This window comes from Gammaproteobacteria bacterium, assembly GCA_016716465.1.
Lineage (GTDB): Bacteria > Pseudomonadota > Gammaproteobacteria > SZUA-140 > SZUA-140 > JADJWH01.
In genome coordinates this window covers 56,299-170,170 of record JADJWH010000001.1, presented here as the reverse complement: position 1 = coordinate 170,170, position 113,872 = coordinate 56,299, and the positions used below count along the sequence as shown (strand labels likewise).

108 protein-coding genes and 1 pseudogene (2 of these 109 running past the window's edge) are annotated in these 113,872 nt (G+C 62.7%); 26 read left to right on the top strand and 83 right to left on the bottom strand.

Annotated elements, in window-relative coordinates; all coding sequences use genetic code 11:
• Both IPM20_00840 and IPM20_00835 read left to right on the top strand, forming a co-directional pair.
• Positions 1-53, top strand: partial view of a fructose-bisphosphate aldolase class I gene (locus tag IPM20_00840; protein ID MBK9130178.1) — the final stretch only. 982 nt of this gene lie to the left of the window's left edge; only the last 53 of its 1,035 coding nucleotides appear in the window; its start codon lies beyond the left edge, outside the window; it ends in the stop codon at positions 51-53.
• Between the two features lie 121 nt (positions 54-174).
• A complete protein-coding gene (locus IPM20_00835) occupies positions 175-927 on the top strand; it encodes a class I SAM-dependent methyltransferase (protein MBK9130177.1) in 753 nt (250 codons plus the stop codon).
• 9 nt (positions 928-936) lie between these two features.
• On the opposite strand, the gene IPM20_00830 is transcribed toward IPM20_00835, so the two are convergent.
• From IPM20_00830 to IPM20_00820, 3 genes are all read right to left on the bottom strand, one after another.
• Complete coding sequence (locus IPM20_00830) at positions 937-2,928, bottom strand: DEAD/DEAH box helicase (GenBank protein MBK9130176.1); 1,992 nt, start codon at positions 2,926-2,928, stop codon at positions 937-939.
• A 104-nt stretch (positions 2,929-3,032) separates the two neighbouring features.
• Positions 3,033-3,815, bottom strand: coding sequence for a hypothetical protein (locus tag IPM20_00825; protein ID MBK9130175.1), 783 nt, complete (start codon positions 3,813-3,815; stop codon positions 3,033-3,035).
• Between the two features lie 198 nt (positions 3,816-4,013).
• A complete protein-coding gene (locus tag IPM20_00820) occupies positions 4,014-4,832 on the bottom strand; it encodes an SAM-dependent methyltransferase (GenBank protein MBK9130174.1) in 819 nt (272 codons plus the stop codon).
• 174 nt (positions 4,833-5,006) lie between these two features.
• Here IPM20_00820 and IPM20_00815 point away from each other — a divergent pair, with 174 nt between their 5' ends.
• A complete protein-coding gene (locus tag IPM20_00815) occupies positions 5,007-5,768 on the top strand; it encodes an rRNA pseudouridine synthase (protein ID MBK9130173.1) in 762 nt (253 codons plus the stop codon).
• Between the two features lie 183 nt (positions 5,769-5,951).
• Here IPM20_00815 and IPM20_00810 read toward each other — a convergent pair whose 3' ends face one another.
• Positions 5,952-6,650 carry a transposase gene (locus IPM20_00810; protein ID MBK9130172.1) on the bottom strand — a complete coding sequence of 233 codons (699 nt, stop codon included), beginning with the start codon at positions 6,648-6,650 and terminating at the stop codon, positions 5,952-5,954.
• A gap of 112 nt (positions 6,651-6,762) precedes the next feature.
• Positions 6,763-7,047 carry an MTH1187 family thiamine-binding protein gene (locus IPM20_00805; GenBank protein ID MBK9130171.1) on the bottom strand — a complete coding sequence of 95 codons (285 nt, stop codon included), beginning with the start codon at positions 7,045-7,047 and terminating at the stop codon, positions 6,763-6,765.
• Between the two features lie 280 nt (positions 7,048-7,327).
• Between IPM20_00805 and IPM20_00800 the strand changes: the two genes are divergently transcribed.
• The gene (locus IPM20_00800; protein MBK9130170.1) at positions 7,328-9,025 is read left to right on the top strand and encodes a hypothetical protein; all 1,698 of its coding nucleotides are present in this window, start codon (positions 7,328-7,330) and stop codon (positions 9,023-9,025) included.
• Between the two features lie 187 nt (positions 9,026-9,212).
• Here the strand turns inward: IPM20_00800 and IPM20_00795 are convergent, their stop codons facing one another.
• The 7 genes from IPM20_00795 to IPM20_00765 form a co-directional block, all read right to left on the bottom strand.
• Positions 9,213-10,784: a phosphoethanolamine--lipid A transferase gene (locus IPM20_00795; protein MBK9130169.1), complete on the bottom strand. Its 1,572-nt coding sequence runs from the start codon at positions 10,782-10,784 to the stop codon at positions 9,213-9,215.
• A 370-nt stretch (positions 10,785-11,154) separates the two neighbouring features.
• Complete coding sequence (locus IPM20_00790) at positions 11,155-12,048, bottom strand: FAD:protein FMN transferase (GenBank protein ID MBK9130168.1); 894 nt, start codon at positions 12,046-12,048, stop codon at positions 11,155-11,157.
• Positions 12,049-12,059: 11 nt separating this feature from the next.
• Positions 12,060-13,379 (bottom strand): DUF3570 domain-containing protein, encoded by a 1,320-nt coding sequence (locus tag IPM20_00785; protein ID MBK9130167.1) that lies wholly within the window; start codon positions 13,377-13,379, stop codon positions 12,060-12,062.
• Positions 13,379-13,597 carry a DUF4266 domain-containing protein gene (locus tag IPM20_00780; GenBank protein MBK9130166.1) on the bottom strand — a complete coding sequence of 73 codons (219 nt, stop codon included), beginning with the start codon at positions 13,595-13,597 and terminating at the stop codon, positions 13,379-13,381. Before IPM20_00780 ends, IPM20_00785 begins: the two co-directional genes overlap by 1 nt.
• Before the next feature lie 13 nt (positions 13,598-13,610).
• Positions 13,611-14,096 (bottom strand): TlpA family protein disulfide reductase, encoded by a 486-nt coding sequence (locus IPM20_00775; protein ID MBK9130165.1) that lies wholly within the window; start codon positions 14,094-14,096, stop codon positions 13,611-13,613.
• A 233-nt stretch (positions 14,097-14,329) separates the two neighbouring features.
• Positions 14,330-15,319: a ParB N-terminal domain-containing protein gene (locus IPM20_00770; protein ID MBK9130164.1), complete on the bottom strand. Its 990-nt coding sequence runs from the start codon at positions 15,317-15,319 to the stop codon at positions 14,330-14,332.
• Positions 15,320-15,361: 42 nt separating this feature from the next.
• Positions 15,362-15,709: a hypothetical protein gene (locus IPM20_00765; GenBank protein MBK9130163.1), complete on the bottom strand. Its 348-nt coding sequence runs from the start codon at positions 15,707-15,709 to the stop codon at positions 15,362-15,364.
• Positions 15,710-15,854: 145 nt separating this feature from the next.
• Here IPM20_00765 and IPM20_00760 point away from each other — a divergent pair, with 145 nt between their 5' ends.
• Both IPM20_00760 and IPM20_00755 read left to right on the top strand, forming a co-directional pair.
• Entirely contained in the window at positions 15,855-16,205 is a 351-nt protein-coding gene (locus IPM20_00760; protein ID MBK9130162.1) for a hypothetical protein, read from the top strand.
• Positions 16,206-16,313: 108 nt separating this feature from the next.
• On the top strand, positions 16,314-16,586 hold the full coding sequence (locus tag IPM20_00755; protein ID MBK9130161.1) for a cupin domain-containing protein: 273 nt from the start codon (positions 16,314-16,316) through the stop codon (positions 16,584-16,586).
• Between the two features lie 217 nt (positions 16,587-16,803).
• Here the strand turns inward: IPM20_00755 and IPM20_00750 are convergent, their stop codons facing one another.
• Positions 16,804-18,645 (bottom strand): hypothetical protein, encoded by a 1,842-nt coding sequence (locus IPM20_00750; protein ID MBK9130160.1) that lies wholly within the window; start codon positions 18,643-18,645, stop codon positions 16,804-16,806.
• A gap of 210 nt (positions 18,646-18,855) precedes the next feature.
• Positions 18,856-19,224, bottom strand: coding sequence for an HNH nuclease family protein (locus IPM20_00745; protein ID MBK9130159.1), 369 nt, complete (start codon positions 19,222-19,224; stop codon positions 18,856-18,858).
• Between the two features lie 173 nt (positions 19,225-19,397).
• Between IPM20_00745 and IPM20_00740 the strand changes: the two genes are divergently transcribed.
• Complete coding sequence (locus IPM20_00740; GenBank protein ID MBK9130158.1) at positions 19,398-20,324, top strand: YihY/virulence factor BrkB family protein; 927 nt, start codon at positions 19,398-19,400, stop codon at positions 20,322-20,324.
• A 115-nt stretch (positions 20,325-20,439) separates the two neighbouring features.
• Here the strand turns inward: IPM20_00740 and IPM20_00735 are convergent, their stop codons facing one another.
• The 4 genes from IPM20_00735 to IPM20_00720 all read right to left on the bottom strand — a co-directional run bounded on the left by IPM20_00735 (position 20,440) and on the right by IPM20_00720 (position 24,351).
• On the bottom strand, positions 20,440-21,333 hold the full coding sequence (locus IPM20_00735) for a hypothetical protein (protein MBK9130157.1): 894 nt from the start codon (positions 21,331-21,333) through the stop codon (positions 20,440-20,442).
• A 183-nt stretch (positions 21,334-21,516) separates the two neighbouring features.
• Positions 21,517-21,891 (bottom strand): hypothetical protein, encoded by a 375-nt coding sequence (locus IPM20_00730; GenBank protein ID MBK9130156.1) that lies wholly within the window; start codon positions 21,889-21,891, stop codon positions 21,517-21,519.
• 174 nt (positions 21,892-22,065) lie between these two features.
• Complete coding sequence (locus tag IPM20_00725; GenBank protein ID MBK9130155.1) at positions 22,066-22,350, bottom strand: tRNA modification GTPase; 285 nt, start codon at positions 22,348-22,350, stop codon at positions 22,066-22,068.
• Between the two features lie 495 nt (positions 22,351-22,845).
• Positions 22,846-24,351, bottom strand: a complete 1,506-nt coding sequence (locus IPM20_00720) for a hypothetical protein (GenBank protein MBK9130154.1) — start codon at positions 24,349-24,351, stop codon at positions 22,846-22,848.
• A 132-nt stretch (positions 24,352-24,483) separates the two neighbouring features.
• On the opposite strand from IPM20_00720, the gene IPM20_00715 reads away from it, so the two are divergent.
• Positions 24,484-25,455, top strand: a complete 972-nt coding sequence (locus IPM20_00715; protein ID MBK9130153.1) for a bile acid:sodium symporter family protein — start codon at positions 24,484-24,486, stop codon at positions 25,453-25,455.
• Between the two features lie 15 nt (positions 25,456-25,470).
• Here the strand turns inward: IPM20_00715 and IPM20_00710 are convergent, their stop codons facing one another.
• On the bottom strand, positions 25,471-26,046 hold the full coding sequence (locus tag IPM20_00710; protein ID MBK9130152.1) for an ORF6N domain-containing protein: 576 nt from the start codon (positions 26,044-26,046) through the stop codon (positions 25,471-25,473).
• A 46-nt stretch (positions 26,047-26,092) separates the two neighbouring features.
• Here IPM20_00710 and IPM20_00705 point away from each other — a divergent pair, with 46 nt between their 5' ends.
• Entirely contained in the window at positions 26,093-26,668 is a 576-nt protein-coding gene (locus tag IPM20_00705; protein MBK9130151.1) for a LexA family transcriptional regulator, read from the top strand.
• A gap of 128 nt (positions 26,669-26,796) precedes the next feature.
• Here the strand turns inward: IPM20_00705 and IPM20_00700 are convergent, their stop codons facing one another.
• The 20 genes from IPM20_00700 to IPM20_00605 all read right to left on the bottom strand — a co-directional run bounded on the left by IPM20_00700 (position 26,797) and on the right by IPM20_00605 (position 47,547).
• Positions 26,797-27,435: a hypothetical protein gene (locus IPM20_00700; protein ID MBK9130150.1), complete on the bottom strand. Its 639-nt coding sequence runs from the start codon at positions 27,433-27,435 to the stop codon at positions 26,797-26,799.
• A gap of 401 nt (positions 27,436-27,836) precedes the next feature.
• Positions 27,837-28,163, bottom strand: a complete 327-nt coding sequence (locus tag IPM20_00695) for a hypothetical protein (protein MBK9130149.1) — start codon at positions 28,161-28,163, stop codon at positions 27,837-27,839.
• Between the two features lie 24 nt (positions 28,164-28,187).
• On the bottom strand, positions 28,188-28,625 hold the full coding sequence (locus IPM20_00690; protein ID MBK9130148.1) for a YjbQ family protein: 438 nt from the start codon (positions 28,623-28,625) through the stop codon (positions 28,188-28,190).
• Between the two features lie 135 nt (positions 28,626-28,760).
• The gene (locus tag IPM20_00685) at positions 28,761-29,351 is read right to left on the bottom strand and encodes a DUF4166 domain-containing protein (GenBank protein ID MBK9130147.1); all 591 of its coding nucleotides are present in this window, start codon (positions 29,349-29,351) and stop codon (positions 28,761-28,763) included.
• Complete coding sequence (locus tag IPM20_00680; protein ID MBK9130146.1) at positions 29,348-29,827, bottom strand: DUF2269 domain-containing protein; 480 nt, start codon at positions 29,825-29,827, stop codon at positions 29,348-29,350. The genes IPM20_00685 and IPM20_00680 overlap by 4 nt, the downstream gene beginning before the upstream one ends.
• Positions 29,814-30,635, bottom strand: coding sequence for an NAD(P)H-binding protein (locus tag IPM20_00675; protein ID MBK9130145.1), 822 nt, complete (start codon positions 30,633-30,635; stop codon positions 29,814-29,816). The genes IPM20_00680 and IPM20_00675 overlap by 14 nt, the downstream gene beginning before the upstream one ends.
• A 103-nt stretch (positions 30,636-30,738) precedes the next feature.
• On the bottom strand, positions 30,739-31,770 hold the full coding sequence (locus IPM20_00670) for an AraC family transcriptional regulator (GenBank protein ID MBK9130144.1): 1,032 nt from the start codon (positions 31,768-31,770) through the stop codon (positions 30,739-30,741).
• A 253-nt stretch (positions 31,771-32,023) separates the two neighbouring features.
• A complete protein-coding gene (locus tag IPM20_00665; GenBank protein MBK9130143.1) occupies positions 32,024-33,046 on the bottom strand; it encodes a hypothetical protein in 1,023 nt (340 codons plus the stop codon).
• An 18-nt stretch (positions 33,047-33,064) separates the two neighbouring features.
• Positions 33,065-33,406: a hypothetical protein gene (locus IPM20_00660; protein MBK9130142.1), complete on the bottom strand. Its 342-nt coding sequence runs from the start codon at positions 33,404-33,406 to the stop codon at positions 33,065-33,067.
• Between the two features lie 17 nt (positions 33,407-33,423).
• A complete protein-coding gene (locus IPM20_00655) occupies positions 33,424-34,413 on the bottom strand; it encodes a hypothetical protein (protein ID MBK9130141.1) in 990 nt (329 codons plus the stop codon).
• Positions 34,414-34,462: 49 nt separating this feature from the next.
• The gene (locus IPM20_00650) at positions 34,463-36,160 is read right to left on the bottom strand and encodes an alkaline phosphatase family protein (protein ID MBK9130140.1); all 1,698 of its coding nucleotides are present in this window, start codon (positions 36,158-36,160) and stop codon (positions 34,463-34,465) included.
• Positions 36,161-36,302: 142 nt separating this feature from the next.
• Positions 36,303-37,793 carry an SAM-dependent DNA methyltransferase gene (locus IPM20_00645; protein ID MBK9130139.1) on the bottom strand — a complete coding sequence of 497 codons (1,491 nt, stop codon included), beginning with the start codon at positions 37,791-37,793 and terminating at the stop codon, positions 36,303-36,305.
• Between the two features lie 52 nt (positions 37,794-37,845).
• Positions 37,846-39,735 carry a DUF262 domain-containing protein gene (locus IPM20_00640; GenBank protein MBK9130138.1) on the bottom strand — a complete coding sequence of 630 codons (1,890 nt, stop codon included), beginning with the start codon at positions 39,733-39,735 and terminating at the stop codon, positions 37,846-37,848.
• Positions 39,736-39,773: 38 nt separating this feature from the next.
• Entirely contained in the window at positions 39,774-40,583 is an 810-nt protein-coding gene (locus tag IPM20_00635) for a hypothetical protein (GenBank protein ID MBK9130137.1), read from the bottom strand.
• A 5-nt stretch (positions 40,584-40,588) separates the two neighbouring features.
• The gene (locus IPM20_00630) at positions 40,589-41,113 is read right to left on the bottom strand and encodes a hypothetical protein (GenBank protein MBK9130136.1); all 525 of its coding nucleotides are present in this window, start codon (positions 41,111-41,113) and stop codon (positions 40,589-40,591) included.
• A complete protein-coding gene (locus IPM20_00625) occupies positions 41,106-42,515 on the bottom strand; it encodes a restriction endonuclease subunit S (protein ID MBK9130135.1) in 1,410 nt (469 codons plus the stop codon). Before IPM20_00625 ends, IPM20_00630 begins: the two co-directional genes overlap by 8 nt.
• 67 nt (positions 42,516-42,582) lie before the next feature.
• Positions 42,583-43,131 (bottom strand): ORF6N domain-containing protein, encoded by a 549-nt coding sequence (locus tag IPM20_00620; GenBank protein ID MBK9130134.1) that lies wholly within the window; start codon positions 43,129-43,131, stop codon positions 42,583-42,585.
• A gap of 172 nt (positions 43,132-43,303) precedes the next feature.
• Positions 43,304-46,183, bottom strand: coding sequence for a DEAD/DEAH box helicase family protein (locus tag IPM20_00615; GenBank protein ID MBK9130133.1), 2,880 nt, complete (start codon positions 46,181-46,183; stop codon positions 43,304-43,306).
• A 338-nt stretch (positions 46,184-46,521) separates the two neighbouring features.
• A complete protein-coding gene (locus IPM20_00610; protein ID MBK9130132.1) occupies positions 46,522-47,268 on the bottom strand; it encodes an RES family NAD+ phosphorylase in 747 nt (248 codons plus the stop codon).
• Entirely contained in the window at positions 47,269-47,547 is a 279-nt protein-coding gene (locus tag IPM20_00605; protein ID MBK9130131.1) for a DUF2384 domain-containing protein, read from the bottom strand.
• 385 nt (positions 47,548-47,932) lie between these two features.
• On the opposite strand from IPM20_00605, the gene IPM20_00600 reads away from it, so the two are divergent.
• Positions 47,933-48,211: a BrnT family toxin gene (locus IPM20_00600; protein MBK9130130.1), complete on the top strand. Its 279-nt coding sequence runs from the start codon at positions 47,933-47,935 to the stop codon at positions 48,209-48,211.
• The gene (locus IPM20_00595) at positions 48,198-48,461 is read left to right on the top strand and encodes a BrnA antitoxin family protein (protein ID MBK9130129.1); all 264 of its coding nucleotides are present in this window, start codon (positions 48,198-48,200) and stop codon (positions 48,459-48,461) included. The genes IPM20_00600 and IPM20_00595 overlap by 14 nt, the downstream gene beginning before the upstream one ends.
• Positions 48,462-48,654: 193 nt before the next feature.
• Here the strand turns inward: IPM20_00595 and IPM20_00590 are convergent, their stop codons facing one another.
• From IPM20_00590 to IPM20_00565, 6 genes are all read right to left on the bottom strand, one after another.
• On the bottom strand, positions 48,655-48,960 hold the full coding sequence (locus tag IPM20_00590) for a HigA family addiction module antidote protein (protein ID MBK9130128.1): 306 nt from the start codon (positions 48,958-48,960) through the stop codon (positions 48,655-48,657).
• A 10-nt stretch (positions 48,961-48,970) separates the two neighbouring features.
• On the bottom strand, positions 48,971-49,249 hold the full coding sequence (locus IPM20_00585) for a type II toxin-antitoxin system RelE/ParE family toxin (GenBank protein ID MBK9130127.1): 279 nt from the start codon (positions 49,247-49,249) through the stop codon (positions 48,971-48,973).
• 188 nt (positions 49,250-49,437) lie between these two features.
• Positions 49,438-49,761, bottom strand: coding sequence for a transcriptional regulator (locus IPM20_00580; GenBank protein ID MBK9130126.1), 324 nt, complete (start codon positions 49,759-49,761; stop codon positions 49,438-49,440).
• Between the two features lie 5 nt (positions 49,762-49,766).
• Positions 49,767-50,096: a type II toxin-antitoxin system RelE/ParE family toxin gene (locus tag IPM20_00575; GenBank protein ID MBK9130125.1), complete on the bottom strand. Its 330-nt coding sequence runs from the start codon at positions 50,094-50,096 to the stop codon at positions 49,767-49,769.
• Positions 50,097-50,395: 299 nt separating this feature from the next.
• Complete coding sequence (locus IPM20_00570; protein ID MBK9130124.1) at positions 50,396-51,151, bottom strand: hypothetical protein; 756 nt, start codon at positions 51,149-51,151, stop codon at positions 50,396-50,398.
• Between the two features lie 29 nt (positions 51,152-51,180).
• Positions 51,181-51,741 (bottom strand): glycine zipper 2TM domain-containing protein, encoded by a 561-nt coding sequence (locus tag IPM20_00565; GenBank protein MBK9130123.1) that lies wholly within the window; start codon positions 51,739-51,741, stop codon positions 51,181-51,183.
• Between the two features lie 603 nt (positions 51,742-52,344).
• Between IPM20_00565 and IPM20_00560 the strand changes: the two genes are divergently transcribed.
• The 4 genes from IPM20_00560 (at position 52,345) to IPM20_00545 (ending at position 58,508) form a co-directional block, all read left to right on the top strand.
• On the top strand, positions 52,345-53,394 hold the full coding sequence (locus IPM20_00560) for a formylglycine-generating enzyme family protein (GenBank protein MBK9130122.1): 1,050 nt from the start codon (positions 52,345-52,347) through the stop codon (positions 53,392-53,394).
• A 13-nt stretch (positions 53,395-53,407) separates the two neighbouring features.
• A complete protein-coding gene (locus tag IPM20_00555) occupies positions 53,408-54,400 on the top strand; it encodes an SUMF1/EgtB/PvdO family nonheme iron enzyme (protein MBK9130121.1) in 993 nt (330 codons plus the stop codon).
• Between the two features lie 340 nt (positions 54,401-54,740).
• Positions 54,741-55,331 carry a DUF2959 domain-containing protein gene (locus IPM20_00550; protein MBK9130120.1) on the top strand — a complete coding sequence of 197 codons (591 nt, stop codon included), beginning with the start codon at positions 54,741-54,743 and terminating at the stop codon, positions 55,329-55,331.
• Between the two features lie 582 nt (positions 55,332-55,913).
• The gene (locus IPM20_00545; protein MBK9130119.1) at positions 55,914-58,508 is read left to right on the top strand and encodes an EAL domain-containing protein; all 2,595 of its coding nucleotides are present in this window, start codon (positions 55,914-55,916) and stop codon (positions 58,506-58,508) included.
• 58 nt (positions 58,509-58,566) lie between these two features.
• Here IPM20_00545 and IPM20_00540 read toward each other — a convergent pair whose 3' ends face one another.
• Positions 58,567-59,385 (bottom strand): class I SAM-dependent methyltransferase, encoded by an 819-nt coding sequence (locus tag IPM20_00540; GenBank protein MBK9130118.1) that lies wholly within the window; start codon positions 59,383-59,385, stop codon positions 58,567-58,569.
• A gap of 177 nt (positions 59,386-59,562) precedes the next feature.
• On the bottom strand, positions 59,563-60,372 hold the full coding sequence (locus tag IPM20_00535) for a methyltransferase domain-containing protein (GenBank protein MBK9130117.1): 810 nt from the start codon (positions 60,370-60,372) through the stop codon (positions 59,563-59,565).
• Positions 60,373-60,863: 491 nt separating this feature from the next.
• Between IPM20_00535 and IPM20_00530 the strand changes: the two genes are divergently transcribed.
• The 3 genes from IPM20_00530 to IPM20_00520 are packed head-to-tail and all read left to right on the top strand — an operon-like array spanning position 60,864 to position 63,731.
• Complete coding sequence (locus tag IPM20_00530) at positions 60,864-61,994, top strand: glycosyltransferase family 1 protein (protein MBK9130116.1); 1,131 nt, start codon at positions 60,864-60,866, stop codon at positions 61,992-61,994.
• Entirely contained in the window at positions 61,984-62,733 is a 750-nt protein-coding gene (locus tag IPM20_00525) for a polysaccharide deacetylase family protein (GenBank protein MBK9130115.1), read from the top strand. Before IPM20_00530 ends, IPM20_00525 begins: the two co-directional genes overlap by 11 nt.
• Positions 62,730-63,731: a flippase-like domain-containing protein gene (locus IPM20_00520; GenBank protein MBK9130114.1), complete on the top strand. Its 1,002-nt coding sequence runs from the start codon at positions 62,730-62,732 to the stop codon at positions 63,729-63,731. Before IPM20_00525 ends, IPM20_00520 begins: the two co-directional genes overlap by 4 nt.
• A 183-nt stretch (positions 63,732-63,914) precedes the next feature.
• On the opposite strand, the gene IPM20_00515 is transcribed toward IPM20_00520, so the two are convergent.
• From IPM20_00515 to IPM20_00495, 5 genes are all read right to left on the bottom strand, one after another.
• Positions 63,915-66,521 carry a glycosyltransferase gene (locus tag IPM20_00515; GenBank protein ID MBK9130113.1) on the bottom strand — a complete coding sequence of 869 codons (2,607 nt, stop codon included), beginning with the start codon at positions 66,519-66,521 and terminating at the stop codon, positions 63,915-63,917.
• Between the two features lie 757 nt (positions 66,522-67,278).
• On the bottom strand, positions 67,279-68,991 hold the full coding sequence (locus IPM20_00510) for a hypothetical protein (GenBank protein ID MBK9130112.1): 1,713 nt from the start codon (positions 68,989-68,991) through the stop codon (positions 67,279-67,281).
• 15 nt (positions 68,992-69,006) lie between these two features.
• Complete coding sequence (gene pap / locus IPM20_00505; GenBank protein MBK9130111.1) at positions 69,007-70,479, bottom strand: polyphosphate:AMP phosphotransferase; 1,473 nt, start codon at positions 70,477-70,479, stop codon at positions 69,007-69,009.
• A gap of 90 nt (positions 70,480-70,569) precedes the next feature.
• The gene (locus IPM20_00500; GenBank protein MBK9130110.1) at positions 70,570-71,709 is read right to left on the bottom strand and encodes an MFS transporter; all 1,140 of its coding nucleotides are present in this window, start codon (positions 71,707-71,709) and stop codon (positions 70,570-70,572) included.
• 149 nt (positions 71,710-71,858) lie between these two features.
• Positions 71,859-72,236, bottom strand: coding sequence for an SET domain-containing protein (locus IPM20_00495; GenBank protein MBK9130109.1), 378 nt, complete (start codon positions 72,234-72,236; stop codon positions 71,859-71,861).
• A 121-nt stretch (positions 72,237-72,357) separates the two neighbouring features.
• Between IPM20_00495 and IPM20_00490 the strand changes: the two genes are divergently transcribed.
• Positions 72,358-73,788: an MFS transporter gene (locus IPM20_00490; GenBank protein ID MBK9130108.1), complete on the top strand. Its 1,431-nt coding sequence runs from the start codon at positions 72,358-72,360 to the stop codon at positions 73,786-73,788.
• 128 nt (positions 73,789-73,916) lie between these two features.
• Here the strand turns inward: IPM20_00490 and typA are convergent, their stop codons facing one another.
• Positions 73,917-75,734 carry a translational GTPase TypA gene (gene typA / locus IPM20_00485; GenBank protein ID MBK9130107.1) on the bottom strand — a complete coding sequence of 606 codons (1,818 nt, stop codon included), beginning with the start codon at positions 75,732-75,734 and terminating at the stop codon, positions 73,917-73,919.
• 263 nt (positions 75,735-75,997) lie between these two features.
• Between typA and IPM20_00480 the strand changes: the two genes are divergently transcribed.
• Positions 75,998-76,366: a copper resistance protein CopC gene (locus IPM20_00480; GenBank protein ID MBK9130106.1), complete on the top strand. Its 369-nt coding sequence runs from the start codon at positions 75,998-76,000 to the stop codon at positions 76,364-76,366.
• A gap of 10 nt (positions 76,367-76,376) precedes the next feature.
• Positions 76,377-77,336 carry a CopD family protein gene (locus IPM20_00475; GenBank protein MBK9130105.1) on the top strand — a complete coding sequence of 320 codons (960 nt, stop codon included), beginning with the start codon at positions 76,377-76,379 and terminating at the stop codon, positions 77,334-77,336.
• A 70-nt stretch (positions 77,337-77,406) separates the two neighbouring features.
• On the opposite strand, the gene IPM20_00470 is transcribed toward IPM20_00475, so the two are convergent.
• The 3 genes from IPM20_00470 to IPM20_00460 all read right to left on the bottom strand — a co-directional run bounded on the left by IPM20_00470 (position 77,407) and on the right by IPM20_00460 (position 78,571).
• Positions 77,407-77,613 (bottom strand): cold-shock protein, encoded by a 207-nt coding sequence (locus tag IPM20_00470; protein ID MBK9130104.1) that lies wholly within the window; start codon positions 77,611-77,613, stop codon positions 77,407-77,409.
• 255 nt (positions 77,614-77,868) lie between these two features.
• The gene (gene arfB, locus IPM20_00465) at positions 77,869-78,300 is read right to left on the bottom strand and encodes an aminoacyl-tRNA hydrolase (protein ID MBK9130103.1); all 432 of its coding nucleotides are present in this window, start codon (positions 78,298-78,300) and stop codon (positions 77,869-77,871) included.
• A gap of 31 nt (positions 78,301-78,331) precedes the next feature.
• Complete coding sequence (locus tag IPM20_00460; protein ID MBK9130102.1) at positions 78,332-78,571, bottom strand: DUF465 domain-containing protein; 240 nt, start codon at positions 78,569-78,571, stop codon at positions 78,332-78,334.
• 320 nt (positions 78,572-78,891) lie between these two features.
• Between IPM20_00460 and IPM20_00455 the strand changes: the two genes are divergently transcribed.
• The gene (locus tag IPM20_00455; GenBank protein ID MBK9130101.1) at positions 78,892-79,779 is read left to right on the top strand and encodes a DMT family transporter; all 888 of its coding nucleotides are present in this window, start codon (positions 78,892-78,894) and stop codon (positions 79,777-79,779) included.
• Positions 79,780-80,030: 251 nt separating this feature from the next.
• Here the strand turns inward: IPM20_00455 and IPM20_00450 are convergent, their stop codons facing one another.
• The 6 genes from IPM20_00450 to IPM20_00425 form a co-directional block, all read right to left on the bottom strand.
• The gene (locus tag IPM20_00450) at positions 80,031-81,518 is read right to left on the bottom strand and encodes a DUF4382 domain-containing protein (protein ID MBK9130100.1); all 1,488 of its coding nucleotides are present in this window, start codon (positions 81,516-81,518) and stop codon (positions 80,031-80,033) included.
• A 215-nt stretch (positions 81,519-81,733) separates the two neighbouring features.
• Positions 81,734-82,768 carry a hypothetical protein gene (locus tag IPM20_00445; GenBank protein ID MBK9130099.1) on the bottom strand — a complete coding sequence of 345 codons (1,035 nt, stop codon included), beginning with the start codon at positions 82,766-82,768 and terminating at the stop codon, positions 81,734-81,736.
• Positions 82,765-84,066 carry a hypothetical protein gene (locus IPM20_00440; protein ID MBK9130098.1) on the bottom strand — a complete coding sequence of 434 codons (1,302 nt, stop codon included), beginning with the start codon at positions 84,064-84,066 and terminating at the stop codon, positions 82,765-82,767. The genes IPM20_00445 and IPM20_00440 overlap by 4 nt, the downstream gene beginning before the upstream one ends.
• 112 nt (positions 84,067-84,178) lie before the next feature.
• On the bottom strand, positions 84,179-84,784 hold the full coding sequence (locus tag IPM20_00435; GenBank protein ID MBK9130097.1) for a penicillin-binding protein activator LpoB: 606 nt from the start codon (positions 84,782-84,784) through the stop codon (positions 84,179-84,181).
• Positions 84,781-85,362 (bottom strand): hypothetical protein, encoded by a 582-nt coding sequence (locus IPM20_00430; GenBank protein MBK9130096.1) that lies wholly within the window; start codon positions 85,360-85,362, stop codon positions 84,781-84,783. Before IPM20_00430 ends, IPM20_00435 begins: the two co-directional genes overlap by 4 nt.
• 104 nt (positions 85,363-85,466) lie before the next feature.
• Complete coding sequence (locus IPM20_00425; protein ID MBK9130095.1) at positions 85,467-86,444, bottom strand: DUF1722 domain-containing protein; 978 nt, start codon at positions 86,442-86,444, stop codon at positions 85,467-85,469.
• A gap of 76 nt (positions 86,445-86,520) precedes the next feature.
• Between IPM20_00425 and IPM20_00420 the strand changes: the two genes are divergently transcribed.
• Positions 86,521-90,792, top strand: a complete 4,272-nt coding sequence (locus tag IPM20_00420; GenBank protein MBK9130094.1) for a DEAD/DEAH box helicase — start codon at positions 86,521-86,523, stop codon at positions 90,790-90,792.
• A 37-nt stretch (positions 90,793-90,829) separates the two neighbouring features.
• Positions 90,830-91,771, top strand: a complete 942-nt coding sequence (locus tag IPM20_00415; protein MBK9130093.1) for a hypothetical protein — start codon at positions 90,830-90,832, stop codon at positions 91,769-91,771.
• A gap of 17 nt (positions 91,772-91,788) precedes the next feature.
• Here the strand turns inward: IPM20_00415 and IPM20_00410 are convergent, their stop codons facing one another.
• From IPM20_00410 to IPM20_00385, 6 genes are all read right to left on the bottom strand, one after another.
• The gene (locus tag IPM20_00410) at positions 91,789-92,664 is read right to left on the bottom strand and encodes a sel1 repeat family protein (GenBank protein ID MBK9130092.1); all 876 of its coding nucleotides are present in this window, start codon (positions 92,662-92,664) and stop codon (positions 91,789-91,791) included.
• 211 nt (positions 92,665-92,875) lie between these two features.
• Positions 92,876-93,544, bottom strand: a complete 669-nt coding sequence (locus IPM20_00405) for a hypothetical protein (protein ID MBK9130091.1) — start codon at positions 93,542-93,544, stop codon at positions 92,876-92,878.
• A 7-nt stretch (positions 93,545-93,551) separates the two neighbouring features.
• Positions 93,552-94,184, bottom strand: coding sequence for a hypothetical protein (locus IPM20_00400; protein ID MBK9130090.1), 633 nt, complete (start codon positions 94,182-94,184; stop codon positions 93,552-93,554).
• A gap of 301 nt (positions 94,185-94,485) precedes the next feature.
• Positions 94,486-94,776, bottom strand: coding sequence for a co-chaperone GroES (gene groES / locus IPM20_00395; GenBank protein ID MBK9130089.1), 291 nt, complete (start codon positions 94,774-94,776; stop codon positions 94,486-94,488).
• A gap of 120 nt (positions 94,777-94,896) precedes the next feature.
• Entirely contained in the window at positions 94,897-95,628 is a 732-nt protein-coding gene (locus IPM20_00390) for a DUF481 domain-containing protein (protein MBK9130088.1), read from the bottom strand.
• Positions 95,629-95,723: 95 nt separating this feature from the next.
• The gene (locus IPM20_00385) at positions 95,724-96,650 is read right to left on the bottom strand and encodes a mechanosensitive ion channel family protein (protein MBK9130087.1); all 927 of its coding nucleotides are present in this window, start codon (positions 96,648-96,650) and stop codon (positions 95,724-95,726) included.
• A gap of 232 nt (positions 96,651-96,882) precedes the next feature.
• Here IPM20_00385 and IPM20_00380 point away from each other — a divergent pair.
• Positions 96,883-98,287: pseudogene (locus tag IPM20_00380) on the top strand (MBL fold metallo-hydrolase).
• A 52-nt stretch (positions 98,288-98,339) separates the two neighbouring features.
• On the opposite strand, the gene IPM20_00375 reads toward IPM20_00380, so the two are convergent.
• From IPM20_00375 to IPM20_00355, 5 genes are all read right to left on the bottom strand, one after another.
• Positions 98,340-99,611, bottom strand: a complete 1,272-nt coding sequence (locus IPM20_00375) for an NAD(P)/FAD-dependent oxidoreductase (GenBank protein ID MBK9130086.1) — start codon at positions 99,609-99,611, stop codon at positions 98,340-98,342.
• A gap of 67 nt (positions 99,612-99,678) precedes the next feature.
• The gene (gene cydX, locus IPM20_00370; protein MBK9130085.1) at positions 99,679-99,774 is read right to left on the bottom strand and encodes a cytochrome bd-I oxidase subunit CydX; all 96 of its coding nucleotides are present in this window, start codon (positions 99,772-99,774) and stop codon (positions 99,679-99,681) included.
• Between the two features lie 12 nt (positions 99,775-99,786).
• The gene (gene cydB / locus IPM20_00365; protein ID MBK9130084.1) at positions 99,787-100,929 is read right to left on the bottom strand and encodes a cytochrome d ubiquinol oxidase subunit II; all 1,143 of its coding nucleotides are present in this window, start codon (positions 100,927-100,929) and stop codon (positions 99,787-99,789) included.
• A gap of 11 nt (positions 100,930-100,940) precedes the next feature.
• Entirely contained in the window at positions 100,941-102,536 is a 1,596-nt protein-coding gene (locus IPM20_00360) for a cytochrome ubiquinol oxidase subunit I (GenBank protein MBK9130083.1), read from the bottom strand.
• 11 nt (positions 102,537-102,547) lie between these two features.
• Complete coding sequence (locus IPM20_00355) at positions 102,548-102,781, bottom strand: hypothetical protein (protein MBK9130082.1); 234 nt, start codon at positions 102,779-102,781, stop codon at positions 102,548-102,550.
• 292 nt (positions 102,782-103,073) lie between these two features.
• Between IPM20_00355 and IPM20_00350 the strand changes: the two genes are divergently transcribed.
• Positions 103,074-104,420: a sigma 54-interacting transcriptional regulator gene (locus IPM20_00350; GenBank protein MBK9130081.1), complete on the top strand. Its 1,347-nt coding sequence runs from the start codon at positions 103,074-103,076 to the stop codon at positions 104,418-104,420.
• A gap of 93 nt (positions 104,421-104,513) precedes the next feature.
• Here IPM20_00350 and IPM20_00345 read toward each other — a convergent pair whose 3' ends face one another.
• The 10 genes from IPM20_00345 to IPM20_00300 form a co-directional block, all read right to left on the bottom strand.
• Positions 104,514-104,828 carry a non-heme iron oxygenase ferredoxin subunit gene (locus IPM20_00345; protein MBK9130080.1) on the bottom strand — a complete coding sequence of 105 codons (315 nt, stop codon included), beginning with the start codon at positions 104,826-104,828 and terminating at the stop codon, positions 104,514-104,516.
• 17 nt (positions 104,829-104,845) lie between these two features.
• Positions 104,846-105,253 (bottom strand): SUF system Fe-S cluster assembly protein, encoded by a 408-nt coding sequence (locus IPM20_00340; GenBank protein MBK9130079.1) that lies wholly within the window; start codon positions 105,251-105,253, stop codon positions 104,846-104,848.
• Positions 105,254-105,256: 3 nt separating this feature from the next.
• Positions 105,257-105,715, bottom strand: a complete 459-nt coding sequence (locus tag IPM20_00335; protein ID MBK9130078.1) for an SUF system NifU family Fe-S cluster assembly protein — start codon at positions 105,713-105,715, stop codon at positions 105,257-105,259.
• A complete protein-coding gene (locus IPM20_00330; protein ID MBK9130077.1) occupies positions 105,712-106,980 on the bottom strand; it encodes a cysteine desulfurase in 1,269 nt (422 codons plus the stop codon). Before IPM20_00330 ends, IPM20_00335 begins: the two co-directional genes overlap by 4 nt.
• Before the next feature lie 18 nt (positions 106,981-106,998).
• The gene (gene sufD, locus IPM20_00325) at positions 106,999-108,315 is read right to left on the bottom strand and encodes a Fe-S cluster assembly protein SufD (GenBank protein MBK9130076.1); all 1,317 of its coding nucleotides are present in this window, start codon (positions 108,313-108,315) and stop codon (positions 106,999-107,001) included.
• Between the two features lie 14 nt (positions 108,316-108,329).
• Entirely contained in the window at positions 108,330-109,127 is a 798-nt protein-coding gene (sufC, locus tag IPM20_00320) for a Fe-S cluster assembly ATPase SufC (GenBank protein MBK9130075.1), read from the bottom strand.
• Positions 109,124-110,572 carry a Fe-S cluster assembly protein SufB gene (gene sufB / locus IPM20_00315; GenBank protein MBK9130074.1) on the bottom strand — a complete coding sequence of 483 codons (1,449 nt, stop codon included), beginning with the start codon at positions 110,570-110,572 and terminating at the stop codon, positions 109,124-109,126. Before sufB ends, sufC begins: the two co-directional genes overlap by 4 nt.
• 277 nt (positions 110,573-110,849) lie before the next feature.
• Positions 110,850-111,473 carry a DUF2845 domain-containing protein gene (locus tag IPM20_00310; protein MBK9130073.1) on the bottom strand — a complete coding sequence of 208 codons (624 nt, stop codon included), beginning with the start codon at positions 111,471-111,473 and terminating at the stop codon, positions 110,850-110,852.
• Between the two features lie 49 nt (positions 111,474-111,522).
• Complete coding sequence (locus IPM20_00305) at positions 111,523-112,296, bottom strand: zinc-dependent peptidase (GenBank protein ID MBK9130072.1); 774 nt, start codon at positions 112,294-112,296, stop codon at positions 111,523-111,525.
• 134 nt (positions 112,297-112,430) lie between these two features.
• Positions 112,431-113,872, bottom strand: the 3' portion of a protein-coding gene (locus IPM20_00300) for an iron ABC transporter permease (protein ID MBK9130071.1). The gene runs 259 nt beyond the window's last position; 1,442 of the gene's 1,701 nt are visible here — the last part of the coding sequence; its start codon lies beyond the right edge, outside the window; the stop codon is at positions 112,431-112,433.

The following is a 113,872-nucleotide window of genomic DNA, read 5'->3' as shown; positions in this document are numbered from 1 at the left end:
CCGCCAGCCGCGGCCGCTACACCCCGGCGCTGGAGCGGGAATTGGCGGCCTGACAGATAGTACGGGGACAGATTCGCTCAAGACGGGGACAGATTTGTTAATCGAACATGGCAGAACGGGGACAGATTCAAATCTGTCCCCGCATCTCTCAACATCACAAGGCAAGCCACCCCCATGACCTCCGTACCCTGCCCGGTCTGCGGCGCGTCCAGTGCGCCGCTCGACGTCGTCGACTTCAACAAATCCTGCGCCGAGTCGTGGGGGATACACCTCCCGCTCTGTGGGGTCCCGGTCTACTACTATCGGTGCGAGAGCTGCGGCTACTGCCACGCACCGCAGTTCCGGGACTGGCGCCCGGAGGATTACCGCGAGCGGATCTACAACGAGCGCTACATCGAGGTGGATCCGGACTACGTCGAAAAGCGCCCGGCCACCGCCGCCGCGGGCCTGATCCAGACCTTCGGGACGGTCGCCGCCTCCATCCGCCATCTGGATTACGGCAGCGGCAGCGGTGTGCTGAGCCGGATGCTGCGGGAGGCCGGCTGGGACTCCACGGCCTATGATCCCTATGCCGATCCCGACAGCGCACTGGATAACCCGGGCCGCTTCGATCTGATCACCGCCTACGAGATCTTCGAACACGTCGCGGACGTGAACCGCCTGATGGCGGATATCTCGAGCCTGCTGGCCGAGGACGGCGTGTTGATCCTCAGCACGCTGCTGTCCGACGGCTTCATCGCGCCGCACCAGCGCATCACCTGGTGGTACGCCTCGCCGCGCAACGGCCACATCAGCCTGTTTTCCAAACAGAGCCTGGCCATCCTCGCCGGCCGCTACGGCTTCCACATGGGCGGATTTTCCCCGGCCCTGCACGTGATGTGGCGCACCGTGCCGCCCTGGGCCGGCCACTTCCTCAAGACCGGCTGAACCGGCGCGCTACTTCGCGCGTTTCGGTTTGAAGGGTTTGTGCGTTTTCAGCTTGCCGCGGGGTTTCGCGGCGCGCGGCGCCGGTGACTTCAGGCGCAGTTTGTCGCGCGGCGTCTCCTCCGGCGCCGCGGCCGGCGCCTCCGCGCCGAGCGGGCTGAGCTGCAACGGACGCCCGCGCACACGCACCTTGCGCAGGTGCTGGTAGATGTCCTTCGGCATGCCTTCGGGCAGGTCCACCGTGCTGTAATCCTCGTTGATCGTCAGGCGACCGATATACTTGCTGTCGAGCCCGGCCTCGTTGGCGATGGCGCCGACGATGTGCTTGGCCTCCGCGCCGTGCGCGCGGCCGACCTCGAGACGGTAGCGCACCGTGCCTGCCTCGGCGCGGGTCGCCTCCCGGTCGGGACGCGTGACGCGCTGCGTCGGGTCGGACAGGCGCGCGCGCTCCCGATCGACGGGCTTGGTCTCACGCTTGCGCGGCTCGGGCTTCGCCGCCGACACGGGCATGGGACGCGGCCGCTCGCTGTCGGGCCGCTCGCGACGCGGTTCGCGCGTCCGCTCCGGCGCGGCGCGTTCGGGCTTGCGTGCATCCGGTTTGCGGTCCGGACGCGGCTTGCCCGGCCGCGGCTCGACGGGCTGCGCGCGCGGTGGTGGCGCGTGTTTCGCCGGCGCCTCTTCCGGCAGGTCTTCCAGCAAGGGGCGTTCACGCTGCGCCAGGAAGGCCAGCGCGGCGGCGATCTCGGCCAGCCCGATATTGCGCTCGCCCTGGTAGGCCTCGATCAGTTCCTCGAAGAAGCCCAGTTCCTCCCCCTCGAGCGTATCGGTGATCGACTGCTTGAACTGCTCGATGCGGCGACCGGTGATGTCGGCGCGCGTCGGCAGCTGCATCGGCGCGATTTTCTGCCCGGTGGCGCGTTCGATCGCCGCCAGCATGCGCCGCTCGCGCGGGGCGACGAACAGGATCGCCTCGCCCTTGCGTCCGGCGCGCCCGGTGCGGCCGATGCGATGCACGTAGGCCTCGGTGTCGTAGGGGATGTCGTAATTGACGACGTGGCTGATGCGCTCGACGTCCAGGCCGCGCGCGGCGACGTCGGTCGCCACTACGATGTCGAGCGCGCCGCCCTTCAGGCGCTCGATCGTCTTCTCGCGCAACGCCTGGTTCATGTCGCCGTTGAGCGCGGCGCAGGCATAGCCGCGCGCCTCCAGCTTCTCCGCCAGCTCCTCGGTTGCGACCTTGGTGCGCACGAAGATCAGCAGCGCATTGAAATCCTCCACCTCGAGGATGCGCGTCAGCGCGTCGAGCTTGTGCGTGCCGCTGACCTGCCAGTAGCGCTGGCGGATCGTCGTCACCGTCGTGGTCTTCGCCTTGATGCGCACCTCGACGGGGTCCTTCAGGTGGGTCTGCGCGACACGCCGGATCGGCTCCGGCATGGTAGCGGAGAACAGCGCGACCTGGCGGCCCTCCGGCGCATGGCGCAGGATGTCCTCGACGTCGTCGATGAAGCCCATGCGCAGCATCTCGTCAGCCTCGTCCAGCACCACCGCCTTGAGCTGGTTGAGCGCGAGCGTGCCGCGACGCAGGTGATCCTGCACGCGCCCGGGCGTGCCGACCACGACGTGCACGCCGCGGTCGAGCTGGCGCAGCTGCGCCCCCATGCCCTGACCGCCGTAGACCGGCAGCACGTGGAAACCCGGCAGGTGGCGCGCGTAGGTCTGCATCGCCTCCGCCACCTGGATCGCCAGTTCGCGCGTCGGCGCCAGCACCAGCAGCTGCGGCCGGCGCTGCGTCAGATCGAGCCGGCTCAGCAGCGGCAGCGCGAAGGCGGCGGTCTTGCCGGTGCCGGTCTGGGCAACGCCGAGCAGGTCACGCCCCGCCAGCAGCGGCGGGATGGTCTGCGCCTGGATCGGCGACGGTGTCTCGTAGCCGACCTCGGCGACGGCCTTGAGGATCGGGGCGGCGAGCGCCAGGTCGGAAAAGCGGATGGGGGCTTGGTCTGTCATGGGGGTTCCTGTCAGCGGACCGCCCGCGGGCCGGGCGCGCGCGGGGGATGGGTGCGCGGCATTGTACCAGATCGGCGCGGCGCGGGCCGCACCGGGTGCCCGGCCTAGGCCGGCGCGCCTTCTCGTACCAGTGCGCGCATCACCGCGCCGATCGACTGCTCCCCCGCCGGACTCAGCGCCTGCCGCGGCGTCTTGCCCTCGCGCCGCAGATGGTGCTCGACCAGGATCGCGCGCAGATACTGCCGGCTGTGTTCGGGGTGCGTGTTCATGTCGCTCATCAGGTAGTGGAAGCGGTCGGCGAACTCCCGCTCCGCAAGGCAGGGCGCGAACACGCCGCGCTCCAGCGCGTCCTGCAGTCGCGCGAAGAACGCGCGCTGGCCGGCGTGCAGCTCCGGCGCGGCATAGAACTTCCAGGCATGCTCGAGGTCATGGATGAAAAAGGCGAAGGCATCGGCCTTGTGCATCACCGGCAGGTGGACGCGCGACGCGTCGGTGATGACCGTGACCGGGCGCCGGCCGGCCACCTGCAGGCGCAGCACCTCGCGCGGCGAGGGGATGTCCTCGCGCAGGACGAGCGGCCAGGCGCCGCGCAGCCACTGCGCCAGTGTCAGCGGCACATTGCCGATCACGCCGCGGAACTGATAGCGCTCGAACAGCGGGATCAAATTGGTCTTGAGCGCCGCGTCCGCCGGTTGCGCCAGCAACGCGAGACAGGCGTCCCGGTCCGGCCGCGCATCCGCGCGCGAGCGCCGCGCCGCGAACCCCGCCCCGTGCCGCGCGATCTGCCAGGACAGAAAATACAGCCCGGCAAACACCGCCGCCTCGACCTCCCCGGCCCGCCACCCCACCACCACCCGCGTAAAATCCGGGACAGATCTATTTTCCATAACCGCCAATCCCATGACGCCGGGGACAGATTTATTTTCCACGATTCCAGTCCAATTCGAGTCCAATTTGGGGACAGATTTATGTATTTCCGATCTGGAGATGCTGTATCAGGAGGATAAAATTTGAAGTCCTGCCCCGTGGCTGGAATCGAAATAATAAATCTGTCCCCAATATCACTTTCTGGTTAATTCCAATGTTTAGGTCTTGATCGCGCGCACGCCGTCGCCGTGGGGCTCTGCATTGAAACCGGCCTTTCGCAGGCGCTTCGCGACCTCCTGCGGCACATCTCGTCCGGAGGTCAGCCTGTTCGGCGAGCCGGTGTAGTGGAACAGCCGACCGTTGCGCCTGATCACCCGCGCCAACTGATCATAGAACGCCTGCGAGTAGAGTTCGCCGGCGATGCCGACGCGCGGCGGGTCGTGCAGTATCGCGTCGAAAGAGGCGCTGGCCAGGCCCATGATCCGCTCGGTGATATCGCCGTATTCAAGCGTCAAGGCACCCTCCGCCACGGGCGACCAGGGATTGAGGCTGCGCAACCAGAGCACCTCCGGATTTTTCTCGAAAGAATAAATCCGCTCGGCGCCACCCCGCACGCAGCAGGCGGCGAAATAACCGAGCCCACCGCAGGTATCGAGGACGACCTTGCCACGCGGCTCGATCCATGCCACCTTTCGCTCGGCGTCCTCGTAGGGCGAGAGCTGCGCCGTCGGCAGCATCTTGATGCCGTCGATCTCGAAGGTCGGCGGCCCCCACTCCGTCGGCACCAGTTTGATCAGGGCATCGGTGTAGCGGGCGACGGGGGCGAACCCGGCGCCATCCCAGAAATAGATCGTACGTTCCTTGCAGCGCACAAGGTAAGGATAGCGCCGCCCTTCCCACTGCCAGCCCTCTGGATCGAGCTGGACAGTGACCATCGTGCGGCCAAGGTCGAGCGAACACTCGACGGAGGATACACCGGCACGCGCCGCCTTGGTCAGCTGCGTATGTTCCTTCAGTGTGAGTAATGGTCCGGTCATAGTCGCGAGCAAAAAAGAAGAGCCGTTAACGCAGGAGAGATGTATTTTTCCGGTCCCGGGACGGTAACAGATCTCAATCTGTCCCAACGGGTGAAAAATAAATCTGTCCCCAATATTACTTTCCTACTACTATACCCGTAGCCTGTCCGGATTGTCCGGATCGGCGCCCGCCGCATGACACGACCCACTTCACGACAACCATCTCGTAGCAGCGCCTCCGGGGTCAGCCTGGCACGGGCCCTGTCCAAGCTGGGCGTCGCCTCGCGCACGGAGGCGGCCGTGCTGATCGAGGCGGGCCGCGTCACGGTCAATGGACGCCCCGCGCCTGACCCGAAACAACGCGTCGACATGGGACGCGACACCCTGGCGCTCGATGGCCGGCGACTGTCCGCGCAGCCACGACGTTATCTCGCGCTGAACAAACCGCGCGGCCTGATCACCACCGCGCGTGACGAGCGTGACCGGCCCACGGTCTATCAATGCCTGAGCGACGACGATCGCCGGCTCTCGCCGGTCGGCCGTCTCGATAAGGCCAGCGAAGGTCTGCTGCTGTTCACCAACGACACCCGCTGGGCACACGTGATCCTCGATCCGGCGCGTCATCTCCCCAAGACCTATCACGTACAGCTCGATCGCGTTCCCGCGGCGCCCGAACTCGCACGCCTGCGCACGGGTATCGAGATCGAACCCGGCCTCGTCACCCGACCGGCGCAGGTGGAAATCCTGCGCAGCGGCGGCAAGACCTGCTGGCTGGAAGTCACCCTGCACGAGGGACTGAACCGCCAGATCCGGCGCATGATCGAGGCCATCGACGCGCAGGTGCTACGCCTGGTGCGCGTCCGCATCGGCCCGATCGAACTCGGCGACCTCGCCAAGGGCGCGTCCCGCCCGCTCACCCCGACCGAACTCTCCGCACTCCGCGATAGCGCCGACTGATTCGAGGACAGAAGCATCATCCCAACCGCCAATCCAATGACGTTGGGGACAGATTTATTTTTTCCCCCTGGTTGCGCCGATGGGATGGGGAGAATAATTCGAGATCAAACCCCTGTACGACCAGACGCAAAAATAAATCTGTCCCCAACGTCAGGTACCTGACGCACAATGGATCCGAGGCAGTTATTCCACTTCAGATCGTGGCGGCCGGCCTGGGGAGCGCGCCCCGATACGCCGCCCGAGTATCTCTTCCGCCCTGGCGACGAACGCCTCCGCACCGGTCAACTGATTGCGCCGTACCGCGGTGCGAATGATGCCCCACTCATCATGCGGAATGGCGGCGCGCAGAAACTGCCAGTAATTGACCTGACGCTGCCGGATCGAGGCGCCCAGCGCGAGATAACAGGGGTCGTCGTCCAGCCAGGGACACGCTTCCACGCCCAATCGATGGCGGCAACTCGACCAGGGATAATCCTCCGGTGACGCTACGATGCACGCGCGCACCGGATTCAGCTCGATGTAGCGCACGCAGGCGAGCAGATATTCATCCCGGTCGACCGGACTCGATTTATAGCGGCTTTCCCATAATGTACCCGTGCGCTGATAGATATGATTGAAATGGCGCGTCTGGCGGCCGGCGAGCCGTTTCATCAAGCGGCCGATAGCCATCGCATCCTCGCCCGGACCCAGCAGCAGATGAACATGGTTGGTCATCAGGCACCAGGCATACACCTTGACGCCGAAGGCGCGCTTGAACTCCGCCAGCGTCTCAAGGTAGCGCTCATAGTCGCGCCGCGCGGTGAAAACGATCCGGCGATTATGCCCACGCTGGACAATATGATGGGGATAATGCGGTAACAGGACCCTGCCTGTCCGTGGCATAGCGTATCTCCTTGCCATCCGTGGCGACGTGAGACAACCCGAGCGTACCCGATCCCCCGTAAAAAATAAATCTGTCCCCGATCTGGGGACAGATTTATTTATTGAAGCCCGTTTATAGCAGTAGCCGCTTCCCGGCGAGGGTCGGGACCTTGTCGGTGCGGGTCTCGATCTTGAGATAACTGAGCAGACGCACGCAACCCTCGTGGTGCAGCGTCTGATGTATGGCGGCGACTGCCGCAAGGATATCCGTCAATTCGCCCTCGATGTTCGTGCCGGACGCGTGCGGCTCGAGCACGAAGTCATAGGTCTTCAGCACGGCCATCACGCGAGTGATTTCAGCGCGCACCGAGACTCCCCGCCCGACCGGGACAACCTGCAATTCTGCCGCAGCTCTCATGGCCCCCCGCCTATACGATACGGTTCAATAAATGGGGACAGATTTATTTATTTCATGTCGAATCCGCAGCTCAGGTAGGCTGTATGGCCGATCTGCGAGCATGCATAGCATCAGAAATAAATAAATCTGTCCCCGACGTCAGCGAATTGACGTTTATCATAAATAAATCTGTCCCGGATTTCCTCCCGGGGAGCTACGTTGGCAGGGCTGTTGTTACCAGTTACGGTGTTGGTACCAAAGGGTTTACGGGTATCATGTGGCAAAAAACAAAGGGTCAGCCATGCACATGCTCAAGTTCCCGCTCGTACTGATCGCGGCCTGTTGCGCGCTTACCGCGCCGCTCGCCGGCGCGGCCACCTATGCCGTCACGAATACCACTGACGGCGATCCCGGTTCGTTCCGCGCCCGGGTCGCCGAGGCGAACGCGAACCCCGGTCCCGACACGATCACCTTCAACGTGACCGGTACGATCAACATCGATACGCCGATCAATATCACCGATGACCTCATCATAGACGGCCCCGGGATCACCAGCCTGACCCTGAACAGCCGGGTCACGACCGGCTTCGACGCCCTGCTGCTCGACTCCGGTTCGCGGAGCGACCTGGACCTGGAGATCAGCGACCTGACTCTGCAGCAAGGCGCAAGCTCGACCCGACGCCTGATCCGGGCGGATACTCAGGGAAGCATGACGATCAGGAATGCCATCCTGGTCGGCAATGGCAACGAGATCCTCGCCAGCAGCGGCGGCGCCGTCGCCGCCGAAGGCACCGATGTCGTGCTGGAAAACTGCGAGATCCGCAATTTCGCCACGACCTACCGTGGCGCCGGCGTGCTGGTGCGCGCCACCGGCACCGAAACCGCGAACCTGAGCGTCGACAACTGCCTGTTCGAGGACAACGCCACGCGCGGGGATTCCGGAGACACCGTCGCCACCAAAGTCGGCGGCGCGATTGCGGCGGAGCGCGTCGACGCGACCGCCAGTGCCGCCATGGAGGTCGTCAGCAGCAGCTTTATCGGCAATACCAGCACCCAGGGGGGCGGCGCGATCTACAGCAACGATGCGGTCACTTTCGACGGCAGCTATTTCGCCGGGAACAGCGTCAGCGGCGGATTCGGCGGCGCGATCTATCTGGATTCAAACTCCGGCGCCGGAGCCTCGCTGTCGAACAGCGTCGTGTCCGGAAATACCGCCACCAGCGGGGGCGGCCTGTACCTGATCGTCCGCAGCATAGAAATCGACAACACGACGTTTTCCGCCAATCAGGCTGCAACGGGCGGCGCACTGTTTCACTTCATCATCGGGACAGTCGATATCGTCAACAGCACCTTCTCCGCCAACACGGCCACCGTGGAAGGCGGCGCGCTGTACATCGAACCCACCGGCCCGGGCGCGACCGATCTCAATATGCTTAACGTCACGATCACCGGCAACAGCGCGCCGAGCGGCGGCGGCATCGTCAACGATGCGGACGAGGCCGTCATCACCGCGGTCAACACGGTCATCGCCGGCAACTCCGCCGGTTCCGGCGCCGAGGTCGCCGGCGCGATCCGCGTTAGCTACAGCCTGATCGGCGCGGCCGCCGGCGACACCGACGGGGCCACGATCACCGAGCTGTCAGCCGGCACCAGCCTGTTCAATACCAACCCGCTGCTCGAATCCCTCACCGACAACGGCGGCCAGCATGTCGGACGCAACGGGGCATTCCCGATGCCAACGCATGACCTGCGGGTCGACAGCCCGCTGATCGCAGCAGGCGATCTGTCGGCAAGCTTCATCGGACTTTCCCTGCCCGCCACCGACCAGCGCGGCACGGGCTTCCCGCGCATCCGCAACGGCGGGCTCGAGATCGGTGCGATCGAATTCGGGGCCGGCCTCGGCGGCGGCGGTGGTGGCGCCATCCATGCGTTGGGACTGATAATCCTCGCCCTCTTTGCCGGTCTCACCCGGCGACGCGGCGCACGACAAAACGTGTAGATCGAGCCTCCCGCGCGGCCCATGACGCGCCCCTGCCCGGGGACAGATTTATTTTTCTTGTCAGATCTTCGGCGCAACCTGGCTTCAGAGCCAGCCTCCAGGCATGAGCAGTATCAGAAATAAATAAAATAAATAAATCTGTCCCCGACGCCGGTGGATTGACGCTGTTTCGTGCGACCGGAGGCTGTTAATCCTCGTGGTTCACCAGATCCAGGTCCCTGCGGTAGACCTGCGACTCGATCTCGACCAGCCCCAGCATGGTGTGAAACAGGTTGTCATGGGTGTATTCGTGTGCGGCGTGCGCGCGCAGGGCCGCGCGGTCGACGTGGTAGCTATCGCCGAACCACAGGATCATCGGCACATGCGTCTGCGCCTCGGGCGCCATGACCATCGGGATGCCGTGCAGGTACAGACCCTTCTCGCCCAGTGACTCGCCGTGATCGCTCACGTACATCATAGCGGTCTCGAAGCGGTCGGTGTTCTGCTTGAGCAGCCCGATCACCCGGGACAGGAAGTAATCCGTGTACAGGATCGCGTTGTCATAGGCGTTTCCGATCTCTTCCCCGCTGCACTGATCGAGCTCGTTGGTGGCGCACACGGGCGTAAAACGCTCGAATTCCCTGGGGTAGCGTTTGTAATACGCCGGCCCATGATTGCCCATCTGATGCAACACGATGACGATATCGCCCTGCGGAATACCATCGATATACTCCTGCAATCCCGCCAGCATGCCCACGTCGCGGCATTCGACGTCGCAGACCGGATTGTTCTCGCCGGTCTTGAAATTCTCGTACGGTACGCGCAGGGCCACGCCCTTCGAATCCGAGTTGTTGTCGCGCCACAGCACATTCACGCCGGCATGCGTCAGCACATCGAGCAGGTTTTCGTGGTGCGCGTGCTCCGCCTCGGACCCGGCATAGCCGCTGAGCGAAAACATGCAGGGCACCGACACCGCCGTTGAAGTGCCACAGGAGTGTACCTGGCTGAAGTAGATGACATCCTCCCGCGCCAGCAGCGGATTGGTGTCGCGGGCATAACCGTTGAGCGAAAAATGATCGGCGCGCGCGGATTCTCCGACTACCAGTACGACCAGCTCACGATCCTGGTCGGTGGCCGGGATCTCGGCGTCCGTGCCTACCGGAACGACGGGGCCCTCCGGGCCGCGCATGGCGGCGGCGAGATATTTCCCAGCGGAATAGAGGTAATAGGCCGGGTTGGCGTAAAAGCGCACCGTCTTGTGTTCGCGGATCAAGCTGCTATAGGTCTTGCCGAAGGCGAGCACCATGGCCACGATGGTGAGCACCGCAACGGAGATGAGCTTCAGCCGTGACAGCAATTCCGCGCGGAATGGGCGCGCGTCGATCTTCACCCGATAGACCAGCAACGACGGGACTATTCCCAGCAGCACGAGATATATCAGCAGCCTGACGCTGAACAGGTCCATTGACTCGTCGACGTCGGTCTCCACGAGATTCTGAATCATCTCGTCGCTGATCACGACATCGTAGGCATCCATGAAGTACGCCGTCAGCGCCGACGCCAGCAGCACGATGACCAGCATGGGCTTGACGATGGGCCGCCACGCGACCAGCCCGAGCAACACCGTGTTCCAGGCCGTGAGCAGGATAAACAGGCTGGCGATAAACGCCGGGTTTCCCTGCGGCGGGTAAAATTCCGCGGCGTGGCGGAAGAAGGACAGATTGAAAAACACGGACAGCAGCAGGGCGGTCGCGAGGATCAACCGGTTGGTGCTCATCATCGGCGCATGTCTCACTACGGCCTCGCCCCCGGCTGAAGGTCGGAAATTCGGTGAATGCGGGATCGACCGCCGCACAGCGGACCGGCACAGGGCCATTGCCCGGGAGCACTGCCCCGCCATTCCAGGACCCGAGCCGGAGGGATGAAATGAGGCCCTGTTGTAGCACAACTCGTCCAGACCGGGAAGGAGACGTCACGCCTTCCGCCACAAAGAAGGCGGTGCCTATTTGGGGACAGATTTATTTTTTTCGCCCCTGACCGGCTGCGAAGGACCGGTATTTCCATCGGTCCGGCTACATGGGCCATCGGAATTAAATAAATCTGTCCCCAACGTCAGGGGATTGGCGGCCACTGAATAAATCTGTCCCCAATCAGGGGGCGATCAGGAAGGGTATGCCCTGGGCGGTGAGGAAGGCGCGGGCGTCGGGGCCGTGCAGGATGGCGAAGGTCGCGAGCATGCCGGCCTCCATGCAGGTGGGGCCGGCGACGGTGACGGCGCCCGGCGCGCCCTCCACCGGCCAGCCCGTGCGCGGATCGAGGATATGGCCATAGCGGCGACCGTCCCGTTGCAGGAAGCGCCGCGCGTCCCCGCTGGTGGCGATGCCGCCCTGGCGGACCTTCAGTTGCGCCAGCACGGAAGGGCCCGCCGCGCGCGGGTCCTCGATGCCGACGTTCCACAAGGTGCCGTCGCGGCGCGGTCCGTCCACGAACAGGTCGCCGCCGAAATTGATGATGAACCCGCGCGCGCCCTGCGCGCGCGCGACGCCCGCCGCCCGGTCCACCGCGTATTCCTTGCCGATGCCGCCGAAATCGATCTCCATCCCCGCCGGCAGCCGCAGCAACGGCCGCCGCCAGTCGACCTTGTCCCAGCCGACGTGCCGCAGCACCTCGGCGACGCGTTCCGGCGCCGGCAGACGGTCGCTGCCGTCGAAGCGCCAGGCGCGGCGCAGCACCCCCGAAGTAATATCGAAACGGCCGTCACTGAGCCGGTGACACACGGCCGCGTACTCGAGCAGATCGGCCGTTTCGGCATCGACCTCGACAGCCGCGCCCGCGGCGCAATTGATCCGGGAAAGCAGATTGTCGTCACGATAGCGGCTGAACTTGGCCTCGATGCGCCAGGCCTCATCGGCAACCGCGCGCAGCAACTCTTCAGCCGCCGCCTGACTATCGGTCTCGACCAGCAGCTCACAGTCACTGGCCATGGCCGCGAAACGGCCGCGCCAGTAACCGTCCTCGCGCGTCAGCCGCGGCGCATCGCGCATGAGATCCCCACTCAGAAACGGGCGAAGTAGTTCAGCTGTATGATAACCGCCTCGAGATCCGGATACAGGTCGAAGTTGTTCTGAATGCCGATCGCGTCGGCGGGATGGCTGTTGCCGGTCTGCACCATGCGCTCCAGCAGCAGGCTCCACTCGCTGTCCTCACCGTCCGCGCGCCCGAACTTCAGCCCCACCGTCGTGCTGTCCATCTCGGCCAGGCGATAGTCGGCGCTGACCTCGGACGGGATCCCCGCGGATTCCGGCAGGCTGTGACGATAAAAGTCGGCCGCGGTCTGACTGTAACGGCGTCCGTACGGCGCCGCGAAATAGCCGCGCCCGAGCTCCAGCCGGTAAGTCATGTCGACGGTGGTCGAACGCACGCCCCAGTCATCGGTGAAATAGCGGTAAGAGACGCGGAAGACGTCTTCGGGCAGGTGATAGACCCACTTCAGGTAAAGGACGTTCGCCAGGCGGTTGCCGGGACGACTCTCGTAGATGTAATCGGTGGTCGCGCCGCCGGCGTCGATCAGGCTGACGACCTTGTACGGATCATTCAGATACCCGTCACGATAGCTGAGCGTATAGTTCAGCTGCAACAGGGAACGCGGACTCAGCACCTGGGTCACGCCGACCATCGCGTCGAGGATCAGCTTGGTCTCGCCGTTCAGAAGATCTCCCCCGCCGCCTTCGCCGCCCTCACCCTCGCCTTCGTCATCCTCGCCGCCACCTTCGCCCGAATTGTTGGACACCGTACTGAGCCGCTGGAGCGCCGTCGGCGTCCCGCCGGTCGGCGAGACCATGTCGAGACCGGCGCCGAGACCGGCGCTCCAGGTCCGGAGCCGGTCCGCGGTATCCCACTGCCGCGTGTAGCTGCCGCCCAGGGACAGGTAGTCGGATTCCACCGAGCCGGTGAGCCCGGTGATATGCCGTTCGGTGCGGCTGTCCGGCGTCTCCCAGTCGACGCCGAGCGCAACACGGGCATCCGAGAAGTCCACGGTCGGAAAGGTATTGGGCGCCACCGTATACGTCTTGCTGCCGGACGCGCCGGTGAAGGTCTGCGCGGTATTGGTCGTGGTGGCGCCGTTGGGCGAGGCCCCGGTCATGACATCGACGGTGCCGTGCACAGTGACGCTGGCATCGTCGCCGAGATCCTTCTTCGCCGAAAAGGTCGGCTCGACGACGTCGACGCGGTCCTTCTCGGAGTAGAACAGCACCGCGCTGTCGAGATCCCAGACCTCGGCGGAAGCCGCGTCCGCCTGGCCCGACGCGGAGGCGAGCAATCCGCACGTCGCGAGGGTCAGGGCACCACGGATGTTTTCGTGGCGACCGGACATCAGTTGCACCCGCAGCCGCCGCCGCCGACGCCCTGACCGCCGAAGGCGGCCTCCTTGCTGAAGTAGATGTGCTCTTCCAGCGCGCTCTGGACCGGGTTCGGCGTCAATTGCATCTTGCGTTCGGCGAGCTGGCCGCGCTCCCAGGGCTTGACCGTGGAACAGCCGGCGCAGAGGACTGTCAGGCCCAGGATCAGTGCGATCGCCGGCGCCGCCTTCATCGCGGCGCCCCGCTTACTTGCGCGCCAGTAGCGCGCGGATCTGCGTCTCGACATCGGCAAGCTCGCTCTCGCGAAAACCGAGATGCTCGGCATGGATGCGCCCCTCGCGGTCGACCAGATAGGAGGTCGGCATCCCGGTCACGCCGTAGGCCTCGGCGATATCGCCCTGCGGGTTGTAGGCCACGGTGAATCGCGCCGGATAACGGGCCAGGAATTTCTCGCCCAGCGCGCGCTCGCTGTCGAGATTGATGGCGATGACCTTGAGGCCCTGCGCCTTGTAGCGGTCCTGCAGGTCGCTCATCCACGGAAAGGATTTCCGGCAGGGACCGCACCAGGACGCCCAGAAGTCCACGTAGATCACCTGACCGCGGAATTGCGACAGCGCGATCTCGCCATGATCGGTCGGCAGGGTGAAATCCGGCGCCGCCCGCTCTTCCGAGGCAGACACCAGTCCGCACAGCGCAAGCAACATGGCCAGCAGCCAGACACGGTGCTTCATACGGGAGATCGATTCATACATAAATTCTGCCGGACCCTGTCCTGATAAACGAATCGGCGGGGATTATGGTTCCCTGCCGCAGTGAAACAGCGTCCAGTGTACCGCCACAGGCTGCCCGATACCTTAATGCTGGATTAAGGACTCATGCCGTGATGCGTTCGAATTATCAGAAATAAAATCGGGGACAGTCTAATTAATTGGAACAACCGCCGATTAAGCAGACCGTCCCCGATTCAGTCGCCGGACAGCGCGGCCACCAGTGCGAGATCACCCGGGCGCACGGAGTCGAGCCTGAATTTTTTCGCCGCGGCCAGCATGCGCGTGAGTCCGGCGGCAAGCGTCATGGGCGGCGCGGTGTCGCCCTTCTTCGCGCGGAGAAAGCGCACCGGATTGATGCGCGCGACAACATAGGCGCGCAGATAGGGTGATTTGAAACCGCGCGCCTGCAGGCCCTGGATGAGGCGTTTCACCTCGGCGTCGATCTCCAGCAGACGGGAGGCGACGCCCTCACGCTGGCGCAGGCTCGCCGGCAGCGTCCGGTCGCCGAAGCGATCGAGCTTCTTCAGAAACGGACTGTAGGCGCCGCCCGCGAAGCGCGGCTGCTGCTCGTAGACGATGCCGAGCGTGATCAGTTCGGGCGCCTCGAACTCGGCCTGGTAGTCGGATTCCCGGGCGCGCGGCCGGCGCGTGGCGAGGTTGCGCGCCATGCGGATGACCTCCAGGCTGCGATCCTTCAGGTTGTGCGCCTTCTCGGTGTTGAGCGCAAGGATGCGGAACGCGAGATCCTCGTCGGGCGAGACCAGCGCGGTGATCTGGCGCAGGCCCAGCACCTTGGCCGCCGCCAGCCGGTGGCGCCCGTTCGGCGTCCACAGGCGGCCGTCCTGGCCGCGCACGACGATGATCGGATCCAGAAACGACGCGGACTCTTCGATCTTGGCCGCGAGGCGTTTGGTGTGGGTCGGCGACAGGTCGCGCTGGAACGGTGTCGGCTGTACCGCGTTGAGGGGGAGCGTCGCGAGCAGCAGCGGCCGTCCCGACAGCGGCTCGCGATACGCCCCGATCGCGGCGCCGCCGGCGGCCGCCACTTCGGCGGCGAGCGGCGCCACTTCAGGCGCATCGGCCGTCAGCACGATGTCGCCGGCCTGCAGGCCGCGCTTGTCCTTGCGCGGCGTGAGCCGCTTGCGCGACGGGGCCTTGCCCGCCTTCTTTTTCGGTTTCTTCATGCGACCGTCGGGAACCGCCCGGAAACGACACCGCGCAGGGTGCTACTCATCCAGCAACTCCACCTCCGCCGCCCCCGTCGCCGCGTCGATGTCGAAACGCACCACGCAGTATTCGTTGTTCTCGTTGACGGGCGTCGGGTCATCGGCACAGGCGCAGCCGGTCAGGATCGAGCGGTAGAACATCCCGACCTTGGCGTGGATGACGCCGGTGGCGTCGGACGTGTTGATCACCATCGCGTTCAGCGTCCCGTCGAGCACGTGACTGCCGACGGACAGCGCGCGATACAGCGGCAGCTGGGCATAGTCCAGCCGCTCGACCTCGTGCTTGAGCGCATCGTTGAAGCCCGGGGTGCCCCAGGCGTGCAGCGCGCGTGTCAGTCGAATCGTCATGGCTCACCCTGTCGCAACGTGCAGAATGGCTACCACAGATCCCGGTCCGGATATTCTGGCAGAGTTGCCGCGCAAGGGAAAATCCTGCCTGCCTCTCGTGCCCGGCTTACGGTATAATCGCGGCTCCTGAACTCGGGGATGTGCGATGACACCTGGCAGACGCGGATGGGCGATCATACTGCTGGCGGCCACGGCCCTGGCGGCCTGCAGCACCGATGCGTCGCAGGCGACCTGGCTGCACGGCACCTGGACGCTCACCTACAACCCCGGCAACGACAGCCAGGACGTGCTGACCTTCCGCCCGAACGGCAAGGTCGAGATCCGCACCTCCGACGCGCGCCGCATCGACGGGACCTACCACCTGAAAGACCAGACCCTGCTCCTGCTGCTGGAAGGCCGCACCGGCGTCATCGACGCCCAGTTCGAAATCTCCCCCGACCACACCCGCCTGATCTACCCCTCCGGCGCCTACTACACCCGTAAAGACGCCTCATGACCCCCCGCCCCCGCCAATCCCATGACGTCGGGGACAGATTTATTTATTGCCAATTTGTTTATTGCTCCGAAGGCCCTCTCCTTACACGCGCGAATCATGCCGGTCACCCTGGACAGACAGACCGTTGAGCGCGACTGGGCCGCGCGTGGCTTCAGCTGCGATATCTGGACCGATCCGCCGGGACAGGTCTGGCGTGATTACGTGCATGACACCGACGAACTGCTGATGCTGATCGACGGCGAGATCGAGATCCGCCTCGGTGGAAAGACCCTGCGCCCGGCCGTCGGCGAAGAGATCTTCATCCCCGCCCATGCCCCGCACACCGTCACCAACACCGGCACGGTGACCAACCACTGGTACTACGGCTACCACTCTCTCTGAATCCCCAAATTGGGGACAGATTTATTTAAACGTCAATCCAATGACGTCGGGGACAGATTTATTTTTCATATTGTTCAATGCCGCATGAAGATATTTCTCGCACCGACGCAAAAATAATCTGCCCCGGATAACTTCCGGATTACAACAATAATTTCTCGGATAATTTCAATAAACACGATATGTTAACGAGCCACTCAGAAACGCGACCTGAGTCAGGCTAGCGCGAATCGGTACCTCCAACAATAAATTGAGCTCCTTCGTAACTGCCCTGAAACAAGGAAATACGCTTGCCTGTCATGCGAAATACTTCGTTATCGAGCTTAAGATAACCGGGATTGGAACGTTCATACGCATAGGCCGTTCCCAAGACGATGGTGCGCGTCGATCCCGCTCCGATTACCTGCGAGGCATGGTTCCCAGAAACGAGCACGGCGTCCAAACGGGCACCCGGTTCCGCAACAACACGCCACAGCACCGGCTCATATGAGCTCAACACCAGCACGACAGGCTTCTCGGAACGGCGCACTCGAACATCCACGTTTGTAGTCTTTCTCGGTTCCCGCGGGCGTGCGCCTTCCCCTCCGCCCTGATACACTCCGATCGCCTCGATTTTTGCATCATGAGGGATATCGAGCATCGGCTTGACGGGAATACTCGCGGGCTCCGTCCAAACCACAATGGGCCGACTCCCCGTGGCACTATAGGCCTGCTGCCGATCGAAATCTTCCAGCTTCTTTTGATTAACTCTCATATTTGCATCAGATATGAAACTTTTGATGTCGACCGGTTCTGCTGATGGCGGGTCGTCAAACACAACCACTCTGTTCCGGCTAATTGCGACCAAACTGTTTAATGCAGGTATATACAGGTATTGAACCGATATCAGATCATCCTTGTCGATCAGCGCAAACGACCGATCCTGGATCGAGTAATAGTAGTGCTGATTATCACTGGCAGATACATCCCGGATAAACCCGTTGATGATGATCTTATCCGGATCCGGCGTCGCAGACATTCGCATGATGTTGAATGGCGCCAGCGGTATATCCTCTCTCTCGAATGAGTCGGTCGCGACAATATGCAGGGAATCTCGTCCGGCGATATAGGTAACTTCATCTGAAGTCAGGCACCAGAGCCCGGAGGACAGCCGGTCAGACAGGGCTACGTCAGCAAGCAGTTTCATCGACGGCGCCTCGCCACTCCACTTTACCTCCACCCTTGACAAGCCCTGGGTTGTACTGATGAGAAAACTCTTGTTGTCACCGTCGGGAACAATCCGCAATATAGACCCAAGCACTCCCGCAAACGGCGCCTCCTTGCCGGTTACCAGATCGATCAGGACGTATTGCTGATTGTCTTCTCTGCGATACAGTGCACCCCGCTCTCCGAACCAGTGGAAATTCCGGACGCCAACACCTGGCAGGGAGACAACAATGTCTCCGGTATCACTACGTCGGATTAGCAACTGTTCATTATTTCCGATAGTAAACAATCGGCCATTCGCGGAAATCTCCCCGCCTCGCATCTTGGTTTCGTTTATTTCCTTGAATATCGTATCTCCCGTCTCCAGATCGAAGATCTGGATACCCTTATTCAAGGTCACCAGCATGACCCCGGCCTGAGACGCCGGATACACCCATTGAATAGACTCATCGGCGACATAAAATTTCTGATGGGAATCCGCGATAGGCCTGATCGGCTGTTCAGCCAGGATCATGCTGACACGCAGGAATCCTAACCATCTGGCGAGTTCAATATCCTTCTCATTAAAGCACGAACGGTCGTGAAGCTCTTTGCGTATCTCCTCATCACTTGTGTGCCAGGAGGGTGTATATCCATTGGAACATGTAAGCGCACGCACCTTGAGACGCTTTGTGAGCTCATCCTCGATCACTTTCCTGCGTTCAGGACCAGCATACTCGATGGCCTCGGACATCGACCTTTCGATATCACTGGCCATGGGGATCGCGGCGTTGATCCTTTCCTCAGAGTCCTGCAACAGTGATTCGCAGCCACTCAACAGCAGCCCCACAAAAGCGATCATGCCCAGCTTGAACATTTTCAGATCCACCCCAGCCGGATTTCATAAATCTTCCCTGACCAATAAATCCCATGAACGGAACTAATACTTCCGGGCTATACCCGATATCGAACATGCCTAAAATTAGCGACCCGGATTTCAGGTTCTTTATCACGCCAAGGCAAAACATCAGCAACAAGCCGGCGTAATCAGGGCCGGATTGAAAAGCCTGACTCCGCTCAGGTGCGCTTATTTCGGCTTGTCTTTCAGAAGTGCCTGGAGATCGGCGAAGGGGTTGAAGGTGGCGTTTGTTCCCTTTGCATTACGGGTGGATGTATTTCCCCGTTGCGCCTCGAGCTGGCGCTGGTGTTCGTTATCGTGGCAGTACAGGCACAGCAGTTCCCAGTTGCTCCCGTCCGGGGGATTGTTGTCGTGGTTGTGGTCGCGATGGTGCACGGTCAGCTCGCTCAGACCCTTGCCTTCGAACGCGCGCCCGCAGCGCCCGCAGACATGCGGATACATCTTCAGCGCCTGCTCGCGGTAACCCAGCTCACGGCGGTCCCGCGCCTTGTGCGCCTCGCCCACCAGCTTGTCCAGCCTGTCGGTGTCGGTCTTCATCCTGCCACCATCCTAACGCCGTTCCCTGCTGATTCTCAATGGGTTTGAGCACGTCCGCAACTGTGGCACACGGCGCTCCGGCCGCTCACGGCGGATGATATCGGCATGATTAATCGGGATGATGGAATTACAATAAACGACCAGAATCCATTCGAGTTCATGCGCCATCTGTCATGCTGACACGATTTCTCGAGGCCTTGCCTCCCACGCCGCGCCGCTGGCTGAACATCCTGATCGCCGCCGGGCGCAACTGGAGTGCCGTGCGGGCGGTCTCCCATGCCGCGGCGCTGAGCTTCTATACGCTGTTCTCGATGGCGCCGATCATGATCGTGGTCGTGACGATCGTCGGCCTCGTGCTGGGGGAACGCGCCGCCCACGGTGAACTGACGGCGCAACTGCAGGAGGTGCTGGGCCCCCGGGCCGCCGGGGTGATCAACACGGCAGTGGCCAACTCGCGGATCGACCAGAGCGGCATCTGGCCGACGCTGTTCGGCGCCGGTGCAATCATCGTCGGCGCCACGAGCGTCTTCGCCAAGATGCAGCACGCCCTGAACGTGATCTGGGGTGTCGCACCGCGCCCCTCGCGCAGCAGTCTGTGGCTGTTCATCAAGACGCGCCTGCTGTCGCTGGCGATCATCCTGGCGATCGGCTTCGTCCTGCTGGTATCGCTGCTGTTGAGCATTGCAGTGCAGATCGTCGCGACGTTCGCCTCCCAGTGGCTGCCGGTCACCCCCGAAGTCATGACACTGCTGGAGACCGGCACCTCGCTGATGGTCATCACGCTGCTGTTCGCCGCGATCTTCAAGATCCTGCCCGATGTCGTGCTGACCTGGCGCGACGTACTCCCGGGCGCCTTTGTCACCGCGTTGCTGTTCACCGCCGGCCGCTATCTGATCGCGCTCTACCTGGCCCATTCCGCCACTGCCTCCACCTATGGCGCGGCCGGTTCACTGGTATTACTGCTGTTATGGGTGTATTACTCGTCACTGATCCTGTTCTACGGCGCCGCCCTGACCCGCGCGCACATCGAGGCCGACGGGCGGCCAATCACGCCGAGGAACACCGCCGTCATCGTCCAGCGACAACTGCTCGACGAATGAGCCCTAGGTAATTTGGGTAATTTGGGGACAGATTTATTTTTTCCGATTTATTTATTTCGGAAAAAATAAATCTGTCCCCAACGTCATTGGTTTGACGTTGGGGACGGCTGGGGGATTACTCGCCGGTGCTGACGATGCCGCCGTTGGGGAGGAAGACGGCGCTGGTGGTGCCGTCGGAAAAGCCGCTGGAGCCGAGGATGCGCGACTGCCAGCTGTTGCTCGGGTTGTCGTTCGACCGGGCGGCGAGCTGCGCCAGGTTCCACAGCGGTGCGCCGCCCTCAAATCCGGCCAGCCCCTGCGCCGTGATGAAGTAGCGGCCCGGCATGATCGGACCGGTGATGCGCTGCAGGGCCAGCGCGTCGTACAAGTGCAGTTCGCGGCCGTTGACGAAGATCTGGGTCTCGCCGTCCGACGCGTCCGCCGGCAAGGGTCCGCCGAGATCGAGCCCCGGCGCGATGAATCCGAGCGTCGGCCCGCCCCGCACGCCCCAGGCGCCGAGCACCGCGTCGTACCAGTAGTCGGCATCGCCGATACCAATATGATAGGCGGCCTCGAGCCGGGCGAGTTCATCGTCACTCAATCTTTTGCCGTTGATCAGGACATTGCGCCCGCCGGTTTCAGCCGGCGCCATGGCGCCCTGCGACGCGGATCCCGTTCCCTCAGACATATCATCAGTCAAACGACGGAACGTCAACCGGTCGCCCACGCCGTCCGCGCCGATCTCGAGGATCAGCGCATCGCCCTGCATCACCGCGGTCAGCGGCACGCTGTTGGTGCCCTGCCCCGCCGTGCCGGTGAAACCCGCGCCGTTGCGCGTCGCCGACAGCGGCATGACGGACACGCCTTCTCCGAACGAGCCGCTGACCTCGCCCGTCTGTGATTCACTCAAGGTGAGCGTGACCGAGGGCTCTTCGATCGCGGCGTACTGGCCGTCCAGCCCCCCTGCGTGGCACAGGCCTGCCAGCATCAATGCGCCACAAGCGGCCGTCCAGACAGTTACGCGGTTCATTTGATCAACCTCCGGTTGTGCTCGAAACGAAGGGGGCAGATTTAAATCTGTCCCCACACTATCGAGGGGACGGACTTAAGTCCGTCCCCGATCGACCCTTACATCGGGGACAGATTTCAAATCTGTCCCCTTGCGCTGAAGTTAAATCTGTCCCCAATCCCTGTCCAACGTAAACTGTCCCCATTATTTCTTGAACAGATCGTTCAGCTTCTCGCGCGCGGCGTCTTCCGGGTTTCGGGGTTCCGATGCAGGTGATCCAGTGCCGCCGAACAGGGCGTCCAGCTGGCGGCGCGATTCCCCGGCCTGACCTGACGGCGGGGCGAAGGCGTCCGGCCGGATCTGGAAATAGCCGCAGAAGTTGGCGCGCTCCTTGTCGGCGACGGCGTCCGCCACCGGTTCACGGCACTGCTGGGCGGAGCGCGGGTCGTAGTAGCGGCACATGCGGCAGACATGCAGCTGTGCGCGGCAGGACGAGCATTCGGCGAGGCGCGCCAGCGGCAACAGCAGCTCCGGCTGCGCCGCGCCGCATTTCCAGCAGACATAGGTATCCGGCGGCATGATGTTCCCGGCTTCAACTGGAACGGGGACGGACTTAAGTCCGTCCCCAACCTTGCTACAGAAGTATGGGGACAGATTTATAAATCTGTCCCCAAGGCTGGCTTGCCCCCAACGCAGTCCCCCGACAGCGAAAACGGGGACAGACTGGAAGTCTGTCCCCAGTCTTAATAGATGCTACTCCTTCTTCGTCGATCCGTTGACGAAGGTGATGTCGATACCGATCAGCCGGTTGATGAAGCCGATCAGTGACGACGTGTCCTTGGGTGACGACGTCATCGTGATCACATCGCTCCCCTCGGGCACCAGATCCATCGCGCGCTGCTGCGTATCGCCGCCGGGGATCTGCAGAAACAGGATATTAAAGTTCTCGGCGTGCGCGGAGTACGAATCTCCCGTCGTCCGCACACCGGAGCACGCGGCAAGCGCGCACACGGCCAGGCTGGCCACCAGCCATTTCATCATCATTGCTTCCCTCCCCGTCGGTTGATCACGATCCTGCCGCGCAGGATTTCTGCTTCCTTCGTCGCACCGCCTGTTCGGATGCCGACTCCAGACACCGCTTGCATCAACTCTGCCGTCTGAGTCGGGAGCGACGGTAGGGGACAGATTTGCAAATCTGTCCCCGATCCCGAACTGTCCCCGGCTCCGGCATCTACAGGCATCGATTGTAAGTCCGTTTGCCTGCGTTCGGCTATCTGAATCGGCGCCAGAAGCTCGGGGGCTTACGGCGACCTTGAGAGCGAAATCGGGGACAGCGACATTAAAATCGGGGACAGATTTATAAATCTGTCCCCAAACCTGGCACGGGGACGGACTGGAAAATTAGAACGGGGACGGATTTCAAATCCGTCCCCTTGGCCGCTGCTCCGGCATTGTCGGGTAGGGGACAGACTTAAGTCTGTCCCCGCATTAAGCCTAAACCAGACCGGGGACGGACTTAAGTCCGTCCCCTGACTAACCAGCCTCGCGCGCCATCCGCAGCGTCAGCACGGCATCGATGCCGGGGCGGGCCGTGTTTCGGACCGGGATCTCGCAGTGCCACCCGCCGTCCCGGGCGCTCACCGCGGCCACGCGGCCGGCGCGGTTGGCGCCGTTCTCATTGTCCCAGCCGTATTTGACGCGCACCGCGCCGGCCTTTTCCCAGTCCACCAGCAGGTTCAGCTTGTCGCGGAACAGGTAGGCGCCGTCGTAGTGATCGTCGAAAAAGTGATCGCCCCCGACGACATACTCCGGCACGAGCACACGCAGATCCACCGAGAAGCCCATGTAACGGCTGTTCTTGTGGATCAGCGCCTCGGACAAATAGGTGCTGAACAGCGTCAACCCCTTCTGCTCCCCCACCACCTCGTCGTATTTCGCGAAGATCGCCGAGGCCTCGTCCTGCGTGCGCCGGTGCAGGTCCCAGCGGAAGTCCCGCACGCGCACGATCACCTCCACGTGATAGGACGCCCGCACCTTTTTGCCTTTCTTCTTCGCCGTCTCGATCTTCGGTGGCAGCGTGAAGTCCTTCACGTGCAGCACACCGTACACCGCCATGTCGCCGAAGAAGAACCGCCTCAGGTTCTGGTACCCCTCCTCGGAATTGACGATGCCGAAATGCCCGGAATGGGCGCGATGCACGAAGGCGCGCGGGCCGTCCTTCACGTAGGCGTTCCGGATCAGCACCAGTCCGTCGCTCATCGGCCCGACCGCCAGCCGCGACAGGCCGTAGGCCGCCGCATAATCGCGCTCGTTGGTGCCGACCAGCGAGAAGAAACGGCCGGGATCGAACTTGCCGGCCAGGCTGTGCACCGGTTCGCCGGCCGGCAACTTCAGGTACTCGCGCATGCGCGCCTCGCTGAAGTTCTCGCTGTTGTTGACCTGCACGAAGCGCGGGATGTTGCCGAGCAGGCGCACATCGATGCCACCGTGCGGCGTCGCGTAGGTGAAGACCTTCTCGACCGCGACCGGGTCCTGCTCGCCGGCGCGGGTGTTCTGCAGCCAGCAGCGCACGACCAGCCCGCCCATCGAATGAGCCACCAGATAGACGCGGAACTCCCGCCGCGCCTGCGCATCATCGCCGCAGATGCGCTCACGCATGTCGCGCAGGAAATCGCCCAGGCCATCGGCGAAGATCTCGATCTCCGGCCGCTTTCCGTCGCCGAGGTCGCGCGAGACCTGCTCGTAATAGCGGTACACCCAGATCGTCTTCCACGGAATCGGCGGATCGCCGCTCAGTTCCACGCCGTCGGAGAAGGCATCGGTATACCCGTAATCCTTCATCAGTCGGATCAGCGGCGACTCGAAGATATGGCGCTGGATATCGCCCGTCCAGCGCTGGCGCAGCTTGGTGCTGCCGAGGTTGAAGCCCATGTACGGATCGGCGACCGTGTCCTCGACCTCGGCCTGGGTCATCGCGTAGCCGCGCACATAGACGATCGGATAGTACGGGTGATGCGACATCACGACCTCCTCGGTCACTCCGGACCATCGTCAACCGGCGTTACGGAACAGGGTCATCGCGCGCGCCGCGCGAGACAACACTGCCGCTGCCCCAATATAATGCCCGACACGATTCCCGATTCCCATCACCCGAAACGCTGATATCCATTGATGGCCGCCCTGCTCAACCGCCTCGCCAACCTGTTCCCGCTCTGGGTCGTGACCTGCAGCGGGCTCGCGCTGTTCTACCCGGCGGGGTTCACCTGGTTCAACTCGACGATGATCGTCTGGGGCCTGGCCGTAATCATGATCGGCATGGGGATCACGCTGAGCGTCGACGACTTCCGCCGCGTCGCGCGCCTGCCGCGCCAGGTGGTGGTCGGCGTCGCCGCGCAGTTCCTGATCATGCCATTCCTCGGCTGGGCCATCGCGAAGGGGCTGGCGCTGGAGCCCGCACTCGCCGTCGGCCTGATCCTCGTGGCCTGCTGCCCGGGCGGCACGGCGTCCAATGTCGTCAGCTACATCGCGCGCGCGGACGTCGCGCTGTCGGTACTGATGACGATGTGCTCGACCTTCGCCGCCGTGGTGATGACGCCGCTGCTGACCAAGTGGCTGGCCGGCGCGTATGTCGAGGTCAGCGCCTGGAGCCTGTTCGTCAACACGCTGCAGGTGGTCGTGGTACCGGTCACGCTCGGCGTGTTGCTCAATCGCTACGCGCCGCGCGTCGTGAATTTCGTGCTGCCGGTGGCGCCGCTGGTATCGGTGATCTTCATCACGCTGATCTGCGCCAGCATCATCGGGTCCAATGCCGGCACCGTGCGCGACTCCGCGCAGGTGCTGTTCACCGCCGTCGCCCTGCTGCACCTCGGCGGCTTCGGCCTCGGCTACCTGCTGGCCCGATTGCTGAAGCTGTCCGAACTCGCCAGCCGTACCGTCTCCATCGAAGTCGGCATGCAGAACTCCGGCCTCGGCGCCGTCCTCGCCCGCGCGAGCTTCCCCGAACTGGTCCTGGCCCCGGTCCCCTCCGCCATCTCCGCCAGCTTCCACTCCATCATCGGCAGCGCCCTCGCCGCCTGGTGGCGCATGCGACCGCCGCGGCCCTCTGATAGGGGACAGACACCGGTAGGGCGGGGACAGACTTAAGTCTGTCCCCATACCTCACCCATCGGGGACAGATTCCCCACCCATCGGGGACAGATTTGAAATCTGTCCCCATACTAAAGTCGGCCGCCTCCTCTTCGGCTCCGGCGGCGTCATCAGCTCACGAATCGCATCAAAGACGATCTTGAACTGCGCGTCGTATTTCCGTTCCAGGGCGGCAAGCTTCCGCGCAAGCTCCGCGTGCGAGATCAGCATCTGCCGGAGACGCACGAAGGTCCGCATGATTTCGATGTTGACACGAATGGCTCGTTCGCTCCGCAGGACCGAGGAAAGCATTGCCACCCCCTGTTCCGTAAAGGCATAGGGCGCGGCTCGACGTGCCCCACCCCAGCTTGAAGTCACAAATTGTGATTTCAAGCTGGCGAGTTCCTGATTGCTCAACTGGAACATAAAATCCTCGGGAAACCGCGCGATATTTCGTTTCACCGCCTGAATCAGGACGCGAGGCTCCACCTGATACAACTCAGCGAGGTATGTGCTGAGCATCACCCTCTGTCCCCGGATCACCAGAATCCCCTGAGTAATCCCCGCGATTGATACCCTGTTCTCACCACCATTTTTCCCGGCCTCCATGCCCCACCTCCTTGACGAACGAACGTTCGTTCGCTAGCATAGCCGCATGCCCAATGATGAGCAACATCTCGCCCGCCTGCAGGATTACTACGCCCGCCACCGCGTGCTGCCCTCGTATGCGGCCATCGGCGAGCTGATCGGCATGAGTTCTAAGGCCTCGGTCGCGGGACTGGTGATGCGGCTCAAGGCGGAAGGTTATCTCGAGAGCGCCCCCGGGCAGCGGCTCAGGCCCGGCGCGCGCTTCTTCGAGCGGCCGCTGGCCGAGAGCGTGCCGGCCGGCCTGCCGAGTCCGGCCGCGGACACCGGGTCGAACAATCTCACCATCGACGAATACCTGGTAAAGAATCCGTCAACGACGGTGCTGGTCCGCGTCCGCGGCGACTCGATGATCGACGCCGGCATCCATTCGGATGACATCGTCGTCGTCGAGAAGCGCCAGAACGCCAAGGTCGGCGAACTCGTCGTTGCCATCGTCGACAACGAATTCACCCTGAAGCGCCTCGACAAGGAAAAGGGAAAGTTCGTGCTGAAACCCGAGAACAAGGCCTACCCTGTCATCCGCCCACAGGGTGCGCTGGAAATCTTCGGGGTGGTGGTGGGGCAGTTCCGGAAGTACAAATAAAACCTGGTCGGGGACAGATTTGGTCAGAAGACCGGGGACAGACTTAAGTCTGTCCCCTTAAGTGAGATGGGGACAGATTTGAAATCTGTCCCCAAGCGAGGGTGTAAGTCTGCCCCCAACCCGCTAATTCACTCCCCATCATCTCCCAACTCCTGCAACCGCTTGCTGGCAAACTCGCCGTCGCGGCCCTTGGGGTCGGTGCTGACGGTCAGCTCCAGATAGCGGCGGTAGGCCGCGTCGTCGGCGTCGCCGTGGGACACCAGCGCCTGGGCCACGTAGACCGCCGCCTTATAGCCCGGCGCCATGCCCTCGAAATCGGGGTGCGCGAGGATCTTCTGCAACAGGTCCTTGCCCTGTTCATAGCGATTGAAGAAGGCCGGCAGATGGATGTAGGTGTTCGCCGCCACCAGCATCGTATCGAGGGTGTGCACCGAGCCCGGATCCGGCTTCGCCAGCTGCGCGTCCAGCGCGCGGTCGAGCACGCCCAGGCCCTCATCGGTGATGCGCCCCTTCTCGATGTTGTTGGGCGCGTCGCGCCCCTGCAGCGTCATGGACGCGCCGAGATAGGCCTGAAACACCGGCTCCTCCGCGTGCGCCCGACTCAGCGACTTGAACCGCTGGACCGCGTCCCGCACCGCGCGCTTGTCCCCGTCCACCCCTTTCAGAAACACCGCGCGCGCCTCGGTGAGCTCATCGTCCATACGATTGGCCTGCGCCGGCCACACCATCACCAGCATCAGTAAAAACGCAATCCGCTTCATGATCATGCGAAACCTCCAATCGGCGTCATATGCCCTGCCCAAGACTATAGCCTTAGCCGCGTACGCCTACAACACACCCGTAGCCCGGATAAAGGTGCGGAGCACCGGCATCCGGGAAATCCCAACCACCATCTCCGGATTCCGCTACGCTCCATCCAGGCTACGATGAAACCCAACCCTCGGGGACAAATTTGAAATCTTCCCTGACCCGCAGCTCCCCGCACGCCACAACACACGCGTAGCCCGGATAAAGGTGCGGAGCACCGGCATCCGGGGAATCTCAACCGCCATCCCCGCGGGGACAGATTTCAAATCTGTCCCCTGTCCACTTGCCAGGTAGTAAGGGGACAGACTTAAGTCTGTCCCCAGTCTAACCTAACCAAATCTGTCCCCCACCCACCAAAACCCTACGCCTGCCACACCCCATACCCCGCCTCGCGCAGGCCGATGGCGAGTTCCACCTCCATCTCGCGCGCGCCCTCGTAGGGCATCGGATTGTACATCTCGTACAGCTCGGGCATCAGGCGCAGGCCGTATTCGCGCACGAAGCGGTTCGACTGGATACCGGCCTTGTGCTTGTCGAAACGCACATCGGGGTCGAGCCCGGTCATGCCGACGTAGACACAGGGCTTGCCGTATTCATACTCCGGATTCGCGCGCATGAACTTCGGTTCGTACAGCACGTCATCCGACAGGCGGACGACATAGACGTGATAATGATGGCCACGACCCATCGCGTCATTCCCACCGATCCGCGCCTACTCCCCCACCACCTGCACCCGCACCGTGCGCCGGCGCGGCCCGTCCAGTTCGATCAGCATCACCGACTGGTACTGACCCAGCCCCAGCGCACCGTCGACCAGTGGCACCACCTCGGAACTGCCCAGCAGCATCGCCGCCAGGTGGGAATGCGCGTTCTCCGGCTCGTCCGGCGGGCAGTCGCGCTGGGCGATGTCGTTGTGCAGATAATGCTCGCCGGGCGGGATCAGCCGCGCCAGAAACCGCTTCACGTCCTCCAGCAGGCGTGCCTCGTCCTCGTTGATGACAATCGCGGTGGTAGTGTGCTGCGAGGTGACGGTAACGAAGCCGTTTCGGATGCCGGCGCGGGCAACCGTCGTGCGCAGATCCGGCATCAGGGAATGCAACGAAATCCCCTGGCCGGTCTCAATCTCTATGCTCGAGGTAATGCACTTCATGGCAAATTGAATGATCGAGGGTCGGAACTAGTATTCTTAGCCACTTTCCCCGGCCAGACAACCGCCAATCGCCCCGCCCGTCAATTTTGAGTGCTGGACCGCCCCGATCCTGGCGAACCCGGCGCAACCGCGCGTTCATCCCCTCGCCCCGGTGTCCACGCCGAACACCCCGGCATAGCGGAACACCTGACCCAGCAGCGGGTGACGTAATTTGAAGTCCATATCAAAGCGGACATCGTCCAGGGCCGACTCGACAATCGTGGTGTGCCCCAGCAGACACCATTCGGGGATCGGCAGCGGCCGCCCGAACACCTTAAGCACGAAAGAGCGGCCCTCGTAGTACAACCGGCCGTCTTTCACGTGAACCGCCATGCGTAGTCCGAGTAAGCCGTTGACGTATTCGATGACCTCATTGCCGCCGGCATACACCCATGCGCTCCTGAAATAAATGATCTTCCCCTCCGGCAGGGTCAGCGTGCGCGTCCAGCGCTGGACCGCGCCGTCCATCTGCTTTTCCACGTCCGTGCGGATGCCCTCGCCGCGCCGGTTCACCAGCACCCCCATGCAGCGCAGCAGATCCAGGCACGGCTGCATCCAGCGCGGATAGTCCACCGTGAGTGCGCCGACATCCGTGTTGGTCCCGGCCTGGTAATGAAACCGCAGGGGCGTCGGCAGCTCGTCCCAGTGCACCCCCAATGCCTGTTGCAGCGGACTCTGCTCCTTCATGACACGCCCCCTCCTCCCGGTTTGAACACCATCAGCAGCACGATCACCACCATCGACGCAAACGCCGGCACCCCCAGCCAGAACCAGCGCCTCGCATAACGCCAGTACAGCGGCGGCAATTCGCCGTTCGAATTCAGCGCCTGCTCTGAAATCTGTTTCATGCGGATCTGCAGCCAGACCACCGGCAGCCAGCACGCGCCCGCCAGGGCGAACAGCCACAGGCTCGCCGCCACCCAGGGAGTACTGACGGGCACGGACACCAGGTGGATCATCACCAGCCCGGAGACCGGCTGCAAAATCACGGTCGGCGTCGTGAATATCCAATCGGCCAGCACGACCTGCCGGTTCGTCCGCGCGATGTGGCGCAGATCGCCGCTGCGATCCGCCATCCATTTATAGAAGGCGCTGCCGAGCCCGGTGCCGAACAGCAGCACCATGCTGAGGAAATGGAGCGATTTCAGACTAAGATAGCTCACGCGGCAGCCTCCCGATCAATTCGGCAAAGGCCCCGGCATCCGCGGTACTGCCCATTCGCAGCATGCGCAGATTGTCGGGATGGCACAGCGGCACAACTCGCTTGACGAGATGCCCCATCGCCATGGCCAGCGGGTACGGGATCGACACGATCCGCGCCGGCGACCGACCACTGGCAAGGCGCAGCGCCTGCAAGCGGTCGCGCACAGACATCACCTCTGACCCCACCACATCGATCGTGCGCTGCGCGGGCAGCGCGTGCAGGCACTGACAGACGGCGGCGGCCAGGTCATCGACATGGACCGGCCGGATGTGTTGTACGCCGCCGCCGACCAGCGGGATCACCGGCAGCTTCGCCAGGCGCCGGAAGAACGCCGCGCTCCGTCCACCCGGCCCCACCACCAGCGACGGGCGCAGAATGAACCAGTCCAGCGGCAGATGCCGCAGCACCTCGTCCGCCTTCCCCTTGCTGGCGAGAAACGGCGTGGCGGCCCGCGGGTCGGCCCCCAGCGCCGAGATCTGGATCACGCGCCGGACGCAGGACTTCAGGCAGGCATAGAACAACGCTACCGGTGCACGGTAATGCAGTGCATCGAAGGTCTGTGTCCCGCGCTCGGCGATGATGCCGACACAGTTGACCACCGCGTCGACATCCCGCAGATGAGGCAGCCAGTAGTCCACTTTCTGAAACAGCCGGAAATCGAAGCCGGTCGAGCGGGACGCCGGCACGACCTCATGACCGGCGCCGCGCAGCGCCGCCGCCACGTGGCCGCCGATGAAACCGCCGCTGCCGGTGAGCAGGATCTTCATGACAGGGTCCTCGAAGGCCGATACCTGCGGGCCAAAATGCCCGCGCCCGAACCCCGAGGCTTCCGGTTTGATCAAACCGGAACAACTTCCGGCTACTGAAGGATCATTCCGGAGCGCTTGCGCGCCCGATCCGGCGAAACCGCCCCGGCGTCATACCGGTGATCTCCCGAAAGGCGTCGTAGAAATTCGACTGCGAGGTGAATCCGACCGAGAGCCCCACGGACAGCACCGAGGCCGAGGGCTCGGCGATCAGCATCCGTTGCGCCGCCTCGACCCGGTACTGGCGCAGGAAGCGCGAGAAACTGATCCCCCGGCGGGTGTTGATGAGTTCCGAGAGCTGGTGAGCGGAGAGCCCCACCCTGCGGGCCAGCCCGGCCAGATCCAGCTCCGCATCCTCATACAGGCGGTCCCCGGTCATCAGCGCCTCCAGCCTCGCGAGAGCCGCGGCGCAATCGACATGGGCCAGCGTCGACACGGCATAGGTCTCGCGCGCCGCATCGACGACCTCGACGGACAGGCGCGGCGTCAGCCCCAGCGCCAGCCCGACCAGCACGAAGGCGCCGCCGATTGCGCTGGCGTAAAGACTGTAAAACATATCCTCGCCGATCAGCGGCAGCGCAAACGCCAGGACCACCACCAGCAGCGCAATCACGAACACGCCCCCGAGCACCGCCAGCTCCATCCGGAACCGGCTGCGCTGCGCCCGCAGGGCATGGACACTGCGCGCCAGCCACACCAGATAGCCGGCCCCGATCAGAAACGCCAGCGGCAGGGCCCATGCATACGGAAGAAAGGGCGCCGCCACCACGGGCAGTGCGTGCAGGAAATCCCGCCCGCGCCACGCCGGCTGCGCGCGCAGCAAGGGATGGCTGAAGAGATAAAACGCCGGCGCCACGGCGAACAACAGCAGCCGGTAGACCGGGCCGTGGATGAAATCACCCAGCTGCTGGAGATAGCCCAGGTGCAGTAATTGAAGACACGACAAGATCAGCAGGAGCAGCAGCCCCATCGCCCGGGACATCCCCTGCCCGCTGTAATTGGCGGCGCGCAGATGCGTCAGCGCGATCACCAGCGCACTGAACAGCGAATAACCGATGAGCAAGGTAGCGACGATAGTTGCTGGGTCAGGAATCATCAGGATGGGTGGTGTGTGTCAGAAATATCGCTCACCCCCGACCCGGCCAAATGGTACTGTCGCCTTCATAAAAAACATTTCGAGAAACCTGATTGCGAAGCCACCATTGCAGCCATCGTTTCCAGCACTAACGATCGCATCCTAAAAAGAACCACACGCCATTATAATCAACACGGTAAACCACCAGCCCTTCTGCCATAAACAGCGCCATACCGCATAAACCAAGATGAGCGAGGATCACCTACACTAGGCGCTAAAGCATCCCATTATTAGTGCCAACAGGGATCTTCCTACTCCTTATTGAGTCGTTATACTCATTGGGCGCACAATCGCCTGCTCTATCAATAATTACTTCCACCCGCCTATTCAATTGCGAAGCTTCGTCGCTAAACGAATTCCCAGACACAGAATCTGTATAATTTTGTTTTACCATCTCCTCATAATCGTCATCCTCCCACTTCCAGGCAGAAACGCGAACCCTCACCGCCAGACTCTCCTTGCGAAACTTTTTTAAAAATTCTTCAGCTCGATTATTAGCCAATGTAATGTTTGATCTATCGCTGACCTTATCGCATTTATTATCGAAACATTTGCTATCAGAAAATCCAACTACGTAGGCATGCACGTTACTACCAACGGCACACGCATTAAGCATGCTAACCAGCTGGTCTACTGATATATTAATCCAATCGTTATATTCCCCTTTGATTTCTGCTTTATCAACCAGGAAAACAGGGAATACATAGCTCTTGAGAAAATCGCCTCGATTTACAATATTTACATGCAAATCCACTTTGCTTTTGTCATCCTCAGGATTAGCGGCTCCTTCCGTACCCGGCTTAGCAGGTTCTGCCGCCCCAGAATCACCCGTCAATACCTCTACTATTTTTTCCTTTGCAGGGTCGCCATACAGAAATATAGACAGTAAAAAACAGAAGATTACAAATACCTCTACCAGATATAACCTAGTCCTTGCATGCCTCACCCTGTTATTAATCTCATGCTTACTAATAATCCCATCTGATTTTTCATACCCTCCAATCCAAGATCGAATACTATCCATCCCGACAGTATGATATTCGTATAAGACATAGCCAGTTGCACAGAGCCCGATGATAATAAACAGGCCGCTGAACTCAGCGCTAGTCGGAAGCCTCTCACCAAGAATTGTTATTGACTTGGTACTAGCCGCAATTATAAAAATTAGCGCCAGATTAATAACGGTCGCGCGTGACTTATAGACGCGCTCATTTAATGGATCTGAATTAAGTTCCATAATCCCTCCCGCGTTGGCCTAACCAAGTAACGATGCGATCTTCCCCACCAGACCTTCCACCTGCCCAAGAATCTCTACCGCTTTCTCAGCACGCTTTTCATCGCGCTCGAGGTCACGGATACGGGACTGAATTCTGCGATTAGTCGCAGCCAACTCACCGAGCATGTCGTCCGCGCTTCCCTGCCACGTCCTGTGTAATTCAGACCGAAGCTCCTGAACCTTCTCTTCCAGCAGCTGTTCAGACTTCTCCAGTTCCGTCGTGTCCTCACCTTTCAACTTCATTTTGAGTGAAGCACCAAGCAATTTTCCGCGCAGAGTAATCAGGCCGCTAATGATATTAACCTTGTCATCATTACCCATGATCCGCCTCCTTGCCACTAGCCGTTCGTATCGTTCGCAGAGTCCTCCGCCGGGAGTAGACCCTTGTAAAGATCACGCAGCCGCTTCCCATCCTCGACCAATTGATGCAGATCAACGTCCTTGTCTGACTCCAGGCTCAGGGCGAGCTCCGCATGCTTTCGCGATAGCGCCTGATACCCATCATGAATCTGACGCAGCGCCTCCAACTGGGCAATGGTACGCTCATTGAGCGCCAGCTGTTTCTTGATCAGATCATCTCTCTGCGACGGCGTCGCCTTGACGATCCGAGCGATCCATCGCTCGACGTCATTCTGATATTCGGTCTTGATCCCGACAGCGGACAGAGCAGCAGCCTCAGATCCCAGCCGCGAGAAGGCTTCCACCACCGGCTGGTTGTCCTGCAGAACGTCGCGCAGGCTGGCCCGACGCTTATGGCTCAGATAAGCGTTCGCGGCGGACAGCGCCGCGGCGCTGAAAAAGGCCGTCTCCTTCGGTCCGGCCGCGAGACCCAAGGCCTGGGCCGCACTGGACGAGTTTCGATTGAGGGCCTGCCCCAGCGCCAGGATGCGATCCATATCCCTCTTCTCTCCACCGGCCAGCTCGGCCAGTAGGGAAACGTACTCGGAGAACAGCGCGTTGATCCGACCGAGGCGCAATGCGGTATCGTTAACCGCCATGAAAACCGGCGCATTCGGCAGGCTCCAGTCAAACGTGTCATCTGCTTCGTCAGGGAACTCGAGAATGATGTCCGCAGGGTTCGCTGTCTCCGCGCCCTCTGTAATTGAAGTCAGATAGTTCCGATATGTCCATTCGCTCTCGAAGGAGAGCGCCGCCTTGCTGCCGGAGAACAATGCCTCCGCCGCATCGCGATACGCATCAAACCTGTCGGACTTAACTGGCGCCGTGGCCACGCAACCAACCGTCATCAGCATGGCCGGGACGAGCACCGCGAGGCGCAATCGCGCCTGCACTAGGTCACGGAAACCATAACACCGATCCTGATGCATACGCTCACCCTTCCTGCGAACCTGTTTGTTCCTCATGCCTCCGACCACATCAGCGCCGCACAGAAAAATCGAGCTTTATCTTTGCAATGGAGTGTGTAATCGGTTTATCCTCCTTGCCTTTCCCCGAGTCCGGGTGAGCAACCTTCTGCTTGCCGTATAGCTGGAAGGTCACCTCGTCCGCCACAGGATCCATACGCACGACGGAAAAGTTGCTGTCCGTATACAGCGCCAGCCGCTCGAAGCGATACCCATCTTCGGACTTACCTTCGTCCGGCACCGTATTGCCCAATATCCAACCAAGCATCCTGGGCTTGTTGTAGGTAATCGCACTGGATGTCAATTGATAAATTACCGCCCCCTGATCCTTGTCTACCATTCTGAATACGGCCGAGGTATGCACATCGCCGCTAAGGATCGAGACTCTTAACCCTCGCCTGGCGGCCCCGAACAGCGCCTTCAGCAGGGCACGGCGTTCAGCGTTGTGTTTGTTATGCTCCCAGGCGTCACGAAGGTCGTCCTGCAGATCTGCCATATCGGCCAGTACGCTATCGTCCGCATTGACAAGGACCGGCATCATGTGCAGTACCGGAACGGCTGTGACGACAAACACATACTTGGTTATTGCCGGATCCAATTGCTGCAACCATGCCTCGAAGCGGCGCATCTGTTCCGGCCCCAATATACGCATGGCGCCCTTATTGACGTCGCGCCGGCCACGCCCGTCGAGAAAATACACGGAATAACAACCACTGCTGATCGCATAGTCATATTGTCCTGGCGGCGTATCCGGATTGTGGGAGTGCTGGTACTCTTCATAGACCTGAAAAGCCGCCTGTCGCATACGATCCAGAAGCTCCAGGCAGTCCCCCCTGGAAAGCTTCGCCTTCCTGACCTTGCTACGATTAAAAATCTCATACAGGTCATCCCGACCCTTCGCTTTCAGGATATCGGACCCCCAACCGTCCTTGAGTTCATGATCGTCCCATATCATGTAGGTCGGATAACTGGAAAAGGCATCCTTTACCGCGGAAAATCCCCAGTAGCCGCGATAGATATCGCGATACCAACTGACCATTTCATCCTTGCTCGGCAATAAAACGTTCCTGTTTTTAGTCATGACGGCATTGAGATACTTCCAGATGTCCAGCGTCTGTACGCCGTCAGCGTACACCTGATCGCCCCCTCCTATGACGAAACGCAAGTCCTGCTGGCGATGCCGGTCTAGAACTTCATTAAATACGCTCCACATTTCCATGTTGACGACATTCGTCCCCCCGAATATCGAATGCTGATAGGGCATATGGCAGGAATAAAATGCGAAGGAGTGCGATGATGCTCCGGCAGGCAATGTTCGAAACCGGTAAACTCGATCTTGACCGATCAGGATTCTCGCTACGCCATTTTCCTCGCCGTACAAGGCATAGCAATATTCAACCAGCGGTGACAAGTTATCCACGGTGATCACCACCGTGGAATCACTCCGATAGTCTTTTACCGAGAACGGAATCTTTTGAACATGTGACGGGAGAGTGTTCAGCCGGCTGTAAGGAACAGCCTTAAACCCCTTAAAGATACGTTGCTCAGGGTCGCTCTCAGCAGGATACAGCAACAGAATGAAATCACCGGGCGCGGCCGTGCGGAACCATATTTTCGCCGTTGCGTCGGTAGTATGCCCGACAATCGCGGCATGCTTGAGCCTCGGATTCGGCCATGGACGATCATTCTTATAAACAAAGGAATTTTTCATTATTATTTCCCCTGCTCGATCTGTTAGCAGTTACTAGATAAACCTTTTAACTCCTCCCGGCTATATAACTTTGGTATTAAGCCTTAAGTTAGCAATTAGCAAAGAAAAATTGTTTCCGACCCTAAAAACCTGCGATTAGACCTTAAGCTGCATCCGGCGCTCCCATGTCGGAGGCTATCTCTCTGAACTGCTCCAGCGCCGCTTCCAGATCCTCCACGATCTCCCGCGCGATCACATCCGGTTCCGGCAGGTTGTCGGAATCAGACAGGCTTTCGTCCCTGAGCCAGAAGATATCGAGACTGACCTTGTCTCGGGCAGCAATCTCATCATAGGTATAGGCACGCCAGCGGCCGTCGGGGTTCTTCTCCGACCAGGTCGCCTTGTGGCTATGGCGGTTCTCCGGGTTATAGCACTTCACGAACTCGTCCAGATCTTCACGTCGTAGTGGATTGGTCTTAAGCGTAAAGTGCATGTTTGTACGAAGGTCGTAGATCCAAAGTTTCTTGGTCCAAGGCGTCTCCGACGCGGGCTTCTTGTCGAAGAACAGCACGTTCGCCTTCACGCCCTGGGCGTAGAACAGGCCGGTGGGCAGGCGCAACAGGGTGTGGACGTCGCACTCGTGCAGGAGCTTGCGGCGGATGGTTTCGCCGGCGCCGCCTTCGAATAGCACGTTGTCGGGCACGACCACGGCGGCACGGCCGTTCTGCCTGAGCAGGGTTTTGACGTGCTGAACGAAATTGAGCTGTTTGTTCGAGGTGGTGGTCCAGAAGTCGCCGCGCTCGACGATGTCGCGCTCTTTGCTGACCTTGCCTTCCTCGCCCACGATGGTGGTGCTGCTCTTCTTGCCGAAGGGCGGATTGGTGAGCACCAGGTCGAAGCGATCGCCGGGGTCGGCGGCCAGCGCGTCGGCAACCACGATGGGCTCGAAGTCCTGGCTGCCGATGCCATGCAACAGCATGTTCATGGCGCACAGCCGCGCCGTGGCCTGCACCAGCTCCCAGCCCTTGAAAGTCTCCTCCTTGAGCCGGGTCTTCTGCGGCTTGGTCAGGTTGGGATTGTGCCTCACCACATAGTCGTGCGCCGCGAGCAGAAAGCCGCCGGTGCCGCAAGCCGGATCTGACACGGTCTCGCCGGGCTTCGGGGCCATGACATCCACAATGGCCTGGATCAGCGGACGCGGGGTGAAGTACTGGCCGGCGCCGGACTTGGTGTCCTGGGCGTTCTTCTCCAGCAGGCCTTCGTAGGCATCGCCCTTCACGTCGGCGCTCATCGACACCCACTCTTCCCTGTCGATGAGATCGACCACCAGCCGCCGCAACTTGGCCGGGTCCTGGAACTTGTTCTGCGACTTGTTGAAGATCAGTCCGAGCAAGCCCTTCTGGTTGCCCAGTGACTCCAGCGTGTGGCGGTAGTGGTCGAACAGCTCGTCGCCGTCTTTCTTAATGAGGCTCGGCCAACTGTACGTCGAAGGTACCGGGCTCTTCTGGTTATACGGCGACTTGGTGCGCTCGTCAGCCATCTTAAGGAACAGCAGATAGGTGAGCTGCTCGACATAGTCGCCGTATGACATGCCGTCGTCGCGCAGGACGTTGCAGTAGTTCCAGAGTTTTTGGACGATAGTTGTTGTGTTCATTCAATACGTCTTCTTTGATCTCTTAGCTAAATTTGAACGATTTTTCGTTCAGCTATGGCCCTTGCCACAGTTCACGCGCGAACTCGAATAGTTCTCGACCTCTTTGGTCAATCGAGTCCTCGTTCCATTCATGGGCACGCATAAGTTTTCGATTAAGGTGGAGATTTGATTCTGCAAACAGAGCCTCTCGCTTACGATCAATCCCTTGGTTCTGGAGACCTCTGTTAACCCCATAATGCAATAGCGTGAGATTACCGATACGCACTTTTGCGCTTTCGCGCCTTTGGATTGCAGAACTCCGTTTGTTAGGTGCTGTTTCGAGAAACACATCCAGCGCGGACTTCTCAAGCTCTTCCCTCGTTACAAGAGTTCCATCTTCCAGTGGCCAATGCTCCAACCAACTACTGGGCAGAATATGATCAACATCCAAAGTCTCAATAGCAAGAATAAGTGGCTCTTCTGTTCTCGAAGATCGCATCTTTCGTTCGAGCGATGCCAGTATTGATTTCGTTCGTACTGCGTCAAGCCGCCCTGGATACATTGCCGCCTCAAGCCATGATTTTCGAAACTCATCTTCGCGTGGCCATCTGGACGCCTCTCCCTGCAATCCTGCCAGCGCTTTTCTCAACACAGCAGGCTTCAGCTCTTCGCTCGCGATATTCTTGAGCTGTTGGATAAATACCTTGTTGTAGTTCTTTGTCGTCAATCCACAGACTGCTCTGCGAACTAAGTAAGACTCAATATCCGCGTACATAGCCGCCTGTTCTTTTTCAGGACATCCAGACATGGCCACTGCAAGCGCAAGCGGGTGCATAGTCGAGGCGTCCCAAGCTGCCACCTGCCGACCGAATCTTGCAATTGGCGTATCACCTGAACCACTCACTAGCTGCCGATAGTGCTCGGAGTACTCATTCAGAATGCGCAATTGATCGCTTGCAGAAACTGGCGTCGTACGACCGACAGCAAAGCGCCGGTATCCGACGTATAGTCGGCCGACATCGACCTCTTCTCCTAACGCTGCCTGTAAAGCAGTTTGTATAAACCACTCAAGCCGAGGTCTCTTGAGCCGACCACGGCGCTGCTCTTCTGACCAAAAGGTGCTTTCAAAAGGGCTCCATAGTGCGTCATACAGCTGGCCTGCGTTCGCGCCCTCGCGATCCGCACGCATAAAAACGAAGTTGCGTATCAAGTCGGTTGCGTGAAGCTGCGCACCATGTCCATTAAGCGTCTCAAAGATAACTTGCGCATCGTCGTCCTCTCCCAAGGAAATCGTCACCATATTAAGGTCTTTTAGTACTGCCTCAACTATCGCGGTTATACGTTCTGCTCGGTGCGCCCCATTTTCCTGATCGATCCACTGAGTCATTTGCTCATTGAAGTACCAAATAGCCTCCAGTGCCGGAGGATGGTCAATACCAATCTTTCTGAGCCCACCGACTTGAGTGAAGCTGTCCGGAAACGCTTCGCGCAGCTCTGACTTATCGCGTGCCAGCATAGCAACCTTGTATGTGGATCGATCGCGAAACGTCGGCCAGACTTTGAATACCTCTGTGTCCGGTTGCTCCATCGTTTCGCTGTTTGGATTTGTTAGGCAACCTTCGACCAGTGACAATAACGCAGCTGGACCCGAGCCACGGAGAACAATTGCCAATGCAGCCAATACATATTGAAGGGTCGTGAGGCGTTGTTGACCATCAATAATATGCAACGCCTCGACACCCAACAGGCCTCGACGCTGTTGTGGCTCTAGAACGGCAGCTCCCAAGAAGTGCGGGGTAGGTTGCGATCCGGATATTCTTCCTTCTGCCTTATCCTGTATGTCTGCCCAGAGGCGCTCCCACTGATCCTCCCTATTCCATACGTATGCACGCTGGTAGAACGGTACACGATATTGCCGTCTATCCTGATACAGCTGAAGTACCGCGATTGTTTCTGATTTCATATTTAGATCTCCCCTTGGCGACCGACTTTGTCAGTTCATCAAGCAGAATGAATTTCCAGTAATTCAACTAACACCACACGTACAAAATCGCGCACACGCAGGACCTCTGTCTTATCCGTTGGCGTATGTGTTGAGACACTCGAACGTGTATACACGCTTCTGACAAATGTACCGAGCGATTCCTCAACCCCGTCTATGGCTGACTCCGCCGGACCCGAAGCCACCCTTGATGCACCGCGATTCTTCATCACGAAGCGAACCTTTTGTTTCATGGTTGGCCCGTTTGTGTTTGGCTCTGCCTTATATCCATGCATCCCCTTTACATCTTCATCAGGCGCCAAATAATCCAGCGTCTCCCTAAGCGCCTCACGCAGATCAGTTGCTGGACCGCGCCACGACAACCTGGAAGCACCCTGTAGATCGGAGATAGCCTGCTGATATGAAATCGCCGCTGAAGGCACTATTGATTGAAGAGTGCCAAGTATCTGCAAATCAACTACCTCCAACTTTTGCTGGTTTGTAGCAAGCGCAGTAGAAGATACAACTTGGGCATCAACGGTTATGAGGCCTGATTTCGCGTTAGCTAGCAACTGTTGATAACTCTTGGCTCTACCACGCTTGTGGCACAGAGCGAGCAATTCTTGCATATCTGTGTCGACGTGCCGAATTGCATCGCTTTGTTCTTGCTCGCTCACCACTGAGGGCCTTACTTCATTAAAGTAACGCTCAACGAGTGAACGCAATCCATCCCGCTCTTTTTGCGAGTGGAGCTGCTGACCTTTTACCTTGTTCAGGCCCTTTCGGGCATTGTCTACTTCCTGAATAAAGGCTTGAAGAATCTGCGCCATGAGTTTTAAGAAGCCTTCTTGGTCGGAAGGCCATGGGCAACGAGGTTATAGCCAACTGCATTAAGCTTGTACTCCCCACGCGTACCTCCCTCGAAGTACCCGGACTTTTTTGCGTCCACTAACACTTGAGCCATGGCCTTTGGCAACTTGAAGTTCGCCTGCTTGAAATATTTTTCTAAGTCTTGAGCTGAGATTGTATTTTTTCTCTCGTCCTCTGGCGCTAACTCTTGCAGGTAATAGGCAACGACGCATGCCATTTGTTTTGCAGAATCAGGATTCTTCTCTTGCTTGAGTGAACGAATGTCAACCTTTCCTTCGCGATGCGCGTGTACAGATTGTCCAACAGCAGGTACTGCCTGAACCATCGTTTGAGTGGCCGCAACGTGAGCCGGTGTCTCCGGGGCTATCTTGAGATTTAGGTGGGCACTCGCCGCAGCAATGGCGTTGATTCGGGAGTCAGGCTCAAGCGCTTCCAGAGCAGCAATTATCTGATCGATGGCCTGGCCAAGCGTAAGTTTCTTATCAGTCATGTGTTTCTCCTTTCGTTTTCAGTACGCGCCCCCTACCGTCTACTCGTCCTGTCACTTCTTGCAGATCGGTCACGAGTCCACCGGAAAATGCCTTTCCAAGCATCGATTTCCGCGTGTTCTCGGCACGCATCAAGTTGGAATCCACCTGGGCCTCTGTTTCGTGGAGAATGGTGAGGCGACGGCCGACTTCGGCAAGAATTCGCTCTTGCTCACTAACTGGCGGAACCGGAATGGGAAGTCGACGAAAATCTTCGACATTAACTCCGCGCAGAGCGACTCCCTTCGTCTCCCCAGTCAACCATTTCTGGCAAGAGTCAGATCGAATTGCCCATACCACGTAGTCTCTGCACATCAGCTCATTAATAGGTGCCCGCATAACATGCTGAGTAATGTTTCCACCAGCTAGCTGAGATGGAACGACAGCAACACGTCCGATGGTCCCGTCTTTGGAGATCAGTACGTCTCCGGGTGCCAAGGTAGCCCTAGCAAACTTCGCAGCTCGCGCCGGCGTCACTCGTCTAAGGTTTTCTAGATCGATAAAGCCATCTTTCATCTCAGTTACACGCACGTAAGGTACACCGTTTGGATCGTGTGGCCCGGGCTTGATGATCCCATAGATTATTGGGCGACCCTCTTGGCCGATCTGATTTAATGTTGCCCACACCCATCCTTCCGGCAGTCCAGGAAGATCAGTGGTGTTGGGCGCTGTGGGTTCTTTGTATTTGCCCTTGCCTTGCCACTGACTGCGGCGGGTTTCGAGGATGCGTTGCAGAAGTTGTTCGCCGGTTTCGTAGCTGCGGCCTTCGCGGCGGGCGAGTTCGGCTTCGGTTTCGACGAGGCGGCCTTCGACAGCGGCTTTGAGGACGGCGGCTTTGTAGCGCTTGAGGTTGGCCTTGACGCGCTTGAGGTTGGCGACGCCTTCGTCGAGGCGGGAGAATTGTTTTTCGATTTCCGCGACGATGCGTTTTTGTTGGTCGAGGGGTGCGATTGCCACTTCGACAGCGTTGTAGTCGTCACGGCTCAATCCTGGTACGGCCGTAGATTTATCGAGCTTTGAGAGTCTCAGACCCTTTAGTAGGTACTCGAAGTATTTAAGGTCACCATCCTCGGACTCTTCCGCAAAGTACACTGTGTCGATCGGCCAGCACGGAACCGGCGAGTGATATACCTCGCCTACTGAGCCCTTCCGGCCAACTATAAGAGCTGGCTTTTTAGTGAGCGCATTTGAGTGCACACCAACTCGCCCGCTCGAACCATACACAGGCACGCTGCCAGACCCATCGCGGGTCTCTTTCTTCAGTGCCTTTCCATATGTTAGCGGCAGTATTTTTCCGAGAGTGGTGACAGCCCACCCCTGTGGTAGTTCTTCGAATGACTGGAGATCGTTGTTGTTTAGCTTCATGCCACCAAAGTCTCGTTCCTGCCTGCCGTACCGGCCCAGGCGGGCAATTCTTCAATTATCGTGTTCATCACTTTTCATCCCACTGACCGAAACCGATAGGCCGTTTCTTCTTCGGCTCCGGCGGCGTCATCAGCTCCCGGATGGCATTGATCAGCCCCGCGATGGCCTGGTCGTGCCCCGAGACCTTGCGCTCCAGTTCGTCCAGTTTCTGACCAAGCTCCTTGTGGGTCGCGGACAGCTCCCGCAGCTTTACGAAGGCGCGGACCACGAACACGCTGACCTCGACCGCCCGGGGCGTATTGAGCACGGAGGCCGCCATTATGGCGCCGTGCTCGGTGAAGACCCACGGCTGATAACGTCGCCCGCCATGTCCGCGAGACGCCTCACTTGAGGTCGCAATTTGCGACTTCAAGTTTGTAACTTCCTGATCCGTCAGTTTAAACGCAAAGTCCTCGGGAAAACGATCCGCATTGCGTCGAACCTGTTCATTCAGCCGCTTGGTGGTGACACCGTACAGCCTGGCCAGATCGGCATCCAGCATGACCCGCTTGCTGCGCACGGTATAAATCCGGTCTTCGATCTGCCCACCCGGAATGGCATCCTTGCCGCTTTCCATGTTTCCCTCCCTGGATGATTCTGTTGTCTCCCTGTTCCGATTCTCCGATTAGTGAAAATGAGGCGGCCGCAAATTGCGACCACCGGGCCATTACTATACGTCATAAATACTGGATTCCCGCTTTCGCGGGAATGACGCGCTATTGGCAGCAGGCTACCCCTTTGATGCTGGCTCATGCGGCCAAGGTCTCGTTCAGGTCATCAATAATGGCGTTCAGCCTGTCGCCGAACAGTTGATGAACCTTGCCGAGTCCGCCCTGCTGGATGAACGGCGCGTAGTTGAAGTCGTCCGGATCGATGCCGAGGTTGGCGGCGATGTGGTCGCGGATCATTTCGAGCCAGCGGATTTGTTCAGGTGAAAAAGGCTCTGGATTCCCGCTTGCGCGGGAATGACGAATCTGGGTGGCGAGCCATGCCTTGAAATTGGCATCGACGCGCTCGGGGAACGGGATGAGTTCGTTGTCCTGGTGGATGGCGTAGCGCACCAGCGAAACGAGGTCGGTAAGGATGCGTTTGCCGCTGGCGCCTTTGACTTTGGATTTTTCCAAGGCGGCATAGGCGTTCCAGAGTTGAGATTCGTTCCACAGGTACGGCGGCTTTTCGATGGCGTCGGCGAGCTCTTGCACCGCTTCAAGGTTCAGGCGCTGCTTGTAGGGCCGGCTGTAGAGTACCTGCAGGGCGGTGATCTCGTCCTTGTGATGCCGGATGAACTGCTCGAAGGACTGGACCATGCCTTGGGCGCGGTCGAGCGCGTCTTGCGAGAAGCCGGCCTCCAGGATCTGGTCCGCGCTCACGGTGTCGATGACGACCTCGTTTTTCTTCTTGATGGTGTCGATGGTCTCGCGCAGTTTGGGGTCGTAGAATGGCTTGATGGCGGCCTGTATGACCTTGTCCCGGGCGGCGGCCAAGGCTGGTTCCGGGATGGGCGCATCCATACCGGGAGCGATGCCCAGATCCGCCTTCGCCTGTTCGATGTGGCGGTCCGGGTCGAGGGCGGCGATGATGCGGTGGCTGAGCTGCCTGATGCTCAAGCCCCCGGCGAGGGCGCGAACCTGCCGGTCGTCCTCCGCGGTCATGCGGTGTTCCATGCGGGCCAATCTTCCTGCAAGCGAGGAGAGCACCTCGTCTTCGGTGTTGCCGAAGGCCACGGCCTGCATGAGCTTTTCGAAGCTGACGGTGGGCTTCTGCTCCATGGGGCGCGAGTCGGTCTTGTCCTGCTCGCAGACGCCGACGGCATCGACGATGACGAAGTGGTCCTTGGCCCGGGCGTCGGGGGTGACGCTTTGCAGGTCGTCGGGCTTGATGACGCGCACGCCGCGGCCTTTCATCTGCTCAAAGAAGGCGCGGGATTTGACGGCGCGCATGAACATGACGACCTCCACCGCCTTGATGTCGGTGCCGGTGGCGATCATGTCCACAGTGACGGCGATGCGCGGCATGGGGCTGGTGCGGAATTCATTGATGAGGTCTTTCGGTTTCGCGCCGGTGGTGCGATAGGTGATCTTCTGGGCGAAGTCGTTGCCCTTGCCGAATTCCTCGCGCACGATCTCGACGATGTTCTCGGCGTGGGCGTCGTCCTTGGCGAAGATGAGGGTCTTGGGCACCCACTCGCGGCCGGGGAAGATCTCAGTGAACAACCTGTCGCGGAAGGTCTGGATGATCTTGCGGATCTGGTCCGGGGCGACCACGTCGCGGTCGAGCTGGTTGGGATCGTAGCTGAAGTCGTCGTCGAGCTGTTCCCAGCGCTTCTTGCGGGTCTCGCGTTCCTGGATCTGAACCGAGTAGCCGGCCTCTACCTTGGAGCCCTGTTCGGTGATGGCGGTGCGGATGCGGTAGACATCGTAGTTGACGTTAACGCCGTCGGCTACGGCCATTTCGTGGTTGTATTCCATCACCAGGTTCTGGTTGAAGAAGCCGAAGGTCTGCTTGCCGGGCGTGGCGGTGAGGCCGATGAGGTAGGCGTCGAAGTACTCCAGCACCTGCGCCCAGAGGTTGTAGATGGAGCGGTGGCATTCGTCGGTGACGATGATGTCGAAGGTCTCTATCGGGATATTCGGGTTGTATTCGATGGGCTCGGGCTGTTTGAACAGGCCGCCGAGTTGGCCGACCGATTCCTCTTCCAGGTCTTCGGGCAGTTCCCTGCCCTTCAACATGGAGTACATGCGCTGGATGGTGCAGATGCAGACGCGCGCGGTAGTGTCCAGGGTGTTGCCTTGCAGGCGCTGGACGATGTACTCCTCGGTGAACTTGAAGTTGTTGTAGGGCGAGGCGTATTGCTGGAATTCCTTCAGCGTCTGGTCGCCGAGGTTGCCGCGGTCGACGAGAAACAGGATGCGCCGGGCACCAGTAAACTTTAATAGGCGGTAGGCCAACACAATAGCGAGCAAGGTTTTTCCGGAACCTGTCGCCATCTGTACCAATGCTCGAGGACGGTTCTCACGCAACGAGCGCTCGATATTATCAATGGCCTTGGGTTTTGGTGGCCAGAGCTTATCTGCCAAAGGCGGCATGATTTTCATTCGATCAAGAAATGTCGCGCCACGACTGATGTAATCAGTAGGTCTAGCCTCGGCTGCTCTCAAATAAGCTGCGTCATCCCCCTGCTCTCTCGAGATTTTTTTGAATTCTTCTGCTTCTTCGATTAAGTGGGCGAGATGATCAGGTTTATGAAAGGCGAACACCGGGCGTGAACGCGGCTGGGGGTCGAGGCCGTTGGTGAAGCGGGTTTCGACGCCGGTGGACTGGTACGCAAACGGCAATGGTTTGCGCCAGGCGGGCAGTCCGTCGGGGAGTCCCTGCGTGTATTTGGCGGATTGCGTCTCGACGCCGGTCAGCGTCACGCCTTCCTTCTTGGCCTCAATAACACCGGCGGCCTTGCCGTCGACGTAGAGCAGATAGTCCGCCTCGCCGTGTCCCGACTTCAGCGGAAACTCGCGGATCGCCACGCCGCGATGCGCGGTGATATTTGCCGCACTTGTATTACACACGTTCCAGCCGGCCTGCGTCAGCAGGCGGTCGATGGTTTCGCGTGCATATTGCTCCGGCGTGGACACGTTCTTATATGTCGTTTGTTCTTATGAGGTTAGAGGGGGATGCTAACACATATATATAGAGTCCCACATACTACGACGAAGGTCGTAGGACTATGGGTTAGGGGTGACCTGTCCCCCGAGAAGTGCTTCGTAGCCCGGATAGAGGTGCGGAGCACCGGCATCCGGGGATGCCGGCTCTGGATTTCCCGGATGCCGCTGCGCTTTATCCGGGCTACGATGCGGGCGGCTCTGGGTTGGGGACAGATTTGAAATCTGTCCCCTGACGCGCTCTTAAAGGGGACAGACTGGAAGTCTGTCCCCTAACGTGGGTGAAGTCTGTCCCCGGTCAGCGGCTGCGGTCAGCCCGGCCAGGGGAGTGAACCGTTTACGCGGAACACTTCCACCGGGAAGTCGTAGCCCGCCGGGCTGTGGACGGCGTTGAAGCGGACGTGGGCGGCAGTGAGTTCGCACAGCCAGGCGTCCTGGAACTGCGGCCGGGGGCTGGCCAGCGCGGCGGGCGTGAACAGCGCGACGTTGATGCCGTGTTCGGGGTCGCGGGCGGAGGTGTATTCGAAGGCCTCGATGCCGGCCTCGCGCATCGCGGCACCCAGCGCCTGGCTGCCGGTGTAGTCGCTGGCGTGGGTGAGTTGCGCGGCGTGCTCGGCGAAGGGTGCGTGCTGCAGTTGCAGGCCGCGTTCGGTTTTATAGTCGGCGCCGAACAGCGTGTGCTGGGTGTCGAGCTTGCCCGGCGGCGGCACGGTCATGCCGTACCAGAAGACGAAGCGGTAATAGGCCGCCTCGGCCAGCGCCGTGCGCGTCTCGCGCGAGCCGTAGAACAGGCTGGGCTCGCTGCGCCGGCCAAAGCGGGAGCCGAATTTCAGCGGCGGATAGCGGAACGGCGTGGACAGCAGGTAATGCAGCGCCTCAGTGCCCCGCCGCTGCGGCGGCTTGGTGGCCTCGATCATTTCTTCCAGCACGGACTGGCGCGCGAGCGAGGCGACTAGTTGGTTGGTGGCGACCTGCTCCTGGCTTTCCACCAGGCGCTGCAGCGCGCCCGCGAGCGGGACGGGCGGCGCGGCGGCGAGCACGCCGTTCCAGTCGGTCATTCAGAGTTTTCCCCGGATGGCGTCGAGGTATTCGAGCACGGTGATCAGTCCCTGCACGGTCTTGACCTGCTCGGCCGGGACGCCGCCGGTGTGGCGGTTTTCGGTGCGCATCCAGTGCGCCATCTGTTCGGGCTCGCCGCCGGTCAGCGTGTACAAGGCGCGGTAGCAGCGGATGAACAGCAGCGCGAGTTCGCCCGCCTTGCTGTCGGGATCGACACGGCCGCGGCTGATGGCGGTGCGGTCCTTGCCGACGATGGCGCCCAGCTCGACCTGGCTCATGCCGAGATACCGGCCGGCATTGACCAGCGCCTCGTTGAGGACGTCCGCCTTGTCGGGGGTGGCGGCGGTGGCGGGTTTCACGGGGAGGGGCTCCTTCTGCGCATAGGGCACACTATACACTACTATCGTGCATATTGCACAGAAAATTAGGCTGGAGAGGCGCGAAAACGGAGCGATCTGGAGGGGGGCGGGTTTTTACAGCGGATTCGAGGGGTAATTGTAGCCCGGATAGAGGTGCAGCGCACCGGCATCCGGGGGAAAGGAGGCAGATTCGCGGGCAGGGGGACAGATTTCAAATCTGTCCCCCATGTCTTTGTGTGCCCCGAATTGACGCAGACAATTTTGTATATACAATTCCATGCATACAGGCAAACGGAATTGCCGTATGCACTTCTCATGGGATGAGAACAAAAACCGCGCGAACCGGCTCAAGCACGGCGTCAGCTTTGAGCTGGCGCAGGAGGTGTTCGACGACCCGCTCGCGCTGAGCCGGCTGGATCGGATCGCCGGCAGCGAACAGCGCTGGCACACCCTAGGCAGGGTCGAGGGTGTCCTGTTGCTGGTGAGTCACACGGCATTCGAACACGAGGGCGAGGAAGTCATTCGGATCATCTCGGCGCGAAAAGCCACCGCGCACGAACGGAGACAGTATGAGCAAGACTAAGCCACCGGCAAAGCGAAAAGCGGAGATCGACGCCCTCAAGCGTATGCCGGACGCGAAGATCGCCACCGACGACATCCCCGAGGTGCGCGACTGGGACGAAGCCGTGCGCGGCCGCTTCTATCGCCCGGTCAAGAAGGCCGTGAGCCTGCGCCTCGACGCGGATGTGCTGGCCTGGTTCAAGACACAAAACGAGAAGTATCAGTCCAAGATCAATGAAGTCCTGCGTGAGTACATGAGAAGGAACATGTAATTCCCGCGTAGAGATGAGTGGGACGGATTGGGCGCGGAAAGGAGTGCAGATTTGCGGGAAGGGGGACAGATTTCAAATCTGTCCCCCTTGCATGGATGGCGTGCTGGCATGGGGACGGACTGGAAGTCCGTCCCCGTCGGTTCACCCAGGGACAGATCAAATCTGTCCCCGTGGCAGCGAGGGCAAAGGGCAATCAGGCGGCGTAGGGGTGCACGCGCCGCTCCACCTCGGCGCCGACGGTGCGCTGGGCCAGGCGCAGGTCGTAGTCCGCCTGCAATCCCATCCATGTTTCGGGCGAGACGCTGAAGTAGCGGCCGAGGCGCAGGGCGGTGTCGGCGCTGATGGCGCGGTTGCCGTTGACGATCGCGCTGATGCGGCCTGGCGGCACGGCGATGTCGCGCGCGAGGCGGTTGATGCTGATATCGAGCGGCCGCATGAATTCCTCCAGCAGGATCTCGCCGGGGTGGATGGGCTCCAGGGATTTTTGCTTGGTGGCCATGCTCGCTCTCTCAATGGTAATCCACGATCTCGACATCGAATGCGTCGCCATCCTCCCAGCGGAAACAGATCCTCCACTGGTCGTTGACGCGGATGCTGTACTGCCCGTTGCGATCGCCTTTCAGCACCTCAAACCGGTTGCCCGGCGGGACTCGAAGATCCTGGAGTCGCTTTGCCTGGCTCAGATACAGGAGCTTGCGGCGCGCGACCCGCTCGATCGCCCGGAACCGCGGCACCTCCTGATCATGGAACAGCGCCTCGACCTCGCGGTCGCGGAATGTTCGAATCATCGGCCTCCAGACTATTACGCCACGCGTAATATGTCAAACAGCATGGCGCCACTCCCTGGCGCCATATCGAGTGCCAGTATAGATACTCGAATCCTTGTTGTGACCAAGACGTTTGAATTAGCCAGCAAGTGTTGTATGGAATCCGCAGGAAGGGGGACAGATTTGAAATCTGTCCCCCGGTTAAGTGTTTATGCCGCACGCCGGGAAGTCACCGCGAGCTGGATTTGTTCGTGGTCCTGCAGCGCCTTGAGGATGGCGAACAGGCTCTCCGCGGTGGGATTGCCGCGCGGTCCGAGCATGCGCTGGAGGCTCTTGCTGGGCTTTCCGGTCGCCTTGGCGAGTTCATCGAAGGTGAGTGTGGCGTTGACGTAGTCGCGCAGCATGGCCTTGCCGGCTGCAAGATCCCCCGCGAGAAGTTCGTTGACGGCCTCTTTGAGCATCGAGGTGCGAAAGCGTGTGTCGCTCTGGGCGCGCTGCCAGATCGTGGTGCGGAATTTCCGTGTGATCGGCATGGACCTTACTCTTTCTTGCGCGATTTGTAGTCGCGCCAGCGTTGTTGAGCTAACCGGATGTCGGCACTCTGGCCTTTCTTGCTGCCGCCACCGAGCAGAATGATCAATACGCTTCCATCCTGCCCGAAGTAGACGCGGTAACCCGGCCCGAAGTCGATCCGGTATTCCGTCACCCACTGCCCGACCGGTTTCACATGCGAGAGATTGCCCTGCTCCAGGCGATACAGCGCTGTCGTCACCCTGGCGGCGACATAGGGATCAAGCCGCATGAACCAGTCGGAGAACGGTGCGGAGCCATCCTGCCCCAGATATTCGACGACCTTCCGTGTCGACATGCCTTATGGTAACTCTTAGGTTACCTTTGTCAATATGGGAGGGGGGGCTGCGGGAAGGGGGACGATGCGGGAATGGGGACAGATTTCAAATCTGTCCCCCAATAGCTGTTTCGTAGCCCGGATAAAGGTGCGAAGCACCGGCATCCGGGGATGCAGGGCCTGTATTCCCGGATTTCGCTGCGCTCCATCCGGGCTACGATGCGGGGCCGCACTACACCCCGGGAACGGGGACGGACTGAAAGTCCGTCCCCATAGGTTCACCCGGGGACAGATTTCAAATCTGTCCCCTTAGCCATAGCTTACTTGACGCTGTAGCCGCGGCCTTCGAGGCAGGCGGTCATGGCGCGCAGGTACTGTTCGCGCTTGTCGGTGTGCTCGTCGGCGGGGACGTTGCCGCCGGGCTGGCTGGGGTCGTAGCCGGTCTGGTCGACGGACCACTGGTGGCACTCGAAGCGGTCGTCGGCCTGCTGTTGCTCGCCCTGCCCCTCCTTCGGATAGATGTACAGTTCCTCGGGCAGGCTCGCGTCCGCGTCGATCCGGCTGTCGTCGGGGGCCGCGACCACTTCATAGCCCGGCGCATTGCGGCGCCAGACGTAGTAGACGCCGTCGGCGTAATAATACGGCGTCGAGTCGACATAGAGCGTGGTGTAGTACGGCGGCAGGGCCGGTACGATGATGCCGAGCGGCGGCACGATGACGGTGAAGCCGACGCCGCCGTGGCGATACCAGATGCCGGCGTTGTAGTAGTAACGGATGCCGCGATACGGGATCACGCGGTAATAGCGCGGCAGGGTCGGTGCGACGTAGCCGCGCGGCGGGTAATAGCGGTTGTGGCCGTAGCGCTCGTCGTAGCGGTAACCACGGTCCTCGTAGTAGCGGCGGTCATGGTTGTCCTGGCCGCGAAAATCGCGCGGCGCGTTCATTGCGGGCGGACCGTTATGCCGTCCGCCGTCGCGCCCGTCGTTGCCATTGCCATAGCGGTCGGCCCAGGCCGGGGTGATCAGGACGGCAAGTATCAGCGCGGCGATGGCATGGGTGGCTGCGTTGCGTTTCATGGTTCCCCTCCTCTTTCGGGTGGCGTGGCTCAGCGCACGCTGTAGCCGCGGCCTTCGAGACATGCCGTCATGGCACGACGATATTCGCTCGCCTCGCGTTCCACGGCGGCCTGGCGTTCGGCCGTCTGGTGGTCGAGACGCGACTGCAGGCCCCGCGCCTCCTCGGCGCGTGCGGTGTCGGACGAGGCGCCGATCATCGCGCCCGCGACCGCGCCGGCCACGGCCCCTCCGCCAGCGTCATGCGGTCCCGCGACCATCGAACCGAGCAGCGCGCCGGTCACCGCGCCGACGGCGGTGTCATGGCCGGGCGCCGCGTCGGGCACGACTTCGAGACGCTGGTGCGGCGCGAGCTGCGGCGCGCTGGGATCGAAGCCGGTCTGCTTTTTCGCCCACAGATAGCATTCGTAGCGGTCACGGTCCTGCTGCGCGGCGCCCTGCTCGTGCAGTGGATAGTAATAGACTTGCGTGGGCGGCGGCCGTGGCGCGGGCGCGGCGACGGTGCGCGCCACCGGCGTCGAGGCGCAGGCCGCTACCGTAGTGCCAAGCGCGAGGATCACGAGACCTCTGCCGTAACGTCTGCCTGCTGTCATGGCCGCCTCCTGTGGGGATTCGCCGTCACTGTACCCGCCGCAAGCTGAACCGGCGCTGAACGGGTGCGATTGCCAGGGTCGTTTCAGGATTGGACCGGGGGCACGCCTGGGAAATTCGTCATGCGGTGTGTAAAGGTTTGTTTACACATGAGGACCGGCACAGGGATGCGCTTGAGGGGGACAGATTTCAAATCTGTCCCCCAACAACAGTTGCCCAACAACTGTGAATAGACGCCAGCTATTTCGTAGCCCGGATAAAGGTGCGAAGCACCGGCATCCGGGGATAACGGACCGAATCCCCCGGATTCCGCTGCGCTCCATCCGGGCTACGATGCGGGATCGCGCCGGGAAGAGCGAAGATTTGCCGTGGGACGACAGATTCGTCGTGAGAATGAGGACGGATTTCAAATCCGTCCCCCGACAGCTGTTTCGTATTTGTTCTTACACTTTTTGTGCATATTTGGCCGGAAACCGCTGCAATCCCTCCCTGTGCCGGCGGGCTGGCAATCGCGGGGGCACTTTGGTAACGTGTGACCAGTCTTTTGCACGCTTCCCGTGAATCCGCAGCGATAGCGGAATGAGTGCGACACGTAAGGGAACTCCATGACAACCACATCCTCGCGCCGTGTACGGCGATACAGCGGGGTTCTATGCCTTGCGCTCGCGGTGCTCATGTCGCGGGCGGCCGTCGCGGTGGACCTTTCGAAGTGCGGTCGCTGCCACGCCGCACCGCCGGTGACCGTGACGGCGGGTCCGGCCTGCGTGAGCTGTCACTCGGCGGAGCAGGATCTGGCGGAGGATAGCGCGCCCGCGTTCACGCAGGCGCTCGATGCCGAACCGACGGAGAAACCGCTCGATGCGGCGGCGCTCAAGCCGCGGCCCGCGCTCGACAGTACCGAACTGCTGCCGGGCATGCGGGTGCCGCTCTATTACGAGCACACGCGCATCGGCACGCATCCGAACGAGATGGTGCACATCCCCGCCGGTCCGTTCACGATGGGCACCGATGAACGGCTGCCCGACGAGGGCCCTGCGCATATCGTCGACCTGCCGGCCTACGACATCGACATGTACGAGGTGACCAACGGCCAGTACAAGGCCTTCATGGATGCGACCCGGCACCGTTCGCCGCCGCAGTTCGAGAACCGTACCTGGCCGGCGGGCAAGGTCGATCACCCGGTCGTCGGCGTGACCTGGAACGACGCACATGACTATTGCGAGTGGGCGGGCAAGCGCCTGCCGACCGACGAGGAATGGGAGAAGGCCGCGCGCGGGACCGATGCGCGACGGTATCCCTGGGGCGATGGGTTCGGCATGACGCGCGCGAACACGCCGCTGTACTGGAACTCGCAGCAGCGCGAGGGCGACACCAGCCCGGTCGGCGCCTTCGCCGAAGGCGTGAGCGCCTACGGGCTCTATGACATGACGGGGAATGTGTGGGAATGGACGGAGTCGTGGTATCGCGCCTATCCGGGCAACACGCATCCGAACGAGAACTACGGCGAACACTACAAGACGCTGAAGGGCGGCTCGTGGTGGGACTGCTCGTTCTACAAGTGCGGCATCTCGGCGCCGAGTTTCAACCGCTCGTTTTTCCTGAAGACGACGAAGAACAACAGCTTCGGTTTCCGCTGCGCGAAGGACGCGCACTGAGGAGGGAGAAGATATGCAGGCAGTGATTCATGGCGGCCGCTCTGTGGCACGGATATGGCTGGGCGCGACGATGATCGCCCTGCTCTGCGCCGGTGCCGCGGGCGCCGATGAGGCTGCGCGCGCCGGGGCGCGCGCGGATATGGTGCTGGTGCCGGCCGGCGAATTCGTCATGGGCAGCAACAAGGCCGAGCACGAGGGCGTCGCGGGCGAATTCGGAAACACCAAGCCGTGGTACATGGACGAGCACCCGGAACATCGCGTGCGGCTGCCCGCCTACTACATCGACCGCCATGAGGTAACCAACGCGGAGTATCGCGCGTTCTTCGCCGCGGTCGATATCCCGCCGCCCGACCACTGGCTCGATCGCGGCTACATCCTCAGCCTGAAGGACGACAAGCTGCGCGCGGTCGAGGTCGACAAGCTGCGCCAGCTCGCGGTGAAGACCTTCAAGCTCGACATCGACACGCGCCAGATGACGAAGGAACAGTTGCTGGACGCGATCCATGAGAAGATCGCGGTACAGGATCGCGAGCCGGTGATCTACGTGAGCTGGGCGGACGCCGACGCCTACTGCCGCTGGGCCGGCAAGCGCCTGCCCACTGAGGCCGAGTGGGAGAAGGCCGCGCGCGGCGCCGACGGGCAGGAGTTTCCCTGGGGCCCGGACTGGAAGGAAGGCATGAGCAACACCGGTGAGGCCGAGTGGGAAGACGGAGTCGCGCCGGTGGGCTCGTACGAGACCGACCGCTCGCCGTACGGGGTCTACGACATGGCCGGCAATGTCTCGGAGTGGGTCGCCGACTGGTACCGGGCCTACCCCGGCTCGCACTACCAGAGCGAGGCCTTCGGCGAGAAGTTCCGCGTCGTGCGCGGCGCCGGCCGCGGCGGCGAGGGCCACTACGCCCTGCACCTGTTCCAGCGCGGCGCCTACCGCTTCAACCAGCCCCCCGACTCCCGCTTCAACGACCTCGGCTTCCGCTGCGCCGCCGACGCCCCCCAGCCCCACTAACCCAGCCAAATCCCTGACGCTGGGGACAGATTTATTTTCCCGGCACGAGAGACAGCCTTTTGACGTTGGGGACAGATTTATTTTCCGAGCCAGACATGGGGACAGATTTGAAATCTGTCCCCAACCATTAGCAGAAAATAAATCTGTCCCCAACGTCAAAAGTTTGAACTCATGGGCGGGAAAATAAATCTGTCCCCGATTATGAAGTATAGTTATTGCATCATGCTGATGATCGTTTCGCTCACTGGAAGGAGTCGCCGCGATGCTGCTGAATAGCAAGAACCTTCATGTCTGTCTGCTGCTGGCGCCAGTCCTGTTACTGACCGCCGGCTGCCAGACCATGTATTACGGCACGATGGAGAAGTTCGGCATCGAGAAGCGCGACATCCTTGTCAAGCGGGTCGACAAGGCGCGTGAGGCGCAGCAGGACGCGAAGGAGCAGTTCGCCTCGGCACTGGACGAGTTCATCGCGGTGACCGGCTATGAGGGCGGCGACCTGGAGGCTCAATACAAGACTCTCAAGGACGAATACGACGAAAGCGTTGAACGCGCCGAGGAGGTGAAGTCGCGCATCGACGACGTGAGGGACGTCGCGGACAGCCTGTTCGCGGAGTGGAACGAGGAACTGGGCAAGTACACCGACCCGAACCTGAAACGCGCCAGCGCGCAGCAGTTGAAGAGCACGCAGGCATCCTACAAGAAACTCATCACGGCGATGGATGCGGCGGAGAAGAAGATCCACCCGGTGCTGAACGCCTTTCAGGACCGCGTGCTGTTCCTGAAGCACAACCTCAATGCCAGCGCAATCGCCTCGCTGCGCAATCAGAAGATGAACATCGAGAAGGACATCTCGGCGCTGATCCGCGACATGAACACATCGATCGCCGAGGCGGACAAGTTCATCGATTCGATGTCGACCACCGAGAAATAGTCCATTTGGCAGTGCGATGCATCGCAAGAATTGCCACGCATGCCCGCCCCATGCACGCGGGCCCCGGCATCACTTCCGGCTACGAACCGGGGTCCGGCTCCATCCCCGCGCCAGACGCATCATCTGAGATGAAATTCGCTTTGCGGCGACGAGCTGTTACTGGACATGACCCACTCGACAAATCCGCCAGCGGTCCTGCTGCTAATTAGAATCAGGCCAATCACACAAAGCGCTCATCGGATGAAGCTTCAGGCATTCGTCAAGCCATTGGTCCTTCTGCCGGATCGAAATACTATGCCGGCCCGCTGCTGTTTAGACTAATTCTTTCCTGAGCCGCCCCAGGCGATTCCTAGTCTCCTCGATCGCTTCATTTCACAACTCCGCGGCCCGATTGACGGGCCCTGGAGCGCGTCGGTCGATTCTCACCCATGTTCCTGCACATTCCAGCCGGAGCTGAAGGGTTCCAGATTAATCTTCCACAGGCACACGCCGATATCACCTTGGCGAAATACCGGGATTTCGGGCGATCAGTTTTTGCCATGCCGTCAACATTAGAAAATTATCCAATAAACCGGACGCGCCATGGATATTACCCACGCGGACAGCACAGAGCAGCTGAATGTCAAGACCAAAAGTATGGTGTTGCTCGGCGCATTTGCGATCTGGGCGGCTCTGGCCTTGTTCGTGGTTTATGAGTACAGATACGATAGAGATATAGCCCTCAAGGAACTGAACGCAGAAGTTAGAACGGAGAGCCAATCCAAAACGCGCGAGCTGGAAGCCCTGTTCCAGGAATTATATATCGCGACGAGAACGATTTCGCTGTTACCGGCGTTGCGCCACATCAGCCCCCAGAATCGCGTTTCCGCAACCGATGACGTGATCGATAACGTCCGGTTCCATGATACCGACGCAGATGTCGTTCAACAGCTCTATAATCACGCCGCCTCGATTGCCTCCATTTCTGAAATATATATCACATACGCCGGCTTCAATCCGGGGGAAGGCGAAGTACCCTTTGTCATGTACGACAATGTCATTGTCGACAGGATTCATGCCAATAACAAATTTAATACCCGCATCGGCCTGATTGACAACCCATCCGACATCCCGGTCGAGGATGAATCCGAAGAGTATGTCTATCTAAGTCAATCGCTGAAGACACTTCAGAGGAAATTCGCACAGATACCGGAAAACGCGCCGGACAACATCCCGTTTGACATATCGCCGATCATGATTACCTGCGATAACTCGCAGTACCAATCCAAGAGCCTCGGCGACCCGAACAACCGGCTCGGATTCATACTGTCGGTACCGATCTACAGCGATACGGATGGAACCTTCAAGGGCCTTGTATCGACCGTTGTGCGGACGAATATCATCGAAGCCCGCCTCATTGGCTGGCCGAACATTCCCGTCACCGACCAGGAGAAGCGCAGCCTTGCCATCAACGGCCTCGCGAACATCCCTCCCAGCAATTACATTTTGACCAACAACAGAAGCGGAATGGCGATTTTCGACCGGCGTAATTCGCGTATCCAACAAGACCTGCAGCAGCCAGACCGGATGGGCTCCGGCCTTAGCATGGATATCATGGTCAACGGCGAATCCGTCTGGACATTGCACAGGCTGATTCCCCAGGAACAGATCAGCAATATACTCGTGGCACCCAGGGAAAAGCTTATTTCACAACTGCTGATATTTTCACTGCTGGTAATCATCCTGGCCGGAAGCTTCTGGTATAAGTTCTACCGCAGACTGTCGACCGATCTTAACCATGTCGCAGCTCACGACGCGTTGACCGGCCTTCCCAACAGGCGCGACCTTTACGCCAATATAGCCGCGCTTCTGGAGATCTCCAGAGACAGATCACAGCAACTGGCACTGCTGATGATCGATCTGGACAAGTTCAAGGAAATTAACGACTCCCTGGGTCATGTCGCGGGAGACCAGCTTTTGGTCGAGGTCGCTCGGCGCTTTAAGGAATCCCTGCGGGGTTCGGATACGGTTGCCGTCGTAGCTGAAGCAGACGCCGATGATGCCATACCGCCCTCTGTCGGCCGGCTCGGTGGCGATGAGTTCCTGGTAATTCTCCCCAATATTGGCAGCCAGGCCAACGCCATCATGACCTGCGAGCGCCTGCTCTCCTGCCTCACAAAGCCGATATCCGTCGATGGGTATTCCGTCTACTGTCATGCAAGCATCGGGATTGCGCTTTACCCAAATCATGGTGATAACTCCGAAACACTGCTCCGCAATGCAGACAGCGCCATGTACCGCGCCAAGAAGATACGTGGTTGCAGCTTGTCCGTCTACGATACCGTGTTAAGTAAAACCACCGTTCGCCACATGCGGTTGCTAGGCGACCTGCATGCTGCCGTAATCAACAAGGAGTTTTTCCTCAACTATCAGCCAATCTATGATAGCCAGCGCGACAAGATACATACGGTCGAAGCGCTGCTGCGCTGGCGCCATCCGGAGATGGGATTGATCTCGCCCGATGAATTCATACCCCTACTGGAACAGACCGGAATGATCGTGGATGTCGGAACCTGGGTGTTGCGCATGGCATGCCGGCAACTGAAAGAGTGGGCATCGGCCGGCTCCACCATCAATAGAGTATCTGTCAACGTTTCCGTGGTTCAGCTCAACCAATCCGACTTCTCGTCCACCGCCATCGAAGTCCTCAAAGAAGAGAATGTAAATCCCAACTCGATAATCATCGAGATCACCGAGTCGGTATTTATCGAAAACTCAGATGCCCACATAAACCAGCTCCAGAAGATACGCGATGCCGGCAGCATGATCGCCCTGGATGATTTCGGCACGGGCTATTCTTCGCTCAATTATTTGATGCGCTTGCCCGTGGACATTATCAAGATCGACCGGTCCATGGTGGTTCGTCATACCGACCAGACCTGCCGCGCAATCCTGCGGGCCTTGTCCGACATAGCCCGGCATATGAACATACGTTGCATCGCCGAGGGCATTGAAACCGCGGAGGAATATCGGTCTCTGGTCGAATTGAATTACAGCATGATCCAGGGCTGGCTAATCGCAAAACCGATGCTTGCTGACGAAGCGGACAGATTATCCAGGGTTTTCGGGATAGACACGCTTTTCCTGGATAAGAAATTTTCTTCCGTACCCATCCTGAAACAGGCGAATCAGCACTGACACCGCCGTTCCGGCCCCGCGGAATCTCAACACCGCCGCGACGCCCACACAGCCTTCACTATGGTTTGACGAACTTCAGCGTGAAGCGATCGCTCTCCCCGATGGCGAGATACTTGTCACGGTCCATGTCCTTCAGCGCGAAGGTCGGCGGCAGGGTCCAGACGCCTTTCGGGTGATCTTTGGTGTCCTTCGGGTTGGCATTGATCTCACTGCTGCCGATGAATTTGAATCCGGCCTTTTCCGCGAGCTGGATCGCATAGTCCTGGTTGACGTAGCCGGAGCGGGCCTTCGGGTCCTGCGCAGTTTCCGGATTGCCGCGATGCTCCACGACGCCGAGCACGCCGCCGGGCTTGAGCGCCGCGAACATGGCGGCGAAGACCTGCTCCGCGGTGCCGGCGGCCATCCAGTTGTGGATGTTGCGGAAGGTCAGCACCATGTCCGCCGACCCGGGCGGCGCGATCTCGGTCTTGTCGGGCGGCGCGAGCACCGTGATCTTCACCTTGCCGTAGAGGTCTGGCTCGGCATCCATCTTGTCCTTGAAGGCCTTCGTCGCGCGGCGGGCGAAATCCTGGCTCGATTCGGGATCGAGTCCGGCCGCGTAATAGGTGCCCTTGTCCTTCAGATATGGCGCGAGGATCTCGGTGTACCAGCCGCCGCCGGGAAAGATCTCGACCACGGTCATGTCATCCCGGATGCCAAAGAATTCCAGCGTCTCGAGCGGATGGCGGTATTGATCGCGCGCCATGTTCGCCTCCGAACGATGATCCCCGGCCAGCACGGTCTTCAACGCCGCGTCCTCGGCGAAGGCCGCTGTGGTGGCCAGAAATGACAGCGCGGCAAAGAGCCCGGACGCGGTACACAGGAATCTTGCAGTCATCGGTTTTCTCTCCCTGGGTTTATCCGATATTGGCAATATCCGGGGGCAGATTTACATCTGTCCCCCGACATGGCTGTTAGAAAATAGAAAATAAATCTGTCCCCGACGTCGGTGATTTGACGGTCATGAAAAAATGCATCTGTCCGCGGTACGAGAAAAGTTTATCGCCCGCCGGGATTATTTGCGCCCGGCCGCCAGCAGGTACTCGTGCGGGATGACCAGGCCGTGGTCGGTCTGAAAATCGCGCGCGAAACGGGCGATCTCGTCGCGGACACCGTCCTGCTCGGCGACCGGCATGGCATTGAACTGCTGCCGGAGGATCTCGGAGGCCTCCATGGCGCTCCAGTAGGCCTCGAAGGATTCGTACTGGTAATCGAAGCGGTGCGACGTGACGCTGAAGTGGGTAAAACCGGCGCTTTTCAGCAAGTCGTCGAGCACCCCGGGACCACCCAGCGAAGTGACCTTTTTGAGGGGCGGCTGGTGTTCCTCGGGCACGCGGTCCCTGAACGCGCGCGCGGCCCAGTTCATGGTGGTCATGGTTTCGGGTGTGCTCCAGACGGCGAAGGCGAAGGCGCCGCCGGGCTTGAGCACGCGATGGATCTCACGGCAACCCCTGAGCGGGTCTTCGAACAGCATGACGCCGAAGCGGCACAGGACCTTGTCGAAACTGGCGTCGGCGAAGGCGAGGTGCTCGGCCGGCATGGACTGGAAACCGATGTTCGGCAGGCGTTCCGCGGCGACCTTCTTCTGCGCGACCCGCACCATGCCCTCGGCGGCGTCGATGCCGGTGATGACGGCGTGCGGCTGGCGCCGGGCCAGCGTCAGCGCCGGCTCTCCGGTGCCGGAGGCGAGATCGAGCACCCTGTCGCCCGGCGCCACGGCCAGCGCCTGCAGCAGCGCCTCCCCCACCGGCGCAATCTGCGGCAGGAAGATATCGAACTTCTCCGCGATCTTGTCCCAGTCGGGCTGGTTGCCTTTATGACTCATGGATCCCCCTTATGCCGACTCAATGGCCTCATCATAACGCATTCGGGGACAGATTTATTTTTACCACGCCCCACCCCAACCATAAAACGTCAATTTACCAACGTTGGGGACAGATTTATTTATTCGATTTATTTATTCAAAATTTCCTCCACATTTCCTCCACGCCGAAGGGAGACGGGCTGCGGTCCATCCTCTTGCTCTGTGTTTCGGATCAACGGAGAGAAATCAGAAAAATAAATCTGTCCCCAACGTCGATGGCTTGACGGTAGGGAATAAATAAATCTGTCCCCGATTTGGGGTGTCATGGGTTTGTAAAGTTTTGCAAATATTCTGGCGGGGTTTAACTAACCGCCGGATGTTCCCTTGCTGACAGCATTTTTTGCACCAGCGCCTTCCCGCTCCGCTGCTGAACGATTCCCGCGCCGCGTTATCCAATTAATCAGAACATCGATCAAATAAGCCGCCCGCCCCGGGCAAAGGAAGGCTCTCTCATGCATATCGCGGACGTCACCATGTTCTACGCCCCGCAGAGCGGCGGTGTGCGCACGTATCTGACAGCGAAACATCGCCTGCTCACCGCCATGCCGGGCGTACGCCACAGCATCCTGGTACCTGGCGCAACGCAGGACAGGCAGGATGGGATTCATACAGTCGCCGCACCGCAGATCCCGTTCGGTAACGGCTACCGGTTCCCGTTGCGGACCCGACCGTGGCGCGAACGACTGGAACAGCTGCGCCCCGACGTGATCGAGGCCGGCGATCCCTACCGGCTGCCCTGGGCGGCGCTGGCGGCGGGCGAGCGCCTCGGCGTGCCGGTGGTCGGGTTTTATCACTCCGACCTGCCGCGCCTGATCCGTGCACGTTTCGGCAACATCTGGGGCGGACTCGCCCGCCACTATGTGAAACGCCTTTATCCCCGTTTCGATCTCACCCTCGCGCCGAGCCGGGTGATGGCGGACTATCTGGAGTCACTCGGCATACCCCGTGTGGCGGTGCAGCCGCTCGGTGTCGACACCGCGCTGTTTCATCCGTCCAAACGCGATCCCGGTGTGCGCCGCGAACTGGGACTGACGGAGTCGACACGCCTGCTGGTCTTCGCCGGACGCGGCGCGCGCGAGAAGAACATCCCCCTGCTGCTCGACACCCTCAGACACCTGGGACCGCGCTACCACCTGCTGCTGATCGGTCCCGGCATGCCGACGCATGACCTCCCCGCCAACGTCACGGCCTATCCGTATTATTTCGACGGCATGGCGGTATCGCGCTGGCTCGCGAGCGCGGACGCCTTCATCCATGGCGGCGCGCAGGAGACCTTCGGCCTGGTGGTGCTGGAGGCCATGGCGAGCGGTCTGCCGGTGATTGGCATCAACGCCGGCGCGGTCGCGGAGCTGGTCACACCGGGCAGCGGCATACTCGCGGACCGGGCCAGCCCTCGCTCCCTGGCCGAAGCGACTGAGTATCTGTTCATGCTTGACGTGCGGGCGATCGGCCAACTGGCCCGGATGCGCGTCGAGGCACAGTGGAGCTGGGACAGCGTGTTCCGCCAAATGCTCATCCGGTATGCCGGCCTGATCCGCAGCAGTGCGCCGCTGGCACTGACCCCCGCACACTATGCCTCTTGAGCCCGGCAAGGCGATGGCCGTCGTGCTGCACGACGTCGCGCCACAAACCTGGCCACTGTATGAACCCTTCATCGCCGCGCTCGATGCGCTCGGACCGCCCCCGCTCACGCTGCTGGTGGTGCCGGACTATCATCATCGCGGCGCGCTGAGCGCCCATCCCCGCTTCCGTGCCGCAATCGAGGCGCGCATTGCGCGCGGCGACGAGGTGGCCTTGCACGGATATTTTCACAGCGACGATGCGCCGCTGCGTCCGAATCCCCTCGACCTGTTCCGCCGCCGGCTCTACACCCACGAGGGCGAATTCGCCGCGCTCGATGCGGATGCGGCGCGTGACCGTCTCGAACGCGGCCACGCGCTGTTCGTGCGCCTGGGCTGGCCGGTGAGCGGATTCGTCGCGCCGGCCTGGCTGTTGAATCGCGCGGCGCGCGCCGCCCTCGCCGGCCTTCCGTTTCTGTACACCAGCACTCCCGCCGAACTGATCCGGCTGCCGGAGTGGCGGCCGCTCGCCGCGCCGTCGCTGGTCTGGTCCGCGCGCAGCGCATGGCGCCGGCGCATCTCGCGTTACTGGAACGAACGCCGGCTGCGCCTGAGCGCGGACCGGGACCTGATCCGGCTCGGCCTGCATCCGGTCGACATGCGCCACGGTGAGGTGCGTGCCTTCTGGCTGCGCGTCATCCGCGAGCTGCTGCCAGCGCGACGTGCGCTCACCAAGATCGAGTGGCTGCGGCGCGCGGCATGAAGACGCGCGCGCTGCTGATCGTCGGCTCCATCCTCGCCGGACTGGCGGTTGCGTACGGCTTCGGCGGCCCCGCGGCCTTCGCGCGCATCGCCCAACTGCCGGCATGGCCGTTCGCGGCGGGACTCGCGATGATCGCGCTGGGCTGGCTCGCGAACGCCGAACGGCTGCGCCTGCTGGTGGGCGGCCTCGGTCCACGCCTGACACGGCGCGAGGCCATTCCGCTGGTGATGGCGACCGAGTTTTCCTACGCGGCGACGCCGGCCGGCGCCGGCGGTCCGCTGACCGTGATCTACCTGCTGACCCGGCACGGCCTGCCCGCCGCCCGCGCGGCGGCGCTGTGCACGGTCGACCAGTTGCTCGACCTGGTGTTCTTTCTTTCCCTACTGCCGCTGCTCGCCGCGCTGCTGCTCGGGGGCTACGCGCCGGTCCAGTTGCAACACCAACTGCTGCTGCTCGCGCTGATGCTGGCCGGCGGACTGGGCCTGGCTGCCCTGGCACTGTGGAAATATCGCCGCGTCCTGTTGTTCACCGGCCGGCTGCTGCGTGTACTGCGAATCCGGCGCGCGCGCCGCGTGCGTCTGGCACGTGCCTTCATGCGCTTCCGGACTGGCATCCGCCTGATCCTCGCCCTGCCGCGGCGGCGACTGCTGGCGGTGTACGCCCTCTGCGCGGCGCACTGGCTGCTGCGTTACAGCGTGCTGTTCGTGCTGGTCAAGGGCGCCGGGGCCGAGGTCGCCTGGTCAACGCTGGTGCTGATACAGATGCTCGCGCTGACCGCCGGCCAGCTCAGCCTGCTACCGGGCGGCAGCGGCACGGTGGAACTCGCCTTCGGCGCGCTGATGTCGCGCTGGTTGGATCCCGCCACTGCCGTCGCGGTCATGCTCGAATGGCGGTTCGTGCTGTATTACTGGTACCTGCTCGCCGGGGCGCCGTTCTTCGCCACGCAGATCCTGCGCCGGCGGAAACAATCGACACTCAATCTCTCACGAACCGCCTGAACAAAAAATTAAGCGTCAATTTAATAACGTCGGGGACAGATTTATTTTTCCCATTTTCCCTGATTTACCCTATTTACTTTGAAACAGACCGAATGAGATCGAACTAAGGTCCGTCCCCGATACAATTCGAAAAATAAATCTGTCCCCAACGTCGGTGGTTTGACGTTGGGGACGGGATTCGGGTCAGCGGCCTTCGGCGGGGGCGGGGACGATGGAGGGTGTAGCGGCGCGCAGCAGGCGGGCCTGCGGCAGTGCGCTGATAAAGGCCATCACGATGGCGGCGATGTAGGGCAGCGACTGTACCAGCATGACACCGGCGAACAGCCTCAGCTCCACGCTGCCCGAGACGTCGACGTACAGGATGGCGGCGGCGAAGCCCCACAGCAGGCACATCAGCGTGAGCTCCTCCGGGACCGACAGCAGCGCGCGCGAAAGCGGCGAGGCATTTTTCATCTTGGGCGTACAGATGAAAGGCTGGTTGCGCGTGACGGCGCCGAGGATCACGGCCTTGGCGATGGCGTGCGAGAGACCGAGCCCGGCGAGCGCGGCGCCCAGGGTCTCACGCCAGCCGGCGCCGATGGCGCGGCGGTACAGGTGCAGCAGCTTGCCGAGCTTGAAGGCGAACAAGGCGAGCGGCGGCAACCCGAAGATCACCATCGGCGGATCGACGCGAATCGGATCGTACAGCAGCGCCGCCGCCCAGGTCAGCGCGCCCAGCGTGAAGAAGAAGTTCACGCCGTCGGCGAGCCAGGGCAGCCAGCCGGCGAGGAAATGATAGCGCTGGCCGGCGCTGAGCTGGCCCGTGCCGACGGTGAAGAGCGCGCGCGCGTTGCGGCGCAGGATCTGCATCGCGCCGTACACCCAGCGATAGCGCTGCTTCTTGTAGTCGATGAACGTGTCCGGGGTGAATCCCTTGCCGTAGCTGCGCGGGGTGTACACGGCCTCGAGCCCGTGCTCGAACAGGCGCAGGCCGAGCTCGGCGTCCTCGGTGATGCACCACTCGCCCCAGGCGCCCGTCGCCTCCAGTGCGGAACGGCGGATCAGCGTCATGGTGCCGTGCTGGATGATGGCGTTGCGGTCGTTGCGCGTGACCATGCCGATACGGAAGAAGCCCTGATACTCCCGATAGCACATGGCCTTGAACGGGTTCTGACCCGCGTCGCGGTAATCCTGCGGGGCCTGCACGATGGCGGTCTTCTCGTGCGCGAACTGCGGCACCAGGTCGCGCAGCCAGGTGGGTTCGACGGTGTAATCGCTGTCGACCACGGCGACGATCCCGGCGTCCGGCGCGGTATGACGCAGGGCGAAATTGAGCGCACCGGCCTTGAATCCGCTCAGCCTGTCGACGTGGAAGAAACGGAAGCGCGGACCGAGCTGCGCGCAGTGCGTCTCGACCGGCTGCCACAGCGCGGGATCGCGCGTGTTGTTGTCGATCAGCAGTACCTCGTAGTCCGGGTAGTCGAGGTGCGCCAGTGCGTTGAGCGTCTCGATGACCATCGCGGGCGGCTCGTTGTAGGTGGCGACGTGGATCGACACCTTGGGCAGCGGCGCATCGGCCGGCACGGGCCTCAGACCGCGCCGCCGCTCGGGCACCCACAGCGTCTCGGCCCATTCGTGCGCCTCGGCGAACAGCACGGCGAGGATGGCGCACAGCGCGAGCGCGAACAGCACGCCGACGCCGACGCTGAGCGGCGTCCAGTACTGGTCGGCATAGACATCGGCGATCCACACCAGCGCGGTGGCGGCGCTGAACGCGACACCGCCGAGGAAGATGAAGCCGCTGCGGCGCAGGGCGCGGCCATCGATAGATAGCAGCAGCAATGCGGCGAAGCCCAGCGCCGCGGCAATGCCGGCCAGCAGCGGCCAGTGCGGAAGCGGGACGATCGGTCCCTGGAAGGGGAATTTCGGCTGACGCTCGACATCGTACACGCCCCAGTAGGCGCCGACGTCGCCTTCGAACGCGCGCTTCCACGGCTGATCGAAGGCCTCCATCAGGTAGTAGGTAAATCCTTCTTTCTGCGCGCGGGCGAGGAATCCGCGCAGGAAGATCGCCTCATTCGCCGCCGATGCGACCGCGCCGTGACGGGTGCGGCCCTTGCTGGGCCAGCCGACCTCGCCAAGGACGATGGGCAGGCGCGGAAACTCGGCGACGAGCTGCCGGTGACGCTGTACCACGTAATCGACCGCCCGGTCGACCTCGATCCCTTCCCAGTACGGCAACACGTGCGCGGCGATGAAGTCGACGTGCCGCGCCAGTCCCGGGTGACGCAGCCAGGTGCTCCAGATGTCCGCCGTGCTGACCGGAATCTTCACCGCCTTGCGTGCACGGTCGAGATAGGACGCCAGTTCGGCCTCGCTCAATTCGCCGCGCAGCAGCACCTCGTTGCCGACGATGAGGCGCGCAATGTTCTTGTGTGTATGCACCAGGTCAATCGCGCGCGCAAGTTCGGCCTCGTTGCGCACGAGGTCGTCGCTCAGCCACACGCCGAGCGTGACCGCCACGCCGTGGCGCTGGGCGAGCGCGGGGATTTCGGCGAAGCTGCCTTCGACCGAATAGGTGCGCACCGCCCCCACCCGTCCGGCAAGCATGGCGAGGTCACGATCGATCTCTTCCGGCGACGGGTAGAGCTTTGCGTTCGGATTCTGACCCGCGCGCACCGGCGAAAACGCGAAGCCCTGGATATGGCCGGGCCAGGCCGCGACTTCCTGCGGCCGATTCAGACCGGCCCACAGCAGGTAACTCAACAGGGTCATCAATGCCGCAGCGGCGATTGCCTGGGTCTTGTTCATGAAACGCGCGAACCTCTCCTCCGGTTGACTCCGGCCTCGTGAGTACCTGCCCATATCCCGTCGCCCCCTCCGGCGACACGATTCCAGCGCATGAAATCCGGGATATACGGCCTTGCCCAAGTGCGGCCATCGATGGATGGCACGTCGGGCGCGGGGGATTATAGACAGTCATTATCGAGGCGTAACCTGTCTCGATCCGGCGACACAATTAATGCCATGTTTTATTTATATATCAATATCTTGTTAAAACATTCGGGGAATCGTGGAGGGGGTGTAGGAAAATCGACTCAAGGAAAAGACAGGACTGAGGACTGAGTATAAGAACGAACTGCAAGTGGCACACAGGTACTGCTGATTAGTTCAGCATTCCAAACAAAGCGAGGCCGTAACCCGGAATCCCAAGGTTTCAATGTTATGGGTTACGTCGCAGATACCGTATTCCATCATTGGGGACAGATGGATTTTCCCTCTTTTGGAGCACAAATTTTTGACGTTGGGGACAGATTTATTTTTTGAAGCGCATCCTGGCTGGCCCAACGAGTCTTTGATCCGTAATTCGTGGGGCTAAAAAATGGATCGAAAATAAATCTGTCCCCAACGTCAAAAGTCTGTTCCCAGTGGATCGGGGGTGTTGAAGGGTTAGGAAAATAAATCTGTCCCCACTGAGATGGATCGTACCGCCCTGACTTAACCTGGAACGACAGCCTATAGCACTGAGCCAGGTCTTCGAAACCCGCACATCGGATCGATTTGGCCCTCAGGCCTGGGTCATTGACCCGTCCGCCATGTGCACCGTGAGCTGATTGAACGGGATGACGAGGCCGTGCTCGTTGCAGGCATCGACGGCGATGCGCTGCAGCAGACGTTGCAGCGCGAAGTAATCCCCCGCGGCCGCGCCCGCGAAGCCGGCGATGGCGAGGAAGTCGAGCGACGAGGCGCTCGCCTCCTTGAACTCGAGCGTAAACGAGCTCAGATGGGCCGCGGACGGGCTGTGCGCGAGGCCGTCCCGGAAGGCGCGTTCGAGCCTGGCGTGGATATCGCCGGTGACACCGCCCTGGTGGGCATAGTCGAGCCCGAAGGTAACCGCCACCGTAAAGCCCTGCAGCGTCAGGTCGCGCGGATTCTTTCCCAGGAAGTCGGCCACGCCATAGGTCTTGACCGCCCCCTGCACCTGCAGTTGCACGCACTCGGGCGACTGCACCAGCACGAGGCCGAAGGTATTGTCGTCCAGCATGACGTAATCGCCGACGCGCGCAGGAAACCAGGGCTCACTCTCATCGAAAACGCGCGAAAAATGATCCAACAGCCGGCGCACCGGGATGCGCAGCCTGCCGCCCTGCAGCAGCGGGTTGACCAGCGTGGCGTGAAAGCTGAGCGCGTCCACACGCCAGGGCAGACCTTCGTAGACCAGACGCTCGCCCTCCCGCACCGAACCGAGGTTCAGGATCAGCTTGGCCTCCATCAGGTAATTTGGCAGCGACTTCTGCAAGGCCCAGCCCGCGCCCACGAGCAGGATGATCAGTATGCCGAGCAGCAGCCAGTCGCCGCGCACGTACAATACGGCCATCGCCGACAACAGCACCAGCACGGCGGTAAGCAGGTAGAACACCAGATTGCCGACACGCGCCGCGAACACGCCGCGGCGGCGCGCGCGCGCCATGACGCGCCGCTCGTAGACACCGGCAAGCAAACGCAGGACGAGGAAGACCACCACCGCCGCGCCGACTGCCAGAGCGAGATTGAGGATGCGCCCGGTCAGCAAGGCCTTCAGTGCCTCGACGGGATCGCGCTGCGGGGCCGAAGTCGGGGATAGCGTCTCGGACAGCTCGTAGCTGGTCAGCTTGTAACGGTTATTGAGGTCGTCGCGACGCTGCCGCCAGCGCTGCTCGATGGTCGCGAAAGCCCGTTTCAGCTCCGGCGTCGGCGCGTCCTCGCGATTTCGGGTCACGTTGACCAGGGCCTCTTCGGCGGCGTCGAGCCGCTCTTTGTAATAGGCCTGGTCGTTGCGCAGGCGCTCGATCTTGCGCGGGCGCTCGGTCAGGCGCCGCAGCTCCACCAGGACCGGCTCGAATACCGATTCGAGCTCGGAACGCCAGTTGAAGGCGGCCTCCTCCTTCACGCCGAACAAGCTCAGATCAACACCGTCGGTGGCAAGCATCTCGAGCGCGGTTTGCAGCGATTCGAGATCGAGGGACAGGCGGTCGATCTCCTTGTAGACGCGGGTGCGCTCGCGGTCGTCGACGGCTTCGTGCAGGGCGGAACGCTGTTGGCCAAGCTCGTGGCTGGTGTTGTTGATCGTATCGATCAGGGTCTGCAGGTTGTGCCAGCTGTCGACGCTGCGCGGCTCGTTGGCCGCAGCCGGGGCCGCGTCACCGGCGTGCGGTTCCGTCTCGTCGGCGGCAGCCGCGCCCGCCGCCAGCACGACGGCGCACAGGATCAGGGTGAAGAGACGGCGGGACAATGCAATCATGACAGACTCATCGATTCAGGATTCCAGTGCCTGTTCCAGGCGCGCGCATACGGTATTGAGGATCTCGACCCGCGCGTAATGTTTGTCCTCGGCCGGCACCAGGTGCCAGGGGGCGTCGGCGGTGCCGGTATGCGCCACCATGTCGTCGACCGCCGCGAGATAGGCGGCGCGCTTGTCCCGGTTGCGCCAGTCCTCCTCGCCCAGCTTGTGCTGCTTCCACGGCAGTCTGCCGCGTTCCTCGAAACGCCGCAACTGCTCCTCCGCGCTGATGTGCAGCCAGAACTTCAGCAGCGTGATGCCGTGCCTGAGCAGATGCTCCTCGAAATTGTTGATCTCCTCGTAGGCACGCGCCCATTCCGACTCGGAGGCAAAGCCTTCCACCCGCTCGACCAGCACACGGCCGTACCAGGAGCGGTCGTACAGGGTCATGTAGCCGGCGCGCGGGATGTGGCGCCAGAATCGCCACAGGTAATGATGGGCACGCTCCTCGTCGGTGGGCGCGGCGATCGGGATCACCTGGTACAGGCGCGGGTCGACGGCGGCGGTGAGGCGCTGGATGGCGCCGCCCTTGCCCGCCGCGTCCCAGCCCTCGAACACCAGCACGCAGGAACGACGGGCATCGTAGGCGCGCCAGGCGAGGCGGGCGAGGCGTTCGCGGCAATGTTTCATCTCGTGTTTGTAGGCCTTGTCCGAGAGACCGGCTGTCAGGTCGACGCGCTCGAGTACCGTCGCCTGTTTGCCGCGCGCGGCCGCGGGCGATGGCGCCGGCGCAGCGGCCGCGGGCCGGGCCAGACGCGCTTCCATCAGCGCGCGCAGGATGCCGCCCGCGCGCAGATCGCGGTAATGGGGGTCCTCGGCGTCGATCAGCCACCACGGGCAGGCGCCGGTGTCGGTATGGCGGATCATGCGCTCGGCGGCGCGCAGGAAGGCGTCATACTCCTTGTCCGTGTCTCCCTCGACCGCCACGCCCTCGATGTGGCGCTGCACCTCGCGCCGCTTCTTCAGGTGCCGCGCATGATCCTGGCGCGGAAGATGGAACCACAACTTGACGATCAGCATGCCGTCGAGGCTCAGCATGCGCTCGAGTTCGACGATGCGCGCCGCCTCGCGGTCGAGCTCGGCGTCGCCGTCGCCGCTGCGCGTGCGTCGGTAGAGCGGATCCCAGTACCAGCCGCCGAACATGACGGCGATGGCGCCGCGCGCCGGCAGACGTTGCCAGAATCGCCACGCGGGGGGACGCTCGCGTTCCTCGTCAGTGGCGTCCCAGAAGGCGTGCGTGCGCACGCCGCGGGTATCGAACCATTTGTGCAGACGCTGTACCGCCTCGCCCTTGCCGCCGCCTTCCACGCCGGCGACGATGACAAGCGTCGCCACGCCGGCCTCGCGCAAGGCGCGCTGGGCCGCGAGCAGCGCGGTCCACAGCTCGGGTTCGCGGGCCTTGAATTCATCCTTGGAGACTTTCTGCCCGAGTTCGACGGCCTCAAACATGCCTTGCCTTCCCATCAAGCACGGGGACAGATTTACAAATCTGTCCCCATTCACGCAACTACTTCCGTCTGCAATCGATGCTGCTATATCTTACCCCGCCTCTCTCCCGCCGCGCATCCGCCACAACATGAGGCCGCCGGCGCCGGCGAGCAGCGCGAAAGCGGCGCCGGCGAGAAAGGTCGACGGCGCGCCGATGCGATCCCACAGCAGGCCGGCGAGGATGCTTGCGCACAGGATCGCGAGACCGCTCGCGAGACCGAACACACCGAAGGCGGTACCGCGCAGATACGCGGGAGAGGTATCGACGATCAGCGCGGCGAACAGGCCCTGGGTGAGCGCCATGTGGATACCCCACAGCGCGGCGCCGACTCCGACCGTCCACGGATCGCCGGCCGCGGCGAGCACGATATCGGCCGCCACCAGCACCAGCACGCCAGGCAGCAGCAGGCGCGCGCGCCCGATGCGGTCCGACAGGTGCCCGGCGGGATACGCGCCCAGCGCATAGGTCAGGCTCAGGATCACCAGCATCAGCGGCACGAAGGTGGGCGCCGTCCCGAGCTGTTCGGCCCGCAGCAGGATGAAGGCCTCGCTGAAGCGCGCCAGGGTAAACACCACGCCGAGCGCGAGCACGCCCCAGTAGGCGCGCCCGAGCTGCGCGGCATCGCGCAGGCGCCAGATCGACCCGCGCGTGCGCGCCCCGTCCGCCGGCGGGCGCGGCGGTTCCCGAACCAGGAACACGATCAGGAGCACGGCGGCGATGCCGGGCAGAAAGGCGCACCAGAACACCGCGCGATAGTCATCCTGCGTCAGCGCCATCAGTCCCAGCGCGAGCAACGGACCGAGCACGGCGCCGAAGGAATCGAGCGACTGGCGCAGGCCGAAGGCGGCGCCGCGCATGCCGGGTGCGACCAGGTCGGCGATCAGGGCATCGCGCGGCGCGCCCCGGATGCCCTTGCCCAGACGGTCGAGGCTGCGCGCGCCCAGCACCGTCGCGGCGCTGCCGGCGAGCGCGAACAAGGGCTTGGACAGTGTGCCGAGCAGGTAACCCGCCAGCACCAGCGGCCGGCGCCGGCGCAGACGGTCGCTCAGCATGCCGGAGAACAGGCGCGTGACGAGCGCGAGCGCCTCGCCGAGACCTTCGATGACGCCGACCAGCGTGGCGCTGGTCCCGAGCACCGCGACCAGGAATACCGGCAGCAGGGCGTGAATCATCTCGGAGGAGACGTCCATGAACAGGCTGACCAGGCCGAGGGCCCAGACGCCGGACGGAAGCTCGCGCAGGCGGCCGATCAAGTTATCGACGACGGAAACCGGGACGGGGACGGATGTTTAAATCCGTCCCCGTACACGGGTAACGGGATGGCGACGGAACAACTCACCTAGAGATATTCGATGTGCGACACGTCCGCCATGAAGTCGCGGTAGTCGCAGGTCATCTCTTCCCCGGATTGGATATCGCGCGTGGCAAAACCGGCGCCGACCTCGCTGAAATCGACGTTCGCCTCGCGCGAATGGTTCATGTACTTGCCCATGGTCGACTCGTAGTACAGATCGCCGCCCTCTTCCGGCTGGTACAGATGGATTTCGATCTCCTCCCGGCTGGACGGCGGCAGCGCCTCGAACTCCTCCTCGGAGAGCACGATGTCGAAGATGGGGTTGAACTCCCACACCTTGGTGCCCTTGGGGATGAATTCCTTGGCGAAAACGCCGAAACCGTGGATCGGGCTCTTCTCGAGATAGGTCGGGACGATCAGCATGGGTCTCCTCGCGTGCGGCTGATGACACAATCGGCGCCATTGTGGCAGCGTCGCGCCCGCTTGTGAAGCGGTTCCCGCATTCGCTTGACAACGATCCGGGCGGGTCGATATATAGCGCGCCATGTCCCAGCGTTATTCGAAGGATCCCCGCGTCGACGCCTCCCTGCGGCACTCGATCAGGGACGGGGTTTCCTATTCGGTGATGACGGGCGCCGGGGAGAGCTACTTCGCCGCCTTCGCGCTGTACCTCAAGGCAGGCACGGCGCAGATCGGCCTGCTCGCCAGCCTGCCCCCGCTGCTCGCCTCCTTCGCGCAACTGCTGTCTTCCTGGCTCGGGCGCCGCTGGGGCCGGCGCAAGGACATCATCGTGCTGGGCGCGACCCTGCAGGGGGTGGCGCTGTTCCCGCTGGCCGTGCTGCCCCTGCTGTTTCCGGACCACGCGCTGCCCATCCTGGTGGCCTGCGCCGTGGTCTATTTCGCCGGCTCGAACCTGGCGGTCCCCCAGTGGGGCAGCCTGATGGGCGACCTGGTGCCGGAGCGCCGGCGCGGGCGCTACTTCGCCCGCCGCACCCGCCTGTGCAGCGTGGCCTCCTTCTGCGGGCTGATCACGGCCGGGGTGATGCTGGACCTGTTCGACCGCAACCAGTGGACCGTGGCGGGCTATCTGCTGATCTTCGCCATCGCGGCCGTGGCGCGCGCGGTCTCGATCTGGCATCTGTGGCAGATGCACGACCCGCCCGGTCACGTCGCCGCGCTCGAATCCCCCTTCGGCATCGGCTTCTGGCGTCGCGTGCGCGGTTCCTCCTTCGCCCGCTTCACGCTGTTCTTCGCCGCCATCTCCTTCGCCGTCAGCATCTCCTCGCCGTTCTTCGTGGTGTACCAGCTGCGCGACCTCAGCTTCAGTTACCTCGAGTACACCGTCAGCATCGGCGTGGTGGTGCTGGCGCAGTTCCTCACCCTGAACCGCTGGGGCCGCATCAGCGACGCCTTCGGCAACCGCTTCATCCTGGTGGCGACCGGACTCATCATCCCGTTCCTGCCCTCGCTGTGGCTGGTGTCGACCAACTACCTGTACATCCTGCTGCTGCAGGCGCTGGGCGGACTGATCTGGGCCGGCTTCTCGCTCAGCGCCGGCAATTATCTCTACGACCTGATCCCGGGCAACAAGCGCGCGATGTATCTCGCCTTCCACAATGTGCTGGCGAGCGTCGCCGTCTTCTGCGGCGCGATGCTCGGTGGCTATCTCGGCACGCACCTGCCGCGCGAGGCGGTGCTGTTCGGGACGCACGTCGAATGGCTCAGCGTGCTCTACGGGGTGTTCCTGGTCTCAAGCCTGACGCGGCTGCTGGTGGCCGTGCTGTTCCTGCCGCGGCTGAAGGACATGCGCGCGACGCGGCCGGCCTCGGTGGGCGGGGTAATCTTCCGCGTGGCGCGCCTGCAGCCGCTGTCGGAGCTGATCTTCGACATCATCAGTCCGCGGCGGCTGCGCAAATCCGCGCCGGAGATCCCGGAACGACAGAAGGACACGGACCGGGACACCGGCCCCTCGTAGCCTGGATGGAGGCGCGCAGCGCCGGAATCCGGGGGTATGCTTCCTATCCCGGATTCCGCTACCGCTCCATCCGGGCTACATCGGGCCAGATGGGATGGCGTGGATCGGAGCGGAGACGAGTGGCGGCCTCAGCTCGCCTCGCGCGAGGCGCGCTTGCGCTCGTGTTCCTTCAGCGCCTTCTTGCGCAGGCGGATGTGGTTGGGGGTGACCTCGACCAGCTCGTCGTCGTCGATGAACTCCAGCGCCTGTTCCAGCGACATGCGGATCGGCGGCGTCAGGATGATGTTCTCGTCCGAGCCGGCGGCGCGGATGTTGGTGAGCTGCTTGGCCTTGAGCGGGTTGACCACCAGGTCGTTGTCGCGCGAATGGATGCCGACGATCATGCCCTCGTACACCATCTCGCCGTGACCGATGAACAGGCGGCCGCGTTCCTGCAGGTTGAACAGCGCGTAGGCGAGCGCCTTGCCCGGCGCGTTGGCGATCAGCACGCCGTTGATGCGCTGACCGAACTGCCCGGTCTTCATCGGGCCGTAGTGATCGAACACGTGATAGAGCAGACCGGTGCCCTGGGTGGCGGTGAGGAACTCGGTGCGGAAACCGATCAGGCCGCGCGCCGGCACGATGTAGTCGATGCGCACGCGCCCCTTGCCGTCCGGCACCATGTTGCGCAGCTCCGCGCCGCGCGAACCGAGCTTCTCCATCACGCCGCCCTGGTGCTGCTCCTCGACGTCGACGGTGAGCTGCTCGAACGGCTCCTGCCTGACACCGTCGATCTCGCGGATGATCACCTCGGGGCGTGACACGCCGAGCTCGTAGCCTTCGCGGCGCATGTTCTCGATCAGGATGGACAGGTGCAGCTCGCCGCGGCCGGAGACGCGGAACTTGTCGGGCGACCCGGTATCCTCGACGCGCAGCGCGACGTTGTGGATCAGCTCCTTCTGCAGGCGCTCGCGGATCTGGCGCGAGGTGACGTACTTGCCGTCCTGGCCGGAGAACGGCGAGTTGTTGACCTGGAAGGTCATGCTGACGGTCGGCTCGTCCACGCTCAGCGGGGCGAGCGCCTCCACCGCGGCGGGATCGCACAGGGTGTCGGAGATGCGCAGACCGTCGATGCCGGTGAAGGCGATGATGTCGCCCGCCTGCGCCTCCGGCACCTCGACGCGCTCGAGACCGAGGAAGCCGAGCACCTGCAGCACGCGGCCGTTGCGGCGCTGGCCGTCGATGTCCACCACCACCACGGGCGTGTTGGTCCTGACGCGGCCGCGCACGATGCGGCCGATGCCGATGACGCCGACGTAGCTGCTGTAGTCGAGCGAGCTGACCTGCAGCTGCAGCGGGCCGTTGGGATCGACCTCCGGCGGCGCGACGCGATCGATGACCGTCTGGAACAGCGCGGTCATGTCGCCGGAGCGCACGTCGGGGCTGAGCCCGGCGTAACCGTTGAGCGCCGAGGCGTAGACGACCGGGAAGTCGAGCTGCTCGTCGGTCGCGCCGAGGCGGTCGAACAGGTCGAAGGTCTGGTTCAGCACCCAGTCCGGGCGCGCGCCGGGGCGATCGATCTTGTTGATGACCACGATCGGGTGCAGCCCGCGCGCGAAGGCCTTCTGGGTCACGAAACGCGTCTGCGGCATCGGGCCGTCGACGGCGTCCACCAGCAGCAGCACCGAGTCCACCATCGACAGCACGCGCTCGACCTCGCCGCCGAAGTCGGCGTGGCCGGGGGTGTCGACGATGTTGATGCGGTAGCCGTTCCACTCGATGGCGGTGTTCTTGGCCAGGATGGTGATGCCGCGCTCCATCTCGAGGTCGTTGGAGTCCATCACGCGTTCCTGCGCCTCGCCGCGCGACTTGAGCGTACCGGACTGCTGCAGGAGCTTGTCGACCAGGGTCGTCTTGCCATGGTCGACGTGGGCGATGATGGCGATGTTTCGTATCTTCTCGATCACAGAGGGGTCACCGGGTAAAGGAAAACGCGCTATTGTACAGGAAATGCAGGGATTTTGTATGTCGGCCGCCGTTCATGCCCGGGACTGCCATGAACCGATATCGGTAGGAAGATTGGCGACAGGCATGAGAAATGGCATAAAATCGCACCATCCCCTCGCCGCGGCGCGAAACCAGGCCGCGGCAGGAGGCCTCGGCGGCCCAGTCGCGAGACCTATCGCGCGGCGCACGTCTTCATCACCACGCAGCCCAAGGAGTCCAGACCATGACCCAGAAGACCCTGTCCGCCGGCCTGCTCGGCGCCCTGCTGATAATCGCCTGGCCGCTCGCCGCCAGCGCGCATACTCACATGGAAAAATCCGTTCCCGCCGACAAGGCCGCGCTGGCGACGGCGCCGCAGTCGGTGCAACTGTGGTTCTCCGACAAGGTCGCCGCCGAATGGAGCAAGATCGTCGTCACCGACAGCGCCGGGAACCGCGTCGATCAGGAACAGGTCTCCGCGGATGCAGCCGACCCCAAACATATCGAGGCAGGCTTGAAGGCGCTCGGCCCCGGCGACTATACGGTCGACTGGAACGTGATCTCGGGCGACGGCCACCGCGTCAAGGGAAGCTTCACGTTCAGCGTGCAGTGACCGCACCGCCTTGACCTTCGAACCGATCCCGTTCGCGGTCACCGCGCTCGACCGCGCCGCGCTGGCGCTGGTGGTCGGAACGGCGGCGACGTGGCTGTATCTGCTGCCGGCGGGATCCGGGACCGGCGCACGCGCGCCGTTGCCGCTGCTGTCGCTGGCCGTGGGCCTGCTCGCCCTCACCGGCACGGCCGATCTGCTGGTGCGTACCGCCGCGCTCGCGGATGTCGGCCTGGATGCGGCCTGGCCCTATCTGGGCCGCGCGCTCACGCACAGCGATTACGGCGGCTTCTGGCAGTTACGCGCGCTGGCCTGGACGGGCTTGCTCGGGCTCACCCTCTTCATCGGATGGGGCGGGCCGGTTCGCGCCGCGCTGTGGGGCATCGCGGCCGGCGCCGTGACGATGCTGTTCACGGCCAGCGCCACCGGTCATGCCGGCGACGGGGGCGCGCTATCCCTGCCCAATCTGGTCAACGTACTGCATGTCACCGCCGCCTGCCTGTGGGGCGGCAGCGTGCTGGTGTATGTCGCGCGTGTGCTGCCCGTCCTGCAAGGCCCGGATATCCCGCCACCGATGCTGGCGCTTACCGCCACCCGTCTGTCCACGCTGGCCGGCGCCGCGCTGGCCGCGGTGCTGGCGACCGGTGCTTACAACACCTGGCGCCAGCTGCCCGACTGGCCGGCACTGTGGGAAAGCGAGTATGGACGCGTCCTGCTGATCAAGCTGACGGCGGTCGGCGTGATGATGGGGATCGGGGCCTGGAACCGTTTCCGGATCGTCCCCGCGATCGAGACCTGGGCCCGCGGACCGGCCGGCGGCGAACGGAGACCCCGCGCGCCGATTTCTGCGCGTGCTGCGCGTCGATACGGTGGTGTTCCTGCTGGTGCTGGCCGGGGCGGCGCTGCTCGGGATGCAGACGCCGCCGGGGCATTGAGCGCTGTTTACAAGCGCCTGGCCTTACCGGTCGCGTGATGGCGCCACGAACAAAAAACCCCCGCCAGTACGGCGGGGGTTTTTAAAGGGTTACAACCAACACGTCTTGTTATTTTTCGACCTTGACCTGCGTCGCCTGCAATCCCTTGGGTCCTTTCTCCACTTCGTAGGTCACGGACTGACCTTCGGAGAGAGTGCGGAAGCCGTCACCGACGATCGCGGAGAAGTGGACGAACACGTCCGCGCTACCGTCAGAAGGCGTAATGAAGCCGAAACCCTTGGCTTCGTTGAACCACTTCACAGTACCTGTAGCCATGCAAATATCCCCTATCACTATCAACCATATTATTTACAAATCATGCGAGGCTGTAGACAGAGATAACACGGAAGATGAGTCTCTGAAACGGACCTGGATGAGATGTAATGCCGGGCAGTATAACCCTTTTATAATTTGCAGCACTATCCAATATACGCGATACAAACAGCTAGGACAAACTCTCGAGAAGAAAAAATGCATGGCACGCCGGACCGACGGGGACTGCATTTTGACGCCGGGCCCGAGGCCCGCCCCCTACTCCTCGCACACTCCGCTGCGCCCACGCAGTAACTTGGTCCGCCCCCGGAGTTTTTTCCGGTCCAGGCGGCGCTGGCGTGAGCCCAGGGTGGCCTGGGTGGGCAGGCGTTTGCGGCGCGTCACCATCACGCTCCGGATCAGCTCGCCCAGGCGCGCGAGGGCCTCCTCGCGGTTGCGCTCCAGGCTGCGGTGCTGCTGGGATTTGATCACCACGGTGCCCGCGGCGCTGATGCGGCGGTCCTTCAGCGCCAGCAGGCGCTGCTTGTAGATCTCCGGCAACGACGAGGCGGGAATCTCGAAGCGCAGGTGCACGGCGCTCGAGACCTTGTTGACGTTCTGCCCGCCGGAACCCTGCGCGCGGATGGCGCTGATCTCGATCTCGCGCGCGGGGATCACCACCCGCGCGGAGATCCGTACCCCCTCTTCCATCGCCCTGCACCCGCGTTGCCGCGCGCCTCGCTTACTCCTGCCGCAACAGGGCGTAGAGCTTGTCCTTGAGCAGCAGGCGTTTCTTCTTCAGCTCCTCGGTGTAGCCGTCGGACGGCGTCTCGATCTCCTCTTCGATGCGATAGATCGCCTTGTCGATGTCGACGTATTCTCCGAACAGCCTGGCGAAGTGGGGATCGCTCAGCTTGAGCTGGTGGATCTTCTGCTTGAACTCGGGGAACTCTTCCTCAAGCCGGTGATGTTCGCCAAACATTGTTCTCCTCCTCGGGTGTGGAATCATTAACCTTATGAAGCCTGATGATATCGTTTCCGCGGGGTAAAGCAAAACGGGACGACGTTCGTTGACACCCGCAGCGCGCGGGTGGCACACTCGTTTCATGTCCTCCTCCGCCGCAAAATCCGCGCGTCGAATCCGTATCTGCCTGCCGCGAGGCGTATGCCCGCGCGGGACCACGCGCCGGAACCGGACTGATGTGTTGACGTACTGATCGAATACAGCAGTTTCGCAGAAGGGCCGTGGTCCCGCCGAGGGATCGCGGCCCTTCTCGTTTTTCAGGGAGGCACGTTTCAGCCATGCCGATCTCGGCCGCCTATCTGGGCATCATATTGATCTGGTCGACCACGCCGCTCGCGATCAAGTGGAGCGGCGAGGGGCCGGGATTCCTGTTCGGCGCCGCCGCCCGCATGGCGATCGGCGCCGCGCTGTGTCTGCTGCTCCTGCGTCTGCTGCGCATGCCGCTGCCGTGGAACGGCGCCGCGGTGCGCAGTTATCTCGCGGCCAACCTCGGCATCTTCGGGGCGATGCTGTGCGTCTACTGGGGCGCCCAGTATGTGCCCTCCGGCCTGATCTCGGCCCTGTTCGGCCTGACACCGATCGTGACGGGCATCCTGGCCGCCGTCTGGCTGAAGGAACGCGCGTTGACGCCGGCGAAGATCGCCGGCAGCGTGATCGGGCTGGGCGGTCTGTGGCTCATCTTCGGCGACGAACGGCCCGGCCCCAATGCGGATCTCGGGCTCGCCGCCGTACTGGCTGCGGTGTTTCTGCATTCCCTCAGCACGGTCTGGGTCAAACGCGCGGGCAGCTCACTGCCGGCGCTGACGCAGACCACGGGCGCGCTGCTGCTCGCCCTGCCCGGTTATCTGGCGACCTGGCTGCTGCTCGACGGACACCCGCCACCGGAGTTGCCGCCCCGCGCGTTGTTCTCGATCGTCTATCTCGGCGTGTTCGGCTCGGCGGCGGGCTTCATTCTGTATTACTACGCACTGCAGCGCGTCACGGCGGGCCGCATGGCGCTGCTCCTGCTGGTCACGCCGGTGATCGCCCTGCTGTTCGGGCATTTCCTCAACGGTGAAACCTTCGGCACCCGGGAGATCGCCGGCACGGCGCTGATCCTGTCGGGGCTGTTGTTCTACGAAACGGGAGAACGGTTGATTCAGGCCTGCAGGAAGAAGGAAAACTGAACAGCGGCGAACAGGACACTGGGCGACAAAACCAGCAGGAGCAGATGAACCGGCGTGTTGCCCATGATCGTATCCTCTCGGCTTACGGACTCGGATCCGCTTGCGCGGTCTGAATATCCGCGCCCGGCCTCCCCGTCGGAGGGGGAAGAGGAGAGGTGGGGGAGGCCGGGACGGATAACCGGTTCGCGGCCCGCCCCGCCGAGAGGCCGGGCCGCGCGATTTTATGGTGACAAGCTAGGCGATCCTGGTCATTACTCCCCGGTGGATTCCGCAGCGGTCACGATGATGTCGGAGGCGGCGAGACAGCCGGTCAGCTCGAAACGGCCGTAGACATCGGCCGCGAGTCCTTCGCTCAGTTCGTCGAGGGTCACGGCGGCGCTGGTCCGGGTCTCGCCGTCGGTCCCGATCAGGAAGATATCCGCGCGCTCCCTGACGCGCACGCACACGTCGCCCTGGGCGGTGCCCAGCAGCGTAAAGGTGGCGTTCGCGGCATCGAGCGCGCCGAGCGTGCCGCTGAGTTCGGTCCCGGTGCTCGCGGTATCGTTCACGAACACCACCGCGGCCTGCAGCTCCGGCGTCGCACCGGTCGGCACGCCGAACACCTTCACCCCGAAGCCCGTGTTGATGTCATCCAGCGTCAGTTCCGTGCCCGAACGCGTGAACACCCGGGCGCCTTCCAGCGCCGTCGCGGTAATGGCGGTGCCCGCATCGAAGCCGCCGCCGCGAATGACGTCGAGCGAGAATGCGTTGCCGCCGGCGTCGTAGTCGGAGGTAACAGTCCCCTTGACATAGGCGAAGTCCTCATCCGCGCCGACCGCGATGACCTGCGCCTGCATCGTGAAGGCGGCGTCACCGCTGCTCCGCTCCAGGCGACCGAACACGGTCACCTTGGCGTCAGCGGCAAGCGCCGAGAAATCGGCCGCGCCGGCGGCCGTGAAGACCGAGGTATCCGCGCCGGCCGTCACCGGGATACAGCGCGATTCGTCGTCCACGCCGCTGGCGGCGCGGCTCACCCGATCGCCCCGGCCCCATTGGCCCCAGCGCCCGTTGCGGTGGTGGCGGAAGGTGGTGCGGGATCCACACAGGTCGAAGGTCCCCGCGTCGGCGTCGGGGCCGGCGACCGTGCCCTCGAGCCGGGCGTAACGGCCGAGCGTGGCGCCGGACACGATCTCGACGAACACCACCGGGCGGAAGCGGTACTTGCCATTGCCGAGCCGGATCGCCTGGAGGGATTTGTCGGCGTCGAGATCGAGCTGCAGCACCAGCGGTTCATCGCCCGAGACGATGAAGTCCATGCGCGGATTGAGGTCGATCATGCCGTTGGCCGGCAGTTCGGGCTCGATTGTTTCGACGATCGCACCCGCATCGTCGAGCTTCACCAACTGCAGCGCGGTGACGGTGAAGCGGATCTTGTGATAGATGCCTGCCGGGGCGTCGACCAGGCTGAACACCTCGGCGTCGTCGCTCAGGTCGAGCAGGTCGACGGTGCGCTCACCGGAGAAGACCACCGCCGAGGCACCGTTGTCACCGATGAGTTCGATCTGCGTGATGGTCAGATTGACCTGATCGTAATCCGCGGTCGGACCGTCGGTCAGCAGGACCGCGACGCTGCCTATGTCGTCGCTGGAGGCCGAACCGCCTCCGGAACCGCCGCCGCAGGAGGCGATGGAAAGTCCCGCCAGCAGGACCAGCACGGGTACCCAGACAAATTTCCGCCACCGCCCGCCACTCGTACCCATCGCTGCATCGACTCCCCGGAGTAAGTTCCTGGTCAAGATTGTCTTTTTGCCGCACCCGCGCGCCGTGTGGCGGGATGGGCCGTATCACCGTTCAGTGGTAAAACGACGCCCGCGGGAAAAGGGTTCCCGCGTGTCTCGGAAAAATTGGCGGGGCTGCGGGTACGGGAGGCGGGCCGCGCGGACAGGCCGACCGGGCGGAACTGGCCGAACGGCGCTCAGTCGGCGCCGGAAAACGACAGCAGGGTCGGAAACAACTCGCGATCGAGCACGGCCTCGACTTCGTCCAGCGCGCGCCGATGGGCGAGCGCGGGATCCTGCGCCGAGGTCTTGATGTCCCAGCGATGCGAACCGCGCGCCTGACCCGCCATGTCACCGAGCACGATCTCGAGGCTGCCCATGACCCAGTACCAGCCGTCCTTCAACGCGGGATCCCCGAGTTCGAGCACCGCCGCCAGGGTGTAGTCGGCCGCGCCCTGCTCCACCACGGTGAAGCCTGCCTCGCCCAGCGAGCCGGCAAGCGTCACCGCCACCGCCTGCATCTCGTCGCCCGCGGCGCCGGGACGGATGCGCACGCGGGTGACGAGCGCATTGCGGTCACTGCGCAACTGCGCGAAGGACCAGCGCCCCGGGAGGCCGTGCCCGGACGGATCGACTACCTGCAACTGGCGTTGCACGGAATCGCGTTCCAGTTGCGCGCGCATGGCCCGGTCGGCGGCCGCGATCGCCGTGAACGGATCGCCCGCGGCACGCGCGCCGGCAATCCCGGCGGCGACGGCATCGTCCAGCGCACGGAGTTCGGCCTGCAGGGACTGCATGGCCGCGCCGCGCGGCAGTATGGCGAGGGCGTGATCGGTCTTGCTCACGGGATCGCGCCAGGTCTCGGCGATCTGCACCCCGCGCACGAGCTGGTCGGTTTGCGTCGCGATGGCGCGCGAGACCTCGAGCCGCATGCGTTCCTCCGAGGCGCCCGGCGTGCGCGGGTCCGGCTGGTCGAGGGCGAAGGTCTGCACATCGGAGGACTCGACCCGGATCTCGACCGCGAGCCCCTTGGCGAGATCGGCGCGCGCGCGATCGATGGCGTCGTTCAGATCGTCCGCCGCGCCGCGCCCGAGCAGGAAGGAAGCCGCGGGATAGCGCGCCGCATCGCCGCTCACCCAATCGGGCGGCGCAACGGGCGCGGGCGGCGCGGAGGCGCATGCCGCGAGCGCGGCCAGGCCGAGGGCGATTCCGGTTTTCAGCAGGGCGTTCATTGCAGTCGTCTCCGTTCGATGCGGTAAGGCAGGGGTTCGAGATCGCCGGCGCTGACCCAGTGCAGCGAGAGGAAGCGCTTCTGGCCCGGGGCCAGTTCGACGTCGTAATCACGCGCCGCGGCGACGCCGGCGATGCCGCCGGTCAGTTCGACATGGATCTGATGGCGGCCGGCCGCGAGCGGCAGGCGCGCCAGATAGATGCGCCCCGGCAGGGTGGACCAGCTGCGGGTATCCGCCCGCTCGCTCACCACACCGGCGATATTGACCATCATCCCGAGGGCATCATCCTCCTGATCGGCCTTCTTGCTTGCCTCGAGCTTGAGCGCGGCGCGCGCGACGGCGCGCGCCAGGATGAGCGGTTTGTCGTGTTCCAGGGTCTCTTCCGCGACCGCGGCGACGTCCTCGCCGAGCGCAGTCACGGCAACGCTCGTCCCCGAGACGACACGCGCACCGGTGACACGCGGGACGCGGGTTTCATAATACGGCATGGAGACGGTCACCAGCTTGCCGTCGCGCGTGGGCGCGCTGATCAGGGCATCGCGCATGAGCGGCGCGAGACCGCTGTGCAGCAGGAAGATGACTTCGCCCTCGTCGCCCCGCGGGTCGGGGGAGGTTTCCGTCACGCCGAACTCGGCGCGGTAACGGCTCAATTCGTCCGCCATTCCGCCCACCCGTGCCGCCGTCCGCACCAGGTCGTGCCCCAGCGGCGGCGGGACCGCGCCGCCGTCACGACGATAGGCAGTGTAGGCCTGGCGATAGGCGATCATGGCATCGTCGTACTGCCCCAGTGCCTCAAAGATCATGCCGCTCAGGTAACGCGCGAAGGCCTCGCCGGCACGCGCCTGCTCCTGTCCCAGCAGCACGTCGAGCTGGAGGATCTCCACCCGCGCGTCATCGGGCCGCCCCAGCTCGAGATAATTGAGCGCGGCGTAGACATGCAGCAGCACGCGTTCGAAGGGTGCGCCGGTATAGCTGCGCATCATGTCGTTCACCGCGAGCGCACCCGCCTGTTCCCGGACACTCACCGCGTCCAGGCGCTCGATCGCATCCTTGGCCTGCTCAAAGGCCGCATTGCTCTCCGCGTAGTCGCCCGCCATGCGCAGCAGCATCGCGCGGTTGAGGTCGTACAGCACCGTGTCCCGCGTCCGCCCTCCGGCGCGCTCGTCCAGAATGTGCAACGCCCCCGTCAGATCCCGCGCCGCGATCTGATGCTCCATCTCTCCGACCCAGTCGGTGTAGGTGGCGCAGGCTGCCAGGTACAGGCCGCATACAGTCAGAATGGACCATCGTCTGGTCACGGCTATGGAAATATCGCGGGATCGTAACAGGTGATGGGTGATGGGCGATGAGTGATGATATAAAAGTCATGCCAGTCACTCATCACTCATCGCCCATCACCATCCATGGGGATCAGAACCGCAGTCCCGGCTTGGTGACCAGTTTCTTGATCTTCTTCTGCCCGACCCAGACCTTGCGGTTGTCGGCGAGGCTGATCAGGGTGAGGTCGACCTGGTAATAGCGCACCTGCTGTTTGCCTTCGGTGTCCAGAATGGTGCTGATGTCGCCCTTGAGCATGAAGTCGGCGCCGAGCTCCTGGCCCATGGCCTTGCGGGTCTCCTCGCTGGCGTGCAGGTCCTGGTCCTTGCGCTCCGCGCGGATGTCCTCGCGCTCCTCGCGCGAGGCGACGAAATCGACCTTGCCGGAGTTGATGATCTCGCGCTCGAGGTCGTTGACGAAGGTGACCACGCTGATGTGTTCATGGCTGAGATTGCGGATCTCACCGACGATGACCGCGGGGCGCTTGCCGGCGTGACCCTGGCTGAATTCGCCCACCCAGCGGTGCGACAACACATCGCCAATCATTTCCTCCGAGACCAGGCGCGAATCGGTGTCGTTCCATTTCCCGCTCAGGTCCACCGCCGCGTCGGTCTCCATACGCTCCACCTTGGTGGCGCAGCCGGCCAGCACCAGGACCGCCGCCAGTGCCGGCGCCACCGCTTTCACTATCGCGTTCATTCCTTCTCCTTCTCCTTCGCCATGCCGTCGAAGATATTGTCGCCCTGCTCCCGGATGTGCTCGCGCAGACCGGCGTTCATGTCGTCCACCCGGCCCAGGATATCCTTGACCTGGTCGAGGTCGAGTTCGGCGAGGGCGTAGATGATGTCGGTTTTCTCGTCGCGCCAGCGGCCGATGATGCGGCTGCCAGCGAGATTGACGCGGCTGATCGCCTCGATCTGGCGCGAGACGCTGGCGGCGGGCAGCGCCTGGTCGCCGCTTACGCTCGCCGCAGTGTAATCCTGCGACGCCACGTTCATATAGGAACTCAGCACGCGCGCCACTTCCGCCCGCGCGCGGTCGTCGGCGGTGGAGGTCTGCAGCGAGCGGTCGCCCATCGGCGGCGCGGAGCCGACGCCGTGGAACAGCCGGCCGTCGCGCGTCTTCAGGATCGCGGTGCCTTCGTTGACCCAGTCCGGGGCACCCTTGATGCCCAGATCGCTCTCCACCCGCGTCGGCCCGGAACCGGCGCAGGCGGCAAGCAGGCAGACCGCCGCCAGCAGCGCCATGCCCGTGGGGAAACTGCGTCCCGTCTTCATGTTCTCCTCCCTCGTCCCGTGGTCAACGCGACTGACGTCTGTCCGTATCGCCGAACCCCAACACTATGGGCGGACGTCGGCAAATATTCAAGCGCCCGCGGTGACTAGATCAGGTTGTGCAGCATCAGTTCACGCGGATGAGGATTGAGGTAATACTGGCGTTCGATGTACCCATCGGGATGGCGGCGCAGATGGTGGCGCAGCAGGGTGACCGGCACGATGAGCGGGATCCGTCCGAGCCGGTACTGCTCGAAGCATTCCAGTAATTCGCGGCGATCCTCCCCGTCCAGCCGCTCCTTCAGGAACCCGTAGATGTGTTGCAGCACATTGGTGTGGGTTCCCGCGGTCGCCGGCCGTTTCAACGCTGACATGACGGCGCGGATATACTCCCGTCCCAGCACGGCGATGTCGCCCGTGCCGGCAGTGGCGACCCGGCGGCCGAGTGCGCGATAGGCCGGTTCATCGTGGGCGAGCAGATTGAACTTGTGGCAGGTGTGAAACTCCACCAGCCCGGCGGCGGTGAGGCCGCGGCGGCACAGGGCCTGCCAGCGCTGGTAGATGAACACCCGCTCGATGAAGTTCTCCCGCAGCACCGGATCCATCAGGCGTCCCTCCTCCTCGACCGGCAACTCGGGACACTGCGCCATCAGGGTGCGGGCGAAGATGCCGGCAGCGCCCCCGGCCAGCGGCTGCCCGGCCTCGTTGTAGCAGCGCACCCGCTCCATGCCACAGCTCGGCGAGCCCTTCTTGAACAGATAACCGCTGACGTCCTCCAACTGCGCGGCGACCTGCAGCGCATATTCCGTCAACGGCGCGGTCACGTCACGCGCCGGATCATCGACGCCGCGCGCGCGCGGACCCTCCGGGGCCGACACCAGACGGATCGGCGGGCGCGGAGTGCCGAGGCCGATGGCCACCTCGGGGCAGAACGGACGGAATTCAAAGACCTGGCCGAGGGTTTCGACGATATAGCCGTTGTACTTGTGATTCCCGTCGAAGCGGACGGTCTGTCCCAGCAGGCAGCTGCTGATACCCAGGATGACGCGGGGAATGGCCGTGGGCGGCGCGGTTTCGCTGTCCATGGCCCTATCATGACCGGCGCGCGCCGCGGCCGGCAAGCGCGGCACGGGGATGGCGGGTTTGGGCTATGATGACGGCATGGAGCCCATGCCGTTTCACCCCGCCGTCGCGCAGTGGTTCACCCGCGCCCTCGGCAGACCGACCCCGGTGCAGGCGCTGGCCTGGCCCGCCGCCGCCTCCGGCCGCCACACCCTGATCGCGGCGCCGACCGGATCCGGTAAAACACTGGCCGCCTTCCTGGCCGCGATCGACTCCCTGATCCGGGAAGGCCTCGACCACGAACTGCCGGACGAGACCCGGGTGTTGTATGTCTCCCCGCTCAAAGCCCTGTCCAACGACATCCGGAAGAATCTCGAGCAACCGCTCGCCGGCATCCGCGATGCCTTGTTCGAGAGCGGCCTGCCGGACGTGCCGGTGCGCGCCTGGGTGCGCAGCGGCGACACCCCGGCGGGTGAACGCGAACGCATGCGCCGCACGCCGCCGCATATCCTGGTGACGACGCCGGAATCGCTGTACATCCTGCTCACCTCCGAGTCCGGACGCAGCATGCTCTCGACGGTACGCACCGTCATCGTCGACGAGATCCACGCGCTGGCCGGCAACAAGCGCGGGGCGCATCTCGCGCTGTCGCTGGAACGGCTCGCCGCGCTGTGCGCACGGCCGCCGGTCCGCATCGGGCTGTCGGCGACGCAGAAACCGATCGAGGGCATGGCGGAATTTCTCACCGGCGGGCCCACCACCGACTGCGCCATCATCGATACCGGCCATGTACGACGGCGCGACCTCGCGCTCGAACTGCCGGGATCGCCGCTGGAGGCGGTGATGGCGGCCGAGGTCTGGACCGAGATCTACGACCGCCTGGCGGAACTGGCGCGGGGCCACCGCACCACGCTGATCTTCGTCAACACGCGCCGTCTGGCCGAACGCGCCGCGCGCCACCTCGCCGAGCGCCTGGGCGAGGACGCGGTCACCGCGCATCACGGCAGCCTGGCGCGTGAGCACCGGCTCGACGCCGAGCAGCGACTCAAGGACGGCCGCCTGCGCGCGCTGGTGGCCACCGCCTCGCTCGAGCTCGGCATCGACATCGGCGACGTCGACCTGGTGTGCCAGCTCGGTTCACCGCGCGCGATCGCCACACTTCTGCAGCGGGTCGGACGTTCCGGTCACGCGGTCGGCGGAACGCCCAAGGGACGCCTGTTCCCGCTCTCGCGCGACGACCTCGCCGAGGGGGTGGCGCTGCTCGACGCGGTGCGGCGCGACGAACTCGACCGGATTCCGCTCACGCAGGCGCCGCTCGACGTGCTGGCACAACAGATCGTCGCCGAGGTGGCGAGCCGGGAATGGGAGGAGGCGGCGCTGTACGAGCTCGTGCGGCGCGCCCGACCGTATCACGCGCTGACGCGTGCCGACTTCACCGCCGTCGTGCGCATGCTTGCCGAGGGCTACACCACGAGGCGCGGACGCCGCGGTGCGTATCTGCACCGTGACGCGGTGAACGGCCGCCTGCGCGCGCGTCCGGGCGCGCGCCTGACCGCGGTCACCAACGCCGGCGCCATTCCCGACCAGTTCGACTATGACGTGATCCTGCAGCCGCAGGGCCAGTTCATCGGCACGCTGAACGAGGACTTCGCCTTCGAGAGCCTGCCGGGCGACATCTTCCAGCTCGGCAGCACCTCCTACCGCATGCTCAGGATCGAACAGGGCAAGGTGCACGCCGAGGACGCCAAGGGCCAGCCGCCGAACATCCCGTTCTGGTTCGGCGAGGCGCCGGGGCGCACCGACGAGCTCTCGCACGCGGTATCGCGGCTGCGGGAAACCCTGGCGCAGAAGCTTGGGGAGGGTATCGAGGCGGCCCGGCAGTGGCTGCTCGGGACGCTCGGGCTGCCGGCCTCCGCGGCGGAGCAGCTCGTCGACTATCTCGCCGCCGCGCACGCCGCGCTCGGCGGTCTGCCGACGCAGCGGCAGGTGATCCTCGAGCGCTTCTTCGACGAGGCGGGCGACATGCATCTCGTCATCCACTCGCCGTTCGGCTCGCGCATCAACCGCGCCTGGGGTCTCGCGCTGCGCAAGCGCTTCTGCCGCAAGTTCAATTTCGAACTGCAGGCCGCCGCGACGGAGGACAGCATCGTGCTGTCGCTCGGCCCGACCCACAGCTTCCCGCTGCAGGAGGTCGCCGGTTACCTGCGTGCGCACAACGCGCGCGCGATTCTGATCCAGGCGCTGCTCGCCGCGCCGATGTTCGGCACGCGCTGGCGCTGGGTCGCCAACACCGCGCTGGCGGTACCGCGCAATCGTGGCGGCAAACGCGTGCCGGCGCCGTTCCAGCGCGCCGACGCGGAGGACCTGGTCGCGCTGGTCTTCCCGGACCAGCTCGCCTGCCTGGAAAACATCGCGGGCGACCGCGAGGTGCCGGATCATCCGCTGGTGGCCCAGACCCTGAGCGACTGCCTGCACGAGCTGATGGACATCGACGGACTGACGCGGGTGCTGGAGGGCATTGAGCGCGGCGCGATCCACGTGCTCGCGCGCGATCTCACCGCGCCCTCGCCGCTCGCCGCCGAGATCCTCACCGCGCGGCCCTACGCCTTTCTCGACGACGCGCCGGCGGAGGAACGCCGCACACTGGCGGTTCAGCAGCGCCGCTTCCTCGATCCCGCCGATGCCGCCGAACTCGGCCGGCTCGATCCGGCGGCGATCGCACGCGTGCGCGCCGAGGCCTGGCCGGAGGCGGCGACGCCGGACGAACTTCACGACGGTCTCGTGCTGCTCGGCTTCCTGCGCGAGGAGGAGGCCGCGCGCGGCTGGCCCGTCCTGCTCGACCGCCTGATCGGGGAACGGCGCGCGACACGCGCGACCGGCACCGACGGCGCGGTACGCTGGGTCGCGGCCGAGCGGCTTGCCGAACTGCTCGCACTGCATCCCTCCGCGATGCTGGCGCCCGTCATCGCGCCGGTCACCGAAGCGGATCCGGAACCGCCCGCGGCGGAACAGGCGCTCATCGCGCTGCTGCGCAGCCGGCTGGAAGGCTGCGGTCCGACCACCGCATCGACGCTGGCGCGCGCGTTCGGTCTGCCGCGGGCCGCGCTGCTCTCCGCGCTCGCGGCGCTGGAACAACAGGGATTCGTGCTGCAGGGGCGCTTCAGCGCCGGCACCGACGAAATCGAATGGTGCGAGCGGCGCCTGCTCGCGCGCATCCACCGCTACACCCTGAAACAGCTGCGCAGCGAGATCGAGCCGGTGGCGCCGGCGGATTTCATGCGCTTCCTGCTCCACTGGCAGCGCCTCGATGAACCCGGCGAGGGCATTGATGCGCTCGCCGCGGCGCTGACGCAACTCGAGGGCCATGCCGCGCCGGCGGCGGCCTGGGAGACGCACATCCTGCCCGCGCGGGTCAGAAATTACGCGCCGGATGACCTCGACCGCCTGTGCGCCAGCGGACGCTTCGCCTGGTTCCGCCCCCTCGCGCCGCGGCAGCCGAAAAAGGACGGTGGTCCGGGCGCGCCGGCGCTGCGCGCCGCGCCGATCGCGCTGGTTCGGCGCTCGAGCCTGCCCTGGTGGCGCGGGGCAGCCCCCCCCGAGGATGTGACCGCCGACCTGTCCGCCTATGCGCGCGCCGTGGCGGAGGTGTTCGCGCGTCACCCGGCGGCGTTCTTCGAGGACCTGCAGCCGCTCAGCGGCCTGCTCCACACGCAGCTCGAATCCGCCCTGGCGGAGCTCGCGGCCGCCGGCCTGATCAACTGCGACAGCTTCGCCGGGCTGCGCGCCCTGCTCGCCCCGCAGCACCTGCGCCCCGGATACAACAGCGGGCGCCGGCGCCGCCGCGCGCAGGCCGCCGGGGTCGAGCATGCCGGCCGCTGGGTCTGGCTGCAGGCGCCGCCCGCGCACCATGGCGCCGATGCAGTCGAGCACATCGCCCGCACCCTGCTCCGGCGCTATGGCGTGGTGTTCCGCCGTCTGCTCGCGCGCGAGTCTGGCGCCCCGCCCTGGCGCGAGTTGATCCAGGTCTACCGCCGCCTGGAGGCGCGCGGCGAGATCCGCGGGGGGCGCTTCGTCGATGGCTTCAGCGGTGAACAGTACGCCTTGCCGGAAGCAGTAGGAAGTTTACGTGAGATCCGCCGACATGCGCGCGAGGGACTCATGATCGCCTTGTCCGGTGCCGATCCATTGAACATGACCGGCATCGTCACCCCCGGGGAACGGGTGCCGGCCCAGACGGGCAAGCGGGTCAGCTTCCGGGACGGCATACCGATTGCAGGCGTACCGGAGCAAACGGACCCGTATATCGGGCATTTCGCCGACGCGCCGGGAGAGGGACCGCCGCCCTCGCGGGTATCCCGGGTGGTTTTGTAGTATACTTCAGCCTGTTACTGGGCCCAGGACGCGAGACATGTACCCGCCGCAGAAACGTGCATCGAAGACCGCAGTATCGCTCGGCCTATCGGCGTTATTCCTGTGCGCCGCGCCCGTCCGGGCCGAGTTCACGATGAACTGGACCACCGATACCGGCAATCCCGTCTTCAGTGGCACGAGCATCACCCAGACCGATGACGGCGGTAATGACGCACTCCTTACCGGCCAAACCCCGTTTGTCTACGAACGCGTGCTCGACGGCACGACGCCCTACTATCACCTGATCGTGGGTGATCCGGCCTCCGGATTCGCGCAGGAGGTCTACATACAGTCGGGATATATCGCCCAGACCGGCGGCAACTGCCGCGGTCCGGTCAGCTGCGCGGGGACTGCGGCCGCGATCGGCCCGACGGTCTCGGCGAGCGGCGGCGACACCGCCGTCAGCTTCGGTTTCGAGGGAAACGGCTTTGACCCCCTGGGTTCGGATGCCGTTGCGAGCGGAAACAGCGGCGGCAACCCCTCGCGGGTCCAGATGCGCCAGCTGGTCACCGACGGCGACCTGACCGTGGATTTCGTCAAGGACAAGTATGCCGAAAAGCCTACAATCTCCAACGTCATCGATGCGAGTGACCTGAACGCCACGCTCATCATCAACTCCGCCGGCAATCCCCTGACCAGCGCCGCGACTGCATCCGTAGTCACCAATACCACCGAGCTGAAGGGTTCCGATCTGCCCCCGGACGTCTCATCGCCCAACGGAGGGCCGTCCGCGGTGCGCTTCGACGCGGCGACCGACGCCCAGAACCCCCATGTCACCGCCGGCAGGTATTCCTATACCCCGGGAGCCGGACCTGGCGGCAGCGGCGGCACCTATACCTATTCCGAGGGCAGCGCCAATATCAATCCCGACTGGAGCAGCTACTTCGATCACACCGAGGCCAATCCCTGGGCCTATCCTGACAATCGCCCGACGCCATAGGCGTCTTTTTCCCCGCCCTACCCGTACAGGCTCGCCCGTACCCGCCGCAGATCGGGCAGCGGATAATTCCCCAGATTCTCGACCCGCCGCCGGATCAATTCCTCGAGGCCGCGGCGCGCCAGTTCGTGACCACTGTCCGCCGCACGCCGCAGCCAGATCTCGGCCTTGGTCTCCTGCCGCATGACCCCGATGCCCTGGGCGTACATCATCCCGATGTGGTATTGGGCATCGCTGTTGCCCTGATGGGCGGCGCGAAAGAACCACTCCATCGCCGCGTAATTGTCCCGGGGGACACCGATGCCCTCCATGTACAGCGTGCCGAGCAGGTACTGCGCATCGGCATCTTCAGAGGCGGCCGCGACCAGCCACTCGACGGCGCGCTCCGGATCGCGTTCCACTCCGCGGCCGTGAAGATAGGCCAGCCCGAGCGCGTATTGGGCCTCAACGATCCCCCCCGCCGCGGCCTCGGCATACCAGCCGGCCGCCGCCCCGGCATCCACCGCCACCCCGTCACCATAGACATACATGCGCGCCAGCCGGTATTGCGCCCCGGGGAATCCGGCCTCCGCCGATTTCCGGATCCAGTCGATCGACAGCGCGCTATCGCGCTCCACGCCGACACCCGTTTCGTACATCAGGCCGAGCGTATACTGGGCCTCGGCATGACCGTTCTCCGCCGCCTGCCGGAACCAGCGCGCGGAGTCGGTGAAATTCTGCTCGACGCCGTCACCGTTCAGGTAACGGTTGCCCAGCAGGTACTGGGCGGCCACGGAACCCCGGTTCGCCTGCGCGACTTCCATATCGAGCGACAATGCCGCAGGTTCGGCCGCGGATACCCGCGCCGAGATCAGGATTATCAACACCGCCTTGAGCCACAGAACCGAAGCGCGCATCGCCAGACTCCTGCCGCGCCGGCTGGAACATGGAAACGCCGCCGGGGGCGCGAGGCGACCCGCCGGCCGACGGCCGCCCTGTTCCACATATCGGCATCAGCGGCGCAAGGTTTATCCGCGACAGCCGCCACGGGAGGCCGGCCCGTCACAGGTGACGCAGGCGCAGGGCCGAACGGGCGGGCCGGGCTCGAGGCAGCGGGGAACAAACGGGTCAGCAGGCGGAGGCGCGGATATGATTCAGCTTGTAGCGGTGTGTCAGGCGGTAGAATCGGCGCAGTTCCCTCAGCAGGCCGGCGCCGTGGTTCGACAGATAGCGCCGGCGTAACCGTCCGCAATAGAGGCTGGCGAACTGATTGGCGTGGCGGTAACGCCGCCATTCACCGTCGATCAGCCGCGGGTCGAACCGCGGGCGCGCGAATACCTGCTCATGGAGCTCGCGCGGGACGCGCAGGCGCCGCTGGCGCGCCAGCAGGAAGGCCGCGCCGACGAACTTGTCGACCTCCGCCTGCAGTTCCAGCTCGAACAGGCTGATGCCACGCCCGTGGCGCGCATTCCAGACCAGGTAGAGGAAGTGGCTGACGCCTTCCAGCGCCGACCAGAATGCCGCCAGATTGCCATCGTTCAGGCTGCGGATGGGATCGTTCGATGCCAGCACGTCGATGACGTCGGGCTCCAGGTAGAGCGACACGTGCAGCTCATCTTCCTGTTCCCAGACCAGCAGCTTCTCGGGGAGGGCACGCGCGTGCACAGCCCCCTCCAGGGTACCGGCCAGTTCGGCGTCGGTGATCAGGAAGCGATCCACCTCGCAATCGCGGGAAACATCGAGCTCGTAGATCCGCTCAAGGTGGTGCTGCAAATCGCGCAGGCATGCCGCCGACATGGCGTGCTCAGTGGCGCACGGATACCGTCGACAGGGTGTGGCCATCGATGCCCAGTTCACGCAGGCGTCGCGCGGCGCTGCGACTGCCGGTGCGCAGCCAGAGGTCATAGAGCCTCAGGGTATCGAGATCGCTGTTCGGCTCGACGCCCTCACGGACGCATGCGAGCGCGGCGGCGAATTCGGAGAACTTGCGCGAGAGTTCGGTGAAGATCGCGCAGAATGCCGCGCCCCGCGTCGTCCCCCGCATGGCATCCGAGAGATAACCATAGGCATTGCTGCCCATGGCGATATAGTAATCGACGTCGACGGGCTTGCGCCGCAGACTCTCGGAGAAGACGCCCGCGATGAACAGGGCGACATCGCCCAGGCGCTGTACCATCTGATTGCGTTGCTGGGGATGCGGCAATTCAAGGGCTTCGGCATACATGATGGCGAGGGGCTTGAGTTCGAAGCCATCGGCGGTCTGTTCGTAGAACCGGTCGGCGCGCTGATAGGCGGTGAGCAGATTGACGATGTAGTAGACCGTCTCCACCGCGGCGTCCACGCCCTGGGTGCTCAGTGCGTCGTCGATGGTGTGCTGAAAGTATTCACGCAGATCCGTCCCGGTGATGAGACGCTCGGAATGTGGATGCCCCGCCATCAGTACACCTCCCAACAGCCACACCAATACACCTATACCCTATATCGGTCGCTGCGCCCGGCGCTCAAGCAGGCGACACCCCTCCGGTGTATATAGCGCAATTTCCGGCCGCGGGTAAGCTTAGCAAGGCCCTGATTAACTGGTATAATTCGGCGCCATGCGCGCTACGGCGCGCGACCGCGGAAAAACAAAGGGGACGGAGTTTTGCTCCGCCCCCTTGTCGTTTCCAGCTGGCGAGACCATGCCCCGGCACCGCGCGGGTCTACATCTCCGGCAGATGATCGTGGTTCGCGCGCGGGGCTCAGCCCTGCAGCACGGCGATGATGTCGTCTTCCCGCATTACGATATATTCCTGGCCGTCGACCTTCACCTCGGTGCCGGAGTATTTCCCGAACAGCACGCTGTCGCCGACCTTCACCTCCAGTTTGCGGACCGAACCGTCATCGGCGATCTTGCCCTTGCCGACGGCGATCACCTCGCCCCGGATCGGTTTTTCCGCCGCCGAGTCGGGGATGACGATCCCGCCCCTGGAAACATTTTCCTCGCTCGCGCGCTTGACCAGCACGCGATCGTGCAAAGGACGAATCTTCATAAACACTCTCCCTGGTTCAGAGTTTCGATTCAGAAGGTTACATGGATATTCCTGACGCACGGTACCGTGCGTCAGGAATATATGCGCTGATCGTGGAATTTCAAGCCCCCCATGGATCGGTCAGAACTTGTATACGAGAGTGGTGGAGGTCTCGGTATCCGTCTCGTCGATTCCGGGCGGCACGTCGCTGGTATGGGTGACCCGGACACCGAACTTGGCCGCGAGATTCCCGACCACCTGGGCCGAGAGCGTGGACAGGGAACGGGTCACCGTGAGCCCTCCCCCGCTTTCGGTCTCCAGTTCCTGGGCGAACTTCGCGGAGGGGCTGATGCGCCACTCCAGCAGGCCGGCGAGACGAACGATCCCGTCGTTCTCGCTGTCACCCGTGTCGCTCACCTTGTCCTGGCGGGCACCCAGACCGGCTTCGGCATTCAGCGTGATGCTCTCGTTCTGCACCAGGCGGCGGCCGTAGCCGAGCGTCTCGCTGGCGCGGTAATCGTAACCGCTGAATTCGTCATCCTCATAGTTGAGCAGACCGAAGACGTAGCTCGCGGCGCTCAGATCGCGTTCCGATTTACCGGACAGCATCACCCGGTCCGCGTTGGTCTCGTTGTTGTCGCTTCCCTTCAGCAGATCCAGCTTGCCCGTATGCTTCCAGGGGTCTGCGCCGTAGACCAGGGTGGCCTTGGTGTTGATCGTCTCGGTCTCGGTATTGCCCGTCGTGACAACGAAGCCCAGACCGGCGTCGCCGCTCCACCCCTGCGGGGCCTTCTCCTGCGCGCGCGCGGGCGATACGCCCGTCGCCAGCACCGCCATTACCATCACGGCCATCATTCGTGTCTTGTGCTTCATCACATACTCCTGTCTGCTGCGGTCATCAAAACACGGGGAAGATCGCAAGCGCCGCGACCCGGTCCCCGGAAATCGGAAAAATGATTGTCGGTCGGCTAGCCGTTCTTCAGGCCTGAAGACGCCGCGCTGGCGTCGATCAACTGCATCATGACGGGCTTACTCGCCTCGCCGAAATAGATCGAGCGATGCGGAAAGGGGATTTCGATGCCCTCATGGTCGAAGGCCTTCTTCACACGGCGCAGATATTCCCTGCCGAGATCCCACTGCTTGATCGGAACGGTCTTGATCCGACCCTTGATATTGACCGCGGAGTCCGCGAAGGCGTCCACGCCGAAAATTTCGATGTCATCCACCATGAACGGCCCGAAGGCCTCATCCTGTTTCAGCTCCGTCCCGACGCGGCGCATCACATCCACTACCTTGTCGGTATCCTCCTTGTAGGCGACGCCGACCGTGAACACGTAGGCCGACCACTCACGCGTCACATTGGCCAGTGTATTGATGGTGCCGTTGGGGAATACGTGAACCACGCCGGACAGATCGCGCAATACGATGGTCCGGAGATTGATCTTCTCCACCAGCCCGCCGGTGCCGTTGACAACGGCAACGTCGCCAACACGCACCTGATTTTCCAGGATCATGAAGAAACCGGTGATCAGATCGCGCACCAGGTTCTGCGCCCCGAAGCCGACGGCCAGTCCGACGACACCGGCGCTCGCCAGGATCGGCGCGATCTCCACTCCGACCTCGCGCAGGATCATCAGGACGATCATGGCCCAGATCACGATGATCGCGGCCTGACGTATCAGCTTGGCCAGAGTTTCGGCGCGCTTTGCCGCCTCTCCCGCCGCCTCGCCCTCTCCATGGGCACGTTCCACCAGCAGGGCCTCCATGCGACGCAGCGCGATCTTGACCACGGTGAGCGCGACCCAGCCCATGACCAGGATCAGCGCGATCCGCAGCGACGAAAAAATCATTGTGTCCCAGTGAATCTGGCTGAGCAGATCCAGCAGCTTTTCCATCGCGATGTCCTCCCTGGGTCGAACGGGCGTCCGCCGCGCAACGCACGAACTTGCGAAAACGCGCACCTGCGGGTCATATTACGCGATAGGGGCAGGAGATTGAACCCTTGCGGCCAGGATGATTTCGCTCCGGGGGACCGCAACACGCGTCCGGACAGAATCAATATGACTGGCGCGCCGGGATTTCAGCCGCTTCGGACGATTCGCGGTGACTACCGATACGGAGGACACAATGGCGACACTGCGGTTTCTGGGCGCAACCGGGCAGGTGACGGGCTCCTGTTATCTGCTCGAGACCGCACATGCGCACATATTGCTCGAATGCGGCATGTTCCAGGGCGATTCCCAGACCGAAGGGGACAAACCGGAAGCCCTTCGCCTTCGATCCGCGCGGCATCGACGCGGTGGTCCTGTCACACGCGCACCTCGATCACTCCGGCCTGCTCCCGCGCCTGGCGCGCGAAGGCTTCCGCGGCCCTGTGTATGCCACTCCCGCCACGCATGATCTGATCGCGTTGATGCTGAAAGACGCGGCCCATCTGGAGGAAAAGGACACCGAATGGGAGAACAAGATCCGCCGGCGCGCCGGCAAACAGACGATCACCCCGCTGTACACCCTCGCCGATGTGGAAGCCGTGCTCGAGCTGCGTCAGCCCGTCGAGTACGACACGCGCTGCCATCTGTCCGCGGACATCGATTTCCGCTTCCGCGACGCCGGTCATATCCTCGGCTCGTCCATCGTCGAGCTGTGGATCCGGGATAACGGCTCCACCACCAAGCTGGTCTTTTCCGGTGATCTCGGCAACAAGGATTCCTTTCTGCTGCGCGATCCGACGCCTGTCGATGAAGCCGACATCGTGCTGATGGAGTCGACCTACGGTGATCGTGACCATCGTCCGCCGATGGAAACCGTGGAGGAATTTAGGCTGGCCCTGCAGGCCGCGGCCCGGAGCGGCGGCAATGTGTTGATACCCGCGTTCGCGGTGGGGCGCACTCAGGAGATCCTCTATCTGCTCGGCCGTTTCTTCCAGGCCGGCGAGCTGCCGCAGCGCGCGGTCTTCCTGGACAGCCCGATGGCCATCGCGGCGACGGACATCTACCACGATCATATGACGCTGTTCAACCGGAAAGAACTCGCCGAGCTGCATCGCGCGGACGCCGCCAACCTGCTCGCCTGGCTGCCCGTGCTGCGCACTTCGCGCACGACCGAGGAATCGATGGCGATCAACCAGATCACGGGCGGCGCCATCATCATCGCCGGCAGCGGGATGTGCAACGGCGGTCGCATTCGCCACCACCTGAAATACAATCTGTGGCGCAGTGAAGCGCACGTGATCTTCGTGGGCTTTCAGGCGCGGGGAACTCCCGGACGCGCGCTGGTCGACGGCGCGCAGCAGATACACCTGATGGGCAGCGAGATCGCGGTAAAGGCGCGCATCCACACCCTGGGCGGGTTCTCCGCCCACGCCGGCCAGCGCCAGCTGATCGACTGGTTACGCGGCCCCGGCACGCGCAGGCCGCGCGTGTATCTGGTGCACGGCGAAACCGAGAAGGCCGGGATCCTGCGCGGACGCATCCGTGAAGAGCTCGGCCTGGAGGCTCGCATCCCGGGCATGGGCGAGCGCATCGACATATAAAAAAGACCGCCGCGCCGCGGCAGGCGACGCGACGGCCAGGCTGCCGACCGGCTTACTTCAGGCGCTCGATGCCGAGCGCTTTCAGCATGTACTTCTCGTAGATAGGTTCCGAGGTCCCGTTTTTCATCTTGCGGATGAAATATTTCTCGAAGGCGATCTTCGCCAGGTGTACCCACTTGCCTTTCTTGAACCAGTTGACGTTGCGCGGCGGAATCTGTGGCAGGGCCACGAAGGCGGCGCCGGTATCCCCCATATCCGCCAGGCAGATGGCGTTCCAGGTGCCCGTATGGCTCGGCGCGCGGCCGGCGACCTCCTCTTCGATGTTGTGCACGATGGCAGTCACCATCGACTCAATCATGTAGCCGGTCTTCGGCGTTCCGGTCGGTACCGGCGTCTGCTCGACCGGCGGTATCGCGATGCATACGCCCGCCGAATAGATATTCGGATATTTCGGGCTGCGCTGGTGCTTGTCGACGATGACGAAACCGCGTGGGTTGCACAGGCCCTCCACCTTCGCCACCGCGTCGACACCCTTGAACGCGGGCAGCATCATGGAGAACCTGAAGTCGAGCTCATGCTGCTTGATCACCTGACCGGAGTCGTTATGCTCGTCGACGTACATCTTGCCCGCCTCGACCCGCGTCACCTTGGCATTGGTGATCCATTTGATGTGGCGTTCGCGAAGCTCGCTCTCGAGCATTCCCTTGGAATCTCCGACTCCGCCGAGACCAAGGTGTCCGATATACGGCTCGCTGGTCACGTAGGTCATCGGCACCTTGTCGCGCAGCTTGCGCTTGCGCAGGTCGGCATCGACGATGAACGCAAACTCATAGGCAGGGCCGAAACAGCTCGCGCCCTGCACCGCGCCGATCACTGCGTGACCGGGGTTGCCGAGGAATTCCTGATAGGCGTCATAGGCCTTCTCGGCATGATCCACCGTGCACACCGACTGGGTATGTCCACCGTGGGGCCCAATGCCGGGAACCTCGTCGAACGAAAGCTTGGGCCCGGTGGCGATGATCAGATAGTCGTACTTGACGGTCTCGCCGCGCGCGAGCTGCAGCGTGCTGCCCGCGGCGTCGATCCCGGTAACGGTGTCCGCGATGAAATCAATGCCCTTGCGCTCGAGATGCGGCCGGATCGGAAAGGTAATGTCCGGGCGTTTGCGCCAGCCGACGGCGATCCACGGATTGGAGGGCACGAACTGGAAGTAATCCACCGCATTGATCACGGTAATCTTGTGCGATTTATCCAGCGCCTCGCGCGCCTCGTAGGCCGCCGGCATGCCGCCGGTCCCCGCTCCCAATATCACGATATGCGCCATTTCATTCCTCCTTCATTCGTATCAGTATCATGTCAATGGTCGCGCCCTGTCGGAGGCGCCTCTTCCGTCAATCAAGTTGGCACTCCGATTCCAGCCACATGGCATTGATGATTCCCAGCGCAACCGCCAGTCCAACGCCCAGTATCCAGGTGAAATACCACATGCGTACACCTCCTTAATACACTGAATGACTCTTTTCCTCGATCATCTTCGCGGTCACCTTGCCGCGCATCACGCGGTAGACCCAGGCGGTGTAGGCAATCACGATCGGCAGGAAAAACAGCGTCGCCCAGAACATCCATGTCAACGTCAGCTGACTCGAGGTGGCGTCCCATGCGGTGAGGCTGTGATCGGGCCGGATCGAGGACGGCATGATGAACGGAAACATCGAGATTCCCGCGGTCAGGATCACGCCGGCGAGCGACAGGCCGCTGAACACGAAGGCGGTTCCGGGCCGGTCGCGCGAGGAAAACCGCAGCGCCAGAGCCGCACCCATGATGCCCAACGCCGGCGCCAGCAGCGTCAGCGGGTAGCTGGCGTAATTCTCGAACCAGGCGCCCGCTCCGCGCTCCACGGCCTTGCCGAGAATGTTTGGCATGGCGTCGGCCGGCGGCATGGAGACGATGCGGTAACCCTCGACGCCAAGATACAGCCACGCCCCGGCCAGGGCGAACGCCACGATCATCACGCTGCCCGCGATGCGTGCCGCCGTCCTGGCGCGCGCGTAGATCACGCCCTCGGTGCGCACCTGGAGAAACACGGCGCCGTGCATGACGAGCATGGACAGGCTGACGACCCCGGCCAGCAGCGCGAACGGGTTCAGCAGGCCGAAGAACGAACCGGTGTAGCTCGGACGCATCATCTCGTCATACTGAAACGGCACACCCTGCAACAGGTTGCCGAAGGCGACTCCGAACACCAGCGCCGGCACCATCCCGCCCGCGAACAGGCCCCAGTCCCAGGCCCGGCGCCAGCGCGGATCCTCCACCTTGCTGCGGTAATCGAAACCTACCGGCCGGAAGAAGAGCGCGAACAATACCAGCAGCAGCGCAACGTAAAATCCCGAAAAGGCCGCGGCATATACCGCCGGCCAGGCCGCGAAGACGGCGCCACCGGCAGTGATGAACCAGACCTGGTTGCCGTCCCAGGTGGGGCCGACCGAGTTGATGATGATGCGGCGCTCGGTATCGGTCCGGCCGAGGAACGGCAGCAGGGTCCCGACACCGAGGTCGAAACCGTCGGTCAGCGCGAAACCGATCAACAGAACCCCGACGAACAGCCACCAGATCAGTTTAAGCGTATCGTAATCGAAGATCATGGCCTCGCTCCTTATGCGTCCTGGCGCGACTGCGGCTGATGCGCCAGCACCGTGCCGCCGCCCGCCTCAAAGTGATAGCGTCCGCTGTGCAACGAACTCGGTCCCAGCCGCGCGTATTTGAACATCAGATACAACTCCGCGATCAGCAGCAGGGTGTAGAAACCGATGAATCCGGACAGGCTGAATATCAGGTCGCCGACGCCGAGCGTAGAGGTGGCGAGGTGCGTTGGCAGCACCTCGCCGATCGCCCACGGCTGCCGGCCGTATTCCGCGACGAACCATCCCGCCTCCGCGGCCAGCCAGGGCAGCGGTATGCTGTACAGGGCCAGGCGCAGGATCCAGCGCCGCTGCTGCACCTGGCGGCGGATACAGTAATAAAAGGTCATCCCGAACAGGAACAGCATGAAAAACCCGAACGCGACCATGATCCTGAACACCCAGAACATGGGCGCGACTCGCGGGATGGATTCACGTGCCGCCTGCTGTATCTGCTCATCGCTGGCGCCGACGACATCCGGATGATAACGCTTGAGCAGCAGGCCGTACCCCAGTTCGTCCTTGTGGCGTTCGAACGACTCCCGGACCGCCGCCGAATCATCCCCGCCACGCAGCTTCTGCAACGCCGCATACGCCACGATGCCATCGCGGATGCGCTGCTCGTTGGCCTCGATGATATCCTTGATCCCGGTGATTTTTTCATCCACCGAGCGGGTGGCGATCAGGCCGAGGGCATAGGGGATCTTCACCGCATAGTCGGTCGTCTGCCGTTCCTGGTCGGGAAGCCCGAACAACGTGAAGGCCGCCGGCGGCTCCTGCGTCTCCCATTCGGCCTCGATCACGGCCAATTTGGTCTTCTGCACGTTGCCGATCTCGTAGCCGCTCTCGTCCCCGAGCACGATCACCGACAGGATGGAAGCCAGCCCGAATCCCGAGGCGATGGCGAAGGAACGCCGCGCAAACGGCAGATCGCGTCCCTTCAGCATGTAATAGGCGCTGATGCCAAGCACGAACAGGGATCCGGTGACATAGCCCGCGGCAACCGTGTGCACGAACTTAACCTGCGCGACCGGATTGAAGAAGATGTCCGCGAAACTCGTCATCTCCATGCGCATGGTCTGATAGTTGAACTCGGCCCCGGTCGGATGCTGCATCCAGCCGTTCGCTATCAATATCCACAGGGCGGACAGATTCGAACCGAGCGCGACCAGCACCGTCACCGCCAGATGCCCGCGCTTGCTCAGGCGGTCCCAGCCGAAGAAGAACAGCCCGACGAAGGTCGATTCGAGAAAGAAGGCCATCAGGCCCTCGATCGCCAACGGTACGCCAAAGATATCCCCGACGTAATGTGAGTAGTACGCCCAGTTGGTGCCGAACTGGAACTCCATGGTGATGCCGGTGGTGACCCCGAGGGCGAAATTGATGCCGAACAGCTTGCCCCAGAAGCGGGTCATGTCCTTGTAGATCTCCTTGCCCGTCATGACGTACACCGACTCCATGATCACCAGCAGCCAGGCCAGGCCCAGCGTGAGCGGGACAAACAGGAAGTGATACATCGCGGTCACCGCGAACTGCAGCCGGGAAAGATCTACTACCGATTCACTGATCATGTGTCGTGCCCCTATGGCAGGTTGGGTTCCGATCCCGCGCGCACGCCGGTAAAGGCAGCGGCGATGCCGGTATCGTCGAGATGTTCATCCACCGGGTTACTGAAAAACAGGAACCACAGCGCCCCGATGAACAACAGCTTGACGATCAGGGCAGCGGTGATTTCGGCGGCCAGCGACAGCCGGCGCGGCGGCACGACAGGGGGACTCGCCCACGGGCGATTCACAGCAGGGTTTGTGCGCTCCATTCCCGTCTCCTCATTCCCGCCAGCGGCGTCACCAAATGGCGCTGGCGGAGTCTTGTTCCGTAAGACCGGTTTTCGATTCCTGCACAGGAAGAGCAAGCAGCGAGCCAACTCTAGCTCACACACCGGGACGAAAAAAGGGCACGCTTCGATTCAATTACAATTTATTGATTGTTAAAAATAAAATCATCCATCGACTGGAAGGATACGCGGCGGCTGGCCCAGGAGCCGGGCCGAGACGGGGCTGGATACCTCCGTCATTGTATGCCAGAATTGGCGGCATCGGGTTTTAAAAATGCCATATTTGTCATATATGACGCGCACATCTCACAAGCTGCCCGACCTTACCGCGCTGCTCGACGGCTTCAGTGATCCCGCCGTGCTGATCGGCCGCGATTACCGGATCCTGGCCGCCAACCGGCACTATCACGCCCACTATGGAAAACCCCGGCGGCAGGGCGCCGGATCGCACTGTTACGAGGTATCGCATCGCTTCACCCGCCCGTGCGACGAGGCCGGAGAAACCTGCCCGCTGCGCAACAGTCTCGCCACCGGACAGACGCAGCGCGTGCTGCATCTGCATTACACGCGCAAGGGCGAGGAGCGCGTCACGGTCGAAACCATGCCGATACGGGATGGGCATGGCGAGATCGCCTATTTTCTGGAGATCCTGCGCGAGAGCAGTGTCGGCGCCGCGCAGGCGAATGAACAGCGCCTGATCGGTCACTCACCGGCGTTTCTGCGCATGCTCGAACTGATCGAACGTGCCGCGCCGAGCGACACCGCCGTGTTGCTGCTGGGAGAGTCCGGCACCGGCAAGGAAATGGCGGCACTGGAGTTGCACGAAATGAGCCGGCGGGCCGGCGGGCCGTTCGTTCCCGTGGAGTGCTCCGGCCTCACCGAATCGCTGTTCGAAAGCGAGCTGTTCGGCCATGAGAAAGGATCCTTTACCGGCGCGCACGCCCGCAAGACCGGGCTGGTGGAGGCCGCCCAGGGAGGCACCATGTTCTTCGACGAGGTGGCGGACATCCCGCTGTCCATGCAGGTGAAGCTGCTGCGCCTGCTGGAAACGCGGTCCTATCGGCGTGTCGGCGGCGTCGAAACCCGGCAAGCGGAGTTCCGCCTCGTCTGCGCGACCCACGGTGACCTGCGTCAGGCGGTAAACGACGGGCGTTTCCGCCGCGACCTCTATTACCGCATCAGCACCTTCCCAATCACGCTGCCACCCCTGCGCGAACGCGACGACGATCTGGAACTGATCGCGCGCGCGCTGCTGGACCGTATGAACCGTAAGCGGCATCGGCTGTCCGAACAGGCGCTGGAATGCCTGCAAGGCTACGATTTTCCGGGCAATGTGCGCGAACTGCGCAATATCCTCGAACGCGCCGTCCTGCTATGCGACGGAGAACTGATCGGACCCGAACATCTGCCCGAGGAATGCCGCATCAGGAATACCGGACAGCCGCACCCACAGGCGGAGCCGTTCAGCGGACCCCTGCAACCGCTGGAGGCGATCGAACGACAGTATCTGAACTGGGCGTTGGAACGGAACGGCACCGACAAACGCGCGCTGGCGCGAACCCTCGGCCTGAGCGAGCGGACTCTGTATCGGAAATTGCGGGAACTCAAAAACCCGGATTAAGGACGGAGGACTGAGGTCTCGGCAACCGACCCAAAACCCGACCATGGAAATTCCTCGACGTGAAACCGGCAAGGCTTGCCACGTCCACAGTCGTTAGTCCTCGACCTTGACCAGAATACCCTCCCCTTCCACGCGGACCGGATACGTCTTCAGGGGCTCGTAGGCCGGCGGAGATTCCACGGCGCCGGTCCGGATATTGAACTGCGCACCGTGGAGCGGACACTGGATGCGGTCGCCGAGAATCATGCCACCGCACAATTCGACGTAGGCATGCGTGCAGATATTGTCGATGGCATGGAATTCCCCGGCGAGGTTGATGATCGCGAGCATGCGATCCTCGATGATCACCGGCTTGCACTGGCCCGACGGGATTTCCGCTACCTTGGCGACCTCGACCCACCCATTCATTTGCCAGCCGGTCCCTCTTACAACAGGCCGAGCTGCAGGCGGGCAGCCTCAGTCATGCGGTCTTGCGTCCAGGTGGGCTCCCACACCAGCTTGACGGTCACCTCCTCCACGCCATCCACTTCGCGCAGGCGCGCCTCGACCACGCCCGGGAATGTCTGCGCCACCGGGCAGCCGGGCGCGGTCAGGGTCATCTCGACGTAGAGATTGCCTTCGGCTTCATTCACGTCGAGGGTGTAGATCAGACCCAGCTCGTAGATATTGACCGGTATCTCGGGATCGTAGATGGTGCGCAAGGCCGCGATTGCGCGCTCACGCAAACCGCCCTCCGTGTCTTCCGCCGCCGGCCCTGCGGGGGCAGGCCGGTGCCGCTCCGGATGGGACGGATTGACGGACTTGATCTTGATGTCCTTGAGCTGGTCTCCCATGGCTCACTCGGTGGAAATGGAGCCCCGGTCCTGCTCTTCCTTCAGGGCCGCCAGCAGGGTGTGCCAGGCCAGGGTGGCGCATTTGATGCGGGAGGGAAATTCCCTGACTCCGGATAATACTTCCAGCTTGCCGAGTGCGGCCGCGTCGCCCCTGCTCTCCTCTCCCAGCATCATGGAATGGAAACGCTCGAACATCGCCTCCGCTTCCGCGCGTGTCTTGCCGACCAGGGTCTCGGTCATCAGTGAGGCGGTCGCAACCGATATGGCGCAACCGGATCCGTCGAAACTGACATCCTCGATCACGCCCTGATCATTGAACTTGAGATAGACGGAAACCTTGTCGCCGCACAGCGGATTGAAGCCCTCCGCGTGACAGCTGGCGTGCGCCAGCTTGCCGAAATGCCGCGGGTTGCGGTTGTGGTCGAAAATGACCTCCTGATAAAGATCCTTCAGCTCGTTCATCGTCCGAACAGCTCCTGTGCGTGCCGGATCGCCTCGACGAGGACATCGATTTCGGCACGCGTATTGTAGAGTGCAAAGGAGGCGCGCGTCGTCCCGCTCACCCCGAATCGCGTCATCAGCGGCATCGCGCAGTGATGTCCGGCCCGAACCGCCACGCCGTGACGATCGAGGATCGTTCCCACATCGTGGGTATGCACCCCATCCAGCAGAAACGAGGCGATACCGGCCTTGTGGGCGGCGGTACCCACCAGGCGCAGGCCGCGGATCTCCTGCAACCGGGTCGTTGCATACGCGAGCAGCTCATCCTCGTGGCGCGCGATGGCTTCCAGACCGATTCCCTGCAGGTAGTCGATCGCCGCGCCCAGCCCGATCGCGCCCACGATGTGCGGGGTGCCCGCCTCGAACTTGTGCGGCAACTCGGCATAGGTGGTGCGCGCGAAGCTCACCTCGCGGATCATCTCGCCCCCGCCCTGGTACGGCGGCATGGATTCCAGCAGTTCCCGCCGGCCATACAAGACCCCGATACCGGTGGGACCATAGAGTTTATGGCCTGAAAACGCGTAGAAATCACATCCAAGGGCCTGCACGTCCACCGCTGCGTGCGGAACCGATTGCGCGCCATCGATCAGGACGCGGGCACCGCGGGCATGCGCCAGTTCGATGATGCGCTCGACCGGGTTGATCGTGCCCAGCGCATTCGACACATGGGTCACCGCGACGAGCCGGGTACGCGGGCCGAGCAGGCGTTCGAATTCGTCCATCAGCAGTTCGCCGGCGTCGTTCACCGGCGCGACCTTCAGCACCGTGCCCAGCCGTTCACCGAGCAGTTGCCAGGGCACGATATTCGAATGGTGCTCCATCTCGGTGATGAGGATTTCATCGCCCGCCTTCAGATGAGACTGACCCAGGGAAGCGGCGACCAGGTTGATTGCCTCGGTGGTGCCACGCACGAAAACGATCTCATGGTCTTCGCGCGCGTTGATGAATCCGCGCACCTTGCCGCGCGCCGCCTCGAAGGCATCGCTGGCGCGCTCGCTCAGGTAATGCAGCCCGCGATGCACATTGGCGTAGTCGTCGGTGTAATACCGCCGTACCGTATCGATCACCTGCGCCGGTTTTTGCGCCGAGGCGGCATTGTCCAGATAGACCAGCGCGCGACCATGCACGGTCTGTCGCAGCGCGGGAAAATCGGCGCGGATCCTCTCTACGTCGAGAGTGGCACGCGCCGCATCGATCCTCTGTGAATTTCCGCTCATCCTGGTCATTGTATCCATGAAGCGCGCTCAGCGGGCCAGTCGCGCCGCGATCAGGCGCTCCGCCCATTCACGCACCGGCGCCGCCGCCATGCGGCTGACCACGTCCTGCGCGAAGGCAGTGACCAGAAGACGGCGCGCCTCGTTCTCGTCGATGCCACGCGTGCGCAGGTAAAACAGGACATCGCTGTTCAACTGCCCCACCGTCGACCCGTGGCTGCACTTGACGTCATCCGCGTAGATCTCGAGTTGCGGCCGGGTATCGACCTCGGCCTCATCCGACAGCAGCAGATTATTGTTCATCTGCTGGGCGTCCGTTTTCTGGGCATCCTGCCGCACCATCACGTGTCCGCTGAAGACCCCACGCGCACGGCCGTCCAGCACGCCCTTATACCATTCGCGACTGGAACAGTGCGGCACCCTGTGCTCGACGGAGGTCTGATTGTCGATGTGTTCGCGCCCCTGCCCGAGATAGAGTCCGTTCAGGACGCACTCGGCGCCCTCACCGGCCAGCACGCAGCGCAAGTCGTTGCGGATCAAACGACCCCCGGCGGCGACATTGTGCGAATTGTAGCGACTGTCCCGCGCCTGTTCGATATACAGGCCGGAAAAGTGGTACGCACCGGCACCTTCTTCATTCAGCTTGTAGTGATCCAGCGCCGCATTCCGCTCGATCACACACTGCGTGGCGACATTGCACAAGGACGGCGCGTCACCCAGGCTCACATAATGTTCGACGACAGCGGCGCGACTGCCCTGCGCCGCGATCAGCAGGTTGCGCAGATAACTCGCGATTGGCTGCGTTGCCCCGCTTGCGACGAACAGCAGGTGCAGAGGACGTTCGGCGACCGCCTCGGGGGCGATCCGCACATAGGCGCCATCGAACATGAATGCCGTATTGAGCTCGATGAAACCGTGCGGCTCCTGCGGCACCGTTCCTCCCAGCAGATCCTCCAGCGTGGCGCCATCCCGATCAAGCACTTCGCGCAGACTGCGCAATTCGACGCCTGGCGGCAGCGTGGACAGGTTGGACAGCGTGGCGTCAAAACGGCCGTCCACGAACACGGCCAGCGGCATGTCCGCATCGACAAACAGGCTGGCGGCGATGTCCACCGCCACAATCTTTTGCGGCGGCTCGACGGAAAACGACGGCACGAAAGTCTGCTTCAGCAGCGGCGCGATGTTGGTGTACTTCCATGCTTCGTCCCGCGGCGAGGGATACCCGCGGTCCGAAAATCGCCGCAGCGCGTCCTCGCGCAGAGCGAGCAGCCACGCCTGGCCCTGCCCCGGCAGCGCGCCGCGCAGACTCCGGTATTCTTCCAGCGGTGTAACGGGGCTTGCGGCCATGACGGCGATGAATATCAGCTCGCGGCGAGCGACCGAGCGGCGCCGCCAGGTTCGCGTTCGAGCCAGGCATAGCCCTGGTGCTCGATCTCCAGTGCCAGTTCGCGGCCGCCGGACTTGACGATCTGGCCTGCCGCGAGGATATGGACGTGATCCGGAACGATGTACTCGAGCAGGCGCTGATAGTGGGTGATGACGATGAAGGACCGACCTGGCCCGCGCAGCTTCGCCACCCCGTCGGCCAGCAGCTTGAGCGCATCGATGTCGAGTCCGGAGTCGGTTTCGTCCAGGATCGCGAGACGCGGTTCCAGCACCGCCATCTGCAGGATCTCATTGCGCTTCTTTTCCCCGCCGGAGAACGATTCATTGACCGAGCGATAGAGGAACTCCTCGCGCATCTCCACCAGCGCAAGCTTGCGCTTTACCAGGGTGAGAAAGTCCATGGCGTCCAGTTCGGCTTCGCCGCGATGACGCCGGATGGCGTTCAGGGACTCCTTCAACAGCGTCACGGTACTGACGCCGGGAATCTCCACCGGATACTGGAAAGCCAGGAAAATCCCTTCCCGCGCCCGCTCTTCAGGCGCCATCGCCAGCAGGTCCGCACCACCATAGCTGAATTCATCGGCCGTAACGTCGTAGAGATCGCGCCCGGCGAGGACCTGGGCGAGCGTGCTCTTGCCGGAGCCGTTGGGACCCATGATGGCATGCACCTCGCCGGGGCGGATCTCCAGATCGATGCCGTTGAGAATGCGCTTGTCACCGACGGTCGCGCGCAGATTCCTGATGCGCAGGGTCTTTGCCTCTGCTGTGCTCATCCGACCGCTCCTTCGAGGCTGATGTCCAGCAGCTTCTGCGCCTCGACCGCGAACTCCATCGGCAGCTTTTTGAACACCTGTTTGCAGAATCCGTTGACTATCATCGATATGGCGTCCTCGCGCGACAACCCGCGCTGCATGCAGTAGAACAACTGATCGTCGCTGATCCTGGAAGTCGTCGCTTCGTGCTCGACCTGGGCCGTGCGGTTCTTGACCTCGATATACGGAAAGGTATGCGCGCCGCAGCGATCACCGAACAGCAGCGAGTCGCACTCGGTGTAGTTGCGCGCGCCCTCGGCGCCCGCCAGGACCTTGACCAGCCCGCGGTAGGCATTCTGGCCGTGGCCCGCCGAGATACCCTTGGAAATGATGGTGCTGCGCGTGTTGCGTCCGACATGGATCATCTTGGTGCCGGTGTCGGCCTGCTGATAGTTGTTGGCCAGCGCGACCGAGTAGAACTCGCCCACCGAATTGTCCCCCTGAAGCACCACGCTGGGGTATTTCCAGGTGATCGCCGAACCGGTCTCCACCTGGGTCCAGGAGATATGCGAATTGACGCCGCGGCACAACCCGCGCTTGGTGACGAAATTATAGATGCCGCCGCGCCCGTTCTCGTCGCCCGGGTACCAGTTCTGAACGGTGGAATACTTGATCTGGGCATTGTCCAGCGCGACCAGCTCCACCACTGCCGCGTGCAGCTGGTTCTCGTCCCGCATCGGCGCCGTGCAACCTTCGAGATAGCTGACGTAGGCACCCTCGTCGGCGATGATGAGCGTGCGTTCGAACTGACCCGTGTTGGCCGCATTGATGCGGAAATAGGTGGACAGCTCCATCGGGCAACGCACGCCCGGCGGCACATAGACGAAAGATCCGTCACTGAATACCGCGGAGTTGAGACTGGCGAAGAAGTTGTCGCCCGGCGGGACCACCGTGCCGAGATACTTGCGCACCAGTTCGGGATGCTCGCGCACCGCCTCGGAAAAGGAACAGAAGATGATCCCCAGTTCGGCGAGCTTTTCCCGGTAGGTCGTCGCGATCGAAACACTGTCGAAGACCGCGTCAACGGCCACACCCGCCAGCATCTCCTGCTCGCGCAGCGGGATGCCGAGTTTTTCATAGGTTTCGAGCAGCTTGGGATCGACCTCATCCAGGCTCTTGGGGCGGTCCTTGTCCTGTTTCGGCTGGGAAAAATAGCTGATGGACTGGTAATCCACCGGGGAATAACGCACATGGGCCCAGCGGGGTTCGCGCATCGTCAGCCAGTGTCGATAGGCCTGGAGGCGCCATTCCAGCATGAAGTCCGGCTCCTCCTTCTTGGCCGAAATCCGACGGACGATATCCTCGCTCAAACCCGGCGGGAAGCTGTCCTGCTCCACATCGGTCACGAAACCGGCCGTGTATTCCCGGTCGATCAGATGCTCGAGGTTTCGGCTCGTCTCAGCCATATTGCTCCGCGTGTCCCAGAGAAACCAGAATTATCGAGAAAACACAATTCAAATCAGAAAGATAATTAGTGAAAACTGTGCGTAACGATATAATACTTGACTGATTTAGTCAAGTATTGAATGCCCGCCCCAGTATTGTACCGATAATATACAGGTTTTATAGCCCGCGCTTCGATCCCGCCGGTTGACGGGGGCCGGAACGGCCCGCGGAAAGGAGAAAGGTATCCCGGCGGCGCCCCGGATCCGGGGAGGGACCGCCGATCCGCGCGGCATATCGTCAACGGGTTCCTTCGACGAAGCCGCGGTCACCATGCCGCCGCTCTACCAGTTCGCCGTTCTCGAACACCAGGATGCGCAGAAACTGCGTCGGCCCGAGGTTGTAGGTCCATTCCTCGACGCGCGTACGTATGAGACGCACCGGTCCGTCTCGGAACGCCCTCAGACTCTCCCGGTAGCGGGTGTCGACGAACAAAGGTGCACCGCATCGCGTTTGCACAAGGAAATCGCTGGTCCCAAGTTCGAAACCATCGAGCCGGCAGGCGCCCGGATCGCCGTCCCGGGAGAAACCGCGCTCACCGGTGCTGACGTCGGTCAGTCTTCCGTCCTCGAACAGCAGGATTCTCATGAAGCGCTGCGGCCCGAGGTTGTACAGCCAGCGCTCCTTCTCGCTACTCAGGTGATAGGACAGGGAGGGATCGGCGCTGTCGACGATATCCTCGGACCACTCCGTCTTCCAGTCAGGCGCCCCGCACTTGATCAGCACCTCGGCCTTCGAATCACCTTCGCTCACCAGGACATTGCCGCATCGGAATGCGAGCGCGGCGGGGGAAACCAGTAACGGAAGCGTGATGGCCAGCGCCACCCCGGCAAAACGGGCGGACTTCAGCGGGTGATTCGGCATGCCGTATTTCCTGCGCGTCCGCTCCGCGAGAACGATGAAACGGATTCTATTATAGGCCGTTCTTCAGACGGCGCAGCGGATTCTGGCGATAAAAGGCACTGAGCTGGGCGTATACCTCGGGATATTCATCGCGCACGAGGAGGGGGAGTTCAAAGAAATATTCGCTCAATACCGCGAAAAACTCGGCCGGGTGCTCCGCGGCATAGGGATCGATCGCGGTATCGGAACCGGCGTCCAGCCGACGGTTCATGTCAGCGAAGGCTGCGCTGAATGCCCGGTTCCACTGGCCGGCCTCCATGCCGCGCGGCAAAGGCGGGAATCCGTTGGGCTCGCCGTTCAGCATGTCGAGCTTATGCGCGAGTTCGTGGATCACGACGTTATAACCGTCGCATCGACCCGAGGCAGCGACATCCGCCCAAGACAGGATTACGGGGCCATATTCCCAGGACTCACCGCTGCGCACCTCGTCCCATTCATGAATGACTCCAGCCTCATCGACATCTTCGCGCCGATGCACGAACTCACCCGGATAAACGATGATGGTCGACCACCCCTCGAACCAGACCAGGCCCAGATTGAGTATCGGCAGGCAGGCCTGCACGGCGATACAGAGCCGCATGCGCGGCGTGATCTCCAGATCCTGCACGGCCTCGAACGACTTCCCGTGCAGGAAGAGCGTACACAGTTCGCGCAGATTACCCCGTTCACCGGCGTCCAGACCCGCGACGACGGGCAACCCCCCGATCACTTCGGACCAGAGACCATCATCGAGCGGAAATCGCCGGAGCACCCGGCGCCGGCGCCAGTCACGCAGCGAGAACATGGTTATATACCAGCCAGGAGGAGAGGATCGCAACAACAGACGCACGGACCCTCCGTGCATGTACGCAAGCCAACATAGCAGTTCTGACCGGCCGGTTCTACCGCCCGTAACGACGACCTGGCGACAGGAGGGTCTCAGCCGAATTTGCCGGCAGCGGAACTGTAAACCGCCCCGGCGGAGCGCCGGACCAGAAAAATCACCGGGAGCAGGCCGGCCAACACCAGGGTCACGGCGGGCAGGGCCGCCCTCTCCCATTCGCCCTCGGAGGTCATCTCGAAAATACGCACCGCCAGGGTATCCCAGCCGAAAGGACGCAATAGCAGTGTCGCCGGCATCTCCTTCATCACCTCGACCATCACCAACAGCGCGGCGGTCAGGATCCCAGGTCGCAGCAAGGGCAGGTAGACACGCCGCATCAGTTCCGCGGGCGCGGCTCCGAGGCTCCTTGCCGCCTCGGACAGGCTGGGCCGGATGCGAGCGAAACCGCTTTCGATCGGACCAAAGGCCACCGCGAGAAAGCGCACCAGATAGGCCAGCAGCAGAACGGTGAGGGTCCCCGAGAAAATACGCAGCGCCCCTCCCCCGGCCGAATCCTGCCAGATCGAGTTCACGAAACGATCGACGCCGGTAAAGGTCAGCATGATGCCCACGGCGAGCACCGTCCCCGGCAAGGCATAACCCAGCGTCGCCATGGAGACCAGCGCGCGCGACAGCCGATCACGATGAAAGCGGTTGATATAGGCCAGTAACAAGGCGCCGGCGACAGTGATGAGGGCGGCCACGCCGCCGAGCGCCAGGGTATGCAGCAGGAGTCCGAGATAACGCGCGGAGAATTCCGTTCCGATCACAGTCCAGGTCCAGCTCAGCAACTGCGCCACCGGAATCACGAAGGCGAAGGCGAACACGGCGCCGGCCGCGCCCGTCGCAAGCCAGCGACGGGCGCCGGTTAAAAGGTAACGTTGGTTCCGGGTATTGGGCTGGGCCGCATGATAACGCGCCCGTCCGCGCAATCGCCGCTCGCCCAGCAGGACCAGCGCGACGAAGAGGAGCAGCAACGTCGACAGTTGCGATGCCGCCTGCAGGCTGAACAGGCCGAACCAGGACTTGTAGATGGCCGTGGTGAACGTATCGAAATTGAAGACCGCCACCGCGCCGAAATCGGCGAGCGCCTCCATCAGGGCCAGCGAAACACCGACAATGATCGCCGGGCGCGCCATCGGCAGAACGGCGCGAAAAAATCCACCCCATGGCCCCAGACCAAGCACCCGCGCCGCCTCCATCGTCGTCCGCCCCTGGGTCAGGAAGGCCGCGCGCGCCAGCATGTACACGTAGGGATACAGCACCAGCACCATGACGGTGATCACCCCCCCGCCCGATCTGACCTCGGGGAACCAGTAACCGCGCGGCCCGAAGATTTCCCGCAACAGGGTCTGCAACGGACCCGAAAAATCGAACAGTCCCAGCATCACGAAGGCCGACACATAGGCGGGAATGGCGAGCGGCAGCATGAGCGCCCACTCGAAGAAGCGGCGCCCCGGAAACTCGCACATCGAGGTCAGCCAGGCCAGCGCGACGC

What these genes read in the sequence shown, in the direction of transcription:
- IPM20_00335 (MBK9130078.1), bottom strand. Translation starts at nt 105,715, where the DNA reads ATGAACGAGCTGAAGGATCTTTATCAGGAGGTCATTTTCGACCACAAC.
- IPM20_00665 (MBK9130143.1), bottom strand. Translation starts at nt 33,046, where the DNA reads ATGGAACTTAATTCAGATCCATTAAATGAGCGCGTCTATAAGTCACGC.
- IPM20_00700 (MBK9130150.1), bottom strand. Translation starts at nt 27,435, where the DNA reads ATGATCATGAAGCGGATTGCGTTTTTACTGATGCTGGTGATGGTGTGG.
- IPM20_00625 (MBK9130135.1), bottom strand. Translation starts at nt 42,515, where the DNA reads ATGAAGCTAAACAACAACGATCTCCAGTCATTCGAAGAACTACCACAG.
- IPM20_00620 (MBK9130134.1), bottom strand. Translation starts at nt 43,131, where the DNA reads ATGGAAAGCGGCAAGGATGCCATTCCGGGTGGGCAGATCGAAGACCGG.
- IPM20_00790 (MBK9130168.1), bottom strand. Translation starts at nt 12,048, where the DNA reads ATGCGCGATGCGCCGCGGCTGACGCGCGAGGACGGTTACTGGCGCGGC.
- IPM20_00500 (MBK9130110.1), bottom strand. Translation starts at nt 71,709, where the DNA reads ATGGACGTCTCCTCCGAGATGATTCACGCCCTGCTGCCGGTATTCCTG.
- IPM20_00550 (MBK9130120.1), top strand. Translation starts at nt 54,741, where the DNA reads ATGTATTACGGCACGATGGAGAAGTTCGGCATCGAGAAGCGCGACATC.
- IPM20_00685 (MBK9130147.1), bottom strand. Translation starts at nt 29,351, where the DNA reads ATGAAGGAGCAGAGTCCGCTGCAACAGGCATTGGGGGTGCACTGGGAC.
- IPM20_00545 (MBK9130119.1), top strand. Translation starts at nt 55,914, where the DNA reads ATGGATATTACCCACGCGGACAGCACAGAGCAGCTGAATGTCAAGACC.
- IPM20_00560 (MBK9130122.1), top strand. Translation starts at nt 52,345, where the DNA reads ATGACAACCACATCCTCGCGCCGTGTACGGCGATACAGCGGGGTTCTA.
- IPM20_00495 (MBK9130109.1), bottom strand. Translation starts at nt 72,236, where the DNA reads ATGCTGATCGTCCCGACCTATCTCGAGAAGAGCCCGATCCACGGTTTC.
- IPM20_00510 (MBK9130112.1), bottom strand. Translation starts at nt 68,991, where the DNA reads ATGATTGCATTGTCCCGCCGTCTCTTCACCCTGATCCTGTGCGCCGTC.
- IPM20_00445 (MBK9130099.1), bottom strand. Translation starts at nt 82,768, where the DNA reads ATGAACGCCCTGCTGAAAACCGGAATCGCCCTCGGCCTGGCCGCGCTC.
- IPM20_00400 (MBK9130090.1), bottom strand. Translation starts at nt 94,184, where the DNA reads ATGGCGGGGCATCCACATTCCGAGCGTCTCATCACCGGGACGGATCTG.
- IPM20_00825 (MBK9130175.1), bottom strand. Translation starts at nt 3,815, where the DNA reads ATGGAAAATAGATCTGTCCCGGATTTTACGCGGGTGGTGGTGGGGTGG.
- IPM20_00655 (MBK9130141.1), bottom strand. Translation starts at nt 34,413, where the DNA reads ATGCATCAGGATCGGTGTTATGGTTTCCGTGACCTAGTGCAGGCGCGA.
- IPM20_00600 (MBK9130130.1), top strand. Translation starts at nt 47,933, where the DNA reads ATGCACTTCTCATGGGATGAGAACAAAAACCGCGCGAACCGGCTCAAG.
- IPM20_00450 (MBK9130100.1), bottom strand. Translation starts at nt 81,518, where the DNA reads ATGGGTACGAGTGGCGGGCGGTGGCGGAAATTTGTCTGGGTACCCGTG.
- IPM20_00835 (MBK9130177.1), top strand. Translation starts at nt 175, where the DNA reads ATGACCTCCGTACCCTGCCCGGTCTGCGGCGCGTCCAGTGCGCCGCTC.
- IPM20_00675 (MBK9130145.1), bottom strand. Translation starts at nt 30,635, where the DNA reads ATGAAGATCCTGCTCACCGGCAGCGGCGGTTTCATCGGCGGCCACGTG.
- IPM20_00805 (MBK9130171.1), bottom strand. Translation starts at nt 7,047, where the DNA reads ATGAGAGCTGCGGCAGAATTGCAGGTTGTCCCGGTCGGGCGGGGAGTC.
- IPM20_00515 (MBK9130113.1), bottom strand. Translation starts at nt 66,521, where the DNA reads ATGAACAAGACCCAGGCAATCGCCGCTGCGGCATTGATGACCCTGTTG.
- IPM20_00705 (MBK9130151.1), top strand. Translation starts at nt 26,093, where the DNA reads ATGCCCAATGATGAGCAACATCTCGCCCGCCTGCAGGATTACTACGCC.
- IPM20_00765 (MBK9130163.1), bottom strand. Translation starts at nt 15,709, where the DNA reads ATGACGATTCGACTGACACGCGCGCTGCACGCCTGGGGCACCCCGGGC.
- IPM20_00595 (MBK9130129.1), top strand. Translation starts at nt 48,198, where the DNA reads ATGAGCAAGACTAAGCCACCGGCAAAGCGAAAAGCGGAGATCGACGCC.
- IPM20_00735 (MBK9130157.1), bottom strand. Translation starts at nt 21,333, where the DNA reads ATGAACCGCGTAACTGTCTGGACGGCCGCTTGTGGCGCATTGATGCTG.
- IPM20_00635 (MBK9130137.1), bottom strand. Translation starts at nt 40,583, where the DNA reads ATGGCGCAGATTCTTCAAGCCTTTATTCAGGAAGTAGACAATGCCCGA.
- IPM20_00415 (MBK9130093.1), top strand. Translation starts at nt 90,830, where the DNA reads ATGTACCCGCCGCAGAAACGTGCATCGAAGACCGCAGTATCGCTCGGC.
- IPM20_00390 (MBK9130088.1), bottom strand. Translation starts at nt 95,628, where the DNA reads ATGAAGCACAAGACACGAATGATGGCCGTGATGGTAATGGCGGTGCTG.
- IPM20_00580 (MBK9130126.1), bottom strand. Translation starts at nt 49,761, where the DNA reads ATGCCGATCACACGGAAATTCCGCACCACGATCTGGCAGCGCGCCCAG.
- IPM20_00385 (MBK9130087.1), bottom strand. Translation starts at nt 96,650, where the DNA reads ATGGAAAAGCTGCTGGATCTGCTCAGCCAGATTCACTGGGACACAATG.
- IPM20_00710 (MBK9130152.1), bottom strand. Translation starts at nt 26,046, where the DNA reads ATGGAGGCCGGGAAAAATGGTGGTGAGAACAGGGTATCAATCGCGGGG.
- IPM20_00745 (MBK9130159.1), bottom strand. Translation starts at nt 19,224, where the DNA reads ATGAAGACCGACACCGACAGGCTGGACAAGCTGGTGGGCGAGGCGCAC.
- IPM20_00715 (MBK9130153.1), top strand. Translation starts at nt 24,484, where the DNA reads ATGGCCGCCCTGCTCAACCGCCTCGCCAACCTGTTCCCGCTCTGGGTC.
- IPM20_00420 (MBK9130094.1), top strand. Translation starts at nt 86,521, where the DNA reads ATGGAGCCCATGCCGTTTCACCCCGCCGTCGCGCAGTGGTTCACCCGC.
- sufC (MBK9130075.1), bottom strand. Translation starts at nt 109,127, where the DNA reads ATGAGCACAGCAGAGGCAAAGACCCTGCGCATCAGGAATCTGCGCGCG.
- IPM20_00305 (MBK9130072.1), bottom strand. Translation starts at nt 112,296, where the DNA reads ATGTTCTCGCTGCGTGACTGGCGCCGGCGCCGGGTGCTCCGGCGATTT.
- IPM20_00590 (MBK9130128.1), bottom strand. Translation starts at nt 48,960, where the DNA reads ATGGCCACCAAGCAAAAATCCCTGGAGCCCATCCACCCCGGCGAGATC.
- IPM20_00730 (MBK9130156.1), bottom strand. Translation starts at nt 21,891, where the DNA reads ATGCCGCCGGATACCTATGTCTGCTGGAAATGCGGCGCGGCGCAGCCG.
- IPM20_00530 (MBK9130116.1), top strand. Translation starts at nt 60,864, where the DNA reads ATGCATATCGCGGACGTCACCATGTTCTACGCCCCGCAGAGCGGCGGT.
- IPM20_00775 (MBK9130165.1), bottom strand. Translation starts at nt 14,096, where the DNA reads ATGAAGCACCGTGTCTGGCTGCTGGCCATGTTGCTTGCGCTGTGCGGA.
- IPM20_00820 (MBK9130174.1), bottom strand. Translation starts at nt 4,832, where the DNA reads ATGACCGGACCATTACTCACACTGAAGGAACATACGCAGCTGACCAAG.
- IPM20_00470 (MBK9130104.1), bottom strand. Translation starts at nt 77,613, where the DNA reads ATGGCTACAGGTACTGTGAAGTGGTTCAACGAAGCCAAGGGTTTCGGC.
- IPM20_00310 (MBK9130073.1), bottom strand. Translation starts at nt 111,473, where the DNA reads ATGCCGAATCACCCGCTGAAGTCCGCCCGTTTTGCCGGGGTGGCGCTG.
- sufD (MBK9130076.1), bottom strand. Translation starts at nt 108,315, where the DNA reads ATGGCCGCAAGCCCCGTTACACCGCTGGAAGAATACCGGAGTCTGCGC.
- IPM20_00760 (MBK9130162.1), top strand. Translation starts at nt 15,855, where the DNA reads ATGACACCTGGCAGACGCGGATGGGCGATCATACTGCTGGCGGCCACG.
- IPM20_00830 (MBK9130176.1), bottom strand. Translation starts at nt 2,928, where the DNA reads ATGACAGACCAAGCCCCCATCCGCTTTTCCGACCTGGCGCTCGCCGCC.
- sufB (MBK9130074.1), bottom strand. Translation starts at nt 110,572, where the DNA reads ATGGCTGAGACGAGCCGAAACCTCGAGCATCTGATCGACCGGGAATAC.
- pap (MBK9130111.1), bottom strand. Translation starts at nt 70,479, where the DNA reads ATGTTTGAGGCCGTCGAACTCGGGCAGAAAGTCTCCAAGGATGAATTC.
- IPM20_00570 (MBK9130124.1), bottom strand. Translation starts at nt 51,151, where the DNA reads ATGAAACGCAACGCAGCCACCCATGCCATCGCCGCGCTGATACTTGCC.
- IPM20_00535 (MBK9130117.1), bottom strand. Translation starts at nt 60,372, where the DNA reads ATGAGTCATAAAGGCAACCAGCCCGACTGGGACAAGATCGCGGAGAAG.
- IPM20_00670 (MBK9130144.1), bottom strand. Translation starts at nt 31,770, where the DNA reads ATGATTCCTGACCCAGCAACTATCGTCGCTACCTTGCTCATCGGTTAT.
- IPM20_00785 (MBK9130167.1), bottom strand. Translation starts at nt 13,379, where the DNA reads ATGTCCGGTCGCCACGAAAACATCCGTGGTGCCCTGACCCTCGCGACG.
- groES (MBK9130089.1), bottom strand. Translation starts at nt 94,776, where the DNA reads ATGAAGATTCGTCCTTTGCACGATCGCGTGCTGGTCAAGCGCGCGAGC.
- cydX (MBK9130085.1), bottom strand. Translation starts at nt 99,774, where the DNA reads ATGTGGTATTTCACCTGGATACTGGGCGTTGGACTGGCGGTTGCGCTG.
- IPM20_00810 (MBK9130172.1), bottom strand. Translation starts at nt 6,650, where the DNA reads ATGCCACGGACAGGCAGGGTCCTGTTACCGCATTATCCCCATCATATT.
- IPM20_00540 (MBK9130118.1), bottom strand. Translation starts at nt 59,385, where the DNA reads ATGACTGCAAGATTCCTGTGTACCGCGTCCGGGCTCTTTGCCGCGCTG.
- IPM20_00410 (MBK9130092.1), bottom strand. Translation starts at nt 92,664, where the DNA reads ATGCGCGCTTCGGTTCTGTGGCTCAAGGCGGTGTTGATAATCCTGATC.
- IPM20_00460 (MBK9130102.1), bottom strand. Translation starts at nt 78,571, where the DNA reads ATGTTTGGCGAACATCACCGGCTTGAGGAAGAGTTCCCCGAGTTCAAG.
- IPM20_00780 (MBK9130166.1), bottom strand. Translation starts at nt 13,597, where the DNA reads ATGAAGGCGGCGCCGGCGATCGCACTGATCCTGGGCCTGACAGTCCTC.
- IPM20_00565 (MBK9130123.1), bottom strand. Translation starts at nt 51,741, where the DNA reads ATGACAGCAGGCAGACGTTACGGCAGAGGTCTCGTGATCCTCGCGCTT.
- IPM20_00750 (MBK9130160.1), bottom strand. Translation starts at nt 18,645, where the DNA reads ATGTTCAAGCTGGGCATGATCGCTTTTGTGGGGCTGCTGTTGAGTGGC.
- IPM20_00525 (MBK9130115.1), top strand. Translation starts at nt 61,984, where the DNA reads ATGCCTCTTGAGCCCGGCAAGGCGATGGCCGTCGTGCTGCACGACGTC.
- IPM20_00650 (MBK9130140.1), bottom strand. Translation starts at nt 36,160, where the DNA reads ATGAAAAATTCCTTTGTTTATAAGAATGATCGTCCATGGCCGAATCCG.
- IPM20_00340 (MBK9130079.1), bottom strand. Translation starts at nt 105,253, where the DNA reads ATGGGAGACCAGCTCAAGGACATCAAGATCAAGTCCGTCAATCCGTCC.
- arfB (MBK9130103.1), bottom strand. Translation starts at nt 78,300, where the DNA reads ATGGAAGAGGGGGTACGGATCTCCGCGCGGGTGGTGATCCCCGCGCGC.
- IPM20_00375 (MBK9130086.1), bottom strand. Translation starts at nt 99,611, where the DNA reads ATGGCGCATATCGTGATATTGGGAGCGGGGACCGGCGGCATGCCGGCG.
- IPM20_00645 (MBK9130139.1), bottom strand. Translation starts at nt 37,793, where the DNA reads ATGAACACAACAACTATCGTCCAAAAACTCTGGAACTACTGCAACGTC.
- IPM20_00660 (MBK9130142.1), bottom strand. Translation starts at nt 33,406, where the DNA reads ATGGGTAATGATGACAAGGTTAATATCATTAGCGGCCTGATTACTCTG.
- IPM20_00695 (MBK9130149.1), bottom strand. Translation starts at nt 28,163, where the DNA reads ATGGGTCGTGGCCATCATTATCACGTCTATGTCGTCCGCCTGTCGGAT.
- IPM20_00690 (MBK9130148.1), bottom strand. Translation starts at nt 28,625, where the DNA reads ATGAAGTGCATTACCTCGAGCATAGAGATTGAGACCGGCCAGGGGATT.
- IPM20_00585 (MBK9130127.1), bottom strand. Translation starts at nt 49,249, where the DNA reads ATGATTCGAACATTCCGCGACCGCGAGGTCGAGGCGCTGTTCCATGAT.
- IPM20_00330 (MBK9130077.1), bottom strand. Translation starts at nt 106,980, where the DNA reads ATGACCAGGATGAGCGGAAATTCACAGAGGATCGATGCGGCGCGTGCC.
- IPM20_00405 (MBK9130091.1), bottom strand. Translation starts at nt 93,544, where the DNA reads ATGTCGGCGGCATGCCTGCGCGATTTGCAGCACCACCTTGAGCGGATC.
- IPM20_00770 (MBK9130164.1), bottom strand. Translation starts at nt 15,319, where the DNA reads ATGAAGAAACCGAAAAAGAAGGCGGGCAAGGCCCCGTCGCGCAAGCGG.
- cydB (MBK9130084.1), bottom strand. Translation starts at nt 100,929, where the DNA reads ATGATCTTCGATTACGATACGCTTAAACTGATCTGGTGGCTGTTCGTC.
- IPM20_00430 (MBK9130096.1), bottom strand. Translation starts at nt 85,362, where the DNA reads ATGAAGACGGGACGCAGTTTCCCCACGGGCATGGCGCTGCTGGCGGCG.
- IPM20_00795 (MBK9130169.1), bottom strand. Translation starts at nt 10,784, where the DNA reads ATGATGAGCACCAACCGGTTGATCCTCGCGACCGCCCTGCTGCTGTCC.
- IPM20_00800 (MBK9130170.1), top strand. Translation starts at nt 7,328, where the DNA reads ATGCACATGCTCAAGTTCCCGCTCGTACTGATCGCGGCCTGTTGCGCG.
- IPM20_00435 (MBK9130097.1), bottom strand. Translation starts at nt 84,784, where the DNA reads ATGAACGCGATAGTGAAAGCGGTGGCGCCGGCACTGGCGGCGGTCCTG.
- IPM20_00520 (MBK9130114.1), top strand. Translation starts at nt 62,730, where the DNA reads ATGAAGACGCGCGCGCTGCTGATCGTCGGCTCCATCCTCGCCGGACTG.
- IPM20_00455 (MBK9130101.1), top strand. Translation starts at nt 78,892, where the DNA reads ATGCCGATCTCGGCCGCCTATCTGGGCATCATATTGATCTGGTCGACC.
- IPM20_00740 (MBK9130158.1), top strand. Translation starts at nt 19,398, where the DNA reads ATGCTGACACGATTTCTCGAGGCCTTGCCTCCCACGCCGCGCCGCTGG.
- IPM20_00345 (MBK9130080.1), bottom strand. Translation starts at nt 104,828, where the DNA reads ATGAATGGGTGGGTCGAGGTCGCCAAGGTAGCGGAAATCCCGTCGGGC.
- IPM20_00575 (MBK9130125.1), bottom strand. Translation starts at nt 50,096, where the DNA reads ATGTCGACACGGAAGGTCGTCGAATATCTGGGGCAGGATGGCTCCGCA.
- IPM20_00425 (MBK9130095.1), bottom strand. Translation starts at nt 86,444, where the DNA reads ATGGACAGCGAAACCGCGCCGCCCACGGCCATTCCCCGCGTCATCCTG.
- IPM20_00490 (MBK9130108.1), top strand. Translation starts at nt 72,358, where the DNA reads ATGTCCCAGCGTTATTCGAAGGATCCCCGCGTCGACGCCTCCCTGCGG.
- IPM20_00630 (MBK9130136.1), bottom strand. Translation starts at nt 41,113, where the DNA reads ATGACTGATAAGAAACTTACGCTTGGCCAGGCCATCGATCAGATAATT.
- IPM20_00640 (MBK9130138.1), bottom strand. Translation starts at nt 39,735, where the DNA reads ATGAAATCAGAAACAATCGCGGTACTTCAGCTGTATCAGGATAGACGG.
- IPM20_00350 (MBK9130081.1), top strand. Translation starts at nt 103,074, where the DNA reads ATGCCATATTTGTCATATATGACGCGCACATCTCACAAGCTGCCCGAC.
- IPM20_00815 (MBK9130173.1), top strand. Translation starts at nt 5,007, where the DNA reads ATGACACGACCCACTTCACGACAACCATCTCGTAGCAGCGCCTCCGGG.
- IPM20_00605 (MBK9130131.1), bottom strand. Translation starts at nt 47,547, where the DNA reads ATGAGCCAGGTCGAGCTGGGCGCCATCGTCGGCAAGGACCGCACCGCC.
- IPM20_00355 (MBK9130082.1), bottom strand. Translation starts at nt 102,781, where the DNA reads ATGGAGCGCACAAACCCTGCTGTGAATCGCCCGTGGGCGAGTCCCCCT.
- IPM20_00480 (MBK9130106.1), top strand. Translation starts at nt 75,998, where the DNA reads ATGACCCAGAAGACCCTGTCCGCCGGCCTGCTCGGCGCCCTGCTGATA.
- IPM20_00725 (MBK9130155.1), bottom strand. Translation starts at nt 22,350, where the DNA reads ATGAAATGGCTGGTGGCCAGCCTGGCCGTGTGCGCGCTTGCCGCGTGC.
- IPM20_00610 (MBK9130132.1), bottom strand. Translation starts at nt 47,268, where the DNA reads ATGACCGACTGGAACGGCGTGCTCGCCGCCGCGCCGCCCGTCCCGCTC.
- IPM20_00555 (MBK9130121.1), top strand. Translation starts at nt 53,408, where the DNA reads ATGCAGGCAGTGATTCATGGCGGCCGCTCTGTGGCACGGATATGGCTG.
- IPM20_00360 (MBK9130083.1), bottom strand. Translation starts at nt 102,536, where the DNA reads ATGATCAGTGAATCGGTAGTAGATCTTTCCCGGCTGCAGTTCGCGGTG.